Origin of the sequence: Variovorax sp. SG517 (assembly GCF_013376045.1) — a bacterium.
In the GTDB taxonomy this organism is placed as follows: domain Bacteria; phylum Pseudomonadota; class Gammaproteobacteria; order Burkholderiales; family Burkholderiaceae_C; genus Variovorax.
The window spans coordinates 224,422-335,663 of the sequence record NZ_JABMJG010000007.1; the positions used below are offsets into that span (position 1 = coordinate 224,422).

Annotated in this window: 105 protein-coding genes and 1 tRNA gene (2 of these 106 only partly in view); 65 read left to right on the forward strand and 41 right to left on the reverse strand. The window is 67.7% G+C overall.

Annotated features, from left to right (window positions below; all coding sequences use genetic code 11):
• Nucleotides 1-764 carry the beginning of an alanine--tRNA ligase gene (alaS, locus tag FHT32_RS22245; RefSeq protein ID WP_176666781.1) on the reverse strand. The gene continues 1,861 nt to the left of window position 1, outside the view, so 764 of the gene's 2,625 nt are visible here — the first part of the coding sequence; it begins with the start codon at nt 762-764; its stop codon lies beyond the left edge, outside the window.
• A 264-nt stretch (nt 765-1,028) separates the two neighbouring features.
• Between alaS and FHT32_RS22250 the strand changes: the two genes are divergently transcribed.
• Nucleotides 1,029-1,853 (forward strand): ferritin-like domain-containing protein, encoded by an 825-nt coding sequence (locus FHT32_RS22250; protein ID WP_176666782.1) that lies wholly within the window; start codon nt 1,029-1,031, stop codon nt 1,851-1,853.
• Nucleotides 1,854-2,064: 211 nt separating this feature from the next.
• Complete coding sequence (locus tag FHT32_RS22255) at nt 2,065-2,379, forward strand: hypothetical protein (RefSeq protein ID WP_176666783.1); 315 nt, start codon at nt 2,065-2,067, stop codon at nt 2,377-2,379.
• 457 nt (nt 2,380-2,836) lie between these two features.
• On the opposite strand, the gene FHT32_RS22260 is transcribed toward FHT32_RS22255, so the two are convergent.
• Both FHT32_RS22260 and FHT32_RS22265 read right to left on the reverse strand, forming a co-directional pair.
• The gene (locus FHT32_RS22260; RefSeq protein WP_176666784.1) at nt 2,837-3,127 is read right to left on the reverse strand and encodes a hypothetical protein; all 291 of its coding nucleotides are present in this window, start codon (nt 3,125-3,127) and stop codon (nt 2,837-2,839) included.
• A gap of 280 nt (nt 3,128-3,407) precedes the next feature.
• A complete protein-coding gene (locus tag FHT32_RS22265; RefSeq protein ID WP_176666785.1) occupies nt 3,408-3,848 on the reverse strand; it encodes a hypothetical protein in 441 nt (146 codons plus the stop codon).
• A gap of 119 nt (nt 3,849-3,967) precedes the next feature.
• On the opposite strand from FHT32_RS22265, the gene FHT32_RS22270 reads away from it, so the two are divergent.
• On the forward strand, nt 3,968-4,246 hold the full coding sequence (locus FHT32_RS22270) for a hypothetical protein (protein ID WP_176666786.1): 279 nt from the start codon (nt 3,968-3,970) through the stop codon (nt 4,244-4,246).
• A 33-nt stretch (nt 4,247-4,279) separates the two neighbouring features.
• Here the strand turns inward: FHT32_RS22270 and FHT32_RS22275 are convergent, their stop codons facing one another.
• The gene (locus tag FHT32_RS22275) at nt 4,280-4,531 is read right to left on the reverse strand and encodes a hypothetical protein (protein ID WP_176666787.1); all 252 of its coding nucleotides are present in this window, start codon (nt 4,529-4,531) and stop codon (nt 4,280-4,282) included.
• Between the two features lie 606 nt (nt 4,532-5,137).
• Here FHT32_RS22275 and FHT32_RS22280 point away from each other — a divergent pair.
• From FHT32_RS22280 to FHT32_RS22345, 14 genes are all read left to right on the forward strand, one after another.
• Entirely contained in the window at nt 5,138-5,755 is a 618-nt protein-coding gene (locus FHT32_RS22280; RefSeq protein ID WP_176666788.1) for a hypothetical protein, read from the forward strand.
• 53 nt (nt 5,756-5,808) lie between these two features.
• Nucleotides 5,809-5,882: transfer RNA gene (locus FHT32_RS22285), tRNA-Gly, on the forward strand.
• 171 nt (nt 5,883-6,053) lie between these two features.
• The gene (locus FHT32_RS22290) at nt 6,054-7,268 is read left to right on the forward strand and encodes an integrase arm-type DNA-binding domain-containing protein (protein ID WP_176666789.1); all 1,215 of its coding nucleotides are present in this window, start codon (nt 6,054-6,056) and stop codon (nt 7,266-7,268) included.
• 117 nt (nt 7,269-7,385) lie between these two features.
• A complete protein-coding gene (locus FHT32_RS22295; protein WP_176666941.1) occupies nt 7,386-7,592 on the forward strand; it encodes an AlpA family transcriptional regulator in 207 nt (68 codons plus the stop codon).
• Nucleotides 7,593-7,948: 356 nt separating this feature from the next.
• Nucleotides 7,949-10,636: a PriCT-2 domain-containing protein gene (locus tag FHT32_RS22300; protein ID WP_176666790.1), complete on the forward strand. Its 2,688-nt coding sequence runs from the start codon at nt 7,949-7,951 to the stop codon at nt 10,634-10,636.
• A gap of 136 nt (nt 10,637-10,772) precedes the next feature.
• Nucleotides 10,773-11,033: a helix-turn-helix domain-containing protein gene (locus tag FHT32_RS22305; protein WP_176666791.1), complete on the forward strand. Its 261-nt coding sequence runs from the start codon at nt 10,773-10,775 to the stop codon at nt 11,031-11,033.
• On the forward strand, nt 11,026-11,337 hold the full coding sequence (locus FHT32_RS22310; protein WP_176666792.1) for a hypothetical protein: 312 nt from the start codon (nt 11,026-11,028) through the stop codon (nt 11,335-11,337). The genes FHT32_RS22305 and FHT32_RS22310 overlap by 8 nt, the downstream gene beginning before the upstream one ends.
• 742 nt (nt 11,338-12,079) lie before the next feature.
• Nucleotides 12,080-12,313, forward strand: a complete 234-nt coding sequence (locus tag FHT32_RS22315; RefSeq protein WP_176666793.1) for a hypothetical protein — start codon at nt 12,080-12,082, stop codon at nt 12,311-12,313.
• The gene (locus tag FHT32_RS22320) at nt 12,310-12,561 is read left to right on the forward strand and encodes a hypothetical protein (protein WP_176666794.1); all 252 of its coding nucleotides are present in this window, start codon (nt 12,310-12,312) and stop codon (nt 12,559-12,561) included. The genes FHT32_RS22315 and FHT32_RS22320 overlap by 4 nt, the downstream gene beginning before the upstream one ends.
• Nucleotides 12,558-12,833 carry a hypothetical protein gene (locus FHT32_RS22325; protein ID WP_176666795.1) on the forward strand — a complete coding sequence of 92 codons (276 nt, stop codon included), beginning with the start codon at nt 12,558-12,560 and terminating at the stop codon, nt 12,831-12,833. Before FHT32_RS22320 ends, FHT32_RS22325 begins: the two co-directional genes overlap by 4 nt.
• The gene (locus tag FHT32_RS22330) at nt 12,830-13,207 is read left to right on the forward strand and encodes a hypothetical protein (protein ID WP_176666796.1); all 378 of its coding nucleotides are present in this window, start codon (nt 12,830-12,832) and stop codon (nt 13,205-13,207) included. The genes FHT32_RS22325 and FHT32_RS22330 overlap by 4 nt, the downstream gene beginning before the upstream one ends.
• Nucleotides 13,208-13,223: 16 nt before the next feature.
• Entirely contained in the window at nt 13,224-13,718 is a 495-nt protein-coding gene (locus FHT32_RS22335) for a hypothetical protein (RefSeq protein WP_176666797.1), read from the forward strand.
• On the forward strand, nt 13,715-14,167 hold the full coding sequence (locus tag FHT32_RS22340) for a hypothetical protein (protein ID WP_176666798.1): 453 nt from the start codon (nt 13,715-13,717) through the stop codon (nt 14,165-14,167). The genes FHT32_RS22335 and FHT32_RS22340 overlap by 4 nt, the downstream gene beginning before the upstream one ends.
• Before the next feature lie 304 nt (nt 14,168-14,471).
• Complete coding sequence (locus tag FHT32_RS22345) at nt 14,472-17,447, forward strand: tape measure protein (RefSeq protein WP_176666799.1); 2,976 nt, start codon at nt 14,472-14,474, stop codon at nt 17,445-17,447.
• A gap of 3 nt (nt 17,448-17,450) precedes the next feature.
• On the opposite strand, the gene FHT32_RS22350 is transcribed toward FHT32_RS22345, so the two are convergent.
• Nucleotides 17,451-18,029 (reverse strand): hypothetical protein, encoded by a 579-nt coding sequence (locus FHT32_RS22350; RefSeq protein ID WP_176666800.1) that lies wholly within the window; start codon nt 18,027-18,029, stop codon nt 17,451-17,453.
• Between the two features lie 131 nt (nt 18,030-18,160).
• On the opposite strand from FHT32_RS22350, the gene FHT32_RS22355 reads away from it, so the two are divergent.
• The 5 genes from FHT32_RS22355 (at nt 18,161) to FHT32_RS22375 (ending at nt 20,342) form a co-directional block, all read left to right on the forward strand.
• A complete protein-coding gene (locus FHT32_RS22355; RefSeq protein WP_176666801.1) occupies nt 18,161-18,448 on the forward strand; it encodes a hypothetical protein in 288 nt (95 codons plus the stop codon).
• A complete protein-coding gene (locus FHT32_RS22360; protein ID WP_256099120.1) occupies nt 18,445-18,711 on the forward strand; it encodes an excisionase family protein in 267 nt (88 codons plus the stop codon). Before FHT32_RS22355 ends, FHT32_RS22360 begins: the two co-directional genes overlap by 4 nt.
• Before the next feature lie 38 nt (nt 18,712-18,749).
• The gene (locus tag FHT32_RS35465; protein ID WP_371132240.1) at nt 18,750-18,938 is read left to right on the forward strand and encodes a hypothetical protein; all 189 of its coding nucleotides are present in this window, start codon (nt 18,750-18,752) and stop codon (nt 18,936-18,938) included.
• Nucleotides 18,939-19,408: 470 nt separating this feature from the next.
• On the forward strand, nt 19,409-19,975 hold the full coding sequence (locus tag FHT32_RS22370; protein ID WP_176666803.1) for a DUF4760 domain-containing protein: 567 nt from the start codon (nt 19,409-19,411) through the stop codon (nt 19,973-19,975).
• A 193-nt stretch (nt 19,976-20,168) separates the two neighbouring features.
• Nucleotides 20,169-20,342: a hypothetical protein gene (locus tag FHT32_RS22375; protein WP_371132235.1), complete on the forward strand. Its 174-nt coding sequence runs from the start codon at nt 20,169-20,171 to the stop codon at nt 20,340-20,342.
• Nucleotides 20,343-20,353: 11 nt separating this feature from the next.
• Here the strand turns inward: FHT32_RS22375 and FHT32_RS22380 are convergent, their stop codons facing one another.
• From FHT32_RS22380 to glgB, 7 genes are read right to left on the reverse strand one after another with little or no spacing between them, the layout of a single operon-like run.
• On the reverse strand, nt 20,354-25,531 hold the full coding sequence (locus tag FHT32_RS22380; RefSeq protein WP_176666804.1) for a malto-oligosyltrehalose synthase: 5,178 nt from the start codon (nt 25,529-25,531) through the stop codon (nt 20,354-20,356).
• Nucleotides 25,521-27,401 (reverse strand): malto-oligosyltrehalose trehalohydrolase, encoded by a 1,881-nt coding sequence (gene treZ / locus FHT32_RS22385; protein ID WP_218088366.1) that lies wholly within the window; start codon nt 27,399-27,401, stop codon nt 25,521-25,523. The genes FHT32_RS22380 and treZ overlap by 11 nt, the downstream gene beginning before the upstream one ends.
• The gene (gene glgX / locus FHT32_RS22390) at nt 27,398-29,560 is read right to left on the reverse strand and encodes a glycogen debranching protein GlgX (RefSeq protein ID WP_176666805.1); all 2,163 of its coding nucleotides are present in this window, start codon (nt 29,558-29,560) and stop codon (nt 27,398-27,400) included. The genes treZ and glgX overlap by 4 nt, the downstream gene beginning before the upstream one ends.
• A 10-nt stretch (nt 29,561-29,570) precedes the next feature.
• A complete protein-coding gene (locus FHT32_RS22395) occupies nt 29,571-30,320 on the reverse strand; it encodes a hypothetical protein (RefSeq protein WP_176666806.1) in 750 nt (249 codons plus the stop codon).
• A 36-nt stretch (nt 30,321-30,356) separates the two neighbouring features.
• The gene (treS, locus tag FHT32_RS22400; protein ID WP_176666807.1) at nt 30,357-33,692 is read right to left on the reverse strand and encodes a maltose alpha-D-glucosyltransferase; all 3,336 of its coding nucleotides are present in this window, start codon (nt 33,690-33,692) and stop codon (nt 30,357-30,359) included.
• Nucleotides 33,693-33,704: 12 nt separating this feature from the next.
• On the reverse strand, nt 33,705-35,768 hold the full coding sequence (locus FHT32_RS22405) for an alpha-1,4-glucan--maltose-1-phosphate maltosyltransferase (protein ID WP_176666808.1): 2,064 nt from the start codon (nt 35,766-35,768) through the stop codon (nt 33,705-33,707).
• Nucleotides 35,768-37,657, reverse strand: a complete 1,890-nt coding sequence (gene glgB, locus FHT32_RS22410; RefSeq protein WP_176666809.1) for a 1,4-alpha-glucan branching protein GlgB — start codon at nt 37,655-37,657, stop codon at nt 35,768-35,770. The genes FHT32_RS22405 and glgB overlap by 1 nt, the downstream gene beginning before the upstream one ends.
• A 239-nt stretch (nt 37,658-37,896) precedes the next feature.
• Between glgB and FHT32_RS22415 the strand changes: the two genes are divergently transcribed.
• The 3 genes from FHT32_RS22415 (at nt 37,897) to FHT32_RS22425 (ending at nt 40,424) form a co-directional block, all read left to right on the forward strand.
• On the forward strand, nt 37,897-39,087 hold the full coding sequence (locus tag FHT32_RS22415; protein ID WP_176666810.1) for an amylo-alpha-1,6-glucosidase: 1,191 nt from the start codon (nt 37,897-37,899) through the stop codon (nt 39,085-39,087).
• A 244-nt stretch (nt 39,088-39,331) separates the two neighbouring features.
• Nucleotides 39,332-39,577, forward strand: coding sequence for a hypothetical protein (locus tag FHT32_RS22420; protein WP_176666811.1), 246 nt, complete (start codon nt 39,332-39,334; stop codon nt 39,575-39,577).
• Between the two features lie 220 nt (nt 39,578-39,797).
• Nucleotides 39,798-40,424, forward strand: coding sequence for a hypothetical protein (locus FHT32_RS22425; protein WP_176666812.1), 627 nt, complete (start codon nt 39,798-39,800; stop codon nt 40,422-40,424).
• A gap of 58 nt (nt 40,425-40,482) precedes the next feature.
• On the opposite strand, the gene FHT32_RS22430 is transcribed toward FHT32_RS22425, so the two are convergent.
• Complete coding sequence (locus tag FHT32_RS22430; protein ID WP_176666813.1) at nt 40,483-41,391, reverse strand: LysR family transcriptional regulator; 909 nt, start codon at nt 41,389-41,391, stop codon at nt 40,483-40,485.
• Between the two features lie 112 nt (nt 41,392-41,503).
• On the opposite strand from FHT32_RS22430, the gene FHT32_RS22435 reads away from it, so the two are divergent.
• From FHT32_RS22435 to FHT32_RS22450, 4 genes are all read left to right on the forward strand, one after another.
• Nucleotides 41,504-42,781, forward strand: a complete 1,278-nt coding sequence (locus tag FHT32_RS22435) for an SGNH/GDSL hydrolase family protein (RefSeq protein ID WP_176666814.1) — start codon at nt 41,504-41,506, stop codon at nt 42,779-42,781.
• 103 nt (nt 42,782-42,884) lie between these two features.
• Entirely contained in the window at nt 42,885-43,112 is a 228-nt protein-coding gene (locus tag FHT32_RS22440; RefSeq protein WP_176666815.1) for a hypothetical protein, read from the forward strand.
• A gap of 21 nt (nt 43,113-43,133) precedes the next feature.
• The gene (locus tag FHT32_RS22445; protein WP_176666816.1) at nt 43,134-43,655 is read left to right on the forward strand and encodes a 2'-5' RNA ligase family protein; all 522 of its coding nucleotides are present in this window, start codon (nt 43,134-43,136) and stop codon (nt 43,653-43,655) included.
• A 32-nt stretch (nt 43,656-43,687) separates the two neighbouring features.
• A complete protein-coding gene (locus FHT32_RS22450; RefSeq protein ID WP_176666817.1) occupies nt 43,688-44,701 on the forward strand; it encodes a phosphotransferase enzyme family protein in 1,014 nt (337 codons plus the stop codon).
• Nucleotides 44,702-44,731: 30 nt separating this feature from the next.
• On the opposite strand, the gene FHT32_RS22455 is transcribed toward FHT32_RS22450, so the two are convergent.
• The 4 genes from FHT32_RS22455 to imuA all read right to left on the reverse strand — a co-directional run bounded on the left by FHT32_RS22455 (nt 44,732) and on the right by imuA (nt 51,228).
• On the reverse strand, nt 44,732-45,652 hold the full coding sequence (locus tag FHT32_RS22455; RefSeq protein WP_176666818.1) for a hypothetical protein: 921 nt from the start codon (nt 45,650-45,652) through the stop codon (nt 44,732-44,734).
• A 78-nt stretch (nt 45,653-45,730) separates the two neighbouring features.
• Complete coding sequence (locus FHT32_RS22460) at nt 45,731-49,087, reverse strand: error-prone DNA polymerase (protein WP_176666819.1); 3,357 nt, start codon at nt 49,085-49,087, stop codon at nt 45,731-45,733.
• On the reverse strand, nt 49,080-50,453 hold the full coding sequence (locus tag FHT32_RS22465; protein ID WP_176666820.1) for a DNA polymerase Y family protein: 1,374 nt from the start codon (nt 50,451-50,453) through the stop codon (nt 49,080-49,082). Before FHT32_RS22465 ends, FHT32_RS22460 begins: the two co-directional genes overlap by 8 nt.
• Nucleotides 50,422-51,228, reverse strand: a complete 807-nt coding sequence (gene imuA / locus FHT32_RS22470) for a translesion DNA synthesis-associated protein ImuA (RefSeq protein ID WP_176666821.1) — start codon at nt 51,226-51,228, stop codon at nt 50,422-50,424. Before imuA ends, FHT32_RS22465 begins: the two co-directional genes overlap by 32 nt.
• Before the next feature lie 184 nt (nt 51,229-51,412).
• Here imuA and FHT32_RS22475 point away from each other — a divergent pair, with 184 nt between their 5' ends.
• Both FHT32_RS22475 and FHT32_RS22480 read left to right on the forward strand, forming a co-directional pair.
• Nucleotides 51,413-52,249 (forward strand): CmcJ/NvfI family oxidoreductase, encoded by an 837-nt coding sequence (locus FHT32_RS22475; protein WP_176666822.1) that lies wholly within the window; start codon nt 51,413-51,415, stop codon nt 52,247-52,249.
• Complete coding sequence (locus tag FHT32_RS22480) at nt 52,246-52,854, forward strand: 2-hydroxychromene-2-carboxylate isomerase (RefSeq protein WP_176666823.1); 609 nt, start codon at nt 52,246-52,248, stop codon at nt 52,852-52,854. Before FHT32_RS22475 ends, FHT32_RS22480 begins: the two co-directional genes overlap by 4 nt.
• Here the strand turns inward: FHT32_RS22480 and FHT32_RS22485 are convergent.
• Complete coding sequence (locus tag FHT32_RS22485; protein WP_176666944.1) at nt 52,843-53,757, reverse strand: LysR substrate-binding domain-containing protein; 915 nt, start codon at nt 53,755-53,757, stop codon at nt 52,843-52,845. The two genes, FHT32_RS22480 and FHT32_RS22485, sit on opposite strands and share 12 nt — an antisense overlap.
• A gap of 91 nt (nt 53,758-53,848) precedes the next feature.
• On the opposite strand from FHT32_RS22485, the gene FHT32_RS22490 reads away from it, so the two are divergent.
• On the forward strand, nt 53,849-54,787 hold the full coding sequence (locus tag FHT32_RS22490) for an aldo/keto reductase (protein WP_371132236.1): 939 nt from the start codon (nt 53,849-53,851) through the stop codon (nt 54,785-54,787).
• On the opposite strand, the gene FHT32_RS22495 is transcribed toward FHT32_RS22490, so the two are convergent.
• The 7 genes from FHT32_RS22495 to FHT32_RS22525 form a co-directional block, all read right to left on the reverse strand.
• Nucleotides 54,774-55,736, reverse strand: a complete 963-nt coding sequence (locus FHT32_RS22495) for a tripartite tricarboxylate transporter substrate binding protein (RefSeq protein ID WP_176666824.1) — start codon at nt 55,734-55,736, stop codon at nt 54,774-54,776. The two genes, FHT32_RS22490 and FHT32_RS22495, sit on opposite strands and share 14 nt — an antisense overlap.
• Nucleotides 55,737-55,750: 14 nt before the next feature.
• Nucleotides 55,751-56,884, reverse strand: a complete 1,134-nt coding sequence (locus FHT32_RS22500) for a porin (RefSeq protein WP_176666825.1) — start codon at nt 56,882-56,884, stop codon at nt 55,751-55,753.
• Nucleotides 56,885-57,013: 129 nt separating this feature from the next.
• Complete coding sequence (locus FHT32_RS22505) at nt 57,014-58,714, reverse strand: dihydroxy-acid dehydratase (RefSeq protein ID WP_176666826.1); 1,701 nt, start codon at nt 58,712-58,714, stop codon at nt 57,014-57,016.
• The gene (locus FHT32_RS22510; RefSeq protein WP_176666827.1) at nt 58,711-59,166 is read right to left on the reverse strand and encodes an aconitase X swivel domain-containing protein; all 456 of its coding nucleotides are present in this window, start codon (nt 59,164-59,166) and stop codon (nt 58,711-58,713) included. Before FHT32_RS22510 ends, FHT32_RS22505 begins: the two co-directional genes overlap by 4 nt.
• Nucleotides 59,163-60,458 carry an aconitase X catalytic domain-containing protein gene (locus tag FHT32_RS22515; RefSeq protein WP_176666828.1) on the reverse strand — a complete coding sequence of 432 codons (1,296 nt, stop codon included), beginning with the start codon at nt 60,456-60,458 and terminating at the stop codon, nt 59,163-59,165. Before FHT32_RS22515 ends, FHT32_RS22510 begins: the two co-directional genes overlap by 4 nt.
• A 53-nt stretch (nt 60,459-60,511) precedes the next feature.
• The gene (locus tag FHT32_RS22520; RefSeq protein ID WP_176666829.1) at nt 60,512-61,369 is read right to left on the reverse strand and encodes an IclR family transcriptional regulator; all 858 of its coding nucleotides are present in this window, start codon (nt 61,367-61,369) and stop codon (nt 60,512-60,514) included.
• A gap of 105 nt (nt 61,370-61,474) precedes the next feature.
• A complete protein-coding gene (locus FHT32_RS22525; protein ID WP_176666830.1) occupies nt 61,475-62,935 on the reverse strand; it encodes an FAD-dependent oxidoreductase in 1,461 nt (486 codons plus the stop codon).
• 155 nt (nt 62,936-63,090) lie between these two features.
• Between FHT32_RS22525 and FHT32_RS22530 the strand changes: the two genes are divergently transcribed.
• Both FHT32_RS22530 and FHT32_RS22535 read left to right on the forward strand, forming a co-directional pair.
• Nucleotides 63,091-64,086 (forward strand): tripartite tricarboxylate transporter substrate binding protein, encoded by a 996-nt coding sequence (locus FHT32_RS22530; RefSeq protein ID WP_176666831.1) that lies wholly within the window; start codon nt 63,091-63,093, stop codon nt 64,084-64,086.
• A 5-nt stretch (nt 64,087-64,091) separates the two neighbouring features.
• Nucleotides 64,092-65,102, forward strand: a complete 1,011-nt coding sequence (locus tag FHT32_RS22535) for a tripartite tricarboxylate transporter substrate binding protein (protein ID WP_176666832.1) — start codon at nt 64,092-64,094, stop codon at nt 65,100-65,102.
• Nucleotides 65,103-65,105: 3 nt separating this feature from the next.
• Here the strand turns inward: FHT32_RS22535 and FHT32_RS22540 are convergent, their stop codons facing one another.
• Nucleotides 65,106-65,945 carry an alpha/beta fold hydrolase gene (locus FHT32_RS22540; protein WP_176666833.1) on the reverse strand — a complete coding sequence of 280 codons (840 nt, stop codon included), beginning with the start codon at nt 65,943-65,945 and terminating at the stop codon, nt 65,106-65,108.
• Nucleotides 65,942-66,502 carry a cytochrome b gene (locus tag FHT32_RS22545; protein ID WP_019652075.1) on the reverse strand — a complete coding sequence of 187 codons (561 nt, stop codon included), beginning with the start codon at nt 66,500-66,502 and terminating at the stop codon, nt 65,942-65,944. The genes FHT32_RS22540 and FHT32_RS22545 overlap by 4 nt, the downstream gene beginning before the upstream one ends.
• A gap of 146 nt (nt 66,503-66,648) precedes the next feature.
• On the opposite strand from FHT32_RS22545, the gene FHT32_RS22550 reads away from it, so the two are divergent.
• The gene (locus FHT32_RS22550) at nt 66,649-68,106 is read left to right on the forward strand and encodes a glycosyltransferase family 2 protein (protein WP_176666834.1); all 1,458 of its coding nucleotides are present in this window, start codon (nt 66,649-66,651) and stop codon (nt 68,104-68,106) included.
• 4 nt (nt 68,107-68,110) lie between these two features.
• Here FHT32_RS22550 and FHT32_RS22555 read toward each other — a convergent pair whose 3' ends face one another.
• Nucleotides 68,111-68,938, reverse strand: a complete 828-nt coding sequence (locus tag FHT32_RS22555) for a class III extradiol ring-cleavage dioxygenase (protein ID WP_176666835.1) — start codon at nt 68,936-68,938, stop codon at nt 68,111-68,113.
• 116 nt (nt 68,939-69,054) lie between these two features.
• Between FHT32_RS22555 and FHT32_RS22560 the strand changes: the two genes are divergently transcribed.
• Together FHT32_RS22560 and FHT32_RS22565 are read left to right on the forward strand one after the other, a co-directional pair.
• Nucleotides 69,055-70,014 (forward strand): LysR family transcriptional regulator, encoded by a 960-nt coding sequence (locus FHT32_RS22560; protein WP_176666836.1) that lies wholly within the window; start codon nt 69,055-69,057, stop codon nt 70,012-70,014.
• Nucleotides 70,015-70,035: 21 nt separating this feature from the next.
• The gene (locus FHT32_RS22565; RefSeq protein ID WP_176666837.1) at nt 70,036-71,892 is read left to right on the forward strand and encodes an ABC transporter ATP-binding protein; all 1,857 of its coding nucleotides are present in this window, start codon (nt 70,036-70,038) and stop codon (nt 71,890-71,892) included.
• A 6-nt stretch (nt 71,893-71,898) separates the two neighbouring features.
• Here FHT32_RS22565 and FHT32_RS22570 read toward each other — a convergent pair whose 3' ends face one another.
• Entirely contained in the window at nt 71,899-72,342 is a 444-nt protein-coding gene (locus tag FHT32_RS22570; protein ID WP_218088368.1) for a VOC family protein, read from the reverse strand.
• A 55-nt stretch (nt 72,343-72,397) separates the two neighbouring features.
• Here FHT32_RS22570 and FHT32_RS22575 point away from each other — a divergent pair, with 55 nt between their 5' ends.
• The 3 genes from FHT32_RS22575 (at nt 72,398) to FHT32_RS22585 (ending at nt 76,205) form a co-directional block, all read left to right on the forward strand.
• Complete coding sequence (locus FHT32_RS22575) at nt 72,398-73,003, forward strand: TetR/AcrR family transcriptional regulator (protein WP_176666838.1); 606 nt, start codon at nt 72,398-72,400, stop codon at nt 73,001-73,003.
• 386 nt (nt 73,004-73,389) lie between these two features.
• Nucleotides 73,390-74,784, forward strand: coding sequence for a DUF2868 domain-containing protein (locus FHT32_RS22580; protein WP_176666839.1), 1,395 nt, complete (start codon nt 73,390-73,392; stop codon nt 74,782-74,784).
• A complete protein-coding gene (locus tag FHT32_RS22585; protein WP_176666840.1) occupies nt 74,781-76,205 on the forward strand; it encodes a GTPase/DUF3482 domain-containing protein in 1,425 nt (474 codons plus the stop codon). Before FHT32_RS22580 ends, FHT32_RS22585 begins: the two co-directional genes overlap by 4 nt.
• On the opposite strand, the gene FHT32_RS22590 is transcribed toward FHT32_RS22585, so the two are convergent.
• Nucleotides 76,202-77,188: a sialic acid TRAP transporter substrate-binding protein SiaP gene (locus FHT32_RS22590; protein WP_176666841.1), complete on the reverse strand. Its 987-nt coding sequence runs from the start codon at nt 77,186-77,188 to the stop codon at nt 76,202-76,204. The genes FHT32_RS22585 and FHT32_RS22590 overlap by 4 nt on opposite strands.
• Nucleotides 77,189-77,354: 166 nt before the next feature.
• Between FHT32_RS22590 and FHT32_RS22595 the strand changes: the two genes are divergently transcribed.
• The 3 genes from FHT32_RS22595 to FHT32_RS22605 are packed head-to-tail and all read left to right on the forward strand — an operon-like array spanning nt 77,355 to nt 80,453.
• Nucleotides 77,355-77,870: an O-acetyl-ADP-ribose deacetylase gene (locus FHT32_RS22595; RefSeq protein ID WP_176666842.1), complete on the forward strand. Its 516-nt coding sequence runs from the start codon at nt 77,355-77,357 to the stop codon at nt 77,868-77,870.
• A 39-nt stretch (nt 77,871-77,909) separates the two neighbouring features.
• Nucleotides 77,910-79,664, forward strand: coding sequence for an IlvD/Edd family dehydratase (locus FHT32_RS22600; protein ID WP_176666843.1), 1,755 nt, complete (start codon nt 77,910-77,912; stop codon nt 79,662-79,664).
• 18 nt (nt 79,665-79,682) lie between these two features.
• A complete protein-coding gene (locus tag FHT32_RS22605; protein WP_176666844.1) occupies nt 79,683-80,453 on the forward strand; it encodes a bifunctional 2-polyprenyl-6-hydroxyphenol methylase/3-demethylubiquinol 3-O-methyltransferase UbiG in 771 nt (256 codons plus the stop codon).
• Between the two features lie 16 nt (nt 80,454-80,469).
• Here FHT32_RS22605 and FHT32_RS22610 read toward each other — a convergent pair whose 3' ends face one another.
• Complete coding sequence (locus FHT32_RS22610; protein WP_176666845.1) at nt 80,470-81,288, reverse strand: SDR family oxidoreductase; 819 nt, start codon at nt 81,286-81,288, stop codon at nt 80,470-80,472.
• A gap of 74 nt (nt 81,289-81,362) precedes the next feature.
• Between FHT32_RS22610 and FHT32_RS22615 the strand changes: the two genes are divergently transcribed.
• The 6 genes from FHT32_RS22615 to FHT32_RS22640 all read left to right on the forward strand — a co-directional run bounded on the left by FHT32_RS22615 (nt 81,363) and on the right by FHT32_RS22640 (nt 86,889).
• Entirely contained in the window at nt 81,363-82,313 is a 951-nt protein-coding gene (locus tag FHT32_RS22615) for an AraC family transcriptional regulator (protein WP_176666846.1), read from the forward strand.
• 107 nt (nt 82,314-82,420) lie between these two features.
• The gene (locus FHT32_RS22620) at nt 82,421-83,863 is read left to right on the forward strand and encodes a glycerophosphodiester phosphodiesterase family protein (RefSeq protein ID WP_176666847.1); all 1,443 of its coding nucleotides are present in this window, start codon (nt 82,421-82,423) and stop codon (nt 83,861-83,863) included.
• A gap of 28 nt (nt 83,864-83,891) precedes the next feature.
• The gene (locus FHT32_RS22625) at nt 83,892-84,515 is read left to right on the forward strand and encodes a hemolysin III family protein (protein WP_176666848.1); all 624 of its coding nucleotides are present in this window, start codon (nt 83,892-83,894) and stop codon (nt 84,513-84,515) included.
• A 36-nt stretch (nt 84,516-84,551) separates the two neighbouring features.
• On the forward strand, nt 84,552-85,469 hold the full coding sequence (locus FHT32_RS22630; RefSeq protein WP_176666849.1) for a bestrophin family protein: 918 nt from the start codon (nt 84,552-84,554) through the stop codon (nt 85,467-85,469).
• Between the two features lie 33 nt (nt 85,470-85,502).
• Entirely contained in the window at nt 85,503-85,943 is a 441-nt protein-coding gene (locus FHT32_RS22635) for a hypothetical protein (RefSeq protein WP_371132237.1), read from the forward strand.
• Between the two features lie 58 nt (nt 85,944-86,001).
• On the forward strand, nt 86,002-86,889 hold the full coding sequence (locus tag FHT32_RS22640; RefSeq protein ID WP_176666850.1) for an amidohydrolase family protein: 888 nt from the start codon (nt 86,002-86,004) through the stop codon (nt 86,887-86,889).
• Between the two features lie 15 nt (nt 86,890-86,904).
• Here FHT32_RS22640 and bla read toward each other — a convergent pair whose 3' ends face one another.
• Nucleotides 86,905-87,792 (reverse strand): class A beta-lactamase, encoded by an 888-nt coding sequence (bla, locus tag FHT32_RS22645; RefSeq protein WP_176666851.1) that lies wholly within the window; start codon nt 87,790-87,792, stop codon nt 86,905-86,907.
• Nucleotides 87,793-87,966: 174 nt separating this feature from the next.
• On the opposite strand from bla, the gene FHT32_RS22650 reads away from it, so the two are divergent.
• The 7 genes from FHT32_RS22650 to FHT32_RS22680 all read left to right on the forward strand — a co-directional run bounded on the left by FHT32_RS22650 (nt 87,967) and on the right by FHT32_RS22680 (nt 95,724).
• Nucleotides 87,967-88,314 carry a helix-turn-helix transcriptional regulator gene (locus FHT32_RS22650; protein WP_176666852.1) on the forward strand — a complete coding sequence of 116 codons (348 nt, stop codon included), beginning with the start codon at nt 87,967-87,969 and terminating at the stop codon, nt 88,312-88,314.
• Nucleotides 88,315-88,351: 37 nt separating this feature from the next.
• The gene (locus FHT32_RS22655; protein ID WP_176666853.1) at nt 88,352-88,888 is read left to right on the forward strand and encodes an SRPBCC family protein; all 537 of its coding nucleotides are present in this window, start codon (nt 88,352-88,354) and stop codon (nt 88,886-88,888) included.
• 253 nt (nt 88,889-89,141) lie between these two features.
• The gene (locus FHT32_RS22660; protein ID WP_256099122.1) at nt 89,142-91,232 is read left to right on the forward strand and encodes a LamG domain-containing protein; all 2,091 of its coding nucleotides are present in this window, start codon (nt 89,142-89,144) and stop codon (nt 91,230-91,232) included.
• Between the two features lie 73 nt (nt 91,233-91,305).
• Nucleotides 91,306-91,497 (forward strand): hypothetical protein, encoded by a 192-nt coding sequence (locus tag FHT32_RS22665; RefSeq protein WP_176666854.1) that lies wholly within the window; start codon nt 91,306-91,308, stop codon nt 91,495-91,497.
• A 15-nt stretch (nt 91,498-91,512) separates the two neighbouring features.
• Nucleotides 91,513-93,744 (forward strand): phosphocholine-specific phospholipase C, encoded by a 2,232-nt coding sequence (locus FHT32_RS22670; RefSeq protein ID WP_371132238.1) that lies wholly within the window; start codon nt 91,513-91,515, stop codon nt 93,742-93,744.
• A 157-nt stretch (nt 93,745-93,901) separates the two neighbouring features.
• Entirely contained in the window at nt 93,902-94,678 is a 777-nt protein-coding gene (locus FHT32_RS22675) for a DeoR/GlpR family DNA-binding transcription regulator (protein WP_176666855.1), read from the forward strand.
• 20 nt (nt 94,679-94,698) lie between these two features.
• Nucleotides 94,699-95,724 carry a DUF2272 domain-containing protein gene (locus FHT32_RS22680; RefSeq protein ID WP_256099123.1) on the forward strand — a complete coding sequence of 342 codons (1,026 nt, stop codon included), beginning with the start codon at nt 94,699-94,701 and terminating at the stop codon, nt 95,722-95,724.
• Nucleotides 95,725-95,737: 13 nt separating this feature from the next.
• Here FHT32_RS22680 and FHT32_RS22685 read toward each other — a convergent pair whose 3' ends face one another.
• Genes FHT32_RS22685 through FHT32_RS22695 form a run of 3 tightly spaced genes read right to left on the reverse strand, consistent with a single transcriptional unit; the run spans nt 95,738 to nt 96,983 of the window.
• The gene (locus FHT32_RS22685) at nt 95,738-95,986 is read right to left on the reverse strand and encodes a DUF3297 family protein (RefSeq protein ID WP_126021985.1); all 249 of its coding nucleotides are present in this window, start codon (nt 95,984-95,986) and stop codon (nt 95,738-95,740) included.
• A gap of 45 nt (nt 95,987-96,031) precedes the next feature.
• Nucleotides 96,032-96,508, reverse strand: a complete 477-nt coding sequence (locus FHT32_RS22690; RefSeq protein WP_176666856.1) for a ribonuclease HI family protein — start codon at nt 96,506-96,508, stop codon at nt 96,032-96,034.
• Between the two features lie 7 nt (nt 96,509-96,515).
• Nucleotides 96,516-96,983 (reverse strand): hypothetical protein, encoded by a 468-nt coding sequence (locus FHT32_RS22695; RefSeq protein ID WP_176666857.1) that lies wholly within the window; start codon nt 96,981-96,983, stop codon nt 96,516-96,518.
• Nucleotides 96,984-97,090: 107 nt separating this feature from the next.
• Here FHT32_RS22695 and FHT32_RS22700 point away from each other — a divergent pair, with 107 nt between their 5' ends.
• From FHT32_RS22700 to FHT32_RS22735, 8 genes are all read left to right on the forward strand, one after another.
• The gene (locus FHT32_RS22700; protein WP_176666858.1) at nt 97,091-97,834 is read left to right on the forward strand and encodes a glutamine amidotransferase; all 744 of its coding nucleotides are present in this window, start codon (nt 97,091-97,093) and stop codon (nt 97,832-97,834) included.
• Between the two features lie 134 nt (nt 97,835-97,968).
• A complete protein-coding gene (locus FHT32_RS22705) occupies nt 97,969-98,607 on the forward strand; it encodes a phosphatidylcholine/phosphatidylserine synthase (protein WP_176666859.1) in 639 nt (212 codons plus the stop codon).
• A gap of 48 nt (nt 98,608-98,655) precedes the next feature.
• A complete protein-coding gene (locus tag FHT32_RS22710) occupies nt 98,656-99,237 on the forward strand; it encodes a glutathione S-transferase family protein (RefSeq protein ID WP_176666860.1) in 582 nt (193 codons plus the stop codon).
• A gap of 94 nt (nt 99,238-99,331) precedes the next feature.
• Nucleotides 99,332-99,514: a hypothetical protein gene (locus FHT32_RS22715; RefSeq protein ID WP_176666861.1), complete on the forward strand. Its 183-nt coding sequence runs from the start codon at nt 99,332-99,334 to the stop codon at nt 99,512-99,514.
• 27 nt (nt 99,515-99,541) lie between these two features.
• Nucleotides 99,542-100,189 carry a histidine phosphatase family protein gene (locus FHT32_RS22720; RefSeq protein ID WP_176666862.1) on the forward strand — a complete coding sequence of 216 codons (648 nt, stop codon included), beginning with the start codon at nt 99,542-99,544 and terminating at the stop codon, nt 100,187-100,189.
• 55 nt (nt 100,190-100,244) lie between these two features.
• Entirely contained in the window at nt 100,245-101,207 is a 963-nt protein-coding gene (locus tag FHT32_RS22725; RefSeq protein ID WP_176666863.1) for a DnaJ C-terminal domain-containing protein, read from the forward strand.
• 2 nt (nt 101,208-101,209) lie between these two features.
• Complete coding sequence (locus tag FHT32_RS22730; protein WP_176666864.1) at nt 101,210-101,527, forward strand: chaperone modulator CbpM; 318 nt, start codon at nt 101,210-101,212, stop codon at nt 101,525-101,527.
• Nucleotides 101,528-101,628: 101 nt separating this feature from the next.
• The gene (locus FHT32_RS22735; RefSeq protein ID WP_176666865.1) at nt 101,629-102,168 is read left to right on the forward strand and encodes a MerR family DNA-binding protein; all 540 of its coding nucleotides are present in this window, start codon (nt 101,629-101,631) and stop codon (nt 102,166-102,168) included.
• Here FHT32_RS22735 and FHT32_RS22740 read toward each other — a convergent pair.
• Complete coding sequence (locus FHT32_RS22740) at nt 102,122-103,861, reverse strand: dipeptidase (protein ID WP_176666866.1); 1,740 nt, start codon at nt 103,859-103,861, stop codon at nt 102,122-102,124. The two genes, FHT32_RS22735 and FHT32_RS22740, sit on opposite strands and share 47 nt — an antisense overlap.
• A 139-nt stretch (nt 103,862-104,000) precedes the next feature.
• Nucleotides 104,001-105,740 (reverse strand): dipeptidase, encoded by a 1,740-nt coding sequence (locus tag FHT32_RS22745; RefSeq protein WP_256099124.1) that lies wholly within the window; start codon nt 105,738-105,740, stop codon nt 104,001-104,003.
• Nucleotides 105,741-105,804: 64 nt separating this feature from the next.
• Between FHT32_RS22745 and FHT32_RS22750 the strand changes: the two genes are divergently transcribed.
• Nucleotides 105,805-106,389, forward strand: coding sequence for a DNA-3-methyladenine glycosylase I (locus FHT32_RS22750; RefSeq protein WP_176666867.1), 585 nt, complete (start codon nt 105,805-105,807; stop codon nt 106,387-106,389).
• Between the two features lie 83 nt (nt 106,390-106,472).
• Here FHT32_RS22750 and FHT32_RS22755 read toward each other — a convergent pair whose 3' ends face one another.
• From FHT32_RS22755 to metE, 4 genes are all read right to left on the reverse strand, one after another.
• Nucleotides 106,473-106,826 (reverse strand): alpha/beta hydrolase, encoded by a 354-nt coding sequence (locus FHT32_RS22755; protein ID WP_126182217.1) that lies wholly within the window; start codon nt 106,824-106,826, stop codon nt 106,473-106,475.
• A gap of 291 nt (nt 106,827-107,117) precedes the next feature.
• A complete protein-coding gene (locus FHT32_RS22760; RefSeq protein WP_176666868.1) occupies nt 107,118-108,086 on the reverse strand; it encodes a tripartite tricarboxylate transporter substrate binding protein in 969 nt (322 codons plus the stop codon).
• Nucleotides 108,087-108,189: 103 nt separating this feature from the next.
• Nucleotides 108,190-108,975: a hypothetical protein gene (locus tag FHT32_RS22765; RefSeq protein WP_256099125.1), complete on the reverse strand. Its 786-nt coding sequence runs from the start codon at nt 108,973-108,975 to the stop codon at nt 108,190-108,192.
• 136 nt (nt 108,976-109,111) lie between these two features.
• Nucleotides 109,112-111,242 carry the 3' portion of a 5-methyltetrahydropteroyltriglutamate--homocysteine S-methyltransferase gene (metE, locus tag FHT32_RS22770; RefSeq protein WP_176666870.1) on the reverse strand. It continues 215 nt past the right edge of the window, so the window shows 2,131 of its 2,346 coding nt (coding positions 216-2,346); its start codon lies off the right edge, out of view — the gene reads right to left on this strand; the stop codon is at nt 109,112-109,114.

Sequence of the window (111,242 nt, forward strand, 5' to 3'; positions counted from 1 at the left end):
TTGCTGTGCACGTGCTGCAGGATCGCGGCCAGGCGCTCCAGGCCCATGCCGGTGTCGACGCAGGGTGCGGGCAGCTTGACCACGCTGCCGTCTTCCTGCATGTCGAACTGCATGAACACGTGGTTCCAGATCTCGATGAAGCGGTCGCCGTCTTCCTCGGGGCTGCCCGGGGGGCCGCCGGGGATGTGCGGGCCGTGGTCGTAGAAGATCTCGGAGCACGGGCCGCAGGGGCCGGTGTCGGCCATCATCCAGAAGTTGTCGGACTTGTACTTGCCGCCCTTGTTGTCGCCGATGCGGATCACGCGCTCGGGCGGCAGGCCGATTTCCTTGGTCCAGATGTCGTAGGCCTCGTCGTCCTCGTGGTAGACGGTGGCCAAAAGCTTGTCGGCCGGCAGCTTGTAGACCTGCGTGAGCAGCTCCCAGCCCCAGGTGAGCGATTCGCGCTTGAAGTAGTCGCCGAAGCTCCAGTTGCCCAGCATCTCGAAGAAGGTGTGGTGGCGGGCGGTGTAGCCCACGTTCTCGAGGTCGTTGTGCTTGCCGCCGGCGCGCAGGCAGGCCTGGACGGAGGCCGCGCGGTTGTAGGGGCGCTTGTCGGTGCCGAGGAACACGTCCTTGAACTGCACCATGCCCGAATTGGTGAACATCAGCGTCGGGTCGTTGCCCGGCACGAGCGGGCTCGACGCCACCGCCGTGTGGCCCTTGGAAGCGAAGAAATCGATAAAGGTCTTGCGGATGTCCGCGACCGTGAATGTGGGCTGGCTCATCTTTGGATTCGTCTTCTGCCGTCGAGGGCGGCGCGGCGATGGCGACCCTCATGTCGAACCCACTGCGGCGAACCGGCCTAACTGCTTGATTTGCTTGAACAAACGATTATAGGTTTGGCCATGCGGCCCGCGCCGGCCAAGGGCTGCCGGACGACACCACGATCCGTACTCCACGGCTAATATGTGTCCTGGCGCAAAAAACGAGAACCAACGAGGGGCTGCGCCATCCGTACTTGTACGGACAAAAAAGATCAAGGAGTTCGCATGGCAAGCCAAGATGCCGAAAGGCACTGGACGATCGAAGACCTGGATTTCTCGCGCATCGCGCTCGACAAGGTACGCCCGGACGAGAACCTCTTCTACCTGGTGACCTCCGCCTCCTTCATCGAGAGCGGCTCGGACCTCTACACGCACAACCTGGTCGACTTCTTCCAGGGCGACGACGAGGTCACGGAATGGCTCTCGCAGCATTGGGAACTCGAAGAACTCCAGCACGGCAGGGCCCTGCGTGCCTACGTTCGCCACGTCTGGCCGGAGTTCGACTGGGACACCGCCTACCGGAGCTTCCTGGCGGAATATGCGACCTACTGCAAGGTCGAATTGCTCGCCCCCACCCGCGGCCTCGAGATGACTGCCCGCTGCGTGGTCGAGACCGGCACCGCCACCTATTACCGCGCCATGGCCCGCAGCACCAGCGAGCCCGTGCTGCAGGACCTGGCGACGCGCATCGCGACCGACGAGGTCAACCACTACAAGCACTTCTACCGCTATTACCGCCGCTACCGCGAGCAGGAGAAGCTCAGCCGCCTGCGCGTGATGGGCACCATCGGCCGGCGCACCCTCGAACTCAAGAGCGAGGACGCCGACTGCGCGATCCGCCACGTGGTGCAGACCCGCTCGCCCGAGCGCGCCAGCGACACGGCCTACGTGCAGAAACTGAGCGCCGACATGAACAGCACCATCCGCACCAACCTGAGCCCCGGCACCACCTTGAAGATGCTGATGCGGCCTCTCGAATTGCCGGCGAAGGTGCAGACGGTGATCCAGTACCCGATCAGGCAGTTCATGCAGCACGTGTTCCTGCGCTGACCATTCACCCCTCTTTCGGACGCCAAGCGCCTGGGGCCCGCAGGCGCAAAGCGACAAACCGGAACGCTGATTCCATTTCGCACAACAGGTGCTTGGCTAATATTTGCGGTTACACATTCTTTCTATACAGAGAGACAAGGCCTGAGACCTTCGGACAAGCGCCTTCGCGCTCCTGGCAAGTCGGCTCGCAGCCTTGTTGCACGCGCGCCCGATGTTCGATCACAAAGCAAACCGCGAGCAGCCCTACACGATCCGGCTGGAGGGCGCCAGCCTGTCGATACGGGATCTGATGGAAGTGCGCTTCACCTTCCTGCGGCTGCTCGAGGATCGCATCGGCACCCCGGCGAGACTGCTGAAGTGCCACCGGGCGTGGATGAACCAGCTCGAATCCGGCATCGAATCGATGAGCGACACGCAGATCGCCAACGCCAGGCTCTGGCGCGAAGCCTGGGAACACGCCAGCGGAATCGCGACGCCCCTGCTGAGCCAGCCGCACAGCACCACCTTCCGCTTCGAGCCTTTCTGAGCTCTTGCACCAAGGGCGCCGTGAGCGACGCAAAAAAAACCCAGCGCAAGGCTGGGTTGAACCTCTTGAGTGCTGTCACGCACAGAGAACTCGCACTTCAAAGCGAGCCCACAAAATCTAGGGCTTCATGCGCCGCCGTCTTGTCGGACGGGACCGACACTTCGAATCGATCTGGCTCGGCGCCACCCCGTGAATGCTGCGGCGACCCATCAAAACTGCCAAATAGTTCACGTTTTAATGAGTGTCCTACGGCGACTGCCTGTTTCCGGCTGACACCGGCTCTCCAGGCGACCACCGACGATAGCGACGCTGTCACGCAACAGGGCCGCATAAAAGAAGAGCTCTCCGTCAGTGCTTGAGCATGCCCGCCAGGGCAACTCGAAACCCGCTTCGGCGGGTATTTTTTTGGCGAGCCGTCACGCCGGCGACCCGCGTCTGCGCCCCGGCACTGCCGCGCTCAGCTTGCCGAGCTCAGGCCCGGCTTGCGGCTTCCGTCCAGCGAATACAGCTGGGGCCGGTCGTCCGCGGCGCCTTCCGCCACCACACCGTGCGCCGCCGCGCCCTGCGGCTGGCGATAGAGCTCGTTCTCAAGACGCCTGACGCGTTCTGCGTACATGCGGGCGAGCGCGCTGTGATGCTCTGCTGCCGCCTGGTGCTCGATGCGCGCCATCTGCGCCTCCTCGAGGAGGGCCGCCGCGCGCCGGAGATACGCTGTGTGATTCGGGCGAAACAGGAAGTCGAACGTCATTTCACGCTCCTTTCCGCAACGAACTGCGGTGCGAACCATGTTCCTCCGCGCGCGCCGCCAAGTCTGTCGGAACACGCCTACCCTCGGGCTACCTTTTTCGGTTGATCCGCCCTACCACAAAGCCGTGACAGGTTTTCCCGTTCCGATGGGGACAACGCTGTGGAAAACCGTGTGCCCATCGCCCGGAAGCCTTGCCTGGCGTGGCCTGCAACGCGATGCCCGCGAAAGAGGCAGCACCGGAAAATTTTCTTTCCTCGGACCCCATCGAGGCGCCGCGGCGCTATCCCAGGTCCGAACGCCTGCAGTCAAAGGCGATGCCCGGCTCGATCCCTCGCAGCACCGGCACCTTGCCCATGAAGGCCACCCCCGCGCTGGCCAGGCGCCACTCGCCGGCCTTGAACAGCCTGAAGAGGTTCGTGACTTCGCTGCCCGCCGTCGGAATGGCATTGAACACGTAGACCGGCTCGCCGCCCTGGGTCTCGTCCATGCTCAGCAGCTCGGCCCGCATCTTGCCCATGGTGTCGGCTTCCTTCGTCCTGTGGCGGACGACGTCCATGTTGACGGTGCGAGCGTGTTCGTCGATGGCGATGCGGCGGATCCAGGGAGCGGGCCCCGCATTGCCCGGTGCGGGAACGCAGGAGATCGTTCCGGCGATGGCCGAGCCGGTTGCCGCGGCAGCAAGGAAGGCGGGAAGGATGAATCGGATGGACTTGGCTTTCATGCTCGGCACGGTATGAGGTCGGTCGGCTTTGCGGGGCGGTTCGACTGATGCCGAAACCTGCGCCTCGCCGCCGGCCTATTCTGACGGCACACCGGCCCGGCAGTAAGTAGCATGCCGCCATGTGGAAGCCCGCCCAGCCCATCGTCCTCGCCGGCCTTGCCCTGACAGATCAGGAAGCCTGGTGGTACGAATTCAAGGATGCGTTCCACGAACTTTTCCCCGGCGAACTCGACGAGGAATGGCTCGACGGCCTGACAACGACGCTCTACCAGGTCCACATGGACCGCGACCCGCGCGACGCGGCCGCGGTGGCCTACGCGACGCTCAACTACGAAGTGCCTGGCAACAGGCCCGACGAGCCCTCGACGCCTGCGCCGCGACGCCCGGGACGGCCTTGAACCGTCTTTCTCCGGGCGACGGCACCGTCACCGTCATCGCATCGAGGCCATTTCGCTACCAGAACCATCCATGGGACCGTCCATCGACCCGCTGTTGGCGAACCAGCGAAAAATATGGGAACGGTAGTCGCTGGTCGTCCTCATGTACAGGAACCCGGAAGCCGCGACGCCACGGTCGTCGACAGGAATGCCGGCGTCCCGAAGAGCTGTCAGCTCCGCGTCGGAGGGAATGTCGAGCGGCAGCTTCAAAGTCACCGTGGCTTTGCGATGAGTGGCCTTGGCCATGTATGTTCCTCTGGGCAATCTGAGTCGCCAGTAAATCCCTGCGCCTCGCTGCGCGCAATCCTGCTTTTGTGGGAGGCCGCTGCGCCGGGGAACACATCCGAAGGGGTATCACTTCTGGCTGCGCAGCGATGCGCAGGGCCGGAATCCCGTGTTGTGAGCTTTATCTCCACCCGAACCGACACGCCTGTCCTACATGCCCGACCGAATTCCAGAAGGGGGTTCTGACCACATGTCCGGCAAGAATCTGCCGACCATTCGCACCCGCGAGCAGGACGACCGATGACCATCAGGGAAATTTGCGCACGGCATGGACTCCAGCTCGAAAGAGGAAGCCGGGTGCTATGCGAGGGACGACCCGGCACGATCGTCAGGGCAAGCGGTCCGTTGCTCCGGGTGAAGTTCGATGGGAAGCAGATCAGCAGCCGCTGCGATCCGCTCGATGTGCAGGTGCTCGGGGCGGGTGTCCCGGATATATCGGGTGGTGCGGCTCGGGGTTCTGCGGCTTCGGCGTAGCGAATGAGGCCGCCGGTTCGCGTCAGCGTACAGTGCCGCGAAACCTGAGCATTCGCTCGACGATCACTTCTCAAGCAACCTGCGCGACCGCCGATGGCAATGGACTACCTCGCCGAACTAAGACGTCAAGGCTTCCGCCAGGCGGACGACCAACCGGATCCCGAGGGTCGCGTGCAGTTCGACAGCGACCTGTACCGCGGAACACCGGACGAGATCACGGTGCAGGTGTATGCCGTCGATCAGCAGGCACTGCAACGAGAGATCATCCCGACGCTGGAAGCGGTCCTGCCGCTGATCGACGAGATGGTCGAAGGGCTCGGAGAGATCGATGCCGATCTTGCGCAGATCATCCTGTTCCGCGGCCGACTCGGCCTCCACTACCAGCCGGATCCCGAGGGGCGCGTGCAGTTCGACAGCGACCTGTACCGCGGAACACCGGACGAGATCACGGTGCAGGTGTATGCCGTCGATCAGCAGGCACTGCAACGAGAGATCATCCCGACGCTGGAAGCGGTCCTGCCGTTGATCGACGAGATGGTCGAAGGGCTCGGAGAGATCGATGCCGATCTTGCGCAGATCATCCTGTTCCGCGGCCGACTCGGCCTCCACTTCTGGTCGCGTCGCATCAACAACGAGTTCACGGCTGTATACGCGCGCAGCGACGATCGCTGGGCTTTCCAAGGATTCGGCGAAATCTTTGTCGATGACTAGACGCGCCGGCGGGTCAGCCTGATCGGGAGATCACGCTAGAATCCGCGCCTGCTGCGGGTGTAGTTCAATGGCAGAACGGCAGCTTCCCAAGCTTCATACGAGGGTTCGATTCCCTTCACCCGCTCCATAGTTTGTGCCACGTTGTCCCAGGGCGTTCTAAAAACCGTTGTAAATCAATAGGTTGGCGCAAAGATTGACTCTCAACGTCCCATGTTGACACGTTGCAGCCCAAGCTTGTGCGGGGTACAACTCGGGGAACAGCGGCACCTTTGCCGCCATTTCATGGGCTTGTTCCCCTATGCTCACAGAAGTCGCGTGCAAGAACGCATCATGCCCTCCTGATAAGGCGCGTGCGCGCTTTGCCGACGGCGGCAACCTATACCTTGAAGCTGCCCCGAACGGCTCGAAGCGCTGGTTCTGGAAGTACACCTTCGCCGGCAAAGAAAAGCGGCTCGCGATCGGCGTGTACCCCGCCGTCAAACTCAAGGACGCACGCGCTGCGCGCGACGAAGCGCGGAAGGTCCACCAGTCAGGCGCCGATCCCACGCAGCGCCGTCGGCTCGACAAGGCACTCGTTCGCGCCAGCGCCGTGGCCACATACGAACTGGTCGCCCGCGAGTTCCACGCGATCAAGCTGAAGGAATGGAGCGAGGCGCACAGCACGAAGTGGCTGAGATTGCAGGAGGCAAATCTCTTCCCTTGGATTGGCAACCTGCCCCTTCGCGAGATCACGGCTCGCGTGCTTTTGGAGCCGCTGCGCCGCGTCGAGAGCAAGGGGCTCAACGAGACCGCCGTCTCGCTGCGTCAGTATGCGGGGCAGGTCTTCCGCTACGGCATTGCAACAGACCGATGCGACGACGACCCCGCAACGAAGCTGCGCGACGCACTGGGGGCCGTCATCGTCAAGAACATGGCCGCGGTGCTCACCCCGGAGAAAGCAGGTGCGCTCATGCGAGCCATCGACAGTTACCACGGCCTACCGGCCACGCAGGAGGCACTGTTGCTGTCCGCCCTGCTCTTCCAGCGCCCCGGCAACATTCGCGCGATGGAATGGGCATGGGTCGATCTTGACGGCGCCCTGGTCACGATCCCGGCCGCGTCCATGAAACGGACCAAACAGGCAAAGCTCAGCGGCGAGCCGCACCTAGTACCGCTGGCACCGCAGGCAGTGGCATCCCTGAAGCGTATGCACGTGCTAACGGGCCATGGGCGCTACGTTTTCCCGAGTCTCTTAACCGGCGAGCGGCCGATGTCGGACAACACGATCAACACAGCCCTTCGGCGCATGGGATTCGACAATACCGAGATGACTGCCCACGGCTTCCGCGCGATGGCACGAACGATCATGGTCGACGAGCTCCACATCGACCCTGAAGTCATTGAAGAGCAACTTGCCCACGGTAAACGCGGGCCGCTCGGCACGGCCTACAACCGTGCACAGTTCAAGGACCAACGTCGCAAGATGATGGTGGCCTGGGCGAACTATCTCGACAAGTTGCGCCTTCAAACGTAGGCGTCCGTTACCGAAATTGGGCCGCAGGCGGGAGCGGCCGGGCACTGGCATCCTGAACTTGTTCGTCCCAGCAGGTGCCAAATGAATCCCAAAGATACGCCCAGTCTCACCCGCAATATGCAAGCGGTCCAGATAGCGGACGCCTTGTTGCGCCTGCCCACTGTTGTCGCCGTCACCGGGTTGTCGCGCACTTCGATTTACAGAAGTATGTCTGCCGGTACATTCCCACCGGCTATCAAGCTCGGGGCTCGGTGCTCCCGCTGGCGCGCGGGCGACGTGACGCAGTGGCTTCGCTCGAAGGCTGAGACGGCGCCGTCGGCGTGATCCCCCGCCTGTCGGGCCTTCCCGCAGTCAGCGAGTCGGAATGTTGCGCGCTGGCGGTCGTCGATCCGCAATTCAAGGCTCACGGAGGGCATACCGACCGGGACCTGCAGCGGGTCGCCTTCCTCTCGCGCCGCACTGGCCTCCCGCGACCAATCTGCGCCGCATGGTGCTACCAGCAGTGGATCGACGCCGCTGAACGCGGGCAAGAGCCCGGATGGTGGCATCGCGAGGCGTACGCCGTTGCCGTGGGGATTGTCAAACGCGAAATGCGAAATTGAGCCGCAGTGTGTTTCGCCTCGCCCAGTGGCATAAAGAAAAGCGCCGAGCGTAGGGCTCGGCGCAAACAGAAATCAGCAATGCAAATCTTAGATCGCGATAGCGAAATTTCGGGGCGCAATGCTTCGCCACCTCCCGGCCAGATGCGCACTCTGCGTGCCTGGCTGGTGTGGAAGTACGTACCGAACCCACCGAAGAAGCCGCGCAAAGTGCCCTACTACGCGTCGGGGCTGCCCCGCAGCGGCACACAAGGGAGCCCCGAGGATCGCGCCGCGATGGTCAGCTTCGACGAGGCACTGCACGCGGCCCGTGTTGGCAGATATGACGGTGTCGGCTTCGCGATGCACGCCGACTTCAACCTGGTTGCGCTGGACTTCGACAACTGCGTGGTCGATCGCGTCATCGATCCGCGCGTCGCGGCGCTGGTCGCCGGTACCTACAGCGAGATCAGCCCGTCCGGCAGCGGTGTGCGAGCCTTCGTGCGCGGCTCGCTGCAGTCCGCAAAGGACGTGGACGCCGAGCGCGGCCCTTTTGCCGTCGAATACTTCGGTCATAACGGATTCGTGACCTTTACCGGCGATGTCACCGACGAATGCGCTATGTTCGGCTGCGAAGATTCGCTACGCGAGCTCACGCCGGACGTGATCGCCGACTACACGATGCGTTTCGGCTCACTGGCGGCCGCGCCTTCCGCCTTCAATGACGCGTCCGGGCTAATGGCCCTCTCGCCGGTGCTCGATCTGAGTGGCACCGATATCGCAGGCCACCTCAACAACCTGCCCTGCGACCTGGACTATGACACGTGGGTCAGAGTGGGAATGGCTGTGCACCACGAAACGCACGGCACGGGGTTTGACCTCTGGCACGCCTGGTCGAAGGCAAGCCCCAAGTACACGACGGAGCGATATTGCGCAGAGCGATGGCAATCCTTCGGCAAGTTCCCCGGCGCACCGACCACGATGGCATGGGTCATCAAAAGAGCCAATGAGCACCGGGCCAGTGCCGACTATCAAAAGCTCATGGCAGACATCGCCACGAAGCCCAAGGACGCGGTCATCAGCACATGGGCCGCACGTGCCGCAACCCTACCGAAGGACCGACAAGGCGCTGTAATCGACGAGATGGAGCGTCAGCATCGGATCGGCCGCCGCGTGCTGAATGCCGCGCTCAAGGATGCAACCACGGCTACGCGACGCGATGAGAAATCGAGTCGCGTGCAGCGCAAAGCCGACGGCCGGCAAGTCATCATCGTGGCACCGGAGGACAGCGCCAAACAAGCGGCGCAGGTCGGACAACTCATTGCGCAAAACAGGCCGACGACTGACTTGGTTCAGTTCGCAGGTCGGCCGTCGCGCATCGTAGACCTAGACCCGCCGTTCGCCCATGCGCAAGACGACGAAGACGCCCGCCCGCCTAAGCAGGTTCTGATCGAGATGCACACGATGACGAGCATGCGCGCACTGGTCGAGAGCGTGGCAGTGTTCGCAGTAGAAGGGGAGAACGGCCCATCGGCGATTCAAGTTCCACCCCCTGTAATCGACAACCTGGTACAACTGCGCGAGACCACCGACGCACCGCGCGTTGTGGGCCTCTTGGCGCATCCGATCGTGACGCCGCGAGGCGAGGTTTTGGCGGCGAATGGGCTGCATCGCGGCACCGGGCTATTTCTTCATGGCCTGGCCGACGGCACGCTGCGCCCCTATAACCGTCCCGAAGCACAGGCAGCATTGACCCGCCTACGGTCCGTATTCCTAGAGGGTTTTGAGTTCGCGAGCGAGGTCGACGAGGCTGTCGCACTGGTGAGCCTATTTGCAGCGGTGGAGCGTCGCCTGATGGACAGCGCGCCGGGCATGGCCGTGATCGCTGCATCCCAATCGTCGGGAAAGACGACACTTGCATTGCGTCTGCACGCGATTCTCACCGGGCGCCCAATGCCGACATGGACCCTGCCGGTAGGCGACGACAGCGAGATTGAAAAGCGGCTACTCGGAATCCTTCTCGCATCGCCGGAAATGGTGTGCTTCGACAACGTGCCCGACGGGCTGACGGTGCACTGCGGCCCTGCACTAAACAGCGCGATGACCTCACCGATTTTTGAATGCCGCATGCTTGGGGCGAATCGAAATCAGCAGGCGCCGACCAATGTCTTTTGGGTGATCACGGGCAACAACCTGAGATTAGGCGCAGACGAAACGACCCGACTGCTGCAAACGCGTTTGGCTCCCTCCGCGCATCGGCCCGAGACTCGAACCTTCAAGCATCCCGATGTGCTGCAGCACGCTCTATCGATCCGTAGCGAAGTGCTGCAGCACGTCATCGGCATCGTGGCCGGCTATCTGCAAACCGTGGAGCGGGTATCGGGCGGCACCCGCTTCCCGCAATGGGATTGCTTGGCGCGTCAGCCGTTGCTGTGGGCCGGTGGCTGCGACCCGCTCCGAGCGCTTGATACCAACTACGAGCAGGCCGAGCATCTCCAGTCCCTTCGCGTGCTGCTGCGCGAATTGCACACCCTGTTCGAGGGCGAAACCTTCGCGGCGCGAGACGTGGTCAACGACGCCCCAATCTCTGCACGCGATGCTCTCGAAGGGCTGCAATGTCGCAACGTGACTTCGGTTCGCTCTGTAGGGCGCGCCCTTGCCGCGGTCGTCGGTCGTGTGTCCAGTGACGGCGGCGAGAGCCTCTACCTGACCAGTTCACTCGACCGCAATGGTGTGACCGCGTTTCGCGTCATGCGCGAAGTTGATCTTGCGGGGTTTGCGGGGTTCTAAAAGTTAGCTACCCGCTCGATTCCAAGCTGAACTCAATTATCTGAAAAATGCTCTTGGCAACAAAACGGGCATGAAACCTAACCTGCGGAACCCCGCAAACCCCGCATCGCAAATCCCCGTAACGAAAGGCCCAAATATGACCGACGTTCAAGAAACCCTACTTCGCATCTGCGGCCCTGCCCTGGTTGCTCGGATCACTCGCGAACTCGCTGGGCAAACGATCCGCGTACCGGCCATCCGCACCACGACAGCCGCGCGTCGACGCGAGAGCGTCGCCCGCCTGCTGTCTGAGGGCGTGCCCTGCCCGGTGATCGCCGAGCGCATGGGTGTGACGGTGCGTCGTGTGCAACAACTGGCAAGCGAGCGCGCGCCGACCATGGGGGTGTCGAATGTCTGACTACCTGGATGCTGCCTCGCGCCTCTCGCCGCGCGCCGCGCGCATCGCGCTGCAAACACTGCTGACAGCGGACGTAAGTCGCGTGCCCACCGAATGGTGCGAGGCGTCAGCCATCGCGTTGTATGCGCGCGCTGCGCCTGTATCGGACCTGACGCCCGACGACTGGTTGACGGTCGCATCGGCCTCGCGCCCATCTGTCGGCTGGATCGCAACAAGAGCAGAAACCATCGAGCAGATAAATGCACGCACGTGGTTCATTGGCCTTCGGCTCGACGCCGAGCAGCATAGGTTGTCGCGCCTGTGAAACCACGCACTGCCCTGCGCGATTTGAGCGGCTGCGCCGACGCGCGGCGGATCGTCGGGGACCCTGGTAAATCTGACAGCCGCGCGGGGGCAGAGAGGCCCGGTGGTCGCTCGTTTTTCGAATTTTCAATCTTGATGATCAAGATGCTTGCAAGTTTCTGCAGATATTCAGGTCGGCGTCCGGCGGCCTTACTCGCCAAGACCATCTTTAATGCGACGCCGGAGCTCCCGTGGCCCCCTGCGTCCGAGGAAATCTGCAGCAGCAATCTCAATTGCTAGGCGCAGGCATACGACGCCGGGGATCGCCAGAAACATCGGCGCTAGGAACAAGATGAGCCATGCATGCTTAGACCGGAGGTCGGATATCTGATAGACGGGCTCAAAACCCAGGTACACAAATACCGTGTACAGCCCGCCGGCCAACACCCCCGCAAGGAGCAGAAAGAAGACGCCCTGCGTAGCGCGTTCTGCTGCATAGAGGCTTCGGACGCCGCCAGCACCAGAGGAAAATAGATCGCTCCGATAGTTGCGAACTGAAACAGCATCATCCGGACAAACACAACTGTCACGAACGACATTGCGATGAGCAGTTCGGACACCGTCAGCGCCCATCGATAAATTCGCGAAGGACGTGTTCTTCTCAATTGTTCCCCCTTAGTTGTTCAAGCCGCGAAATTCATCCGCAGGCATTTTCGGCTCAAGCCGAGCAAAGTGCCTAGATCGCAACTTTATGTGATCTTCCGATGAATTCCGATTCTTTCGCTGAACTGGTCGAGACGCCTGCCCCGTCGACGCCCGGCTATTGGCGCCTCCCTGCCGCGGCCAAAATGCTCGGCATCCCCCCGGAACTGCTGTGGCGCGGCGCACTGGACAACACCTTTCCGAGCCCCGTCCGCACGCTGCGCCCGAATGATCGCGGCATGCGGTTCGTGAACGCCGCTGACGTGGTGCAACTCGTGCGCGGAGGTGCGCGATGACAGTCCGTGTCGATCACACCCACGTCAAACTTTGGCGCCTGCACGCAGCCGCGCGGGTTGCAGGCATCACGCCGGGGCAGCTCGCCGAGGGGCTGGCATCGAGCGAGATCGCCGGGCGCATGAGCCTTGCTTCCAAAGAGCGCTTGCTTGAGAGCGATGCCTATGTCAACGGACATCGTCTGCAAGCATGGCTCGACACACCCGAAGGCGCCGCCAAGATTTTGGAGCTTCAAGGGGTACAGCAATGAGCACGCCGAAGGACCTAAGCACCGCGCTTGACGCGCTCGCCAATGGCACGCTGACGGCCGAGCAATTCGTCGATGCGCCCGTAGTCTTGAAGTACAGCACCGAGTGCCGGCGCGCGCTCGAAGAAAAGAAGCAGACCGCCAACCTGGTCGCCAGCATTCGCATGACCAATGCCCTGACGCGCCTTGACGCTCGCGGCAAAGGCGCTAGGAGCGTGGCAGAGGTCGCGGCCGACTATTGGAGCAAGCGCAATGCGCAGAAGGACGGCGAATGAGCAAACTCATCTATGACCGGGCACGGTTTGCGCGGCTTTCGGCGCAGGCCGAGAGCTCGCGCCTCAATGCGCTCGCGGCCAACGCGGCATTTCTCGCTCTGCGTGACGAAGTCGCGTCGGCGCGGCGCGCTTGTCAGATTCATCCGTATGACGCTGAAGCAACCAAGATTCTTAGGTGCGACCGCGCTAGCTTGCAGGCGCTCGTCGACGACACGCCGGACTTGGAAGCCATTGGCATCCGCCCGGCGCAGTTGCGCAAACTGGTCGGACTGCTAGAGCAACTTGACTACGCGGCGGCAGACGCAGCACGCGCAACCGAGCACAGCAAGCAGCAATCGGCGCTTGTCGAGCGACTCGAAGCGTTCATTCAGTAAACAGCGAAGGCACCCGATGACCCTGAAAACACATTTCGAAAAGCTTACCGCCATCCGCGCGCAGCGCGTCGCCAAGCTGGCCGAGCGCGCCACCATCGAGCAGTTCGAACTCTCTCGCCACGAAGCAGTCGCGAAGGTGCGCGCAACGTTGGTCGCACACGAGGAACGCGGCGCGCGCGCAGCACGGCATGCATGGTCGAATGTTCTAACCGGATCGCATGGTCAGTTCTTCACTGTGCACGTCGACCGTACAGTGAGCCTCGGCGATCTGCTGGTCCCTCTGCTCGGCGTAGATGCGGTGCTGTCCGCGCTCACGCGTCACTTCGACGACGGCGATGATCTGGCGAAGCCCGAGCGCGCGGCGCGCCTGGCAGCGTTCGACGCAGAACTCCTTCAACTCGAACGCGCTGAAGAGGCGCTGATTCGTGAGGTCGAGGCCGCGGGCGGTCTTGCGCTGCGCCGGGCCAACGCGAATCCTGTCGTCGTGCTCGACGTGGAGGTGTCTGCGTGAGCCACTTCGATCTAGCAGCAAAACTCGCCGCGGACGCGAATCTCCCGAACCGCGTCGTGCAAGCGCTCGTGTTCAGCGATTCAATCAACTTGGACACGCCCGAGAACACGCGTGCGGCCGTGGCCCGTGCATCCGAGATTTGCGGCATCGTCAAGGCCGCAGCTTCGGCCTACAAGGCGCGGGGCATCGACCCCGAAATCGAGATGGCCCGCGTCGTGAAAGGCGGCGCGGCCGCACCGGCTTACCGGGCCGCGGTCCTTAATAAACTGGCTGAGTGGGACATGGACACGCACGTTGACGGCACGCGCAGCGCGGACAACCCTGCGCCCATGTCCACCCTCGACGAGATGGCGCGCCAGTACTACGCAGAGCGGAAGGTAAAGGCCGAAAAGGTTGCGGTACTCAGCGCCAAGGTCAAGGCGCTCGAACAAAAGCTCCACGAGCGATGAAGAATGATCGATTCGACACCGATGAGCCGCGCCGTGTGCGCTGGTCTGATGCCGAGTCGAGTCCTCTACTCGCCCCCCACGCGCCCGCCCTGGCCCGCTGCGCGACTCTGGAGATTCGCGTCTACCGACTCGGCGGCGCCTGGCGGCTGAGGGGCGGTCCCGCGTCTATAGACCTGCGTGTCGAAGACATCTCAGCCGTGACATGGGATGACCTCTACGGAGCACCGCCGCGCGCGGATGCGGGCATCACAGCTTGGAAGCGGGCACGCCCTGCTCATCGCAACACACCGATCTAGGAATTCCAATGGCGACGAATAAACGCGATGTCGAGCTCGGCATCAAGGTAACGACCGACGGCAGCCAAGGGGTCAAGGACCTGCAGGCTCAGGTGCGAGACTTGGCGAAGGCCGGCGGGGAAGCCGCGCCCCAGTTCGAACGACTTGCGGACGACATGGAAGCAGCGGCCGCCGCGTCGGCCCGCGCAGCGGAGAGCATCAAGAAGGCAACAGGCGCCGAGCGAGACACCGCACGCAGCAAACAGGCGGCTGCCGATGCCATCAAACTGCTGAACATCGAGACCAGCAAAGCCGCCAAGGGAACCGAGGAATACGAGACGAAACTCCGCGCAGCGAAACTGCAGGAATTCGAGGCCACGAAGGCGCACCGCGCCGCGACCGAGGCGCGCAAGGCTGCCACTGCAGAGGTTAGACGGGCTGCAGACGCGGAAAAGGAACTCGCCGCGCAAGCGCGCGCCGCTGTCAAGGCCACCAAGGACGCGAGCGACAGTGTTGGCGGACTGGGCAAAATGGCCGGGGAGACTGCCAATGCACTGCGCCCCCTGGTGTCTGCGATAGCTGCAGCCTTCGGCGCGCAGCAGTTCGCGCAAACCATCGCTGAACAGCAGCAACTTGCCCTCTCGTTTCAGGCCGTCTTTGGAAACGCGGAACGTGCCGCACACGAGATGGAATTTGTTCGGACCACCGCGAACAAGCTCGGCATTGAATCGCAGGTGCTGGCGCGCTCCTATACATCGCTGGCCGCTGCGACGAAGGGCACCGCGATAGAAGGCGAAGCTACCCGAGCGGTTTTCGAGGCAACTGCTCGCGCCATGTCTTCCCTGGGCAAGAGCAGTGCACAGACCGATCAAGCTTTGACAGCCATCAGCCAAATGGCTTCCAAGGGCACCGTTTCCATGGAGGAATTGCGCGGCCAACTCGGTGAAGCACTTCCAAACGCCATGCAGGCAGCCGCGAAGGGGGCCGGCATGACCGTAGAAGAGCTAACCAATATGGTCGAAGCGGGCCAGGTGCTTGCAAAGGACCTGTTGCCCGCCCTGACCTTGGGGCTCAACGAGCTCTATGCCAATGCCGTCCCGCCGCAGACGATTTACAGCGAGTGGGCGCGCCTGAAGAACGTCATGGCAGACACGGCCAACGCCATCGGCGAAGGTGGCGCCTCGAAGGGAATCGCGAAGGGTCTAGCCTGGGCGGCACTCGGCGTGCGCGGCCTCAGCAACGCGGCCGACGTGGCGGGCACGGCCATCGGCGAATTTGCAGCCGCAGTGCGCACCGGCAATTTCGACCTGCAGCAGGCGGCTGCGCTGAACGCGAAGTACGACCGAGAATTGCGCCAAGCCGCCGAAGCCGCCGGCTTGGTTGCTAAAGCACAGGACGGCGCCACACAGGCCACGCAGGCACAGGTGCGCGCCGTCGACAACGACATCGCCGCCCAAGAGCGGCGCACGACCTCGAACTTGGCCGTGCGTGCCTCCTACGGCGAACTGATCAAGGGCGCCGCGCAGTACACCGATTTGATGACGAAAAGCGCAGCAGCCCGCCAGGCCGAAGCCGCGACGATCACGTCGTTGGTGAACATCTACGGCACCGAGGCCGAGCGCCGCCAAGCTACGGCCGAGGCCGCCGGCATGCAGGCGCGAGCCTCAAAGGACCTGGCCGACGCGCGTAACGCCGAGGCGATCATCGCGCAGAGTTACAGCCTGCGCCTGCAGGAAGAAGCCTTGCAACGCAGGGACACGACCCGCGCCACGCAGGACCAGATCAAGGCGGCGCAGCAGTTGGCCGACGCGAAGCGTGCGGAAGCCGATCAGGCCATCGCGGCCGCGCGCTCCAAACAGGTCGAGGTGGCTGCAGCACAAACAGCGGCCGAGGCGTACAAGGACAACGCCGCGCGCGTCTACGAGCTCCGCGGCGCCGCGGCCGAGGCAGCCCGCGAAGTAGAACGACTGGTCGAAGCGCAGAAGAAGGGTAAGGCATCAAGTGACGATGTGGCCGCAGCGCAGACACGCGCTGCCGGCGCGATCGCACTCTACCGAGATGCGCTGCGTGACGCGACCGATGCGGCGCAGCGCAAGGTGCAGGCCGAGCAGCGGGCCGGGCAAGTCACCCAGTCGGCAATCAGTGTGGACATTGAGCGGGCCAACGCAATGCGCGAGGTGGCACAGGCCAATGGCGACGCCACCGCCGCCACGCAGGCGCAGATGCAAGCGACGGCGCTGCAGGCCCGAGCAGCCGACGAAGCAGCCGCCAGCGCCCGGCGCGAAGCGCAGGCCATCCGCGAGGCGGCGGACGCCCGAGAAAACGAGCTCCGCGCTACTGGGCAACTGACTGCCGAGAAACAGGCCGAGGTCGAGGCGACCCGACGCAGCGCCGACCTCAAAGACCTGGAGGCACAGAAAGCCGACATCCTGGCCGACAAGATTCGCAGCCTTGCAAACAGCGAACAGGCGCGCACCGCAGCGCTGGAGGCGAGCATCTCGGCGCAAGAAAAAGCCCTCGACCTAGCCGAGCGTCAGTTAGCGCTGGAGAACAGGCGCAAGGGTGTCGACAAGAACGGCTTCAGCTTGGACAAGGCGGGAAACACGATCAACGCAGGTGGGGCCACCCGTACGAGCGTGCTCGAATATCTCAAGGGCGCGGGTGTCACGAACGACGAGCAAGCACGGCGAATCACGAACGAATTCGCCGACAGCCGAGGCGACATCCCGTTTCTCAACAACCCCGGTCAGAAGAAGTACGGCGGAGACGGGAGCACGCTGTCGATGGCGCTGCTCAAGGCTGCGGAGAGCGTGACATTCGGCGCGGGCAACCGTCAGCAACCCAACGCGTCAGCACCCGTGCGACAAGAGACGAGAGATAGCCGGCACGTCGTCGACTTAAAGTTCCCCGATGGCGGATCGGAACAGTTCGGCATGGCGTCCGAAGATGACGCCGCTCGCTTCACCAAGACCCTGACCAACCTTGCGAAGAGGACCAAGCGATGAGCCCTATGCGATAACGGGCACCACTTCGCGGCACCTCTCATGGAGGGTCGCGAGGACTGCGATTGCCAGGGGAACGTCGTAGGTCAGCGGCCTATCGTCTTCGTAGAGGTAACGCCACGCCACGAATGCACCCTCTAGGGTGGCAAGGGCCGCTCGAAAGTTCACGAACGTTTTCGCCTTGTATTGCTGCGCGAACTGTGGCGCGAGGGCTTCGAGTCGATCCCGGGTGTCTGCCGGCAACGGATCAAAAATTCTGACGAACACGTGTCCGCGGGTATTGAGTCCGTGGGCTTCGCTCAGCGTCTTCAGGTAGAGCTCGATCGCAAACGCGCTGTTTACGACGAAGGGGACCAAGGTAGTCGGGACGATGGCGCCCATCTTGAGCCCGCGTTCGTAGAGTTGCGCAGCGGTGTCGGCAAACGCCCGGGCTTGCCCCATCGCTTGCTGTGCCTTCGAAACTTCTTTGTGCAGCCCCAGGTCCTTGATGAGTTTTTGGCCGGCAGCAACGTCCACCATCTGGTTACCGGTGTTCGGGATAGCGCCCACAACGATGCCGTTCAGCTTCACTTCGTAGGTCGCCATTGATGCTCCTTTGGCATTTCGCATAAAGGATAAGGCCCTATTTCCAGAGTGCGACACGCCGTATCCTGTTTGTATCTTAGCGTTACTGCATCCTAGACTGCCCCCACCAGCAACCAACTTGGAGCGCAAAAATGGTGATCGGGAATACGGAATTTGGTGGCCTAGTCAACGAACTCACGAGCAGGCACGGAGCGGATGTTTGCCACCTGGCGATGATGCGTCAGGTGTGCGTGGGAGCGGTGCGAAGCTTGGCCGCAAAAACTGGCGTCGACTTCTCCGACGTAATTTACATGCTGCACTCGTGTGTGGCCTCCCACATGCTGCTGTGCGGCACCGACGCCGCCGCGGTTGATCGCGTGTCGGCAGACGCGGGCCATGCATTCGCAGTCGCCAGCCTCATGCGTGAGCTTCCGCAATGATCGAAGAGGCATTCGACGCATTTGCACGGTCCGTCGCGGCGCACGTGGCGTGCGAGATCAGCCCCTGCCCGGTCTACCTGGCACCGGATCGCTTCGTGACGATCAAGCTTCACGCCGCGGTCAGCGGCTACAGCGAAGCTGCCATCCGGTCGAAGATTAAAGAGGGGGTATGGAGCGAAGGGCGCGAGTACGTGCGTGCGCCCGATGGTCACGTTTTCATCGACCGTGAAGGCGTGCAGCGCTGGCTTGTCAGAGGCTCATGATGAGCCCGACCGTCGATGTACGCGGCGCGGCCGATCTAATGAAGGTCCACCCCAAGACTGTGCTGGACCTGATTGGCGCAGGAGCGCTGCCCGCCGGGCGCGTCGGCCGAGCGTACGTGCTGCTCACCAGAGACGTACTCGCCTACATTGAGCACATCATTGTGAGAGACACGACAGGGAGGATGGCGGGACAAGGGCGACGGCTGGGAAAGCCTGCTCGTCGGTGAACTAAGCCCGCCTAGGGAATTCGTTCGGTCATCCGCCTGCACCGGCACCAGCTATGCTCGGTTGCGAGATTGATGTTTGCGAGCATAGCTGGTGCCGGTGCAGGCGGAGGAAGAAACCTTTTCTCTAAAATGGTTTTTGGGTCGCATGGCGTACACTACGTGTACGCCAAGTATGGAGCTTGCAGTGCAATTGATTGCAAAAGCCCTTGCCCTACGGACCTTGATCCCCACTTGCAAGACCTGTCCCACGTGGTTTTGGCCCCAAAGCTTAGGTTTTTTTGAGCACTGCTATTGACGGTATCGTCAGTAACTGGGCCACAATACAGACCTGAGCTCGAAAGCCAGAACGTTGGTAAGTCCGAATCCCCGGTCCACCAAGTTTTTACAAGGAGATTGGTCCATGAAACACTTGATCAAAGACGGAGATGGTTTCGCCTAAGGTCGAACCATCGTTCTGGAGGCCCAGCCGAGTGCTGGGCCTTTTGCTTTGTGTGCTGCTGATAATCTTCGGCAGTTTCCTCGCTTGGCAGTATGTGCTAGACGAGAAGTCAATCTACAAGCTGGCGGCCGGACAGTGGCTCATTGCTTTCGCGGCTATCCTCGCAACACTTGGTTGGTGCGTGACCGCATGGGTTGCGATCAAAAACTCTGTCAAGCAGCACACGATCAACACGCTGTTGCAGTCTAGGTTGTCCAAGACCTATATGGACTACGCAGATGCCGTGAACAAGCACTTCGGCGAGCATTTGTCGAAGGCTCCGGCGAGCCGGCCCGTAGACGCGACACAGGGGATCGATCAAGCCTCGCTGCGCTACATCCTGAACTACTTCGAATACATCGCACTCGGCATTCGTTACGGCGACCTGCACGAAGGCATGCTGCAGCGCAGTCTCTTCTCCATCATCGGAAACACCACCAGTTATTCAAAGCACTGGATTGACGCTGCTGTTGCCAAAAATGATCGGACGTACTGCCATTTGCGATGGCTGATGAATCGATGGTTCGGCCCTGATGGATTTAAATCCACTAGCAACTGACAGTCAGCTTGGCACGGGGAACAGTACGGGGAACAAACCCTAATCAAACGATTGAAACGTAAGCTAGATGCGGCTTTCAAGCCACACTTAGATTCCCTTCACCCGCTCCAATTCACCGCCGGTGACGCCCCCTGCGGCAACGAGTTACCGCCCCCGCCCTCCTTCTGCATCGACTCGGACGCACAAGCGTCAGATGCCTCGACTGGCGAACCTGCCTGTCCGATCAACGTCGCCGTTCCTCGACGACCTGCCCGATGCCGAACTCTACTTTCTAGACGGCAGGCATTGGCTGCTGGAGACCCACCTCGATGAAGTCGTGGCGTTGATGCGGGACTTCCTCGGACGCAGGCATGCGCCGCCGGGCTGACGACGGACCGTTCACGATTTCGGCTCGCCTGTCTCCCGGGCAGCGGTGGTTTCACAGACCAGTGCGGCCCACGGCATCCGTCGCAACGCGTCGACCAGGCGAACACGCCCCTCCTCCACCGCCAGCGGCTCGCCGGTCAGCAGGTTCTTGAACGCGGCCGCGCCAACGTCCGCGGGAAGCCGCACCGCCGTGCCATTCCACTTCCCGGCAGCGGGCAGAGCCGGCACGACACCATCGTCGTGCGCATCGGAGCGCGCGAGGTCCACGAACAACCGTCCCGCCACGATCACCAGCATCCGGCCTTCACGCCTGCGCGCAAAAGCCACGATGTGCCTCGACAGCGGCCCGTCGACCACCAGCGGCTCGTAGCTGCCTTCGCGAAACAGCTCGGGATGCGCCCGCCGCAGCGACAGCAGCCGCCAGATGAACCAGAGCTTGGCGCGGCCGTCGTGCGGTGCCTCGGCCATCGAGCGCACCTGCTGCGCCAGGCCGTCCTGCCCGGCCATCGCCTTCAACCCGGCCAGGCATTGCTGCCGCAGCGCGTAGTCCACCGGGCGCCGGTTGTCCGGATCGACCAGGCTCAGCTCGATGAATTCGCTGCCCTGGTAGAGATCGGGCACGCCGGGCGAGCCGTACTTCAGTAGCGTGAGGGTGAGGCTGTTCCAGGCGCCGAACCAGGCCAGCCTGTCCGCCAGCTGCTGGATGTCCGCCAGGCATGCACTCTCCTTTGGTTCGGCCAGCAGATCGCGAACGAAGCGCTCGAGCGCGGCCTCGTATTCAGCGTCGGGCCGTGACCACCGCGTGCGCAGCTTGGCTTCCCGGGCGGCCTTCTGCATGTACTGCCAGATGCGATCGCCATAGCCGGGTGCAGTGCCGGCGTCGAGCCCGCCCAGGGGCAAGGTGCCGAGCAGGGTCTGGTACAGCAGGTATTCATCGGTGCGCGATGGCGCCTCGCCGCCCGCCAGCCTCTGGCGCGTGCTGCGGCAAAGGCCATGCCAGCGCGTGAGCGCCAGGGTCCACTCGTTGGGCATTTCCGAGAGCACGTCGATGCGGTTGCGCACGTCCTCCGAGCGCTTGTTGTCGTGCGTGGAGGTCGCCAGCATGGTGTGAGGCCAGCGCCGGGCGCGGTCGGCGCTCGCCGCGTGGAAGGCCTCGACCTCGATGCCGAACAGGTCCGGTTCGCCGCCCACCTCGTTGAGCGAGCTGAGCGGAAAGTAACGGTAGAAGGCCGTGTCCTCCACGCCCTTCGCCGCCACGGGCGCGCTGAACTGCTGGAAGCGCTGCGCGAAGCGGCGCACACGCTCGCGCAGCGCCGGCGGCGCGGAAGCCACGGCCTCTCCGCGCAGCGCGCTTCGCACGAAATCGAAGATCGACCGGTCGGCGTCGCCGCTCTGCCTGGCGGCCTCGTCGACGGCCGTATCGATGAAGCGCCCATCCTGTTGCGATGGCCCTTCGACGATGTAGGTCCGGTACACCGGCATGCACGCGGCGACGTCGGCCAGCGCGTGGCGCAGCGCATTGAGCGTGTAGTCGCGCGTGCCGCGGTCAGCGCCCGCGATGCGCCGCAGCTCGGTCGCCAGCACGTTCAGCTCCGACGCGAGTGCGTTGCGCATCACCTCGCGCCGGCCTGCGCGCGACACCGAGGCGAAGTCCGCGGCATCGCCGGTGAAGCGCTGCCAGGTGTGCACCACGCTCGCCTCGGCCGCGGTGTCGACCAGCACGCCGTTGGCCACGTTCGCGAATCGATAGCCGGTGGTGCCGTGCACATGCCAGCGCTCGGGCACTTCCTCGTGCGCCCCAGCGATCTTCTCCGCCACCACGTACAGGGGCCGTGCGGGCCGCCCCTGCGCGTCGTGCGCGGGCAGTACCAGTCCGGCGCGCCGCGCATAGCCCTCCTGCAGCTTGCGGAAGTAGTCGGCCGGGTCGTAGAGCCCGTCAGGGTGGTCGATGCGCAGGCCGTCCACCACGCCGGACGCGGCGAGATCCAGCGCGAGCGACTGCGTGGCCTCGAACACCTCGTCGCGCTCCATGCGCACGGCCGCGAGATCGTTGATGTCGAAGAAGCGCCGGTAGTTGATCTCGTCCGCCGCCACCCGCCAGTGCGCAAGCCGGTAGGCCTGCAGTTCGATCAGCCGGTGCAGCGCGTCGCGGGCTTCCGGCACGGCCAGGTTCAGCTCCGCCACCGACGACGCGAGCGCCCGCGCCACCGGGGCATGGTGCCCGGCGAGCCGGGCCAGCCGGAGCTTGAGCAGTTCCTTGTCGCGCACGCGTTCGGCCTGCCCCTGCGCGGAAACCGCATCGCGCCGCGGCAGATGGCCGAAAGCCGTAGCCAGGCTCGCCAGCTCCCCCGATGCGGCTGCATCGCCGATCCGCGCGAGCGCCCGTTCGAGCACCACGGGATAGCTCTCGGGCGCCAGCGGAAACCGGTGGTCGTAGTAGCCGATGGCGAAGCTGCCTGTCGCCTCCTCGAAGCGCAGCACCAGCTCGCCGTTCTCCAGCGCCTCGCCGTAGTGCGCGCCGAGCACGGGCAACAGCACCTTGCCGGTCAGCTCGGCGTTGAGCGGCTGCCAGTCGATGTCGAAGTGCTGTGCGAACAGCGACGCGGGCCCGTTCTCCAGCACGTCCATCCACCAGGCGTTGTCGGCGCCGAACACGCCCATATGGTTGGGCACCATGTCCAGCAGCTGGCCGAGGCCGTTGGCCTTCAGCGCAGCGGTGAAGCGCGCGAAGCCTTCCTCGCCGCCAAGCTCGGGGTTGATCTCCCCGTGCGCGACCACGTCGTAGCCGTGCATGCTGCCGGCGCGCGCACGCTGGATGGGCGAGCAGTACACATGGCTCACGCCGAGTTCCGCCAGATACGGCAGCACGCGGATCGCGTCGTCGAAGCCGAAGTCCTTGTGGAACTGCAACCGGTAGGTGGCGCGAGGCACGCGGGTCCGCAGGCCCGGCGACGAGCCCTGCCCCTTCGACTCGGCCCGGCGCGGCCGCTCGGCGCGCAAGGCATCGCCCAATCCGCGCATGAGTTCGCCGCCAGCCAGCGCCGCCACCGGTTCGGGCAGCTTGCGCCGCCAGTTCGGATGCTCGTCCACCGTGCCCGGCATGTTGGCCTGGGCCACGAGGCCCGCCACGTCCTCGAGCTGCACCATCATCAGCGCCGATGGCGCCGCGGCCAGGAAGGCATGCGCCGCCTCGACGATGCGCGCGGACGGCACCGCGAGCCCGGCCGCCTGCGCCACCTCCTCGCGCGACAGCAGGCCCGCCTGCCGCAGGGCCTGCATCAAGGCGATTCGCTCGCGCGCGCGGTCCATCAGCTGCCTGTCGAAGATCGCCGGGTCGGGAAACAGGCCGAGCGCGAGCCGCTCCCGCAGGTCGGAGGCCGTCCACCAGCCCGCGAAGGTCGCGAGGTCGTGCGTGCTGAGCGCAACGAGGGCGGCCGGCGGATAGGCGTCGGGCTGCGTGAAGCCGCCGTCGCCCTGCCTCTCGAAATACAGCAGTCGGTAGGACAGCACGTCGGCCTGCGCCAGCGCGTCGCGCATCGCTTCTTCGACCGTGCCGAGATCCTCGCCCACGACCATGCAACGCTGCCGCTGGCTCTCTATCGCCACGATGGCCAGCATCTCGTCCAGCGCATAGCGGACGTAAGCCCCATCGCGCGCGCTCCGGCCCTGCGGAATCCAGAACAGCCGCATCAGGCCCATCACGTGATCGATGCGCAACGCGCCCGCGCCATGCATGCAGGCCCGCAGCGTGTCGATGAAGAAACGGTAGCCGTCTGCGCGCAGGCGGTCGGGGCGCAGCGGCGGAAGGCCCCAGCCCTGCCCGGCCGGGTTGAACTCGTCCGGCGGCGCGCCGACGCTGGCACCCTGGGCAAACATCTGCTGCGCGCCCCAGGCATCGGAGCCGGCGCGATCGACCGACACCGCAAGGTCCACGTACAGGCCGACGCCCATGCCGAGCGCATCGCAGCGCGCGGACACACGCGCGAACTGCCGGCTGGCGATCCACTGGAGGTATTGATGGAACTGCACGCGCCGCGCATGGGTGACCGCAAAGGCCGTGACCTCGGCCGAATCCGGATCGCGCCAGGCGGCCGGCCATGCATGCCAGTCCCGTGCGCCGTCTCCAGCGGCAAGAAAGCGCGCCTGCAGCGTCTCGAAGATGGCGTGCTGCCGCAGCGACTCGCCGCGCTCCGCGACGAAGGCCAGGAACTCCCTGCCCGACTCGTCGGGCGCGCCCTCCGGCGGCAGGTGGCGCGCGCAGAAGTCGTCGTAAAGCAATTCGAGCACTTCGAGCTTTGCCGCGGCCACGCCCGCGTAGTCCACCAGCGGCGCGGCGCGCAGCGCGGCAAGGCGCGCCTGGAAGCCGGGCGAACGCACCCTGTCGCGAGCCGGCTCGCAGCCTGCGAAGCCGTCCACCGCTTCCACGTCGATGTAGAGCACGTTGAGGTGCTGGCGCGACGAGGGGCTGTACGGACTCGCATCCGTCGGCGTGCTCGTGAACAGCGCATGCAAGGGGTTCAGGCCGATGATGTCGGCGCCCTGCTCCGACATGCGCACAGCCAGGTCCTCCAGATCGCTGAAATCGCCGATGCCCCAGTTCCGCGGCGAGCTCAAACCGTAGAGCTGCGCCGTCACTCCCCAGACGCGGCCGCCGTCGCGTACGACAGGTGGCCGATAGCAGCGGCCGGGCGAGGCAAGCACCAGGGTCTCGCCGCGCAGGCCCTCGATGCGCAGCCGGTGGTAGCCCATCTCCAGGCCGACCGGCATCTGCAGCACGCGCTCGCACAGGCAGGCACCGTCGATGTCGATGCGGCCGGTCTCGGGCAATGCCTGGGCATCGGCTTCACCCTCCAGTTGCCTGCCGTGTTCGTCGTCGAGCTGCCAGCGGATCCGGCGCATGGACGCCGGCAGGCGCAGCGTCACCGGCCAGGCGGGCTGGCCGGCCAGCACTGCCCGCACCGGCGGCAACGCCTGCGCCCAGCGCGCGCGGCGCGCGGCCTCGAGCGCCTTGCCCGCCGGCACCGTGCCGTCGAGCTGCACGCCGAATTCGCCCAGCAGCGCGACCAGGCTCTCGGCGGACGCCTCGCAATGCTTGCCGAACGCATCGGAGTAGCCGGTCGAAATGCCGAAGTGCGCGCACAGCCTCCCCAGATCGTCCGCGGCGGGGCCGTGGCGTGCTTCATCCGTCATTCAACGCTTCCAGTGTCACGTGCACCGCGCCGCGCGCGAGGCGCAGGGCGCCATCGCTGTGGGTCGCGCCGTCGCTGTAGACCACTTCGCCGGGCGGCGCCACCACATCCTCCACAGGCCGTGCTCCGAAGTGGGCCAGCATATGCAGGCGTGTCGAGCCATCGCCGGCGTTCACCGGCTTCAGCTCCCACTGCACTTGCAGCGTGTCGTTCTCGCACCGGTAACTGCTCGCGCCCTTCGCGCCGCCGAGCCGGGGCACAAGCAGGTGATGGCGCAGATCCAGCAGCTGCTGCACCTCGCTGAGCCGCGAGAAATGCGGACGAGCCCCACGCTCGCGCCAGCGCAGCTTCGAAGCCAGGAAAGTCTCTTCGGCGTTCGGGTCCGGAATGCGCGCGCGGGCAGCCTCGTCGGCGAAGGCCGCGAAGCCGCCGAACTCCGCGCGTCGGCCTTCGGACACCGCCGTCGCCAGTTCGGGCCCGAAGTCGCAGAAATAAAGGAACGGCGAGGAAGCCGCGAACTCGTCGCCCATGAAGAGCATCGGCACATGCGGCGACAGCAGCAGGCAGGCCAGCGCCGCACGCACCAGCACCGGGTCGCCCAGCGCGTGGATGCGCTCGCCGAAGGCCCGGTTGCCGACCTGGTCATGCGTCTGCAGGAAGGAGACGAAGGCCTGCGACGGCAGCCGCGCGCTCGGCTCGCCGCGGCGCTGCCCCTGCCGGAACACCGACGGCTGCCCCTGGTAGATGAAGCCCTCGGCCAGCGCGCAGGCGAAGCGGCGCACCGGGTCGTCGGCATAGTCGGCGTAGTAGCCGTCGCGCTCGCCGGTGGCCAGCACGTGCACCGCGTGGTGCAGGTCGTCGTTCCACTGCGCGGTGCCGATCGAGGGCGAGCCCCGGTCGTCGCGCACCAGCATCGAGGCCCGGTTGTCCTCGTTCTCCAGCACCAGGTGCACATGGCGCCCGCGCGCCGGCCCGGCATCGAGCGCCTCGCGGATCTCGCGCACGATGTGCAGCCGGCTCTGGTCGTGGATGGCATGCACCGCATCCAGGCGCAGGCCGTCGAAGCGGAACTCCTCCACCCAGTAGAGCGCGTTGTGGATGAAGAAGTCGCGCACCGTGCGCGACTCCGGCCCGTCGAAGTTGATCGCCGCGCCCCACGGCGTCTGCCGCCCGGCATTGAAGAACTCGGGGCAGTACGCATGCAGGTAGTTGCCTTCCGGCCCGAAGTGGTTGTAGACCACGTCGAGCAGCACCATCAGCCCGAGCGAATGCGCCGTGTCTATCAGCGCCTTGAGTTCGTCGGGCGTGCCATACGAGGCATCGGGCGCGAACGGCAGCACGCCGTCGTAGCCCCAGTTGCGCCGCCCCGGAAAGTCCGCGAGCGGCATGAGCTCGATGGCGGTGATGCCCAGTTCGGCCAGCTCGGCCAGCCGCTCGCGCGCCGCGCGAAAGCTTCCTTCTTCGGTGAAGGTGCCCACGTGCAGCTCGTAGACCACCGCCTCTTCCCAGGGGCGGCCGCGCCAGGCCCCGTCCGTCCACTGGAAGCGCCGAGGGTCCACGACCTCGCTCGGGCCATGCACGTCCTCGGGGTTGAAGCGCGAAGCGGGATCGGGCACGCGCGTGCCGTCGGGCAGGCGGTAGCGGTAGCGGTCTCCGTGCCCCGCGCCGGGCACGCTCAGGCGATGCCAGCCGCGCCCGTCGCGCGACATCGGCTTCGAGGAGGTTTCGCCGCCGCCGGGCGCATGGTGCGGATGATGTTCGAGCACCACGGTCTCCGCGGAAGGTGCCCAGAGCGCGAAGTCGGTGCCGTCGGCGAGCACCGTCGCGCCGAACGGCATGCGATGCACGTGGGTGTCCGTGTGAGCCGTCATGGCCGCACGTCCGGCCGGCTCAGCACCACGAGCGAGCGGCATTGCAGGGGATATTGGGGCTCCGACCAGACGGGCGCCAGCGTGGCCGCGTCTTCCGTGGTGGCGGGCGGCGAGCTGTTGGCGGTGTCGACCAGCAGCCGCCAGGCGCCGTGCCGCATCGGCGGCAGCGTGAAGGCGATCTCGTCGTGATGGGCGTTGAGCAGCACCAGGAAGTCGTCGTCGTGCTGAACTTCGCCGCGCAGCCCGCGGTCGACGATGCCGCTGCCGGGGATGTACATCGCGATGCAGCGCGCGCTGGGGTCGTTCCAGTCTTCCGGCCGCATCTCTCCACCGTCGGGCTTGAGCCAGTGGACGTCGGTGACGGTCTCGCCTTCGGAAGGCTGTCCCGCGAAGAAGCTGCGGCGCCGGAACGACGGGTGCGCGCGGCGCAGCGCCACCATGCGCTCGACGAAGGCCGTGAGCGCGAGCCGCTCGGGCGTGGAAGTCCAGTCGATCCAGCCGAGTTCGTTGTCCTGGCAGTAGACGTTGTTGTTGCCCTGCTGCGTATGGCCGCGCTCGTCGCCGGCCAGCAGCATGGGCACGCCCTGCGACAGCAGCAGCATCGCCAGCAGGTTGCGCTTCTGGCGCTCGCGCAGCGCCACCACCTCGGGGTCGTCGGTGGGCCCTTCGATGCCGCAGTTCCACGAGATGTTGTGGCTGTTGCCGTCCCGGTTGTCCTCGCCGTTGGCCTCGTTGTGCTTGTCGTTGTAGGAAACCAGGTCGTGCAGCGTGAAGCCGTCGTGCGCGGTGACGAAGTTGATGCTCGCGGTGGGGCGCTTGCCGGACCAGCCATAGAGATCCTCGGAGCCGCTGATGCGCCTGGCCACCTCACCCAGGAGCCCGCCGTCGCCCTTCCAGAAGCCGCGCAGGCCGTCGCGGTACTGGTCGTTCCATTCGGCCCAGCCGAGCGGGAAGTTGCCGACCTGGTAGCCGCCGTGGCCCAGGTCCCAGGGTTCGGCGATCAGCTTCACCCGGTTGAGCGTGGGGTCCTGGCGGATCGCATCGAAGAAGCCGCCGAGGTTTTCCACCTTGCCCGACTCGCGCGCCAGCGCCGAGGCCAGGTCGAAGCGGAAGCCGTCCACGTGCATCTCCTCGGCCCAGTAGCGCAGCGAGTCCATCACCAGCTGCAGCGCATGCGGGTGCTCGAGGTTGACGGTGTTGCCGCAGCCCGTGAAGTCGTCGTAGTAGCGGCGGTTGTCGCCGTTGACGATGTAGTACGAGGCGTTGTCCACCCCGCGCAGCGAGAGCGTGGGGCCGAGCTGGTTGCCCTCGCAGGTGTGGTTGTAGACCACGTCGAGGATCACCTCGATGCCCGCCGAGTGCAGCGTCTTCACCATGGTCTTGAATTCCTTGACCTTGCCCGAGGCGCTGTAGCGCATCTCGGGCGCGAAGAAGGCCAGTGTGTTGTAGCCCCAGTAGTTGCGCAGGCCGCGCTCGGCCAGGTGGCGGTCGTTGAGGAAGCTGTGTACCGGCAGCAGCTCGACCGTGGTCACGCCCAGCCGCTTGAGGTAGTCGACCACCGGGGCGCAGCCGAGTCCGGCGTAGGTGCCGCGCAGCCCGGGCGGCACGTCGGGGTGCGTCATGGTGAAGCCGCGCACGTGCATCTCGTAGATCACCATGTCCTGCCACGGCACCGAGGGACGGCGGTCGTCCCCCCAGGTGAAGGCGGTTTCGAGCACGCGTCCCTTGGGCATCAGCGGCGCGCTGTCCCGGCGGTCGAAGGAAAGGTCTTCGCGCTTGCTTCCGACGGTGTAGCCGTAGAGCGCGTCGCCCCAGCGCAGTTCGCCCACCAGGTCCTTGGCGTAGGGATCGATGAGCAGCTTGTGCGCGTTGAAGCGATGCCCCTCCTCCGGCTTGTAGGGCCCATGCACGCGATAGCCATAGGCCTGCCCGGGGCGCGCCTCGGGCAGGTAGCAGTGCCACACGCCGTCCGTGCGCTCGAGCACCGGGATGCGCTGCAGCTCATGGCGGCCCTGCTCGTCGAAGAGGCAAAGCTCGACCTTGTCGGCGTGCTGCGAGAACAGGGCGAAGTTGACGCCCTCCCCATCCCAGGTGGCGCCGCGCGGATAGGGTCGCCCGGGCCAGACGGCGCTGATCGCCAGGTTGGTCTTTCGAATCATGCGTTGTGTTTCAGTGTGGAGGACGGTCGTTGTCGAAGTGCGGGGGGCGGCTGCCGCCGACGGTGGTCACGCTCGGCGGCGGCTTGGCGCTTCCCGTCTGCCGGGGCCACCAGCGCTCGATCTGGGCCTTCGCCCAGTCCTTGCCGGCCAGGCCGAAGGCCAGGGCCAGGGCGAACACCACGCCCGCCAGGATCACCAGGAAGCTCTCGCGCACGATGTCGCCGCCGACCTTGATCTGGTCCAGCGCGATCAGGATCACGAAGGCCATCACCGCGTACTGCGCGACCTTGCCGAAGAGCACGGCGTCCTGCATCTTCACGCTGCGGAAATAGCTGCTCACCGCCTCGCCCACGAAGCGCGCGAAGTAGGAGCCGAAGGCCAGCACCAGCAGCGCCACAAACACGTTGGGCACGAACCAGACGATGCGCCCCAGCAGGTCGGCGATGTAGCTCAGCCCCATGCCGTTGAAGGCGATGAGCAGCGAGGCCAATATCACCAGCCAGTAGGTCAGGATGCCGAACAGGCTGCTGGTGTCGCCCGCCAGTCCGCCCTGGCGCAGGAAGTTGTCCAGCCCCGCACGCTCGGTCAGCACGTTGAAGTTGATCGCGCGCAGCGCCTTGGTCACCGTGAAGCGGGCCGCCTTGGCGACCAGCCAGCCGACCAGGACCACCACCAGCGCGATCAGCAGGCGCGGAATGAAGGCGCCGACCTGATACAGGATCGCGCGCAGCGGCTCCAGGTGAATGCCGAAGTTTTCCATGATCTGTCTTCCGTTGAAGGTGGCCTCGGCGGTGGGTCAGGCACGGGGCTGCTGGATCAGCGCGAGCACGCCATGCAGCGGAACCTGCGCCCATTCGATGCGGTTCTCGAGCTCGTAGCGCAGCTCGTAGAGGGCCTTGTCGATCTCGAACAGCGCGAGCAGCTCGGCATCGAGCGGCGCGCCGTCCGGCCCTGCCAGCGCGGCGCCGTAGCCGCCCAGGAAGGCTTCGCGCGTTTCCCGCTCCCAGGCGATGGCTGGCGCGGCAAGCCGCTCGGCCTCGTCGGGGCTCTGGGCCACCCGGCGGAGCGCCGACCAGCGGGCGTAGTTGAACGAACGCAGCATGCCCGCCACGTCGCGCAGGGGCGAACTCTTGGTGCGGCGCTCCTCGAAGCTGCGAGCCGGCTCGCCCTCGAAGTCGATGATGACGAAGTCGTTGTCCTTCACCAGCACCTGGCCCAGATGGAAGTCGCCGTGGTAGCGGCTCTTGATGCCGCCGCCCTCCACCGGATGGCGGGCCTCGATGCTGGTGCGCAGCGCATCCTCCGCATCGAGCAGGCTGCGCGCGTCGGCCTGCGCGGCGGCCGGCAGTTGCTCGATACGCTCGCGCAGCAGCGCAAGCGTGGCGGCGGCGTCGTTCGCCGCGTGCGACTTGAAGCCGGCGAAGTCGGCGGGGGCCAGCGGCTCGGGGTCGAAGGCGGGCGATCCGGTGCGCGTGGCGAGCGCGCGGTGCAGTTCCGCGGTGCGCCGGCCCAGCGTGGCCATGAGCGCGAGGAAGCCGCCGTGCACGCTGGACGCATCGGGCACGCCGGGCGCGGTGCCGTCGGTGGTGAGCACGTCGCGCAGGAAGCGCTCCAGGTAGCCGAGCGTGTAGTCCCAGCCATCGCCCTGGTTGGCCACGTAGCCCTGCACCATGGCGAGCGTCATCGTGCGCCCGTCGCTGGTCATGTACTCGAGCGCGCCGAGCACCGGCACGCAATGCGGGTAGCGCGCCACCTCGGTCAGGAAGCGCCCCATCTCCAGTTCGGGGTTGATGCCCTCGCGCACATGGCGGTAGCCCTTGAGGAACAGGGTCTCGTCCAGCGTGAGCGCGGTGTTGCTGCTCGCGCCGCTGGGCCGGCCGACGGGCAGCGCATCGATGTCGACGGCGATCTCCGCGAAGGCGGCGGTCGGCCGGAAGACCAGCTTGCCGCCCAGGGTGGGCAGCTCGGCGCCCGCGGCGATGGTGCGCACCAGTGCGCGGCAGAAGGCCTCGTCGTAGAAGGCGTCGCCCATCAGGCCGACCTGCGCCTGCTGCCGCACCTTGGCCAGCGCGGCCTGCCCCACGCCGGCCATGCGTTCTTCATCGCGTTCTTCCCAGGCCAGCGCGAGCGGCATGAAGTAGGTGGCGCCTCCGGGCGGTCCTTCGAGGTCGAGCAGGGACAGCATCCAGCTCTGGCCGTCCACCTCCCAGACGGCGTGGTCGGCCAGCCGCGCGCGCTGGATGGCCGTTCCCTTGGAGGCGTACCAGCGCTGGATCTCGATGTGCCGCGGCAGCGTCTCCAGCTCGAACTGGTTGCGCATGCGCTCGGCCATGCCGATGCGCCACGGCATCACCCGGTCGCGGAAGAAGCTGGTCCAGCCGTCGAAGAGCACCAGCGTGGGCCGCTCCTGCAAAGCCACGCCCTCCTGGTGCCAGCTGGGCGCGTTGGCCTCGGCGGTGAGCCTGAACCAGTAGAAGCCATAGGAGGCCAACGTGAGCAGGTACGGCAGCTCGCCGATGGGCGGGAACGGCGCGCGGCCGAGCATCTCGATCGGCACGAAGCCCTTGAACTCGGAGAGATCGAGTTCCACCGGCTGCGCGGCGCGCGAGAGGTTGAACACCGCCAGGATGACGTCGCCGTCGTACTCGCTCAGGTAGGCCAGGATCTTGCGGTTGCCCGGCTTCAGGAAGCGGCGCCTGCCGCGGCCGAAGGCATGGCTGGTCTTGCGCACGGCGAGCATGCGCTTGGTCCAGTTCAGCAGCGAGCTCGCGTCGCGCGCCTGCGTCTCGACGTTGAGCGCCTCGTAGCCGAACAGCGGGTCCATGATCGGCTGCAGGTACAGGCGCTGCGGGTCGGCGCGCGAGAAGCCGGCGTTGCGGTCCGGGCTCCACTGCATGGGCGTGCGCACGCCGTTGCGGTCGCCCACGAACACGTTGTCGCCCATGCCGATCTCGTCGCCGTAGTAGATGATGGGCGAGCCCGGCATCGACAGCAGCATGCCGTTCATGAGCTTCACGCGGTCCATGTCGTTCTCCATCAGCGGCGCCAGCCGCCGGCGGATGCCCAGGTTGATGCGCGCGCGCATGTCGGCCGCGTACATGGTGTACATGTAGTCGCGCTCCTTGCTGGTGACCATCTCCAGCGTGAGCTCGTCGTGGTTGCGCAGGAAGATGGCCCACTGGCAGCCCTCGGGAATGTCGGGCGTCTGCGCCATGATCTCGACGATGGGGTGGCGGTCTTCCTGGGCGATGGCCATGTACATGCGCGGCATCAGCGGGAAGTGGTAGGCCATGTGGCACTCGTCGCCGTCGCCGAAGTATTCGCGCACGTCCTCGGGCCACATGTTGGCTTCGGCCAGCAGGAAGCGGTTCTTGTACTCCGCGTCGATGGCCGCGCGCAGCTGCTTGATCACCGCATGCGTCTCGGGAAGGTTCTCGTTGCTGGTGCCGTCGCGCTCCACCAGGTAGGGAATGGCATCGAGCCGGAAGCCGTCCACGCCCATGTCGAGCCAGAAGCGCATCGTCTTGAAGATGGCCTGCAGCACAGCCGGGTTGTCGAAATTCAGGTCGGGCTGGTGGCTGAAGAAGCGGTGCCAGAAGTACTGCTTGGCGACCGGGTCCCAGGTCCAGTTGGAGGCCTCGGTGTCGGTGAAGATGATCCGCGTGCCCTGGTAGATCTGGTCGGTGTCGCTCCACACGTAGAAGTTGCGCTCCGGCGAGCCCGGCGGCGCGAGCCGCGCGGCCTTGAACCACGGGTGTTCGCTGGAGGTGTGATTGATGACCAGCTCCGTGATCACCCGCAGGCCGCGCTTGTGCGCCTCGGCCAGCATCTCGCGGAAGTCGTCCAGCGTGCCGTACTGCGGATGCACGTCCTCGTACTCGGAGATGTCGTAGCCGTCGTCGCGCAGCGGCGAGGGATAGAACGGCATCAGCCAGATGGTGTTGACGCCCAGCTCCTTCACGTAGTCGAGCTTGGCGGTGACGCCCTTGAAGTCGCCCATGCCGTCGTTGTTGGAGTCGAAGAAGGCCTTGACGTTGAGCTGGTAGATCACCGCGTCGCGGTACCACAGCGGATCGTCGCTGTTGTCGATCTCGACGGTTTCGAGCGCGATGTGGGAGACAGGTGCGTTCATGGGCGAGCGACCTCAGAGGAAGTAGTCGAAGTCTCGTTCGTCGCCGTGGCGGCGGCGGACCACGAAGATGTGCGCGGGCACGCTGTGGGGATCGAGCCGGACGTAGTGCCAGTCGCCCTGCCAGATGAATCGCTGGCCGCTGAGCAGGTCGTGCATCTGGAAGCTGGCGCCGGCCGCGACGCCCACGCTGGCGGGCTCCAGCCCGAGCCAGCCCGACTGCGTGTTGTGCGGATCGAGGTTGACCACGGTGACGATCACATTGGAGCCGTCGGGCGACTCCTTGGCATAGGCCAGCAGCTGGTCGTTGTCGATGTGCAGGAAGCGCAGGCTCCTGTCCCAGTGCAGCGCGGGGTTCTCGCGGCGGATGCGGTTCACCCGCGCGATGAAGGGAGCGAGGCTGGCGGGGTCGTCGTGGTTCCAGTGGCGCAGCTGGTATTTCTCGGAATCGAGGTATTCCTCGCTGCCGGGTCCGCGCGGCAGGTGTTCGCACAGTTCGTAGGCCGGCCCATAGATGCCGTAGTTGGCCGCGAGCGTGGCAGCCAGCACAAGCCGCGACATGAACACGGCCGGCTCGCCGGCATGGAACTGCTCATGAAGGATGTCGGGCGTGTTGGGCCAGACGTTGGGGCGGAAATAGTCGATGCCGGGGCCGCTGGAAAGCTCGGTGAAGTACTCCTGCAGCTCCTTCTTCGTGTTGCGCCAGGTGAAGTAGGTGTACGACTGCGAGAAGCCGAGCTTGGCGAGCCGGTGCATCACCTTCGGCCGCGTGAAGGCTTCGGCCAGGAAGATCACGTCGGGATGCGCGCGCTTCACCTCGCCGATGGCCCACTCCCAGAACGGGAAGGCCTTGGTGTGCGGGTTGTCCACCCGGAAGATGCGCACGCCCTCGCCGATCCAGTGGTCGAGCACGCTCTTGAGCTCGGCCCACAGGCCCCGCCAGTCTTCGCACTCGAAGTTGAAGGGATAGATGTCCTGGTACTTCTTGGGCGGGTTCTCGGCGTACTGCACGCTGCCGTCGGGGCGCCAGCGGAACCAGTCGGGATGCGCCTTCACGTAGGGATGGTCTGGCGCGCACTGGAAGGCGATGTCCAGCGCGATCTCCAGGCCATGCGCCGCGGCGCGGTCGAGCAGGCGCCTGAAGTCTTCCGCGCTGCCCAGGGCCGGCAGGATCGACTTGTGCCCGCCCTCCGCCGCGCCGATGGCCCAGGGGCTGCCCACATCGCCGGGGCCTGCTTCCAGCGCGTTGTTGGGGCCCTTGCGCTGTTCGCGCCCGATGGGATGGATGGGCGGAAAGTACAGCACGTCGAAGCCCATGGCGGCGATGGCCGGCAGGCGCGCCTCCACGTCCCTGAAGGTGCCGTGCGCGCCGGGCACGGGGCTGGCCGAACGCGGGAACAGCTCATACCAGGTGCTGAAGCGCGCGCGCTCGCGGTCGGCCACCAGCGGCAGCTCGACCGGATGGCGCACCGCGTGCCGGCGGTCGGGATGGCGCCGCGCGAGCTCGGCGTATTCCTCGTCGAGCGCCAGGGCCTTGAGCGAGACGACGTCGGATGCCGGGCTGGCCGCCACGGCGTCGAGCTCGGTGGCCCACCGCTGCAGGGCGACGCGGTCGGCGCCCTCGGCGCGAGCGGCGGCGGCCGCGATCTCCAGCGCGCCGACCTGCGCGGCGATGCGCACGTCGTCGGGATCGACGCGCCGCGTCATCTCGCTGCGCCACGACTCGAACGGATCCACCCAGGCGACGGCGGTGTAGACGTAGCGCCCCATCGAAGGCGGCGAGAACCTGGCCTCCCACACGTCGTTGCCCAGCGGCTTCATCGGCACTTCGCGAAAGCCGGCCTGGTCGTGCGCGCGCCAGCACAGCTGCACGCGCAGCACGTCGTGCCCGTCGGTGAAGCAATGGGCGCGTACCCGCACCGGCTCACCCACCACGCGCTTCACCGGGAAGCGGCCGCCGTCCACGCAGGGCAACACGGCGTCGATGACCGCGCGGACGGTGCCTGACGCCCCGTTCGCGAACTCCATGTCCGCTCCCGCCGGCGGGGAGGCAGTCTTTGCAGAGAAGATGTTCTTCATCAGGGACAGTGCTCCAGGATCAGCGTGGACAGCGGCGGCAAGGTGATGCACACCGATTGCCTGCGGCCATGGGAACGCACGGGCGCCGCCTCGACGCCGCCGAAGTTGCCCCAGCCCGCTCCACCGAATTCCGACGCATCGGTGTTGATCAGCTCCCGCCAGCGGCCACCGAGCGGCACGCCGAGCAGGTAGTTGGTGCGGGGCACCGGGGTCATGTTGCTCACCGCCAGCAGGGGCGGACTGCCGTCCTCCGCCTTGCGCAGGAAGGCGAACACGCTGGTGTCGGCGTCGTCGGCCGCCACCCACTCGAAGCCCGCGGAAGAGAAATCGACCTGGTGCAGCGCGGGCGCGTCCCTGTAGACCCGGTTGAGCTGCGACACCAGGCGCTGAAGCCCCTGGTGCCCCTCCAGTTCGCAGACCCACCATTCGAGTTCGCCGTCGTGCGTCCATTCGCGCCGCTGGCCGAACTCGCCGCCCATGAAGAGCAGCTTCTTGCCCGGGTGCGCCCACATGAATCCGTAGAGCGCCCGCAGGTTGGCGAACTGCTGCCAGCTGTCGCCGGGCATCTTGTTGAGCAGCGAGCCCTTGCCGTGCACCACCTCGTCGTGCGAAAGCGGCAGCACGAAGTTCTCGTGGAAGGCATACACCAGCGAGAAGGTCAGCTTGTGATGGTGATAGCGGCGATGGACCGGGTCCTCCTTCATGTAGGCCAGCACGTCATGCATCCAGCCCATGTTCCACTTCTCGCCGAAGCCCAGGCCGTCCATGTCGGTGGGCCGAGACACGCGCGGCCACGCGGTCGATTCCTCGGCCACCGTGACCGTGTCGGGGTGCTCGCGGTAGACGGCGCGGTTGAGCGTCCGCAGGAAGTCGATGGCTTCCAGGTTCTCGCGCCCGCCGTGGCGGTTCGGAATCCATTCGCCGTGCCGGCGCGCGTAGTCGAGGTAGAGCATCGACGCGACGGCGTCCACGCGCAGCCCGTCGAGGTGGTACACGTCGAGCCAGAAGAGCCCAGACGACACCAGGAAGCTGCGCACCTCGGAGCGCCCGTAGTTGAAGATGCTGGAGTTCCACTCCGGGTGGAAGCCCTGGCGCGGATCGGCGTGTTCGTAGAGGTGCGTGCCGTCGAAGTACGAGAGCCCGTGCTCGTCGGTCGGGAAGTGCGAAGGCACCCAGTCGAGCAGCACGCCGATGCCCTGCTGGTGCAGGTGGTCGACGAGGTACATGAAGTCCTGCGGCGAGCCGAAGCGTGCGGTGGGCGCGAAGTAGCCGGTGGTCTGGTAGCCCCATGAGCCGTAGAAGGGATGCTCGGTCACGGGCATGAGCTCCACGTGCGTGAACCCCATTTCCTTCACGTAGGCAGCCAGCTGGTGGGCTATTTCGCGGTAGCCGAGAAACCGGCCGTCCTGGCGCCGCCATGAGCCCAGGTGCACCTCGTAGACCGACATGGGAGCGCCGAGCGCGTTGCGCGGGCCGCGCGTGGCCATCCACTCGGCATCGTTCCATTCGTAGGAAAGTTCGCAGACCCGCGAAGCGGTGGCCGGCGGCAGTTCCGCGCTGAAGGCGACCGGATCGGCCTTGTCGACGGTGTAGCCGCCGTGGCGTGAACGGATGCGGTACTTGTAGGCCTGCCCGACCGCGGCGTTGGGAACGTGTCCATGCCATATGCCGGTGCCGTCGGCACTCGGCGCCAGCGCATCGGCGTCGCCGGACCAGTAGTTCCAGTCGCCGATCACCGAGACGGACTCGGCGTTCGGCGCCCACACCGCGAAGTGCGCACCGCCCTCTTTCGCGGGGTGGCATCCCAGCACGTCGTAGAGCCGGGAGTGGGTGCCCTCGCGGAAAAGATAGGCGTCTCGCTCACCATGGAGTGGATGATTCGGCGGCACGGTGCTCCCGTTGAGAAAGAGTTCTCGGAGTCCTCTCTTCAGAGTCCTCTCGTCTGGTGCTCCTCAATTTGCTGGCGTGCGGGGCACCGTGGTTAAGGCCGGCGCCGATTCACCATGTCGGAGAGAAGCCCGTGCGTCCGCCCGAACCGGACGGGAGCGGCGGGCGGGGCCGCGTCGAAATGCCCCACTGTCGAGCGGGCGGTTGATAAAAAGAGAGCGCCACGCCACGATACGAACGCATGACTGACCTGGATGCCCCCACGCTCGACCTGATCGAAACCTGCTCGCAGGCCTCCCTCGCTCTTCTGGAACGCAACCTGACGCCGCACGGCATCCTCGCGGCCTCGCGCACCGAAGCCGCCGAGGCGCGGCGCTACACGCGCATCTTCGGACGCGACGCCGCGATATGCGTGATGGCGATGTGCGGCAGCGGCGTTCCAGCGCTGGAGCAAGGCGCAGTGGCGAGCATCGACTCGCTCGCGGCGCGGCAGGCCGCCAACGGACAGATCCCGAAGTACGTCGACCCCGAAGGCCGCGATGCCGACTTCTGGTACCTGGGCTGCATCGACGCCACCCTGTGGTGGCTGATTGCCGTGGACCATGTGCGCCGTCACGGGCAGGTCGGCTCCTCGCGCTGGAGCGCGGAGGCCGGCCGCGCACTGGACTGGCTGCTGGCACAGGAGCACCAGCACTTCCGGCTGCTGCAGCAGAACGAAGCCAGCGACTGGGCCGACATCATGCCGCGCTCGGGCTACGTGCTCTACACCAATGCGCTCTGGTACGAGGTCAAGCGCCGATACGCGCTGGACCATGCGGAGGCAACGCAGCACCATTTCAACCACCTGTTCAACCCCTTCCAGCGGGACCTGCCCGAATACCACCGCGCGCGGCTGCTGCAGCACTACGCGCGCCGCGGCCGGCGCGACCCCGGGCTGTATCTCAGCTTCGTCAACCTGGCCGTGGTCGGCGACGAGGGAGACGTATTCGGCAACGTGCTGGCCATGCAGAGCGGGCTGGCCGACACGGCCATGGCGCAGCGCATCGTCGACACCATCACGCAGGCGCGAGCCAGCGATCCCTACCCCGTGCGCGTGGTGCTGCACCCGCTGTCGCGCCAGCACCCGCTGTGGCGGGCCTACATGGGCCGCCACCAGCAGAACATCGTGCACCAGTATCACAACGGGGGCATCTGGCCCTTCGTCGGCGGCTTCTGGGTGATGGCGCTGGCCAGGCTGGGCGCACTCGAGATGGCCCGCGCCGAACTCGCGCGGCTGGCGCAGGTCAACGCGCTCGACGACTGGCGCTTCACCGAGTGGTTCCACGGCCGGACGCTGTCGCCCATGGGCATGGCCGGGCAGAGCTGGAATGCCGCGACCTTCCTGCTCGCGCGGCGCGCCCTGCTGGACTGCGAGGCCGCCCGTGGATCCTGATCGGTCCTGATCAGGGCGAGCGTCGGACGCCTGCAGTCGCCGGTGCTCGGCACGTCCGCTCGTAACGAGCCGCACTGCGCCCTCTTCCAATGGGAACTAGGCCATAGGTACCCATCCCCTGTAGGAATACAGCCCGTCTTTCCCCCGCCTAGGGGCTTCGCTCTTGTCGATGGAAACCTTCGACTTCGATACTGTGTGCCGGACCTGCAGTCCGATCGCGGATCATTCGGAAGGAGCGACGGCAATGCCGATGAATTTCCTGAGGCGCATCGAGGACGCCTCGTTTCCCCTGGCCATCCACACCGACGCGGACATCCAGTGCGCCGCGGTCCTGGCGGCTGCCCAACTGGTGGAGGCAAGCCTGCCCGAGCCAGGTACGGGGGCCGGCCAGGGCGGCGTCATCCTGCGCATCACTCCGCTGGGCAGGGCGGAACTGAAAAGGATGCACGCCAAGGACCGGAACAGCGACTGCGAGGCCTGTTCCGATTGAGGGGGTTGCAGAGCCAGCCTTGAAAGCGCAGTGGCAATGCCATGCCCGCGAGGGCAGGCCTGGCCCGCGCGTCTGCCTGCGCCGCCGGCCCGACAGACCGAGGTCGCGAGCCGCCGCGCGGAACGGCCTTCATCCGGCCTCGCTCATCACGTAGCATCCGGCTCCAGTTGCATCGCCAGATGGGTCGCCTGACCTCTCTTCCTTCATCCGGAGCCGGTCCATGAAGCTGCTGTTCGCCCTGTTTCTCTCCGCGCTGCTCTGCGCCTGCGCAAGCACGCCCGGCACCGCGCCGGGCAACACGGGAGGAGCACCGTCGGGCGTCGAGCAGGCGACCGAGCCGGCACCAGCCCCGCCCACTGGCATCCAGTGGCGCTACATCGATTCCAAGTCGTACGAAGCGGTGAGCCCCGGCCTGGGCATCAGCCATCGTTTCGAGAGCAGCGCCGGGTGGGTCGACGTCTACGTCTACGACATGAAGCGCAGCTGGCAGGCAGGCGTCGGCGATCCGCAGTTCGACGAACACTTCAGGAGCACCATTGCCGAGGTGCAGCGCGCCGTCGCGCAGGGCATGTACGCAAGCGCCAGGGTCGGACCCACGCGGGACGTGCGCATCGAAGGACTGACCTTCCGCTCGGTCTCGTTCCGCCTCGTGCGCGCGCGTGACGGCACTCCCTACGACTCGTTCACCTACCTCGCTGTACGCAACGGCAAGCTGCTGAAGTACCGCATCTCCTTCAACACACCCACGCCGGCGAACACGGAGGCGATCGCGCGCGAGTTCATCGAACGCAACCTGCGCACCGGCCCCGAGGTGCCGGCCGGCACGCGCCAGCTGCGCAGCGCCTGACGCCCGGGCCTTGAACCCGCTCCCGCTTCGCCGGAGCGCGCGCTGCCCCTCGACGTTATCAGGCTGCCCGACGCGGCGACGCGCCCGGCAGCTTCGCCACCCTTTCGGCGAGAAAGTCCACCAGCACGCGCACACGCTGCGGCTGGTGGCGGCGCGGCGCATACAGCAGGTGCATCTCCTGCGCGGGACCGGTGTGGCGGCCGAGCACGCGCACCAGCCGGCCCTGTGCGAGCAGGTCGGCCACCATCCAGGTGGGCTGCAGCGAGATGCCGGCGCCGCCGAGCACGGCATCGAGCATCGCCACCGCGTTGTTCACCCGGTAGCGGCTGCGCACGGGCACCGCGACGGGGCCTTCGGGGCCCTGCAGCAGCACGCCGTCATCGCCGGCCCCATAGCGCAGGTAGTCGTGCCCGAGCAGGTCCTGCGGCTTGCGCGGCTTGCCGCGTGCGGCGACGTAGTCCGGCGAGGCGACGAGTACGCGCGGCCACGAGCCCAGGTGGCGGGCGACAAGGTCGGGCGGCAGGGTTCCGCCCACGCGCAGCGAGACGTCGATGCGACCTTCCAGCGGATCGATGAAGCGGTCGTCCAGCACCAGCTCGAGTTCGATGTCGGGATGAAGGCCCAGGAACTCCAGCGCCATCGCGTTGAGGTGGCGCTGCCCCAGCGTCACCGGCGCGCTCATGCGCAGCAGGCCGCGCGGCTGCTGCACGCCTTCGCGCGCGTCGGACACCGCGTCGCCGTATTCCTCCAGCACCCGGCGGGCACGCTCGTGGAAGCGCTGGCCTTCCTCGGTGAGGCTCAGGCCGGCGGCGGTGCGGCGCAGCAGGCGCACGCCAAGGGAACGCTCCAGTCCGGCCACCAGCTTGCTGACGGTCGGCTGCGTGGTGCCGAGCGCGCGGGCCGCGCCAGAGAGGCTGCCCAGCTCCACGCTGTTCACGAAGGCTTCGAGGGCGCGCAGGGTGTCCATGGAGTATTCGAATGTGGAATGGCGTGGATGCCATTCTGCCGTCTACCCATCTTGATGGGCATGAATGAAAGTCGCGGCATCGCTTCGACTTTCATCACCAGGATCCATCCCAATGACCGCATCCACATTCGCCTCGGTACTGCGCCACGGCGCCCTCGCACTCACCCTGGCCGCCACGGCCGCCAGTTCGACGGCCGGCCCTGCCGCCACCTACTGGAGCCCGAGCTGGATGGCCAGCACGCAGCCCATCTGGGGCGGCGATTTCGTGCTGCCCTCGGGCCTGCCCTTCCAGTTCAACAGCCAGACCGTGCGGCAGGTCGCGCGCCTGAGCATCGGCGGCTCGCGGCTGCGCGTGGTGATCAGCAACGAAGGCGGCACGGCACCGCTGTATGTCGGCGCGGCGCGCGTGGCCCGGCATGCGGAAGGCTCCGGCGTCGTCGAGGGCAGCGACCGCGCGCTGCGCTTCGGCGGACAGGCCGATGCCACCGTCCCGCCCGGGGCGCGCCTCGTCAGCGACCCGGTCGACCTTGCCGTACCGGCACTGGGCGAAATTGCGGTGTCGATCTACCTGCCGCGGCCCAGCCAGCCCGCGGGCTTTCACTTCGACGCGCGCCAGACCGCCTACGTCGCCGACGGCGACCTGACCGGCGCGGCCCGCCTGCCCGCGTCGGCCACGCAATGGAGCACCCGCATATTCCTCAGCGGCCTGATCGTCGAGACGCAGCAGCCGCCAACCACCGTCGTCGCCCTCGGCGACTCGATCACCGACGGCAACGGCTCCACGCCCGGCGCCAACACCCGCTGGCCCGATGCGTTGGCCGAGCGGCTGGCCGGCCGGAACGTGGCGGTGCTCAACGCCGGCATCTCCGGCGCCCGCCTGCTGAAGGACGGCATGGGCCGCGCGGGCCTGGAGCGCGCGGGCCGTGACGTGTTCGCCCAGCCGGGCGTGCGCGCCATGATCGTGCTGCTGGGCACCAACGACATCGGCTGGCCCGGCGGCCCCTTCGCGCCCGATGAACCCGCCATGCGCGCCGAGACCGTCATCCAGGGCCTGAAGCAGCTCGCGGAAATGGCCCATGCCCACAACGTGCGCATCGTGGCCGGCACCATTCCGCCGAACGAGCGGGCGCTGGAAGGCACGCCGCTCGAAGGCCACCACTCGCCCGCCAAGGACAAGGTGCGCCAGGCCGTGAACCGGTGGATCCGCGAAGGCGGCGCCTTCGACGCGGTGGCCGACTTCGACGCCCTGCTGCGCGACCCCGCACAGCCCTCGCGGCTGAAGGCTTCGATGGACTCCGGCGACCACCTGCACCCGGGCGATGCCGGTTACAGGGCGATGGCCGCGTCCATCGATCTGGACGCCCTGCTCGGCACTCCCTCGCAGCCCTGAGGAACCTTTTTCTCAAGGGTTTGAGACCTCCTCAAATACTGTACATGCATACAGTATTTCTCTAGAATTCGTCGTCTCCAAGAACAACATCGAGGCGACGCCCATGACCACCGCCAGTCCGCCTGCGCCCACCGCGCAGGTTCTTTTCTTCTCCAGGCTGCACCGGTTGCAGCCATCCCGCACCCGCACAGGCCGAGTCTCGACTTGGCCCTTCAAGGTGGCCCGCGACAAGGACCACGACGACGACGGGTCTGCCCGGGACGATATCCGCGCACACGCTGCGCGCGTCATCCGGACCACGGCCGAGAGCTGGTGGCCGCCGGAATCCTGAAACCACCCCAAGGAGCCCACCATGACCGAGCGCAATCGACTTCTCGTCGGACTCTTCCCCACCACGCAGGTGCAGGCTGAAATCGAAGCGCACCGCAAGGACTGGTTGTGGCCGAAGGGCTGTTCCTTTCCACCCGTGGAACGCATGCATCTGACGCTGCAGTACCTCGATGACCAGCAGGGCCATGCCGAGCAGTGCCTGCGCACGGCGCTCGCCGCGGTGTCGATGCGGCCGCTGCAGCTCACGCTCGACAGCTCCTGCACATGGTCCAACGATGTCTCGGTGGTCCAGCCTTCGGAGCACGAAGGCCTGCGGCGCCTTCAGCACGACATCAGCCGCGCACTGGTGCAAGCCGGCTTTGCTCTGCGGATCGGCGAGCGGGGCTGGACGCCGCACATCACCATCGCGCGGAATTCCATGCACGCCGCGGCTCCCGGCTCGCTCAAACCCATCCGCTGGACCGCGACGGAATTCCGCCTGGTCCGCTCGCACTTCACCTACCCGTTCCGCCACGAGCCGCTGGGCTCCTATCCACTGCACTGAGGCCCGCGCGCATCCGGCGCTACAGTCTGCGGATGCTGACGCCTCCCGACCTGCCGCACGACGCCATCGCACAGCACCTGGCCAGTGCCTACGAACTGCACGGCATCCGCGCCGAGTTCCTGCCTCTCGGCGCCGATGTGAACTCCGCGGTCTTTCGCATCCACGCGAACGACGGCACCACCTACTTCCTCAAGCTGCGCCGTGGTGGCTTCGACCAGGGCGTGGTCGCCGTGCCGGCCTTCCTGCGGCACGAGCGAGGCATCGAAGCGGTGATGGCGCCCTTGCCGACGACCAGTCACCAGTTGAGCGTGCAGGGCCATGGATTCGACTGGGCGCTCTACCCCTTCTTCGACGGAAGCAGCGGCTTCGAACGCACACTGACCGACCGGCAGTGGATCGCGCTCGGCACCGCGCTGGGAGCCATCCATCGCACAGAGCTGTCCGAATCGCTATCGGCCGCCCTTCTCCGCGAACGCTACGACCATCACTCGCGCGAGGGCGTGCGCCGCTACCAGCGGCGCTTCGTCAACGGTGTGAAGGGCGACGGCATCGTCGAACGCTTTCTCGCCTTCTGGGAAGAGCGCGCGGAAGAGATCGACACCGTCGTCTACCGCAGCGAGCAGCTCGCTTCCATCCTGCTCGAACGCCCGCCGCAGCTGATGCCGTGCCACTCCGACCTGCACGCAGGCAACGTGCTGCTCGGTGACAACGACCGCCTTGCCATCGTCGACTGGGACACGCTCATCCTCGCCCCGAAGGAGCGCGACCTGATGTTCATCGGCGGCGGTGTGGGCCACGCCTGGAACCAAGCCCGGGAAGAGGCACTGTTCTACGAGGGCTACGGCCAGCGGGATCTCGACCTGGTCGCCCTCGCCTACTACCGCTACGAGCGCATCGTGAAAGACCTGCTCGAGTATTGCGACCAGATGCTCGACCCCGCGGCCAGCACGCAAGACCGCGAAGAAGGCCTGCGCCAGATGCAGGAACAGTTCCTGCCCGATGACGTCGTCGCCATCGCGCACCGCAGCTACGACGACATCACCTGATCGGGTCCGTGCCGGCGGGGCCAGGCTCCGTCAGATCAGCATGTCCTGCGCCTCGTCCTCGAAGCCCTCGACCGGCCGGGCCTTGGCCAGCGCCAGCCACACCGCGAACGGAATGCGCTCGAAGGCGCGGTGCACGGCCGCGCGCGCCACCACGAGGCGCTCGCCATCCAGCACCATCACGCCGCACTCGGCCGGCACCTCCTCCGGCTTGGCGATGCAGCGCCCCTTAGCATCGTTGCCCAGCACGTACCAGCACTCGCCGCCCAGGTCGAGGTACGCAGCGCGCTTGTCGGGCTTGCGCAGGTCACCCAGCAGGTCGGCGCGGCTCACCTTCACCTCGTGCACGATGGGGTGCGCATAGGCTTCCACGGTGGTATTGCGGATCGAGAACACGTCGGGCCGCGCCATGCACCAGCGCGGCTTGCCGCCCTCTTCCAGCGGCGGCAGGCGGGCCCGCAGGCCCAGGCCGCGCCATGCGATGCGGCCGCCGCGCGTCATCTCGCGCGCCACGCGCTCCACCAGCGCCTCGTGCGGCGACAGCGCCGCGCGGTTGACGGTGAGCGTGGTGGCGATGCGCGCGATGCCGGCGTCGGTCACGCGCAGCGTCTCATGTCCGTGCGCCGTGCGCACGCGCTCCAGGTAGCCGCCCGCGAGCAGTTCGACTTCGATGGTGTCGCAGCACGGCCAGCCGGCCGAGCGGTAGATCTCGCGCAGGCGCCGCGCATGCAGCTTGCCGAAGGGCACGGCCGTCTGCATCGGCGGTGGCGGGTCCACCACGGGCGGCGGAAAGCCGGGGTCGGTCACCGGCGGCTCGCCCGGCGGCGGATCGCCCTCCGGCGGCGGCATGGGCGGCTGCAATGGCGGAGGCAGGGGCACCGGCACGTCGGGCGCGGGTGGCGGTGGGCCGATGGGCATGGCAACGACAGGATCGAGAACGGCTGATTCGGACATGGCAAAAGCAGGTTAGCGAAAAGCGGCGGAAGGCGCGAGGCATGGAACGTTCGGTTGCATCCGGTCTCTTCCCTCGCTTCAGTGAAAGTCCCGGCTCGTGTTGCTCTGCGCGAGCCGGCCCATGAGTGGCGTCAGGTCCTTGAAGCCGGTGGCGATCAGATGCTGCACCTTGCCGCCGCTGTCGTCGTCGCGTTGCCAGGTGCCCTGCACCGCGAGCAGGTGCGACTTGAGCAGCGGCTCGCGCCAGGCCTCGATGACGTGGCTCCAGACGATCACGTTGACGTTGCCGGTCTCGTCCTCCAGCGTGACGAAGATGGTGCCGTTGGCCGTCTGCGGGCGCTGCCGCCCCTTGACGATGCCGCAGGCGCGCGCTGTCTGCCCGCTGGGCAGCGAACGCAGCTCGGCCGCGCTCATGAGCTTCATGCGCGCAAGTCGCGGGCGCAGCAGCGCGAGCGGATGACGCCGCAGCGTGAGCCGCAGCGACGCGTAATCGCCCACGATCTCCTCGCCCTCGGACGCGGCCGGCAGCAGCAGCGCCTGCTCGTTGATCGGCACGCCCCGCAGCAGGGCCGGCGCGCGGCGCTGCGCGGTGGCGTCCCACACCTGCTGGCGCCGGTGGCCCGAGAGCGACATCAGCGCATCGGCCGCGGCCAGCGCGGCCATGTCCTTGCCGTCGAGTTCGGCGCGCAGGGCGAGGTCTTCGGTGCTCGTGAAAGGTGCCTGCGCGCGTGCTTCAAGCAGGCGCTTGACACCGCCTTCACTAAGGCTCGCGATGCGGTTCAGGCCCAGCCGCACCGCGGGCTGGTCCTCCCTGCCCAGGCGCTCGGCATAGCGCTCGTCGGTGCCGGCCGGCATGCGTGGAACATTGGGGTCGCGGGCTTCGAGCGTGGTGTCGAAATCGCTGCGCGTGACGTCGACCGGGCGCACCTCCACGCCATGGCGGCGGGCGTCCTGCACCAGCTGCGAGGGGCTGTAGAAGCCCATCGGCTGCGAATCGAGCAGCGCGGCCAGGAAGCAGGCCGGCTCGTAGTTCTTGAGCCAGCTGCTCACCGTCACCAGCAGCGCGAAGCTGGCGGCGTGGCTTTCGGGAAAGCCGTAATCGCCGAAGCCCATGACCTGCTTGAAGATGGCTTCGGCGAAGGCTTCCTTGTAGCCGTTGTCGACCATGCCGCGCACCAGCTTGTCATGAAATTTTCCGAGGCCGCCCTTGCGCTTCCATGCGGCCATGGCTCTGCGCAGCTGATCTGCTTCGTCGGCTGTGAACCTGGCCGCGATCATGGCGATCTGCATCACCTGCTCCTGGAAGATCGGGATGCCCAGCGTGCGTTCCAGCGCCTCGCGCAGTTCCTCTTTTTCGTAGTGAATCGGCAAGCCCTTGCGCACCCGCTCCCGCTGCTTGAGATACGGATGCACCATGCCGCCCTGTATGGGCCCCGGCCGCACGATGGCGACCTCGATCACCAGGTCTTCGTAGGTGAGCGGCTTCAGGCGCGGCAGCATCGACATCTGAGCGCGGCTCTCGATCTGGAACACGCCGATGGTGTCGGCGTCACAGATCATTTCGAACACCTTCGGATCGTCGCTGGGTATCTGATGCATCTCCAGCGCCGAGTTGCGCCAGCGGTTCATGTGCTCCAGTCCGCGGCGGATCGCGCTGAGCATGCCGAGCGCGAGCACGTCGACCTTGAGCATGCCCATGGCTTCGAGGTCGTCCTTCTCCCACTGGATGACGGAGCGATCCTTCATCGACGCCTTCTCCACCGGCACCAGCCGCGTGAGCTTGGTGTGCGTGAGCACGAAGCCGCCCACATGCTGGCTCAGATGGCGCGGAAAGCCCTTGAGCCGCTGCGTCATCTCGATCCAGTGCATCAGCTTGAGTTCGTCCTCTTCGACACCGACACGAGCAGCAGCCTGCCGCAGCTGCTCGCCGAGCACGGTGTCGTCGAACCAGTAGTGGTCCTTCGCGAATTCGTCGATCAACCGCTCGTCGATGCCGATGGCCTTGCCCACGTCGCGCAATGCGCTGCGGGAGCGGTAGCAGATGACGACGGCGGCGATGGCTGCGCGATGGCGGCCGTACTTCTCGTAGATGTACTGGATGACCTTCTCGCGCTCCTGATGCTCGAAATCGACGTCGATGTCGGGTGGTTCACGGCGCTCGCGGCTGAGGAAGCGCTCGAACAGCAGGTGCCCCTTGGCCGGATCGATCGCCGTGATGCCAAGGCAAAAGCAGACCGCCGAGTTGGCCGACGAGCCACGCCCCTGGCAAAGAATGTTCTTCGAGCGGGCGAAGCGCACGATGTCTTCCACGGTGAGGAAGAACATCTCGTATTTGAGCTCGATGATGATGTCGAGCTCTTTCTGTACCTGTGCCTGTACCTTCTCGGGAATACCGCCTGGATAGCGATTCCGCGCGCCTTCCCACGTCTTTCGCACCAGCGTCTGCGCTGGCGTCTCGTCGTTGCCCAGGTTTTCCAGCGGGTACTTGTAGTTCTCCCGGATCACCTCCGGATCGAACCTGCACCGTTCCATCACCACCAGCGTGTTGTCCAGCATCTGCGAGAGATACAGCTCGGCCAGCCGCACGCGCTGCCGCAGGTGCCGCTCGGCGTTCGACTGCAGTGCAAAGCCGCACTCGGCGACCGTCTTGCCCTCCCGCACGGCTGTCAGAACGTCGTGCAGCGGCTTGCACGAGCGCGCATGCATGTGCACGTCGCCGGCAGCCACCAGCGGCACGCCCGCGTCCTCGCCCGCTTGCATCAGCGTCACGAGCCAGAGGTCGTCGTCGAGTTCGTTGAACAGTTCAACCGCCAGCCAGAGGTTCTCGCCGTACAGCGCCTTGGCAGCCAGCAGGTCTTCGTGCAGCGTGGCCGTATCCATCGCGCCGCCGGGGTTGCGATTCGGTACAAGGAGAACCTGGCAATGCTGCAGCGACGCCACGTCGCTTTCTTCCCAGCTCACGCGGTACTCGCCCTTGGGCAGCTCGGTGTTGCGAGCGGCGGTGATGAACTCGCAGAGGTTGCCCCAGCCCTCGGTGTCGTTCGCGATCACCACGAGCCTGAAGCGCTCGAAGCGGAACTCGCTGCCGAACAGCAGGCGGAAATCGGCGTTGCGCGGGATTGGCAGCTCGTCAGGACAGCTCCTCGCGTAGTCGTCGATCTTTTTCTCCATGTCGCGCAGGCACACATGCGCCCGCACGATGCCGGCCACGGAGCATTCGTCGGTGATGGCCAGCGCCTTGTAGCCGAGCTGGTAGGCCCGGTCCACGATGTCCTCCGGCGTCGAGGCACCGCGCTGGAAGCTGAAGTTGGTCAGGCAGTGCAGCTCCGCGTAGTCGGGCAAGTCGAACGAAGGCGGCTTGCGCAGCGGCACCGGCAGCGCATGCACCTTGGCGGGCTGCCGCCTGCTTTCCTGCTTGCCGCTCAGCTCAGGCATAGAAGCCTTGCAGGTACCAGCGGACCTCGCCGGAAGAAAAACGCGCTGCGGGCCGCTCGCGGAAGATCCACACCAGCCCGGCCTCGGGGCTTTCCGCGACGTAGTAGTCGCGCATCGCGGGCTGGCCGCCTTCTTCCTTGTCGCCCCACCAGCCGGTTTCGACACGCTGCGGGCCGATCAGCCGACTCAGCGGGCCGCGGTAGCAGGGGCGCTCGCCGTCCATTTCTAGCAGCAGCGGCTCGGGCAACAGCCACGGCGGGTAGACGGCGTCGGGCTGCGAGGCCGCTGCGGCAGCCGCCTTCCGGCTCTTGTCGCCGGCCGGCTTCTCCTTGTCCTTTTCCTTCTGCAATGCAGGCCGCCACGCCTGCTTGCGCTCGGGCCGGTGGTCGGCCTGCGCAGACGGCACCACCACCTGCTGCGGACCGAGCCGCACGCTGAGCCGCTCGACCATCTCGTGCAGCCTGTCGCCCTTGCGGTTGTCTTCCGGCAGGAAGCTGGTGCTGGCGCCGGCCCACGGGTCGGTCTCGAGCGTGCGCAGCCTGATCCAGCTCGCGGGCGCGGCCAGCGTGGCGAGGGCCAGCTTTTCGGACAGCAACCGGCGCAGGTGCGCCATGTCCTGCGTGGGTTCTGCCGTGCGCACGGTGAGCTGCTCGTGCGGCGGCAGGTTCACGCCGTTGAAGCGCCGCAGGTCGAGCGTCCATTGCAGCTCCAGCGCACGCACGCCGCGTTGGCGGGCGCGCAGCCAGAGCTGCAGCGAGGTCAGCAGCCGGTTGGCCGACCACATGAGTTCGGGCGCGGTCTCGGCCAGCGCGGGCAGCTCCAGCTTCTGCTCGAACACGTCGGGCAGCGTGAGCCATGAATGGCTTTCGGGGCGAAGGCCCCAGGCGATGTCTAGCGCCTCGCGAAGCCCGGTGCCGAAGCGCCGCGTGAGCCCGCCGCGCGGCAGCGCCGCCACATCGCCCCAGGTGCGGCAACCCAGGCGCGCCAGCAGGTCGAGGTGCTCATGCGCGGCGCTCAGCGTGTCGAGCGGAAGGCCGGCAGGCACGTCCTTCGGGCGCTTCTCGTCGCGCACGAACAGTCGCAGCCGCGCCAATGCGATCAGGCTGGTGGCGCCCTGCGTGCCCAGCATGCGCGCGTCGGGCGCGGGGTTGTCGGCCTGCAGCAGGCGCATGAGCTGCATACGCCCGCCCCAGAGGCGCTCGCAGGCGGAGACTTCGAGCATCAGCGCCTCGTCGAGCCAGGCGACGTGGGGCGTGTACTTCAGGGCCCACCAGCCCAGAGCCTCGGGCGTGGGCATGGTCGCCAGGGCATCGGGCGTGTCTGGCGTGCCGGCTTCAGGCAACCACCGCAAGGCGATCCAGTGCATCCTGGCCTCCTTTCCATGCGTCGATGCGCACCACCGTGGCCGAGGCTGCCGGTTCGCCCGCAGGGGCCACGCCCTGCTGCTGCAGGCGCAGCTTGCGCCGCAGCCGGGCGGCGGCCAGCAGCGCGGCCATGCGCTCGTTGCGGGCAGGCAGCATCACCGGCGCGGCCAGCGGCGGGCCTCGGCGCTTGAGGATGTGCAGTTCGATCTGCGACGCATCGGCTTCGCTGCGATCGGCCCGGATGCGCAGCCGCGCGGGCGATGCCGACAGCGCCACCGACTCGGGCCGGCACACGAAGAGCAGCACCTCGTGCTGCGCGGCCGCCAGCTGCAGCCGCCGCAACTCGCCCACCCGCGCCTGCGGCAGCCAGGCGACGACGGCGGACACGTCGGCGCAGCGCAGCGCCTGCTCACAGGCCCACAGCCGCGCGGCCGGGGCCTCGCTGCGCACCCACATCAGCGCCTCCACCGGCAGCCCCTGCGCCGCGAGCGACGCGCCGCAGGGCTCGTAGGGCGCGCCGATCAGCACCACCGGCCCGCCCCGCGCGGCCACCGCCTGCGCCAGCGCGAGCAGCAGCAGCCGCCAGACATGAGCCTCGGGCGCGGGCAGCAGCAGTTCCGTCATCGCGCCGACCGGCCAGCCGCCGCCCGGCAGCTCGGCGTCGAGCGCAGCATGGCCGGTGGCGACGACCTGAGCGTCGGCCAACCCGAGCTCGTCGGCGTGCCAGACGCCGCGGCCCGCGGCAGCGGAAAAGGAATCGAGGAAAGGAAGGCCCATGGCGATGACTGTTAACTGTATTTTCATACAGTATTTCGCAGCCTACAACAGGAACGCCGCTTTCCCTGTTTTTCTTCTTTACCGTCGGCCTTCACATTCCTGAAGCTCATGCGAAGGCGAAAAGAAGTCGTTTGAGCCCGGGGCGCCGCTTCGCTCCAATGGCCCCATCCACAAGGAGCCACGCATGACCACCCAGAGCACCGTCACCGCAGGCCTGAACTACCTCCAGCCCTCCGCCCTGCGCCCCTTCAGCTACACCTTCCAGCCCCCGCCCGACACGCCATGGGAAAGCGGCAGCTACGAGCTGCGCCCCATGCCGATCGCCGACGCGCGCACCGCCGCCACGCCGCCCGACATCGAGCGCGAGGGCTTCGTGCTGCGCGATGCGCCCACGGCCGTGCGCGACTTCCTCGACGACGCGGAGGTCGAGGCCGTCTACCACCGCGAGGTGGCCGAACTGGCGCTGGCCGTCACCGGCGGCGCGCGCGCCTATGTGTTCGACCACCTGGTGCGCCGGCGCGAGGCCGACCGCGCCGCTTTAAGCTTCGGCCGCCGCGCGACCGACGGCCGGGCCGCCGCCAACGGCCGCATCCACAACGACTACACAGAGGAATCGGGCCGCCGAAGACTCGCGCTGGTGCTGACCGACCCCGAAGAGGCCGCAGCCGTGCGGCGCTACTGCATCGTCAATGTCTGGCGCTCGATCAAGGGGCCGGTGCTCGACACGCCGCTGGCCGTGTGCGACGCGCGCTCGGTGATGGCGAAGGACCTGGTCAGCGCAGAGGTGCGCTATCCGCGCCGCACCGGCGAGATCTATCTGGCGACGCATTCGCCCACGCACCGCTGGTCGTACTTCTCCGCGATGGACCGGCACGAGGCGCTGGTCTTCAAGCAGTACGACTCGCAACTCGGCGGCGTCTCGCGCTACACGCCGCACGCGGCCTTCGACCACCCCGAAACGCCCGCCGACGCGCCGCTGCGCGAGAGCATCGAGGCCCGCTGCCTGGTGGTGTTCGAATGAGCGCCGCACTCGAGTTCTGGTTCGACTTCGGCAGCAACTACAGCTACCTGAGCACCATGCGCATCGAAGCCGATGCCGCCGCGCACGGCATCGCCGTCCGCTGGCGGCCCTTCCTGCTGGGGCCGATCTTCCGTTCCTTCGGCTGGGAGTCTTCGCCCTTCGTGCTGCAGAGGGAAAAGGGCGACTACACCTGGAAGGACATGGCCCGCCAGTGCCGCAAGTACGGCCTGCCGTGGCAGCGGCCAACCCACTTTCCGCGCCCGGCCGTGCTGCCGCTTCGCATCGCGCTGGTGGGTGCCTCGCAGCCGTGGATGGGCGAGTTCTGCCGCCGCACCATGTCGATGAATTTCGCCGAGGACCGCGACATCGATTCGCCCCAGGCAATGCACGAGCTGCTGGGCTCGCTCGGCCTGCCGGCGCACCGCGTCATCGAGGAGGCGCTGTCGGACACCAACAAGCTGCGGCTGCGGCAACAGACCGAGACGGCGGCCGAGAAAGGCATCTTCGGCGCGCCCACGTTCTTCGTGGACGACGAGATGTTCTGGGGCAACGACCGGCTCGACGAGGCGATCGCGTTCTGCAAGGCGCAGGCCTCAGCCGACTGACGACCTTCGCGCCTCGTCCACCAGCCATTCGGCGACGTGGCGCACGTCCTCGCGCGGCGATTCCTCCGCCTGGATCAGCCAGTAGGCATGGCCCGAGGGCTGCTCCGGCACCGGCGCGGCGATGCGCACCAGCCGGTTCTCGTCGAGCAGCGGCTGGATCAGCTCCAGCCGCCCCAGCGCCACGCCCTGCCCGGCCAGCGCGGCCTGGATCAGCTGGTCGTACTGGTTGAAGTGCAACACCGCCTGCGGCTTCGCGTCGGCCCAGCCCACCGCCGCGAGCCAGTCCTTCCACTGCAGCCAGGGGTGCTGTGGATCGTCGAAGGCCAGAAGGCACTGGCCGGACAGCACACCGGGCCCATCGAGCGAGCGCAGCCCGAGCGAGGGGTGCGCGACCGGCGCCACCGTCTCCCCGAAGAGCCGCACCGACCCGGCCGGCGCCAGCGCGGGCGTGGTGTAGCGGATGGCCAGGTCGATGCCCTCGTTGCGCAGGTCGGCCAGCCGGTTGTTGGAGGACACACGTACGTCCACGCCCGGATGCAGCTTCTGCACCTTGCCCAGCCGCGGCAGCAGCCACAGCCCCGTCATGCCGATGCTCGCGCTCAGCGTCACGGGGCGCTGCTCGCCGGACTGGCGGATGCCGCCCATCACGTCCTGCAGCTGCTGCACGGCGCCGTCGGCGCTGCGAAAGAGCCGCTCGCCCTCGGGCGTGAACGAGATCGAGCGGTGCCCGCGCACCAGCAGCGCGACGCCGAGCTGCGATTCGAGCGCGTGGATCTGCTTGCTGACCGCCGACTGCGTGAGGCACAGGTCCTGCGCAGCGAGCGAGATGCTCATGCGCCGACCCACCGCGACGAAGCCCCGCACCAGGTCCAGCGAAGGCATGCGAAGCAGGGAGAGTGGCATTCCCATGGTGAATATGAGGCAGCGAAAAGGCGGATTGGAGCACAGGGTGAGGCATCGCGCCCGCCGTCGCGCCACCGGATACTGGCCGGCGATGCCACCCCGGAACGACCTCCCCGCCCTCACCCGCGCCGAACTGCTCCGCCTGGGCGTCGCGCTGTGCGCCGGCGCCGCGTTTCCGGCCTTCGCCCAACCCCCGTCCCAGCCCACGATGAACACCCGCCCCATTCCCTCCACCAAGGAAGCGCTGCCCGTGATCGGCTGCGGCACCTGGATCGGCTTCGACCAGCGCCCCGGCAGCGAGGAATACGCGCGCCTGCCCGGCGTGCTCGACGCCCTGTTCGCGGCCGGCGGCACCTTGATCGACAGCTCGCCGATGTACGGCCGCTCCGAGGAAACCACCGGCGAGTTGCTGGCCGCATCGAAGCAGCAGGCCCGGGCCTTCCTCGCCACCAAGGTCTGGACCTCGGGCCGCGAGGCCGGCATCGCGCAGATGGAGCAGTCGTTCGCACGGCTACGCACGCAGCGCATGGACCTGATGCAGGTGCACAACCTCGTCGACTGGCGCACGCACCTCGCCACGCTGCGCGGCTGGAAGGACCAGGGCCGCGTGCGCTACATCGGCATCACGCACTACACCGCTTCGGCCTACGGCGAGGTCGAGGCGGTGCTGAAGGCAGCGAAGCTCGACTTCCTGCAGATCAACTACTCGCTCGATGCGCGCGAAGCCGAGCAGCGGCTGCTGCCACTGGCCGCCGAGCGTGGGCTGGCGGTGATCGTCAACATGCCCTTCGGCGGCGGCGGACTGCTGCGCCGGCTGCGCGACAAGCCGCTGCCGCCATGGGCCGCCGAGATCGGCTGCACCAGCTGGGCGCAGGTGCTGCTGAAGTTCGTGCTGAGCCACCCGGCCGTGACCTGCACGATCCCGGGCACCAGCCGCCGCGAGCACATGGCCGACAACGCGGCGGCCGGCGCGGGCAGCTTTCCCGACGCGGCCTTCTGGCGCCGCGAGGCGGCCGCTATTCGAACTTGACGTTGTGCTCGCGCACGGTGGCGCCGAAGGCGTCGTACTGCGTGCGGAAGAACTCGGCGAACTTTCCGGGGCTCATGCCGTAGCCCTCGAAGCCCTGCTGCACCAGCTGCGCGTGCACCTCGGGGCGCTTCAGCGTGTTCTGAAGCTCCTGCGAGAGCCTGTCGGTGATCGCCTGCGGCAACCCCGGCGGGCCGAAGAAGCCGGCCCAGGGCGTGATGGTGAGCTTGCCCAGCCCCAGCTCGCCGCCCGTGGGCACGTCGGGCAACAGGGCGCTGCGCTGCGGCAGCAGCGTCACCAGCGCGCGGATGCGCCCTTCCTTCACGAAGCCCGGCGCCAGCGTGCCGGTGGTGAACATCATCTGGATCTGCCCGCCCAGCAGATCGGTCATGGCCTGCATGTCGCCCTTGTAGCGCGCGTTAACCACCTTGCGGTCACCCAGCAGCTGCAGCATCGCGAGCTCCGAGGCGCTGTTGCTCGACGCCGAATTGAGCGCGCCGGGCTTCGACGCAACCAGCGCCAGCAGCTCGTTCACGCTCTTCACCGGCAGGCTCGCAGGCACCACCAGGAACATCGAGAACTGCCCGGCCGAGCTGATCGGCGTGAAGGCCTTGAAGGGGTCGTAGGGCGGCGTCGGCCGCAGCGTGGGCGCGGCCACCATGGCGGTGTTGGTGCCCATCAGCAGCGTGTAGCCGTCTGGCCTGGCCGACGATGTGGCCTGCGCGGCGAGCACGCCGTCGGCGCCGGGGCGGTTCTCCACGATCACCTGCTGGCCGAGCTGCTTGGCCAGCCCCTCCGCGATGATGCGCGAGAGCACGTCGGCCCCGCCGCCGGCCGCGAAGCCGACGATCAGCTTCAGCGGCTTGTTGGGGAACGCATCGGCGCTCCATGCCGCCGTGCCGGGCAGTGCCGCGGCCGCGAGGGCCGCCAGGGTCAGGGTTCTGCGTCGCATGGGATGCCTCCGCTTCAGAAGAGATGGCGTACGCCGAATTCCCAGCCGGTCGAGCGATGCCCGACCGCCGGTGCCACGCCGCCGCTGACCACGTAGCGCCCCTGCCCGCTGTTCATCAGCCGTGCGTAGGTGCCGTAGAGCGCGGTGCGCTTCGACAGGTTGTGCACGTAGCCGATGCCGAACTGCCGCGCGTCGTCGCGGTTGCGCGGCATGCCGTTGGCGTTGCGCAGGCTCTCGTCGCTGCGGTCGTCGAGGTAGGCGTAGCTGATGCGGATGCGCCCGACCTCGAAGGCCGGGATGTGCGCACCGATCTCGGCCGTGTTCTTGCGCACCGTGCCGGCCGCCAGCTTCACCGTCACCTTGTTGTAGAGCGCGAAGAACTTGGCGAAGCCCGCGTCCCACGAGCCGCCGATATTGGCGTGCGTGTAGTTGCCGACGGTGGCGGTGGCGTTGAATTTCGAGCGCGTGACCGCCGCCGCCACGTCGAAGGCGCCCGATGCGAAGCCGAAGCGCGCTCCGGCGAAGTTGCCGTCGTGGCGGTTCGCCAGGGTCGAGTCGTTCTCGCCGGTGCCCACCATCGCCATGCCGTAGAAGCCGCCGAGGTTGGGCGGCAGCCAGTAGCTCACGGTGTTGCTGCCGGTGATGGTGGTGGGCAGCGGCCCCGTGCCCACGGCCGCGAAGGTCAGGTTGCCCGCGCGCGCCACGCCGTTGGCGTTGAAGGGGTCGAAGTAGATGCTGTTGTAGTGCGTGGGAATGAAGTCGTGGCCCAGCCGCAGTTCGCCCAGCGTGTCGGACGAGAGGCTCACGAAGGACATGCGGTCGAAGGTGATCGGGCCCGCCGTGCCCGCGCCGCTGGCCTGGTTGTTGGAATTGCTCGGGCGGCCGGTGCCGGTGTCGGGGTTCAGGCTGCCTTCGAGCCAGAAGCCCGCGCGCAGGCCGCCGCCCAGGTCCTCGGTGCCGCGAAAGCCCAGCCGGCTGGTGGAGAGCCCGCCGTTCGACAGCGCCTTCACCGAGCCGCCGCCCGGGCCTGCGCCGTTCGTGTACTGGATGCCGAGGTCCATCACGCCGAACACGGTCACGCTGGATTGGGCCTGTGCCACGCCGGCGCCGGCCAGCCCCAGCGCCGACCACATCAAGATTCTCTTCATGGTTTCCTTGTCTCCTGCTTCTTTTCTTGGGTTGAAAACTCTGTCGAACTAACGAAGGCGCGCAGGGCTGCGCCACCGGGTGCGGACGGGGGTCCGCACCGGTTGGCGAAAGCCTGGGTTGAAAAAGGCCTAGCCCGGGGGCACGGTGCGTTCGGTGCGCACGAGCACCGCGCCCTTGGAAAGCGGACTCACGTTGCGCCGGTACTGCTGCAGCCAGCCGGTGTCATGCATCAGCGGGGGCGCTTGCCAGCCGTCGCGGCGCGCCTGCAGTTCGGCGTCGCTCAGGTCGATGTCGAGGCGGCGCGCGTCGAGGTCGATGGTGATGACGTCGCCGTCGCGCACCAGACCGAGCGGCCCGCCGAGCGCGGCCTCTGGCGACACCTCGGCCACCACGAGGCCCTTGCAGACCAGCCCCGAGAGGTGCCCGTCGGTCAGCAGCGCGACCTGGTCGCCGAGCCCCGCGCCGTCGACGGCGAAGACCACGCGCGATGCGCCACCGCCCATCGCCGGACCGCCGCAGGCACCGGCGCCGCGCATCACGACCACCTGCCCAGGCACGATCTCGCCCTTCTTCAGCGCGGCGATGGCCGCGTCCGAAGTCCAGAAGCACACGGCCGGGCCGGTGAAGCGGCGCACCTTGCGCTCGGCGATGCCGGTCTTGATGAGGCCCGACTCCGGCGCGAGGTTGCCGCGCAGCAGCACGATGGCCGGCAGCGGCGCCACCGGCCGGCCGATGGGGCGGATCACTTCGGCATTGGCCACCTCGGCATCGCGCAGGTTGTCGGCGACCGTGCCGCCGGTGACGGTGCGCACGCCGGTGTCGAGCAGCGGCTCCAGTTGCTTCATCAGCGCGCGGCAGCCGCCGGCCGCCTCGAAGGCTTCGATGGAGTCGTTGCCGATGGGCCGCACGCCGGCCAGCACCGGCGTCTCGGGGCCCAGGCGCTCGAACATGCCGTACACGTCGACGCCGGTCTCGCCCTCGGTCGCCACCGCCTGCAGGTGCTTGGCGGTGTTGAGCGAGCCGCCGATCGACAGCACCGCGCGCACCGCGTTGGCGAAGGCGCCGGGCGTGAGGATGTCGCGGGGCTTCAGGTCGTCCCACACCATCTGCACGATGCGCGTGCCGGCCGCGCGCACGTCGGCCATCATCTTCGGGCTCAGCGCGGCCACCGGCGCGCTGCCGGGCAGCGCCATGCCGAGCGCCTCGCAGACGATGTGCATCGAGTTGGCAGTGCCCAGGCCCGAGCACACGCCGGGGCCGCGGATGGCCTCGCGGCTCATGCCCACCAGTTCCTCAACGGGAAGATTCCCGGTGACGGCATGCATCGCGCCGATGAACACCTCCTCGATGTCCATGTGGTGGCCCTTGTACTCGCCGCTGGGCTGATAGCCGCAGGGCACGAGCAGCGTCGGGATGTTCAGCCGCGCGGCCGCCATGAGCTGGCCCGGCACGGTCTTGTCGCAGGAGGTAAGGCAGACCATGCCGTCGAGCTGCGCGCCTTCGACGGCCACCTCGATGTCGTTGGTGACGAGGTCGCGCGCACCGAGCATGTAGGCGCCGCGTGCACCCGCACCGGTGATGAAGTCGCTGGGCGCGGCGGTGCGGATCTCGAAGGGCACGCCGCCCGCTACGCGGATGGCTTCCTTGATCTCCGCCGCCACGCGGTCGAGGTGGCTGAAGCAGGCGGCCAGCTCCGAGGAGCTGTTGACGATGGCGATCTTGGGTTTCTCGCAGTCCTCCTCCGGAATGCCGAGCGCGCGCCAGTGCGCATTGCGCACCGACCAGAGATAGGAGCCGCGCGGGAAGTTGCTGCGTAGCGGGCGGGTCATGCGGCACCTTCCTGTTTCTTCTTCGTGATCTCGACCACGCCGCGGTCCGCGTCCACGCGCACCCAGTCGCCGGTCTCGATGCATTCGAGCGGGTCGCGCTCGAAGTCCGTCATCGCGGGCGAGTGCGTGACCACGGCGCCCAGCGCCATCTTGGTCGTCATCTCGTTGAAAAGGAACGCGGCAGGTGCCGAGTTCATGAGCCGCGTCATGTGGAACATGGCCGACCAGCCCGAGGAGCCCTTGGCCCCCGGAAACACCAGCACCTTGCCGGCGAAGCTCTGTCCGCGCAGCTCGTGCCGCGTCTCGATGACGGTGCCGGTGCGCGGATCGATGCCGCCCCAGCCCGAGATGCGGTCGCGCGTGACCAGCGCGTCGCCTTCCGCCACGCCGCCCACCACCTTGCGGCCGCGGATGACGATGGTTTGTTGTTCGTTCATGACTGCAGCGTTCATGCGTAGGCTCCGTTCCAGCGCCCGGTGCAGGCCGCGTCGATGCATTCGGCCGTGCTGCCGAACCAGGCCTGCACGCCGAGGATGGCGGGCAGGTAGTGCGCCTGCTTGGCGGAATCGAGCGCGACGGTCTTCGTGCCCTTGGGCACGGCGCGGCTCATGGCCGAGCAGCTGTCGCCCATGATGATGCCGCCCGCGTCCTCGATGATCTTGGTGTAGCCGTTGCGGTCGGCCAGCGCCTTGATGGCGCGCGGCGTGAAGATCCACAGCTCGCAATCGGGGTGCACCTTGCGCCCTTCGATGAGCTGCGCGGCCTCCCAGATCTGCTCGATCGTGTAGTGCGGGCAGCCCAGCATCACGTACTGCACCTCGGCGTCCCTGGCCGTGATGTTGATCTTCTCGTAGGTGGCGCGGCGCTCGGCCTCTCCGTAGCGCAGCACCTCCACCGGCGCCTTGCCGCCGAGCGCCTGCTCCAGCGTCAGCGCCTCTGGCGTGACGCCAGCGATGTGATACATCTCCACGCCGCCCGAGGACGAGGCCGCCGCGCCGAAGTGCTTGAGCCTCGGCAGGTTGGGCACCCGCGAGATGCCGCGCCGGCTGTGCACCACCGGCACGCGCTCCTGCACATGCTCGCCGATGTAATAGCCGAGCAGGCCCCAGTCCTGAACCGACTCGACCTCAATGTCGAGCTCGACCACGTGCGTGGCGTGGCGGTTCTGGTCGAGGTGGTAGCCCCAGTACGGAATGCGGCCGGTGAGCATGGCCGCGCCGGTGCTCTCGCGGCCTTCGGTGTTGGTGCGCGCGCCCAGCACCGAATTGCAGTACACGACCGCCGACGACTCCATCCACGCGCAGTGCTCGCCGCGCGTCGGGATGTTGCCGACCTGGTAGGGCGTGCAGGTGTTCATGATCTGCGCGCCGAGGCCGGCCGCGTGGCGCTCGCTCTTCTCGTAGAAGCGCACGATCTCCTCGCTCACGCCCATCCGCTCGGGCTGGCCGGGGTCGAAGCCCAGCTGCAGGTGGCTGGTGAAGACCTTGAACTTGGGGATCTCGACCGTCTCCTGGCTGTCGAGGCTGAATTCGGAGAACACCGCGTCCATGCCGCCGCCCTTGGCGAGCGCGAAGTCGCGCTGGAAGGGCGTGGTCGAGGTGATGGTGGCGCACACGTTGCGCGTCTCGACCAGTCGCTCTGCCCCCAATGCCTCGCCGTAGCGCATCAGCAGGTCCATCGCCTTCTGCACGGCCGGGCCGTCGCGGCCGTCGTACATGGCTTTTTCTTCATCGCTCAGGTGCATGACCTGTGTCTCCGTTCTTCTGTGTCGTGGGGAATGAACCCCGGCCGGGACTGCTAGCCCGGCGAGGGTGTGGGTGTCGGGGTCGGCACGTGGCCGCCGATGTCGCGCGCGATGCTCAGCGCGATGTCGTGCAGGCGCGGCGCGAGTTCTTTGCGCAGCCGGTCTTCCGTGAACACGAAGGCCGCGCCGCCGCCGTTGAGCGCCATCACCTCGCCGTCGGGCCCGATGAGGGGCACCGACACCGAATTGATCTCGCGGTGGAACTCGCCGAGGGAAAGGCAGTAGCCCAGCCGCTTCGATTCGCCGATGGCGCGGTTCATGCCGGGCGCGATGCTGTCCCATTCGGGCCCGCGCAGCAGGCGCATCGAATCGACGAGCTGGTTGCGCTGCGACTCGGGCAGCGCCGAGAGATATGCGCGGCCGAGCGCCGAGTTGGCCAGCGGTGCGCGCGAGCCGACGTCGAGCCGCGCCGAGAGCATCGACGAGCGCGGGCGGCAGGCTTCGATCAGCACCATCTCCATGCCGTCGCGGATCGCAAGGTAGACCGAAGCCCCCACCTCCTCCGCCATCGCCTGCATGCTGGGCCGCGCGGCGGCGCGCACGTCGAGGCTGCCGAGGAACACGCGCGACAGCGACACCACGCCCGGGCCGAGCATGAAGCGGTCGGGCGCCTGCGCCGGCTTGAGCATGCCCAGCGAGAGCAGCGTGGCGACCAGCCGGTTGACGGTGGCGCGCGGAATGCCGGTCATGCGCGCCAGGTCGGCATGGCCAAGCACGGGCCGGTCTTCGCTGAAACAGCGCAGCACCGAGATGCCGCGCTCCAGCGCGCTCACGGTGTCGGAGCGCTCGCCGCGCGTGTCGGCCTGCTGTTCGGCCTGGGGGAAAGAGGTGTCGTTCTTTTCGGTGGACATGGAGGAACCCTTCGCAAGACTCTCAGGATCGGGAGTCCCGAATGTAGAGGCTCGCGGATGGAGGGTTGCCGGGTTCATGGCCGCGCCGGTTCCAGTGCAGACTCATCAGGCGCCGGCCTCGGCCGTGGCGGGCGAAGCCGCCGCGCCCTGCCCCGTACCGGCCCCGGCGCGCAGATGCACGCCCTGCTCCAGCAGCGCGGACTGCAGCGCGCCCACGTCGACGAAGCGCGGCTCGATGCCGCCGCGCGAGGCCAGCGCGGCCGCCACGCCTGCCGCCTGGCCGGTGATCCAGCACTGCGGGATCTCGCGCATGAAGCCGTGCGAGTTGCGGTCGCAGGAGATGTGGCGCCCGCAGGCCAGCAGGCCGTCGAGCTGCTTCGGCACCAGCGCGCCGTAGGGGATGGAGATGTTCGGGAACTTGGGCGAGACGGCGGGCGACACGCCGATCTCGTCGGCCAGCGGCACGCCGTCGGGCCACTGGCTGCGCAGCACCGAACCCACGCCGACGAGTCGCCGTGCATGGCGCACGCCGATCTGCGGCGCGCTCAGCATCAGGTAGGCGTTCTCGAAACCGGGCGCGTGGGCGCGGAAGTAGTCGAGGTGCGCGGCCATCGCGCGGTGCGAACGCACCTCCACCGCAGTGAGGTCGTCCACGTCGAGCGCCGAATAGCCCGACTGGCGCGGCCCCATGAAGAGCGCCACGTCGTTGCGCCACGAGACGAAGGGCCGCTCGAACAGGCCGCACTGCTCGCGGCCGCCCGCCATGAAGGCGGTGAAGGCCTCGGGCTGGCCGGCCTTGAACTCGATCCAGCGGTTCATGTCCACGCCGCCGAAGAGCCAGGAGGTGTTCATGCAGTGATGCACGTCGGCCTCCTCGATGTCGTTCACGTACTCGGCGCCGGCGCGGGCGAACAGGTCGCCGTCGCCGGTGGCGTCGACCACCACGTCGGCCATGATGGCCATGCGGCCTTCCTTGCTCTCGAACACCACACCCTTGACCGCGCCGTCCTGCACGATGGGAATGGCGGCCCACGAGTGGTAGATGAGCTTGACCTTGCGCTCCAGCACGATCTCCTGCGAGAGCAGCTTCAGCCGCTCGGGGTCGATGGTGGGCGACCAGGTGACCACGCCGTGGTAGGCGGCGGTGCGCTGCGACCAGTGCGCGGCCTTGGCCGCGTCCTGCGAGCCCCAGTCCTCGCGCACCGGGCCGGCGATGGCCTCGGCGGGAAGGCGGTCGAACAGTTCTTCGGCGAAGCCGCGGATCACCAGCTTGCCTTCCCAGTCGGTCATGCGGTCGATCCAGATGACGAGGCCGCCGGTCGAAAGGCCGCCCAGGTGGTTGTAGCGCTCCAGCAGGGCCACGTCTGCGCCCGCGCGGGCGGCCGCGGCAGCGGCGGCGGTGCCCGAAGGGCCGCCGCCCACCACCAGCACGCCGCAGCGGTGATAGACCGGAATGCTCTTGCCGGGCTCGGCCCAGCTGCCGTGGTCAGGCCGCTTGACGCGGCTGTCGCGGTCGAAGATGTCGGAGGACAGGATGCGCTCGTCGGTACGGACGACAGTTTTCATGGATGCGTTCTCGGCTTGGCTTGTTTCGTCGTATTTTGGTTTCACTTTCCATTTTTTGAAAGTTAAAAGTCCAATATTTGGGGTATTCCCTAGTAAATATGGATTTTTATGGATTTCAAGATCAATATTGAAAAAGCATTCCAACGGAGACATCGATGAAGAAACCCCACGGCACCCGCCGTGCCTTCGGCTCGGCCATCGGCGCCGCAGTCCTTCTGGGCCTCGCGCCCCTGGCCATGGCGCAGGACTTTCCGGCGCGCGGCAAGCCCATCCGCATCGTCGTGGGCTTCACGCCCGGCGGCGGTACCGACGCGCAGGCGCGCATCGTTGCGCAGAAGCTCGGCGAGGTGCTGGGCACCAGCGTGATCGTCGACAACAAGCCCGGCGCCAGCACCATGCTCGCGGCCAACGAGGTGTCGCGCGCCCTGCCCGACGGCTACACGCTGCTGTACGCGCCCTCTTCCACCATGGCGCAGAACCCGCACACCTTCGCGCAGGTGCCGTACGACCCGTTCAAGGACTTCACCGCCATCTCGATGGGCGGGCGCGGGCCGCTGGTGCTGTCGCTGAGCACCAGCGTGCCGGTGAACAACGTGAAGGAGCTGGTGGCCTACGTGAAGTCGCACCCGGGCAAGGTGAGCTACGCCTCGTTCGGCGCGGGCACCTCCTCGCACATCTACGGCGAGGCCTTCGTGAAGAAGACCGGCATCGACGCGGTGCACATCCCGTACAAGGGCGGCTCCGACGCGGCGAAGGACCTGATCGGCGGACGCGTGCAGTACATGTTCGACTCGGCCTCCTCGGCCATCATCACCGCCTCCACCGGCAAGGTGAAGATCCTCGCGGTGGCCGCCGGCTCGCGCATCGCGGCGCTGCCCAACGTTCCCACCTTCGCCGAGCAGGGCTACGCCGGGCTCGACCTGCCGAGCTGGCTGGGCTTCTACGGCCCGGCGCGCATGCCGGCGCCGGTGGTGGAAAAGCTCAACACGGCCCTCGCCAAGGTGCTGGCGATGCCGCAGGTGCAGGAGTTCTATCGCAGCGGCGGCTACGAGGCGGGCGCCACCACGCCGGCCGAGTTCGCGAGCATCACGCGCTCGACCTACGACAGCTGGGGCGCGATGGTGCAGCAGGTCGGGTTGGTCAAACAATGAGCGACATGACGGCTTCTTCCTTCCCCTCTTCGCTGCACCGCCGGCGCTTCGCGGCGTGGCTCGCGCTCGGCGTTGCAAGCCCCCTGCTGCCGGCCCATGCCGCCGCCCCCTTTCCCGACAAGGGCCGCACCATCCGCATCGTGCTGGGCCTGGCGGCCGGCGGTGCCTCGGACGCGCAGGCGCGCTTCGTCGCGAACAAGCTCGGCGAAGTGCTGCAGACGCCGGTGATCGTGGAGAACCGGCCGGGCGCGAGCTTCATCCTCGCGACCGAGGAAGTGATCCGCTCCGCGCCCGACGGCTACACCTTCATGTACGCGCCCTCCTCCGTCGTGGCGCAGAACCCGCAGACGCTGGCGCAGGTGCGCTACGACCCGTTCAAGGACCTCACGCCGATCTCGCTCGGCGCGCGAGGCCCGCTGGTGCTGACCGTGCACACCAGCGTGCCGGCGCGCACCGTACAGGAACTGGTGGCGTACATCAAGGCCAACCCGGGGAAGATGAGCTATGCCTCCTTCGGCACCGGCACCTCCTCGCACATCTACGGCGAGGCCTTCGCGCGGCAGGCCGGGCTGGACGTGGTGCACGTGCCCTACAAGGGCGGCGCCGACGCGGCCAAGGACTTTCTCGCGGGCCGCGTGCAGTACTACTTCGACGCGGCGCCCAACGCCATCCAGAACACAGCCACCGGCAAGGTGCGCATGCTCGCGGTGGCCGCGCCCAAGCGCAGCCCGATGCTGCCCGACGTGCCCACCATGGGTGAACAGGGCGTGAGCGGCGTCGACATGCCGAGCTGGCTGGGCTTCTACGGCCCGGCGCGCATGCCGGCGCCGGTGGTCGAGAAGCTCAATGCCGCGCTGGCGCAGGTGCTGGCGATGCCGGCCACGCGCGACTTCTTCCGCCAGGGCGCGTACGAGGCCGAGTCGTCGAGCCCGAAGCAGTTGGCCGACCTGACGCGCTCGACCTACGACCAGTGGGGGGACATCATCCGCAAGCTGGGGCTGGTGAAGCAGCAGTAGAGGTCAGTCGAAAAAGCTCACCAGCCGCGCGTTGACCTCGTCGGCGCGCTCGTACTGCGCCCAGTGCCCGGCGCCGTCGATCACCACGCCTTCGCGCCCCGGGCCTTCGACCGCGAGCTGCGCCACCAGCGGGCGCGGATCGGCCGTGACGTCGAACTCGCCCCATAGCAGCAGCGTCGGCACGCCCATCGTGGCCAGCGCCTGCTGCAGCCCGCCCGACTGCGACACCTCCTTGCTGCGAAAGCGCGTGCCGTGGCAGGAGATGTCGTGGATGGCGAAGGCCAGTTCGTCGATGGCGGCCGCCTCGTGCAGCATCAGCGCCGCCAGGTTGTGCAGCAGCGCGGCGCGCTCGGCCTCGCGGTCGGGGGCGGCGCGCCAGTTGATCATCTGCGCCGTCATGCGCCGCAGCGTGCCGTGGCCGCCGCTGCCGATCAGCGCAAGCCGGCGGACCGCACCGCGACCGGCGCCGAAGCGCGCGGCCGTCAGCCCGCCGAAAGAGAAGCCGCCGAGGTCGATGACGGTGCCTGCGCCGATGAGCTGGTCGAGCGTGCCGCCGAGCGCGGCGAGCAGCGGCCGCAGCGGGTCTTCGCCGGGTGCCACGCGCGGCGGTGCGTCGGATTCGTTGAAGCCGGGCATGTCGGGCAGCCACAGCGTGCGGCCGGCCGAGAGCGCCTCGACATTGAGCAGCCAGTGCATCCAGCTGCCGTGGCCGCCGTGCAGCAGCACCAGCGGTGGGCGGCTGGCGTCCGTGCCGAAGCGGCGCCAGCGCACGCGCACGCCCTCGTGCACGGCGTCGTGATGGCTTGAGAGCGCGTCGATGCGCGCGATGAGGTCGGCGTTCATGGCCACATCCTCTGCAGTTCGCGTTCGCCGTCGAGGAACTGGTGCTTCAGCGCGGCCAGCACGTGCAGCCCGACGAGCACGTACAGCACGTAGCCGGCCCATTCGTGCACGCCGCCCAGCACGGTGTGCCAGGTTTCCTTCACCGTCGGCTCGATGGCCATGATCCAGCCGATCCGCGGCCATTCGAAGAGGCCGAAGAGCTGCATCGGGTGCGTGGCGGCGTCCTTCCAGGCCGAGTCGTGCATCCAGCCCGACAGCGGCAGAAGGATCATCAGCACGTACAGCGCGCCGTGCGCCAGGTGGGCTGCGAAGCGCTCGAAGGCGCCGTAGGAGCCCGGCATGGCCGGCGGCTTGTGCGTGGCGCGCCAGAGGATGCGCATGATGACCAGGCCCAGCACCGTGATGCCTATGGACTTGTGGGTGTCGACGGCCGGGCGCACCCACTCGTCGGGATAGCGGTCGACCAGCAGGATCAGCGCGATGTTGATGATCATGAGCACCGCGATCAGCCAGTGCAGCGCGATCGCGGTTCGGGTGTAGCGGGTTTGTGCGAGCATGCGGGGAATTTTCGGGCGGGGGCCGACTCAGTCGGAAGCGCGTGCGATTGTCCGGGCATTCCCCGGGCTTTTCGAAACCGCAGGCCGAGTATTTGCGTATCACGAACCACCAATCGACCGACCGACTGCCGCCCGGGCCACTTCCCTTGAACGATCCTCTGCAAAGCGCCTTCCTGGCCGCGTCGCCGCGCCTGTCTCCCCCCGCCACGCCGCTGCGCAGTTGGCTCATCCACGGGGGCGTGCTCGTGCTGTGGGCGCTGCTCTTCGCCATGGCGTTCAAGGCCGTCGACGTGGGAGCGTGGTCGGTGGGCGTGGCCTACGTGCTGTACGACACGGTGCTGCTGCTCTTCGTCGCGTGGATGACGCTGCCGATCCTGCGGCCGCGGCCGGCGCCTTCGCCCGCCGCAGCCGCCCAGCGCAATACGCTGGGCGTGATCGTCGCCTCGCACAACGAGGCCGCCGTGCTGCCGGTGACGCTGGCCGCCCTGCTCGCCCAGACCGACCTGCCCGACCGCATCGTGATCGCGGACGACGGCTCGAGCGACGGCACGGCCGAACTGCTCACCACCCGCTACGGGCTCGTCGCTCCCGAGCTCGGCGCGCTGAGCGCCCCCAGCACGCTGCATCCTTCCCTGCGCTGGCTGCGGCTGCCGCACGGCGGCAAGGCGGTGGCGCTGAACGCGGCCATCCTGTGCATCGACACCGACATCGTGCTCACGGTCGACGGCGACACCCTGCTCGACGGCCGCGCCATCGGCGCCGTGCGCCGCGCCTTCTCGGAGGAACCGGAACTCGTGGCCGCCACCGGCGTCATCACGCCCGTGTGCAGCCGCACGCTGGCCGGCCGCTGCTTCCAGTGGTTCCAGACCTATGAGTACATCCGCAACTTCCTCTCGCGCTACGCATGGATGCGCGTCAACGGCCTGCTGCTGATCTCGGGCGCCTTCGCGGGCTTTCGCACCGAGGCCGTGCGCGCGGTGGGAGGCTTCGACACCGACTGCCTGGTCGAAGACTACGAGCTCATCCACCGCCTACACCGCCACGCCCAGGCCCACGGCCTGCCGTGGACGGTGCGCGTGCTCGGCGACGCGCAGGCACACACCGATGCGCCGAGCAGCACCGGCGCCTTCCTGCGCCAGCGCCGCCGCTGGTTCGGCGGCTTCCTGCAGACGCAGTTCTGGTACCGCGCCATGGTCGGCGACCGGCGCTACGGCTGGCTCGGCGTCGCGATGCTGCCGGTGAAGGCGGTCGACACGCTGCAGCCGCTCTACGGGCTGGCCGCCTTCGGGCTGCTGCTGGTGTACCTGGCGCGCGGCAACCTCGGCGTGCTGGCGCCGGTGGCCAGCGTGATCGGCGCGAAGATCGTGCTTGACCTCGTCTTCCACCTGTGGTCGGTGCACCTTTACCGGCGCTGGCTGGGCAACGGCGGCGAAGCCAACTTCGTGCAGGCCTTCGCGGCCGCGCTGGTCGAGCCCTTCACCTTCCAGATCCTGCGGCACACAGGAGCGGCCTGGGGCTGGTGGACGTTCCTGACGGGTCGCGGCACCTGGGGCCGGCAGACGCGCGTGGGGCTGGTGGATGCCGACGGCGCGCGGCGCAGCTGAAACGTCAGGCGCCGAAGCGGAAGCTCGACACCACCAGTCCGCCCATGAACGCGTCCTCGTGATAGACGCGCTCGCCGGCCTCGCCCTCGGCGGCGCCGACGGCCACCATCAGCGGAATCAGGTGTTCCTCGCGTGGATGCGCCATGCGCGCCGCGGGGGCTGACTCCCAATCGAGCAGCTGCGCGCTGCGCTCGCCGGCGGAGCTCTTCGCCACCGCGGCTTCGAGCCAATCGTCGAAAGCCTTCGACACGCCATGCGCCTGCGGGCCGAAGTTGCGCAGGTTGTGATAGCTCAGCCCGCTGCCGACGATCAGCACGTTCTCGTCGCGCAGCGGTGCGATCGCACGGCCCAGCGCGAGGTGCTCGGCGGGGTCGAGGCCGCGGCGCAGCGACAGCTGCACCACCGGTACGTCGGCCTTGGGGTAGATCGCGGCCATCGGCGAGAACATGCCGTGGTCGTAGCCGCGCTGGGGGTCGATCTGCACCGGCAGGCCGGCGGCGGCGATGAGCGACTGCACGCGCTGCGCCAGTTCGGGCGAACCGGGCGAGTCGTAGTGCACCTCGTAGGTGTGAGGAGGGAAGCCGCCGTAGTCGTAGATCATGGGCGGCTTGGGGTTGCCCTGCACCGTGAAGGCGGGCGCCTCCCAGTGCGCCGACACCATCAGGATGGCGGCGGGGGTGCGGCCGATCTGGCGCGGCATGTCGGCCAGCGAGGCTTCGAGCCGGTCGTAGGTCGGGCCCATTTCCTTCTTCATCCAGGGCCAGGGGCCGCCGCCGTGCGAAATGAAGTACGTGGGCAGGCGCGGCGAAACAGCGGTGTTGTCGTGGGTCAAGTCGATGCTCCTTGAAAGCGTTGCATCGACTCTAGACATTTCCCCGTAAGAAATCGACAGGCTACGATGCATCGAATCAGTTCCTGCCAGGAAATCTTCGAGAAGGACGTTCTCTCATGGACCGGATGACCAGCCTGCGGGTGTTCCGCGAAGTCGTGGAAGCGGGCAGCTTCGTGGCGGCGGCCGAGCGGCTGGGCATGTCGCCGCCGATGGCCAGCAAGCATGTCGCTCAGCTGGAGAAGTCGCTGGGCGCGCGGCTGCTGCACCGCTCCAGCCGCCACCTGAGCCTGACCGAGGCCGGCACTGCCTGGTACGAGCAGAGCCGCCGCGCGCTCGACCTGCTCGACGCGGCCGAGGCCGCCATCGGCCAGGCGCACGACACGCCACGCGGCCAGCTCAAGGTGAGCGCGCCCGTGTGGTGCGCCACGCCGCGCTTCGCCCGAGTGCTGGCCGACTACAGAGAGAAGTACCCCGAAGTGCTGGTCGACATGCATCTGGAGAACCGCAAGGTCGATCTGGCGGCCGACGGCTACGACCTCGCGCTGCGCGCCACGCAGGAGCCCTCGCCCGCGCTGATCGCCCGGCCGCTGTGCCGCGTGCCCTTCTTCCTCGCGGGCACGCCGGCCTGCCTGGAGCGCACGGGCGGCATGCCCTCGGTGCCGGCCGATCTCGCACGGGTGGGCGCGATCGTGCCCAGCTACGTGAACCTGGACAACCTCGCGCTCAAGGGCCCGGGCGGGCGGATGTTTCCGCTGCGGCTGGTGCCGGCCATGCGCTCGGACGACACCACGCTCACGCTGCATGCGGTGCGCGCGGACATGGGCATCGCCTACATGCCCACCTGGCTGATCGACGACGACATCGTGCAGGGCCGCCTGGTGCGGCTGCTGCCGGATTTCGAGGCCACGCCCGTGACGCTCTTCGCGGTGTACACCAGCCGGCAGTACATGTCGCCCAAGCTGCGTACTTTCATCGACTTCCTGGGCGAAAGGCTGGGCGAGATGGAGCCTGCCGAGCGCTTGCCGAAGAACGCACCTTTTCGGGGCAAGGTCATGCATGCGCGGCTAAAGTCCTGAGCTCTCCGGGAGACTGTGCCCTTGTTCCGCTTCTTCGAAAAACTCCTTCACCCCTACCCCGCCGCAGAACCCGCGCTGCCGCCGCAGGGCTTCCTCGCCTTCCTCTGGGCCTGCACGCATGGCGTGCGGGGCAAGATCGCGGTGATGGCGCTGCTCACCGCCGCCATGTCGATCTTCGAGGCGGCGCTGTTCGCCATCCTCGGGCGCATCGTCGACTGGCTCGCGGGCCAGGAGCCCTCGCGCCTTTGGCAGGACCGCGGCGGCACGCTGATGTGGCTGGCCGCCTTCCTGGTCATCAGCATCGTGGTGGTGGCGCTGCAGACCATCGTGAAGCACCAGACGCTCGCGGTGAACCTGCCGATGCGCCTGCGCTGGAACTTCCACCGGCTGATGCTGGGCCAGAGCATGGCCTTCTACCAGGACGAGTTCGCGGGCCGCATCACGGCCAAGGTCATGCAGACCGCGCTGGCGGTGCGCGACACCGTGTTCGTGCTGGCCGACGTGCTGGTGGCCATGGGCGTGTACGTGGCCACGATGATCATCCTGGTGGGCCTGCTCGACGCGCAGCTGGTCTGGCCCTTCCTGATCTGGCTCGCGCTGTACATCGGCTCGCTGGTGTACTTCGTGCCGCGCCTGGGCAAGGTCGGCAAGGAGCAGGCCGACGCGCGCGCGCTCATGACCGGCCGCGTGACCGACGCCTACACCAACATCGCCACCGTCAAGCTGTTCTCGCACACGCAGCGCGAAGCCGGCTTCGCGCGCGATGCGATGCGCGAATTCATGAAGACGGGCTACGGCCAGATGCGGCTGGTGAGCGCCTTCGAGATCGTCAACCACACGCTGAGCATGGGCCTCACGGCCGGCATGGCGGGCGTGGCGCTGTGGCTTTGGTCGCACGGCGCGGTCGGCATCGGCGCGGTGGCGGCGGCCACGGCGATGGCGCTGCGGCTGCAGGGCATGTCGCACTGGATCATGTGGGAGATGACCAGCCTGTTCGAGAACATCGGCACGGTGCAGGACGGCATGAAGACGCTGTCGCGCCCGCGCACGGTGGTCGACGCCGCCGACGCGAAGGCGCTCGAGGTGCCGCGCGGCGAGGTGCGCTTCGAGCACGCGAGCTTCCGCTACGCCGACGCGGGCCGCCGCGTGATCGACGACCTGACGCTGACGGTGAAGCCCGGCGAGAAGATCGGCCTGGTCGGCCGCTCGGGTGCGGGCAAGTCGACGCTGGTGAACCTGCTGCTGCGCTTCCACGACCTGGAAAGCGGCCGCATCCTGATCGACGGGCAGGACATCGCGCACGTCACGCAGGACTCGCTGCGCAGCCATATCGGCATGGTCACCCAGGACACCTCGCTCATGCACCGCTCGGTGGCCGACAACGTCGCCTACGGCCGGCCCGATGCAACCAAGGAGCAGATCGAGGCGGCCGCCAGGCGCGCCGAGGCGCACGACTTCATCCAGACGCTGGGCGACGCGAGCGGCCGGCGCGGCTACGAGGCGCACGTGGGCGAGCGCGGCGTGAAGCTCTCGGGCGGCCAGCGCCAGCGCGTGGCCATTGCGCGCGTGATGCTGAAGGACGCGCCGATCCTGCTGCTCGACGAGGCCACCAGCGCGCTCGACTCGGAAGTGGAGGCTGCCATCCAGCAGAGCCTCTACACGCTGATGGAAGGCAAGACCGTGATCGCCATCGCGCACCGCCTGTCGACCATCGCCGCGATGGACCGGCTCATCGTGCTCGACGAAGGCCGCGTGGTGGAAGAAGGCGACCACCGCACGCTGATGGCCCAGGGCGGGCTGTACGCGCGGCTGTGGGCGCACCAGAGCGGCGGCTTCCTCGGCGACAGCCTGGAAGAAGACGAGGCGCTGCGCGCCTGATCTGAATCAGGTCGGGAGAGCGCCGGCCTTGTACTGCGCGGCGAATTCGCCCGACGGCGGGATCGGCTTGATGATGTCGATCAGCACGCCGTTCGGGTCGCGCGTGATGAAGTGGCGCTGGCCGAAGGCCTCGTCGCGCAGCGGCAGCAGGATCGGCAGGCCGGCGGCCTTCAGCCGGTCGTGCACCGCGTCGGGGTCTTCCACCTCGAAGTTCAGCAGCGTGCCGCCCGCCACCTGCCCGCGCGCGGCGGCCGGAATGGTCTCGTGCCGGCCGTCGAGCACGGCGAGGTTCACCGAAGGCTCGTCCGCCAGTTGCAGGTGCACGTACCAGTCGCTGGTGAACAGTGGCACGAAGCCGAAATGCGCCTTGTAGAAATCCGCCGTTCCCGCGACGTCGTTGGTCATGAGAACGGGGTAGTAGCTCGTCACCTTCACGATCGATCCTTTCATTTAACATACAGACTGCATGTAAATTGAATATAACTTACCGACAGGCTGCATGTAAATGAGCAAAACCAGTTCCGAAACGGTCAGGACCAACCGCGAACGCACCGAAACCACCCGCCTCGCCCTGCTCGACGCCGCGCGCGCCCTCTTCGTCGACAAGGGCTACGGCGACACCTCCACGCCCGAGATCGCGGTGGCCGCAGGCATCACGCGTGGCGCGCTATACCACCACTTCACCGACAAGCGCGACCTGTTCCGCCAGGTGCTGCTGCGCGAGGGCCAGGCCGTGGCGGCCGACATCGAGGCGGCCGCGCCCGAGCAGCTCTCGGCGCGCGAGGCGCTGCTCGAAGGCAGCAAGGCCTACCTGAGCGCGATGACGGCACCGGGCCGCACGCGGCTGCTGCTGATCGACGGCCCCGCGGTGCTGGGCATGGAGGAGATCGTGGCCATGGACAACGCGACTTCGGCCGCATCGCTTCGCGAAGGGCTGGCGCGTGCCGGCGTGGGCAAGGACGAGGTGTCGCTCGATGCTGTAACGCAGTTGCTCGCGGCGGCCTTCGACCGGACCGCGCTGGCCATCGATGCAGGCGCGAACGTGGAAGAAACCCGGGCGGCGATGCTGTGGCTGCTGGAACGCACCCTGGGCCCGGCCAGGAAGCGCTGACGGCCGCCGGCATGCCGGACAAACCCGGTGCGGTGCTTCACACACGCCTACAGCGCCCGCCGCCCCCTGCCGACAGCGAGGACCCGAAGGAAGCGCAATGCTGAATTCGTCTTCAACACAGCAGAGGAGTCCTCGCGTGAATTCCATCATTTACATCGTCGGTCTGGTCGTGGTCGTCGTCGCCGTGCTCTCGTTCTTCGGCCTCCGCTAGCCCCGCGCGCATCCCCTCAAACGGGGCCGTTCGCGGCCCCGTTCTTCGTCGTGCCTGGTCCCGGCCGCTCGGAACCTGCCGGGCATAATTTGCGCGCCCCTGCGCCGCGCAGGAGCCTCATTGAGCGATCTCCAAGCGATCAGTGAGCGATACGACTGGCTGCGAAGGGACCCTGTTGACCAACACCGCGTTGACCGCGCTGCGCGAACCTGCCTTTCCGGATGCAGTGATCACCGAGGCCATCCGATGGACCGAGCAGAACGGCCCGCTCGACGACGCGCAGGCCCTGCGCCTGGCGGCCTCCCGCACAGCCGATGCCCACGAAGGGATCACCCAGCGCGCGCTGCTGCTGGGCGAGCGCATCGGCCTCCAGCCCGAACTCGCACGCGCCCGCCAATGGGCACCCTGGGTGCTGCTTGGGCTCGCGGCGCTGATCGTGATTGCGGGGCTGGGGCTGGCGGGCAACGTGGTCGGCGGCGGCGAGCGCCACATCAACGTGATCGTCGCGCTCGCGAGCCTGCTGGGCCTGCACGCGCTCACGCTGCTGATGTGGCTGCTGGGCCTGTTGTTGCCGCTCGGCTCCGTCAATACCGCTTCGCTCGGCTGGATCTGGCTGTCGCTCACCGCTCGCGTGGCAGGCGGCAAGCGCGGGCAGGCGCCGGTGCTGGTGCGCGCGGCCACGGGGCTGCTGTCGCGCGCGAAGCTGCTGCCCTGGGCCTTCGGCCTGGTGAGCCACGGGATCTGGTCTCTTTCGTTCACGGTAGTGCTCGCCGCGATGCTGTTCGCGCTCGCGTTCCGCAGCTACACGCTGAGCTGGGAGACGACGATCCTCGATCCGGAATTCTTCGTGCGCGCGGTGCAGGCGCTGGGCTGGGCGCCGGCGAAGCTGGGTTTTCCCGTTCCCGATGCCGCCACGGTGATGGCCGCCACCCCCGCCACCCCCGGCGCCGCGGGCCAGCGCACCTGGGCGCTGTGGCTCACCGGCTGCATCGCGGTCTACGGGCTGCTGCCGCGCCTGTTGCTGGTGCTGCTCAGCGCCGCCGTCCTGCGCAGCCGCCGCAAGGCGCTGCAGCCCGAATGGCAGGAGCCCTACTACCGCAAGCTGGCGGCCCGCTTCACCGCGCTCGCGCCGGCAAGCATCGTCGATGCCGACCCGGGCCGCCTGCGCGGCGCCATGCCCGCGAGCCTGCCGGCCTCGCAGCTGCACGACACCCTCTTCGTCATCGGCTTCGAATTGCCGCCGGACATGCCCTGGCCGCCAGCCGGGCTTCCCGCCGAGTTCGCAGCGCACGCGCAGCGCATCGACGGCAGCGCCCCCGCGCGGCGCGCCCTGCTCGACCAGCTGGCCCAGGCCCGCCCGCGCACGGTGATGGTGGTCTGCCATGCCGTGTCAAGCCCCGACCGGGGCACCGAACGCTTCCTGCGCGAGGTGCTGATGCATTGCGGCGAATGCCGCCTCTGGCTGGCCGGCGCCCCCGATGCCGGCGCCACGCAGCGCTGGCTCGACTGGCTGCGCGACACCGGCCTCGAACGCATCACCGCCAGCGACCGCCCGGACATCGCGCCATGACGCACCAGCCACAGCAAGCCATCCGCATCGCCGTCGTCGGCCACACCAACGCCGGCAAGACCTCGCTGCTGCGCACGCTCACGCGGCGCGTCGACTTCGGCGAGGTGTCGCAGCGCCCGGGTACCACGCGCCATGTCGAATCGGTCGATCTCGACGTGAACGGCCAAGCCGCCGTGCGCTTCTTCGACACGCCGGGCCTGGAAGACGCCGTCGCGCTGCGCGAGCACCTCGCCGGCTTCGATGCGCAGGCAACGCCGCCGGAACGCATCCGCCGCTTCCTGCAGGGCCCCGAGGCCCACGGGGTGTTCGAGCAGGAGGCCAAGGTGCTGCGCACCATGCTCGACATCGACGCCGCCTTCCTGGTCATCGACGTGCGCGAGCCGGTGCTGCCCAAGTTCCGCGACGAGATCGAGCTGCTCAACTCCTGCGCGCGGCCGGTGCTGCCGGTGCTCAACTTCGTGCGCGACACCGCCAGCCGCGAGCCGGCGTGGAAAGAGCTGCTCTCGGCCTACGGCCTGCATGTGCAGGTGCGCTTCGATGCGGCGGCGCCCTTCGTCGGCGCCGAGCAGGACCTGTACGGCGACCTCGCCACGCTGCTGCGCGATCGGCGCGAACTGCTGCGCGGCGTGGTCGAGGCGCTGGCTTCCGAAGCGGCCGGGCGCCGGCAGTCGGCATGCGCGCGCATCGCCGACCTGCTGGTCGATGCCGCGGCGGTGCGCCGCACGGTGCCGTCCACCGAGTTCGCCGACGAAGCACGCCGCAAGGCGCTCGTCGCGGCGCTGCAGAAGGCCGTGTTCGACAAGGCCCAGCGCTGCACCGACGACCTGCTCGCGCTCTACGGCTTTCGCCAGGGCGATACCGACGAGGCGCCGCTGCCGATCATCGAAGGCCGCTGGACGCTGGACTTCTTCAGCCCCGAGGCGATGAAGGACGCCGGCCTGCGCCTGGGCAAGGGCGCGGTCATCGGCGCGGCGGTGGGCGTGGTGGCCGACCTGGCCGTGGCCGGCATATCGCTGGGCGCGGGCGCGGCGCTCGGCGGAGCCATCGGCGGCGCGGTGTCGCAGGGCCTGGGGCCGCTCGGGCGCAAGCTGGCCAACAAGCTGCGCGACGTGCACGAGCTCACCGTGGAAGACGGCGTGCTCTTCGCGCTGGCCGCGTGGCAGTTGAAGCTGACCCAGGCCCTGGAACTGCGCGGGCATGCGGCCACGCAGCGCATCACCGCCGAATCGCCCGAGGACGGCGATGCGTCCACGCGCGCTGCCGCCGCCGCGGTGCGCGGCGCGCAGCCGGCGCGCAACCATCCTGAGTGGGAAGCCGGCGGCATCACGACGCGCAGCTTCTGGCGCCCTTCACCGCAGCGCGAGTCCTTGGTGGCGGAGCTGTCGCTGGCGCTCCAGCGCGCCTTCGTCGAAGCGCCCTAGTTCACCAGCGCCTGCAGCCGCGCGTAGTCGCCCGGCCGCGCGCCCATCTGCTCGGGCGTGGAGCGCTTGCCGACCCGTTCCAGGAACGGCAGCCGGTTGGCCTGCGTCACGGTCATGCCCTTGTCGCGCAGGAACTTCTCGTCCTCCAGCTCGCCGGCAATCACGCCGACGTTGGTCCACTTGGCGGTTTCCACCAGCACCTTCTCGACCATCGCCTGCTGCTGCGGATTCAGCCTGCCCCACGCGGCCTTGCCGATGACGATGCCCAGTGTGTCGTAGACGTGCGCGGTCAGCAGCACGTACTTCTGCACCTCGTAGAGCTTCTTCGACTTGACGATATCCAGCGGGTTTTCCTGCGCCTCGACTTCGCTCTTCTTGAGCGAGCCGTACAGGCTCATGAAGGGCAGCGTCACCGGCTTGGCGTCGACCGCGGTGGCGAAGAGCTGGTAGGCCGCGGCGGCGGGCACGTACAGGCGCAGGTCGCGGAAGTCTTCCGGCCTGGCCAGCGGCTTGGCCGAGGTGACCTGGCGCGCGCCGTAGTAGACGGAGGCGACCATGCGGTTGCCGCTCCTCTCGTTGTAGCCCTTCATGAGCTCGGCCAGCAGCGGGCTCGCCAGGTACTTGCGCATGTGGTCGAGGTCCTTGAAGGCGAAGGGATAGCTCGCCAGGCTCAGCGGCGGATAGCCCTCGGCCAGCGTGGCCTGCCCGACGTAGGCGATCTGCACCGAGTCGTTCGCCAGCATCAGCGGATAGTCGCCCTCCTGCCCCAGCTTGGAAGAAGGCACCACCTCTATCTTGATCTTGCCTTCGGACTGCTCGGCGATCTTGCGCGCCGCCAGCTCGGCCTGCTGGTGGAAGATGCTCGTGGGCTCGTAGACGTGGCCCCACTTGAACTGCAGCACCTGCGCGTGGGCAGCCACCGCGCCCGCGAACGCCATGCAGAGAAAAACACCAGCGCGGCGCCACGGCAACAAGCTTTTCATCGACTCTCCCTCGGGTTGAGAACAGCCCGCACCCCATGCAAGATCGAAGCCACGCGGCGACGGGTGCCGGGCGAATGCGTCCGGCGCTGGAATCGTAAGTATTTGAAACCTTCTTCGTAATCGGGTTTGCCCGACTCCGGCCAGCACGCCTACGATGCCTCGGCACATGACCCCTACGACCACTCTGCGCGCCATCCGCGCCGACATCACGACCCTGCGGGTGGACGCCATCGTCAACGCCGCCAACTCCTCGCTGCTCGGCGGCGGCGGCGTGGACGGCGCTATCCATCGCGCGGCCGGGCCCGAGCTGGTGCATGAATGCCGGCTGCTGGGCGGCTGCAAGACGGGCGATGCGAAGCTCACCAAGGGCTACCGGCTGCCCGCCCGCTTCGTCATCCACACCGTCGGGCCCGTATGGCGCGGCGGCGGGTCGGGCGAGCCGGAGCTGCTGGCCTCGTGCTACCGGCGTTCGATGGCGCTCGCGGCGGCGCACGGCGTTCGCAGCATCGCGTTTCCTGGCATCAGCACCGGCATCTACGGCTACCCCGTGGAGCCGGCGGCAAGGCTCGCGGTGAGCACGGTGCGGGAGGCACTGGCGGATGCGGCGTCGCCGGTCGAGGAAGTCGTCTTCTGCTGCTTCTCGGCCGGCGACCTTGCCATCTATGAAGCCGTGCTGGCCTGATCCGGCATCGGCCCCGAAGAAAAACCAACTCCAAATCCCATGACCGAATCCAAATTCGAGCCCGACGACAACGACGGCAACGCCGACGCCGGCATGCGCAAGGGCCTCACCAGCTACGGCGACCGCGGCTTCTCGCTCTTCCTGCGCAAGGCCTTCATCAAGGGCGCGGGCTACACCGATGCCGCGCTCGACCGCCCGGTGATCGGCATCGCCAGCACCGGCAGCGCCTACAACCCCTGCCACGGCAACGCGCCGCAGCTCATCGAGGCCGTGAAGCGCGGCGTGATGCTCGCGGGCGGGCTGCCGATGGAGTTCCCGACCATCTCGGTGCACGAGAGCTTCGCCGCGCCGACCAGCATGTACCTGCGCAACCTCATGGCCATGGACACCGAGGAGATGGTGCGCGCGCAGCCCATGGACGCGGTGGTGCTCATCGGCGGCTGCGACAAGACCGTGCCGGCGCAGCTCATGGGCGCGGCGTCGGCGGGGCTGCCGGCCATTCAACTCATCACCGGCTCGATGCTCACCGGCAGCCACCGCGGCGAGCGCGTGGGCGCCTGCACCGACTGCCGGCGCTACTGGGCCCGCTATCGCGCGGGCGAGATCGACGCGGAGGAAACCGCCGACGTCAACAACCAGCTGGTGGCGAGCGTGGGCACCTGCTCGGTCATGGGCACGGCCAGCACCATGGCCTGCATCGCCGAGGCGCTGGGCATGACGGTGCCGGGCGGGGCCTCGCCGCCAGCCGTCACGGCCGACCGCATCCGCATCGCCGAGCAGACCGGCGCGCAGGCGGTGCGGATCGCGCGCGAGCGCCTCACCATCGACAAGGTGCTGACCCCGGCCGCCTTCGAGAACGCGATGCGCGTGCTGCTGGCCATCGGCGGCTCGACCAACGGCATCGTCCACCTCGCGGCCATCGCCGGGCGCATGGGCCTGGACATCGACCTGCACGCGCTCGACCGCATGGGCCGCGAGACGCCGGTGCTGCTCGACCTGAAGCCCTCGGGCCAGCACTACATGGAAGACTTCCACGCCGCGGGCGGCATGGCCACGCTGCTGCGCGAGCTCAAGCCGCTGCTGCACCTCGACGCCCTCACCGTCACGGGCCGCACGCTGGGCGAGGAGATCGAGAGTGCCGGCCCCGGGTTCGCGCAGGACGTGGTTCGCCCGGTGGCGCGGCCGATCTACCCGCAGGGCGGCATCGCGGTGCTGTGGGGCAACCTGGCGCCGGGCGGCGCGATCATCAAGCAGTCGGCCGCCGACCCGGCGCTGATGGAGCACGAAGGCCGCGCCGTGGTCTTCGAGAACGCCGAGGACCTCGCGCGCCGCATCGACAGCGACCAGCTCGACGTCGCGCCGCACGACGTGCTGGTGCTCAAGAACATCGGCCCCAAGGGCGCGCCGGGCATGCCGGAGGCGGGCTACCTGCCGATCCCGCGCAAGCTCGCCCGGGCCGGCGTGAAGGACATGGTGCGCATCTCCGACGGCCGCATGAGCGGCACCGCCTTCGGCACCATCGTGCTGCACGTGACGCCCGAGTCGGCCATCGGCGGGCCGCTGGCTTATGTGCGCAGCGGCGACCGCATCCGGCTCAGCGTGGCGAACCGCGAGATCTCGCTGCTGGTGGCCGACGAGGAACTGGCGCGCCGCGCGAAGGAATCGCCAGCGGTGGCGCCGACCGCCGAGCGCGGCTACCGCAAGCTCTTCCTGCAGACCGTGACGCAGGCCGACAAGGGAGTGGACTTCGACTTCCTCCGCGCGCCGGGCAACGCGGGCAAGGTGCCGCGCTAGGCCCCGCACAATGCGCGGATGACCAACGACTTCTACGACGAACTCGCCCCGCTCTATCACCTGATCTATCCGGACTGGAACGAGAGCATCCGCGTGCAGGGCGACAAGCTTTCGCAGCTCATCGAAGCCGAATGGCCTGGCGGCGGCGTGCATCGCAAGGTGCTCGACGTGTCATGCGGCATCGGCACGCAGGCGCTGGGGCTTGCGGCGCTCGGCCATGCGGTGACGGCTTCGGACCTGTCGCCCGAGGAGATCGAGCGCGCGAAACGGGAAGCCGGCCAGCGCGGTCTCGGCATCGCCTTCTCGGTGTGCGACATGCGCGAGGCGCACACGCACCACGGCGGCGGCTTCGACGTCGTGATCTCCTGCGACAACTCCATGCCGCACCTGCAGACCGACGCCGACCTGCTCACCGCCCTGCGCCAGATGACGGCCTGCCTGCGCCCCGGCGGCGGCTGCGTGGTCAGCGTGCGCGACTACGCGAAGGAAGAGCGCGGCAGCAACCTCGTGAAGCACTACGGCGCGCGCGTGGACGGCCGCAAGCGCCACGTGCTGTTCCAGGTCTGGGACTTCGACGACGGCGGCAAGGGCGAACACTACGACCTGGGCTTCTTCTTCGTCACGGAAGACCTCGCCACGCAGGCCGTGAGCACGCGCGTGATGCGCTCGCGCTACTACGCCATTGCGACGACGAGGCTGTGCGAGCTGATGCAGGAGGCGGGGCTGCAGGACGTGCGGCGCATCGACGACACCTTCTTCCAGCCGGTGCTGGTGGGCACGCGGCGCTGAGCCTTCGGAGCCAGCCTCACTTCTTCATGCGCAGCATCGACCGCATGCCGGCAAGGAACTGCTCGTCGGTGCTGTTCCACCGTGCATCCGCCAGGTGCGCGCTGTCCGGCCCGGCCGGAAAGCGCAGCCGTTCCGCCTCTTCCGTCGCCGCGGCGAAGACGGCCGCCGCCACCTGGTCGGGCGTCGTCACCGCGCCGGCATTCGCGAACTGCGCCATGAGCTGGCCCGCGTAGGCCTGGTAAGGCGGCGGGATCAGGCCGTTCATGCGCTCCATGCCGTTGGCCGTGAAGGCCGTGCCGGGGCCGTAGCCGGGCTCGACGAGCCTGACGCGCACGCCCACCGATTCGAGCTCGAAGAACAGGGCCTCGGTAAAGCCTTCGATGGCGAACTTGCTCGCCGCATAGGGCGCCACCAGCGGCATGCCCGCGAAGCAGACGCTGGAGGTGACGTTGACGATGGTCCCCTCCCCGCGCTCGCGCATCAGCGGAACCATGGCCTGGGTCATTGCCATGACGCCGAAGGTGTTGGTCTCGAACACTTCGCGGATGGTGTCCATCGGCGTGGCCTCCAGGGCCGAGAACAGGCCGATGCCGGCGTTGTTCACCAGCGCGTCGATGCTGCCGAAGGCGGCCATGCCTTCGCCGATGGCCTGCGCGATGCTGTCGGCGTCCGTCACGTCGAGGCGGACCACGCGAAGGCGCGGCGACGGCTCGCCCAGCAGCGCCGGATCGGGCCTGCGCATCGTCGCGACGACGTTCCAGCCCTGTTTCAGGAAGTGCTCTGCCGTGGCCTTGCCATAGCCCGAGGAGCAGCCGGTGATGAGTGCGGTTTTCAAGTGGGTTTCCTTTCAAGACCGGCTGATGCTAGGCTGGTTGACAGAGACGATCCATCTCGTGCAATCTGCATTTCATGCGTGATCGTCTAAATCCAGACCCGCTGGCCTCCATCGTGGCCCTGCTGCGTCCGCGGACCGTGCTGTCCAAGTTCATCAGCGGGGCGGGAAGCTGGGCCGTGCAGTACCCGAACCACGGGCACCCCAGCTTCTGCCTGATGCTCGAGGGCTCCTGCTGGCTGGGCCTGGAGTCGGCGGAACCCTTCCTGATGGAGGCCGGCGACTACGTCCTGCTGCCCGCGACGCCCGGCTTCCGCATGGGCAGCGACCTCGAGGCCATGAAGCGCCCGACCATGCGCGTCGCCGACGCGAACCCGGTGGGAGAAATCCGCCACGGCGCGCAGGGGGACGAGGCGGCGGTCCGGATGCTCGGCGGCTACTTCCTGTTCGATCCGACAAGCGCGCCGCTGCTCGTGGGGCTCCTGCCGGCCGTGGTCCACATCAAGGCCACCGACGCCCAGGCGGCGCGGCTGGCCTGGATCGCACGCGCCATCGACGAGGAGAACACGTCGCCCAGGCCCGGCGGCGACGCCATCCTGCAGCGCCTGGTGGAGATCATGCTGATCGAGGCGCTGCGCTGGCGCCCGGCGCAGGACGATGCGCCGGTCTCCGGCCTGCTCGCCGGCCTCGCGAACGCGCGAATGGCACAGGCGCTGCGGCTCATCCACGAGGACGTGGCGCGGCGCTGGACCATCGAGGATCTCGCGGGCAAGGTCGGGATGTCGCGCGCCGCGTTTGCCTCGCACTTCATGCGGATCCTCGGCGTGCCGCCAATGGAATACGTGCTGCGATGGCGCATGGCGCTCGCCAAGGACATGCTGTGGCACGACGGCCTTTCGCTCGGCGAGGTCGCGCATGCCATCGGCTATCAATCGGCCAGCGCGTTCAGCGCGGCCTTCAGCCGTTCGGTCGGACAGTCTCCGAGCTCGTTCGCGCGCACCGGTCGCGCGGGCGGCAGCAGCACCTGAGCGCCCTCTCCCAGGCGCGGCGGCCCCTGGCCGGTCACTGTCCCGTCACGGGGCAAACCTAGCATCCGGCCGCCTTCGTTTCTCTTTCAACAACATCCGAAAAGCATATGAAGAAGAGCGTTCCTGCGCCCGCGCCTCGTCCCGTTCTCGCAACCATCGCAGCCATCGGGGGAAGCCTGGTGATCGCCGCCTGCGGTGGCGGCAGCGGAGGAGGCATCTCGCTTCCGGTCCTTCCGCCCGCACCGGCCCCGGCACCGGCTCCCACGCCGGCGCCCCCCGCCCCCGCGCCGCTGGGCACGCTCGACGGCTCCGTGCCCCTGGTCATCGGCCATCGCGGCCTGCCGGGCCTCTATCCGGAAGAAACGAAGACCGCCTACGAAGCCGCGGCCGACGCCGGCGCCGACTCGCTGGAGACCGACCTGCACCTCACGAAGGACTGCGTGCTGGTCGCGCGCCACAACCCCTGGCTGAGCGACAACACCAACATTGCCGAGGTCGCCAAGACCAACACCACCGTCGCCGGCCGCAAGCGCACCGTGCCGGGCGTGCTGGTCGACGTGAAATACCCGCCCATCGAGGCCAACGGCCCGGCCCAGTACCTGAGCGACCTGACCGACCCGAACGATCCGAAGTCGGTGCTCAAGTCGCTCATCGTCGATGGAGAGGACCACACCAACGACTGGTCCATCACCGACTTCACGATGGACGAACTGCGCCAGTGGATTCGCGGCACTACCTACGACGCCAGGGACCAGCGCCCGACCGACCTCAACGGCAAGCTGCCGATCATCAGCTTCCAGGAGCTGATCGACATCGCCAAGGCCAAGAGCGCCGCCACCGGCCGCACGCTCACCGTGTATCCGGAAACCAAGAATCCGATCTGGAACAACGCCCAGGCCATCGCCAACGGCTGCGGCCCGGCGGGCAGCCATCCGCTGGAAGATGCGCTGCTGAAGGTCATGAACTTCAACGACCTCAACCGCAAGGACGCGCCGATCTTCGTGCAGAGCTTCGAGCCCGAGAGCCTGAAGTACCTGCGCTCGGCCGGCATGAAGGCCCGCGCGGTGCAGCTGGTGGACGGCAACGACATCAACTACCAGACCGGCGAGATGATCTACGTCACGAAGGACGTCTACACCTTCGTCGATGGCCGCCCCTACAGCTGGACGCTGGCGGGCAACCCGAAGTGGTTCGGCGAGATGCTCACGCCCGCCGGCCTGGCCGAGGTCAAGACCTACGCCGACGGCATCGGCCCCTGGAAGCCGCAGGTGATGGCCCACACCGTCGTGCCCTTCGTCGCGGGCAAGGGCCTGGCCGACGTGAACACCATCAAGCCCACCAGCCTGATCGCCGACGCGCACAAGGCCGGCCTCTTCGTGCACACATACACCTTCCGCAACGAGGCGAAGTACCTGGCAGGCGTCTACAAGGGCGACCCGACTGCAGAGTACCTCGCGTACTTCCGCGCCGGCATCGACGGCGTGTTCTCGGACTTCGCGAACACCGCCTTCGCGGCACGCAAGACCTACCTGAAGGAATCGGGCCGCTGAGGCGCGCAGGCCGGGCAAGGCGCGAGCGATGTACCCGGGCGAAAGGCTCAACGGCTACAGCCATCTGCTGGGCCTGCTGCTCGCGCTGCCCGCGATGGCGCTGCTGCTGGTGAAGACCGTGCCCACGGGCGACCCCGCACGCATCGCGGGGGCGCTGGTGTTCTCGCTCTCGGCCGTGGCGCTCTACGCGGCCTCCACCCTCTTCCACAGCACGCGCGGGCGGCTCAAGCGCGTGTGGGAGCGCGCCGACCACTGCGCCATCTACCTGCTGATCGCCGGCACCTACACGCCCTTCGCGCTGGTCACCATGCAAGGCCCGTGGGGCCTGCTGCTGCTGGCCACGATCTGGGGCGTGGCGCTCTTCGGCATCCGGCGCGAGTTGCTGCCGGCGAAGGACGGCATGCCGAAGAAGCCCTCGCTGCCGCTGTACATCGGCCTGGGCTGGCTCGTCGTGCTGGCCGCCGCGCCGCTGGCCGCGCGGCTCGACGCAGAAGGCCTCGCCTGGCTGCTGATCGGCGGAGCCTTCTACACCGTGGGCACGGTGTTCTACCGCAACAGGCAAGGCTTCCGCCACGCGCACGGAGCGTGGCACCTGTTCGTGCTCGCGGGAACGACGAGCCACTACGTGGCGGTGGGCTGGTTCGTGCTTTAGCTCTCCGCTGCTGGTCGCGGGGATAATCGCCGACCGATGATCGTCCGACCCCGTCCCCACTGGCTGCGCATGCTCTTCGTATGGCGCGGCTCCGTCCTGTCGGACATCGCGCCCCAGCTGGTGTGGACCACCGCCTTCGCGGTGCTGGTGACGGTGCTGCACGGCCGGCTCTTCCAGTGGAAGGTGCCGCTCAACTTCGTGCCCTTCTCGCTCATCGGCCTCACGCTGGCCATCTTCCTGGGCTTTCGCAACAGCACGAGCTATTCGCGCTTCTGGGAAGCCCGCACGCTGTGGGGCACGCTGCTCAACGAAACCCGCGTGCTGGTCCGGCAGGCACTGACCCTGACTGAAGACCCCGCCGAAGCCCGCACGGCCGCGATGCGCCTCATCGCCTTCGTCCATGCGCTGCGCCACCAGTTGCGCGGCACCGACCCTGCGGCCGACATGGCCCGGCTGCTGCCCGAGGAAGACTGCGCCCGCCTGCGCACCGCGCGCTTCAAGCCGGCGATGCTGCTGCTGATGATGGGCGAATGGATGCGCGAGCAGCGCAGGCAGGGCCGGCTGGAACCATCGCTGGTGCAGGCGATGGAACTCCCGCTGGGGCGCCTGACCGATGCGCTCGGCGGCTGCGAGCGCATCGCGAGCACGCCGATACCGTTCACCTACTCCGTCATCATCCACCGCACCATCTACCTGTATTGCGTGCTGCTGCCCTTCGGGCTGGTGGACGCGATCGGCCCGATGACGCCGGTGGTGGTCGCCTTCGTCGCCTACACCTTCTTCGCGCTGGAAGCGCTGGGCGCGGAGATAGAGGAGCCCTTCGGCACGCAGCCCAACGACCTGGCGCTGGACGCGATGTCGCGCACCATCGAGTCGACCCTGCGCGAGATGCTGGGCGAGCCCCAGCCGGCGGCGTCGGCCGAGGCCGAGCCCGCAGGCTTCCTGCAGACCTGAACGGGTCCGTGCGGCGCAGAAATCGGGTAGACCGTGTCCAGATTCGTCTCTCGCCCCGCCTGCGCCATGCTCCTGTCGATGGCGGGCATGGCCGACCTCCTCGCCGGCTGCGATGGCATCGGCTCTTCCGCTTCGACGCAATCGCCCCAGCCCAGCGCGGAAGAAATCGCAATCCGCACCGCGCCTGCCGAACAGGTGTTCCAGGGCACGCTGGCGGGCCAGGCGGTTTACCTTGTCGTCCACGATTGCGAAGTCCTGCGCGTCCAGCAGACCGCGCAAGGGCGGCTCGAATGGAAGAGCGTGCTGGCTCCGGAGCCCTATCCGTTGCCGACCGCGTGCGAGCGCCAGTCGCTGAGCTTCGATGCGGGGCAGCTCACGGCAAGGCTCGGGCGACGCGCTTTCGGTGCGGGCGGCTGCTGCGCGAGCGGCGGCACCTATCGCTCGGCCGATGGCCTCACTTGGAAGAAGCTCTAGCGTTCGGCATCGCATCGAGGACCGGATAATCCGGCTCCTTTCATCACGAGGGGTACGCATGAAAGCCGCCGCATCCGCCATCGCCATGCTCCTGGCCGCCGGCACCGTGTTCGCCCAGGGAACACCGGCTCCTTACAAGGGCCCCCTCTTCGACACGCACCTGCACTACAACCAGGAAGCCTGGGACGGCAACACCGGCCCCTTCCCGCCCTCCGAGGCGCTTGCGCGCATGCAGCGCAACGACGTGAAGGCGATCATCGCGAACTCGCGCCCCAATGCCGGCACGCAGACGCTCGCGGCGGCACGCGAAACGCGCGCGGCGGGCGTGACGGTGGTGCCCTTCGTGCGCCTCTACCGCAACCGCGACGACTACACCAACTGGTTCCGCGACGAGACCATCTACGAGATGGTGCAGACCGAACTCGCTCGCGGCACCGCCAGCGGCCCCTATCGCGGCCTGGGCGAGTTCCACCTGTACGAGAGCGCCAACGCCAACGGCCCGGTGGCGAAGAAGCTGATCGTGCTGGCGGAAAAGGAAAAGCTGGCAGTGCTCGCTCACGTCGACGACGTGGCGGTCGACCTGCTGATGGCAAATGCGCCTTCGAAGGGACAGTCGCTGCGCCTCATCTGGGCCCACACGGGCATCGGCGGCGCACCGGTGGAGCGGGTGCAGGCGCTGCTGGAGCGCTATCCGCTGCTGATGGGCGAACTCTCCTACCGGCCGGGGCTCACCTGCGAAGGCGGCAGGCTGTGCCCCGAGTGGCGAGCGTTGATCCTCAAGTACCCGGAGCGCTTCATGGTCGGCTCCGACACCTGGGTCAACCAGCGCTGGAGCAGCTACGACGAAACGATGCGCGGCTACCGGACCTGGCTGGGCGACCTGCCCGACGACGTGGCGCGGCGCATCGCATGGGGCAACGCCGCCGGGCTGTTCGGCGTGCGCTGAACGCGCTCGTCGATATCAGGCGGCCAGCGCGGCAGTTGCGATCCGCGTCGCCGATGCAACGACGTCGTTGCGCCCCTTCGCGTCCTTCCGCGGAAAGGTCAGGTACACCGACAGCACGATCGGCGCGCCGACCGGCGGCCACAGCACGCCGACGTCGTTGGTGGTGCCGTACGAGCCCGCGCCGGTCTTGTCGCCCACCTTCCAACCCGCCGGCACGCCCGCCAGGAAACGCTCGGTGTTGGTGGTGTTGCCCAGCAGCCAGGTCTTGAGCTGATCGCGCTGCGCTGCGCCCAGTGCGTCGCCCAGCACGAGGCGCTGGATGCTGTCGGACATCGCGGCCGGCGTGGTGGTGTCGCGCGGATCGCCGGGGATGCTGGTGTTGAGCTCGGGCTCGGCGCGGTCGAGCCTGAAGGTCTGGTCGCCGATGCCGCGCGCGAAGGCAGTGACCGCGGCCGGGCCGCCGAGTTCCTTCAGCAGCAGGTTGGCCGCGGCGTTGTCGCTGTACTGGATGGTGGCGGCGCACATGGCAGCCACCGTCATGCCGGTGGCGACGTGCTTCTCGGTGATCGGCGAATGGTCGATCAGGTCGCTCCTGCCGTAGCTCAGGTTGCGCGACAGCAGGCTGCCGTCCCTGGCGCTGCGCTCGAGCACCGCAGCGGCCAGCATCAGCTTGAAGGTGCTGCACAGCGGAAAGCGCTCGTGCGCCCTGTGCTGCAGGCGCGCGCCGCTGCCCGTGTTGAAGCCGACCACGCCCAGGCGCCCGCCCGACGTGCGCTCCAGCTCGGCAAGCTGCGCTTCGGCGGAAGACCGGGAGCCCGTGCCCGACCACGCCGTGCAGGCGCCGGCGAGCGGCAGTACGGAGGCGGCGAGCAACAGGGTGCGGCGCTGGACGGGAGATGTCATTTCGTTTTCTCTTTCTTTCTGCGAGTGGATGGAACGGAACGAATCCTAGGAGCGCCTCGTGCCCCGATCCAGTCGGATGCCCGCGTTTCCCGTCCCGGGTGTATCGGGTGTAACGCACATGGTTATTCAACCAAACAGTTGAGCATTTATGGGATCGCATCTATATTCAACCTCATGGTTGAACTAGAACTCGCAGACGATCGGCTCGACGCCGTCTTCCACGCTCTCGCCGACAGCACGCGCCGCACGATGCTGCAGCTGCTGTCGCACGGCGAATGCAGCGTGGGCGAACTGGGTGCGCCTTTCCGCATGTCCTTCGCCGGGGCGTCCAAGCACGTGAAGACGCTGGAGCGCGCGGGCCTGGTGTCGCGCACCGTGCAAGGCCGTGCGCACGTCTGCCGGCTCGAGCCCTCGGCGCTGGCCATGGCGGATGCATGGCTGCGCTACTACGAAGGCTTCTGGAGCAATCGCCTCGATGCGCTGGAGCAGGAGTTGCAGCGCGATTCGCAGACCCGCAAGTGAGCGTTTCTCCCCCATCCAACCCAAGGAGCATCAGCAAATGACGACCAAGCACAGCCTGGGCACCCAGGTCGACGCCACCACCCTGCGCATGGAGCGCATCCTCCCCGCGCCCATCGAGCGCGTATGGGCCTACCTCGCCGACCCCGGCAAGCGCGCCACCTGGCTGGCCGGCGGAGCGCTGCCGCGGGCGCAGGGCGAACTCTTCGAACTGCGCTTCGACCACACCAGCCTCACCGGTGAAGTGGCGCCCGATCGCTTTGCCGAGTGCCGCGAGCCGATCCTGCAGAAGTCGCGGCTCCTGCGCATGGAGCCGCCCAGGCTGCTGGCGATCAGCTGGAACGAAGGAGGTGCGACGCCGTCGGAAGTTACCTTCGAACTCACGCCGCAGGGCGACGCCACGCGGCTCGTGCTCACGCACAGCCGCCTGCCCAATCGCAAGGGCATGCTCAGCGTGGCGAGCGGCTGGCACGCGCATGTCGACGTGCTCATCGAAACCCTGGCGGGCGGCAAGCCGCAGGGCTTCTGGACGAACCTCGTCGCGCTCGGGCAGGAATACGAGGCGCACATCGGCTGAGGCTGCGCGTTCTCGCTCTTTCACCCACTCACCTCTCTTGCATCTCTCTCCACGGGGCCTTCGGGTCCCGTTTTTCTTGGCCGTCAACCTTCACGGTCCTGTCAAACCGTTGTCACCCGCGAAGCTCAACATCTGAGGCATTCAGAGCATTTGTGCGTTTTGTTGCAAATGCACCGGTTCACCAGAACGCGGGTGAATGCCCGCGGTCCCTCGCATGGCCGAGGGGCATGCATCTCGAGACTTCGAGGGAAACATGATCAGAGGAAACAACACGCGCGGCGTGTGGGCGGCGGGAAACATCTGCGCGCTGCTGCTTCTAGCCGCCTGCGGCGGTGGCGGTAGCGGTGGTGGCGGCATCGGCTTTGCGCCCATGGGTACATCGTCGCCCGGCGGCGGAGGCAACGGCCCGGCACCGAGCATCAATCAAGGCAAGAGCGGGCCCAAGGCCCTGGTGGTCGAGATCGACGGCCTCACGCACGCGGCGCTTCGCGATGCGATGGCGCAGAACAAGGTGCCGGCCCTGCAGTCGCTGCACCTCTCGCCGGCCTGGACCGGCGGCGCCAACGGCACGCCCAGCGAGCAACGCACCACCGACGGCCCGGGCTGGGCCACGCTGCTGACCGGCACATGGGCGCAGCGCCATGGCGTTCGCTGGGACACCGCCGACCAGCGCGTCGACGTCAAGCTCGCGCCCTCGGTCTTCGCGCTGGCCAGGCAGAACAACAAGGCGGCCGGCTACAAGACGGCATCCGTCACCTCGGGCGCGCTCTACCCGCTGCTGCTCGCGAACGAAGCCGGCGCAGTCGACAGCGCCGTCGACTGCGCGGGTGCCGATGCCTGCGTCACCGACCGCACGGCGCAACTCATCGACTCGGGCTACGACCTGCTGGTGGCGCAGTACGGCGCACCGGCCGCGGCGGCGAGCAACGGGCTCAAGAGCGCCGCCTACCAGCGGGCGATCGCCGACACCTCCGCCGGCCTGGGGCAGCTGCTCGCGCGCGTCGCGCGGCGCACCGCCAACGATCCGAATGAAGACTGGCTGGTGATCCTCACCACCGGCCACGGCCTCGACGCCTTCGGCAGCGCCTCTGGCCTGCAGGACAACGACGGCAAGACCATCTTCATCGCGAGCAACAAGACGCTTGCGGCACAACCCGGCGTCGGCGCTGCCGCTCCCGCAGACACCTCCCTGCTCTCGCTCGCCGCGGCCACCGACATCGCGCCGACCGTGCTGCGTCATCTCGGCGCGCTGCCCGCGGCTGCGGACTACCGCTTCAACGGCCAGGCGCTGCAAGCGTCCACCTGGCTGCGCGGACTCTCGGCGAAGACGGGAGCGGACAAGCGCAGCATCGTGCTGTCGTGGACGCTTGCCGGCACCACCACCGCGCCGGTGCAGGTGCTGCGCGACGGCAAGCTGGTGACCACGCTGCCGGCCGGCACCACCACCTACACCGATCCCATCGCGGCCGACAGCGACGGGGTCTACGGCTACCAGTACACGCTCGCCAGCGGCGAAGCCAGCGTGGCGCTGTATGCGCAGATCGCCTACATCAAGCCCGAGGCGCCCGTGACGCTCGCGCCAACACTGGCGAACGGGCTCGTCGACTACTACCCGCTCGACGCACTGCCGCCCGTGGACGCGAAGAACGCATCCATCCTCGGCCCCTGGGCAGCCGACGCCAACGGCGGCTCGCTGGTCGACGACGGCTTCGTGGCACCCAACAAGGCCAAGGCGCTGCGCGTGGACAGCACCGTGAAGAACGCAAGCGGCACGGCCGGCTATCGCCTGGTGCAGAACAACGACGTCACCACCAACCCGGCCGTCACCGCCTTCACCATCGGCTTCTGGATGCGCACCGACAACAGCTGCAGCCAGGGGGTGAGCAACGGCGGCACGGTGATCGGCAACAAGAACTACACCACCGGCGGCAACGCGGGCCTGGCCATCGGCCTCTTTGGCAGCTGCGAGATCCGCTTCAACGTGGGCACGGGCAGCGCACGCGCCGACAGCAACGGCTACAGCCTCAGCGCGGGCCAATGGGCCTACGTGGCGGTGATCATCGACAAGGCAGCGCTCACGATGCGCGGCTACGTGATGGACCCCGTCAGGGGCACGCAGACGAACAGCACCGTCATCACCTCCGCGCTGGTCGACAAGCTCGGTGGCCTGGGCAACGGCCTTGGCCTCAACGAGGACGGCACCGGCGCCTACTACCAGCGCGAAGCCTCCTCGCCTCGCGGCGCCATGGACTTCAACGACTTCGCGATCTGGAATCGCGCGCTCACGAGCGACGAGCTCAACAGCATCTTCAAGTCGGGCCAGCCGCTGTCGACGCTGCCGTAACTGCCCGATCACCACCCCCGATCCCCCAAGCCCAACAGCCCTCGAGGCCACCACGAATCAAGAGGACCCCTTCATGCAAATCCAAGCTCTCTCCAGCGCGCGCCTCGCGCCCGCGCTCATCCTGGCCTGCGCCCTTTCCGCCTGCGGCGGAGGCGGTGGCGGCGGCGGTGGCTTCTTCGGCGGCACGCCGACGACCCCGACCACGCCCACGACGCCGACGCAGCCAGATACCGGCGCCGCCCCCGTGAAAAGCTGCGCCCCCTGAGCCGAGCCGCACGCCATGTCCAGCCAGAACGACAAGCCCATGACCAACTCCCGTCGCAAATTCCTCACCGGCACGGCCACAACCGGCGCCGCAGCCCTCGCCCTCAGCGCGTTTCCGCCCAGCATCCGCCGCGCGCTGGCCATTCCGGCCAACAACGCCACCGGCACCATCAAGGACGTCGAGCACATCGTCATCCTGATGCAGGAGAACCGTTCGTTCGACCAGTACTTCGGCACGCTGATGGGCGCGCGCGGCTTCGGCGACCGCTTCACCATTCCGCTGCCCAAGGGCCTGAACGTTTGGCAGCAAAGCGATGCCAACGGCAAGGTCATCCTCCCCTACCACCTCGACAGCCGCAAAGGCAACGCGCAGCGCGTGAGCGGCACGCCGCACTCCTGGAACGACGGCCAGAACGCCTGGGACGGCGGACGCGCCTACCAGTGGCCGCGCTACAAGAACAACGCGTCGATGGGCTACTTCAAGGAAGCCGAGGTCACCTTCCAGTTCGCGCTGGCCAACGCCTTCACGCTGTGCGACGGCTACCACTGCAGCATGCACACGGGCACCAACTCGAATCGCATGTTCCACTGGACCGGCACCAACGGCCCCTCGGGCCAGATCGGCACCGGCGTCGCGGGCGTGGCCTCTGTCGTCAACGAGTGGGACGACATCGGCCCCTCGACCAGCGGCTACGAGTGGAAGACCTATCCCGAGCGGCTGCAGGAAGCCAAGGTCAGCTGGTTCATCTACCAGAACATGCCCGACAACTTCACCGACAACCCGCTGGCCGGCTTCAAGCAGTACCGCAAGGCCAACGAGGCCTCGGGCAAGCCCGTGAGCAACGACACCGCGTCGCCCGCCTACGATCCGGCCAGCGACGATGCGGGCAACCCGCTGTACAAGGGCATCGCCAACACCATGCCCGACGGCGGCTTCCTCGAACAGTTCCGCCAGGACATCAAGAACGGCAAGCTGCCGCAGGTGTCGTGGATCATCGCGCCGGCCACCTACTCGGAGCACCCCGGACCGTCGAGCCCGGTGCAGGGCGGCTGGTACATCCAGGAAGTGCTGGACGCCCTCACCGCCGTGCCGGACGTGTGGAGCAAGACCGCGCTGCTCATCAACTTCGACGAGAACGACGGCTACTTCGACCACTATCCCTCGCCGGCCGCGCCCTCGCTCAACCCCGACGGCACGATGGCCGGCAAGACCACGCTGCCCGAGGCCGACCTCGCCGTGGAGCGCTTCACGCACCCGAATCCGCCGGGCACCACCAGCCAGCCGGCACCGGACGGCCGCGTGTACGGCCCCGGCGTGCGCGTGCCGATGTACGTCATCTCGCCCTGGAGCCGCGGCGGCTGGGTCAACTCGCAGGCTTTCGACCACACCTCGGTGCTGCGCTTCATCGAGGCCCGCTTCGGCGTGAAGGAGACGAACATCTCGCCGTTCCGCCGCGCGGTGTGCGGCGACCTCACGAGCGCGTTCAACTTCGCCACGCCCAACAACGAGGCGCTGCCCACGCTGGCCGGCCGTACCACCAGGACCGACGCCGACAAGCTGCGCGCAGACCAGCAGGCGCTCGCACAGGTGGCGCTGCCGCTCGACCCGCAACTGCCCCGCCAGGCCACCGGCTCGCGCCCCTCGCGCGCCCTGCCCTACGAACTGCACGTGAGCGGACGCGCCGACGCCACCACCGGCCAGATGCGGCTGATCTTCAAGAACAGCGGCAAGGCCGCCGCCGTGTTCCACGTCTACGACAAGCTCAACCTCGACCGCCTGCCGCGCCGCTACATGGTCGAGCCCGGCAAGCAGCTCGACGACACCTGGAACCCCGCTGCCGACAACGCCGGCTTCTACGACCTGTGGGTGCTCGGCCCCAACGGCTTCCACCGCCACTTCAAGGGCGACCTCAACAGGCTTCGCGCCGGCGGCGTGCCGAATCCCGAGGTGCGCGTGTGCTACGACGTGACCAACGGCAACGTCTCGGTGGAAATGCTCAACGGCGGTGGCGGCAACTGCAGGTTTACCGTGCGTGCCAAGGCCTATCGCGACGACGGCCCGTGGACCGCCAACGTGGCCGGCGGCGCCAAGGCCGAGCAGGCATGGGTGCTGGCGAGCAGCGGCCAGTGGTACGACTTCGCGGTCACCTGCGACGCCGACCCGGCCTTCTACCGCCGCTTCGCCGGCCGCGTCGAGACCGGCAGGCACTCGGTGAGCGATCCGGCGATGGGCCTGGCCGACCTCTGAGGGCGGCATCGATGTGCGGTCGCGCGGTCAGTCGATCGCGCATCCGCACGAGGTACGCACGGGCACACATAGGCACAATGGCGCGGCTTTCGCGCCTGTCCAGGGCGGCCGTCTCGCGACGCCGCCTTTTTCACTTCTTCCCTCAAGCCGCATTTCCATGCTCCAAGAAGAACGATTCCTGCGCATCCGCAGCCTGCTGGCCACCTTCTCCCGGCTGAGCGTGGAGCGCATCGTGCAGGACCTCGCGGTGTCGCGCGAAACGGTGCGCCGCGACCTGCTCGAACTCGAGGGACTGGGCGAGCTGCGCCGCGTGCACGGCGGCGCCATCTCGATCCGGGCGGAGCCCGAGCCGCCGCTCGCGGTGCGGCTGGTGGCGCGGCAACGCGAGAAGCGCGCCATCGCCAAGGCCGCCGTCGCCCTGCTCCAGCCGGGGCAGACCATCTTCATGGACGCGGGCAGCACCATGTCGATCTGCGCGGAGGAACTCGCCACGCTGAGCGGCATGACCGTCATCACCAATTCGGTGAGCATCGCGCTCAAGCTCGCGGGCGCGGGCGAAGGCCGGCTCACGGGCAACCAGACCATCCTGCTGGGCGGCCAGATCGACGTGAAGACCCAGGCCACCTTCGGCGACACGACGGTCGAGGCCATCCGCCGCTACCGCGCCGACATCGCCCTGCTGTCCCCGGTAGGGCTGCACGCGAAGCACGGCGCCATGAGCTTCGAGCACCACGAGGCCACCGTCGCACGCGCCATGGCCGAGCAGGCGCAGCAGCTGGTGCTGCTGGCCGACCACGCGAAGATCGGCCAGGCCAGCCGCGTGACCTACGCGCGCACGGCGGACGTCGACGTGGTCGTCACCGACGCCAAGGCGCGCGAACTGCCCGGCCTTTCGGGTCTGCGCAAGGCCTGCGAACGAGTGATCCTGGCCTGATGCACCCGCCCCGGAGCCTCATGCCATTGCCCAGCGACAAGCATCCAGGTTCTCCGCGGCAATGGGCGGGGGCGTTCGCCTGCGCCTTGTGTCTGGCGACCACCTCTGGCCCGGCATCGGCCGCGCCGGCCTGCCTCGACACCGCCACGCAGGTTCCGCCGCCCGCGCGCGCCCTCGCCATGGCCACCTTCGCCATGCAGGAGCACGAAGCCTTCGGCGGCCAGGCGATGGATGCCGAAGGCCGCATGACCGAGGCGGGCGACTCCGAAGCCGAGGACACGCGCCGCACCGTGCCCGGCCTCGCGCCCTGGCAGCGGGTGCTGGGCTACTGGAAGGCGGTCGATCCGCGGCTGCCCTCGCAGGTGCGATTCGGCGCATTGCGCCCGGCCGACCGCCATCTGCTGATGCAGGCGCTGAACGAGGCGACGGCCGGGCGGCTGCAAGGCATGGGCGTGGGCCCCGACGAGGGACTGGATTCGGCGGAGCTGCGCGCCGTGCAGGCGGCATTGGCGCGGGTGGCGGTGATCGACACGCCATGGTCTGCAGCCTTCGTCAGCTGGCTGGCACGGCAGGCCGGGCTGACGGAAGAGGAATTCGTGTTCTCCGAAGCGCATGCCGACTACGCGGGAGCCGCGTGGCAGGCGGGCCTCGACGAATCGGCCGGCCGCGGCACGCACTATGCGATGCGGGCCTGCGACCTCACGCGCACGCCGCCGCGCGTCGGCGACCTGGTCTGCCAGGCGCGCGGCACCGGCGCCGAGCTCGACACCTTCGACAAGATCGGCGAGGTGCTGGCCGCGCGCGACACCGGCGGCGAGCCGTTGCCCATGCATTGCGACGTGGTGGTGGCGGTGGATGCCACGGGATTCGACGCCGTGGGCGGCAACGTGCTGCAGTCGGTCACGCGGCGCCGGCTCGATTTCGCGCCAGGCACGCACCGGCTGGACCCGAGCTACCTGCCCGAGGGATGCACGCCAGGCACTCCAGGCTGCATCGATCGCCACATGAGCCGACAGCCGTGGTCGCTGCTGCTCCAGTGGCGATGAACGCTCTCTCTATTTATTTGTAGTACGCCTCGACGGTGCCCTTGAGCTTGATCAGCAGCGGCTTGCCCTTGCGGTCGAGCGTCTTGCCGGCGGGCACCTTGATCCAGCCTTCGCTGATGCAGTATTCCTCGACGTCGAGGCGGTCCTTGCCGTTGAAGCGGATGCCGATGTCGTGCTCGAAAGCGGCGGCCACGTGGTGCGGGCTGCGCGGGTCGATGGAGAGATGGTCGGGAAGAGGTGGGCGGGAAGTGGCTTCTGTCATGGCGCGTGATGATAGGGGCTCCCGCATCGAGCCCCTTTTGGGCGCCTACCGGCGCTTGCGGTGCCGGCGGGCCGGCGGCTTGGGGCCAAACCCCAGCGCGGCACGTGCCAGCGCGTCGGCTTCGCCGTTGCGATGGCGTGGAATCCAGTTCACGCGCGCGTCGTCGAAGCTGCCGAGCAGGGCGCGGGCTTCGTCGAACAGGCCCGCCAGCCGGACGATCGGCGCGACCGGTTCGGGTCCGGGCGGACCGAGCTGTTCGACCAGGATGCTGTTGTCGCTGTAGGCCCGCACCGCCGTCGCGCCGCGTTCGCGCAGATCCTGCAGCGCGAGCGTCAGCGCCAGCAGTTCGGCTTCGTTGTTGCAGCCGGTGGTGTGCGTGGCCTGCGACAGCGTGTGACGGCTGCCGTCGGGCGCGGTGATGACCGCGCCGATGCCCATGCGGCCCGGATTGGGCATGGCGCTGCCGTCGCAGTAGACGGTCCACGGCAGGCTGCCGGGGCCCTGTTTTTCTCCCACGCTCATCCAGGCTTCAGCAGTTGTTGCGCTTGATGCCCGCGAGGTTCTGGCAGGGGCGCTGCCCAGGCGGCGGGCCCGGGTCGTGCGCGTGCGGCGGCCGCGGCCTGTGGATAGGCCGCACGCCGTCGTAGTACGGGTCGGGGCTCAGGATGACGACGCCCGGAGGCTCGGCCGCGGCCTGCGGCTGGGCCTCGGCCGGATAGCGCGGAATGATGGCCGGGCCCGAGGGCGGGTTGCTCGCCACCTGGCTGGGCGGAGGAGGCGGCGGCGTGGAGGCCTGCGGCGGCGTGGAATCTCGGCGCGCGGGGTCGGACGGGGGCGATTCGAGGATCGGCACCTGCCGCGACTGCTTGCTGCCCGGCGGGCAGGCAACGTTGGTGTACGAAATGGCCCCGCTGGCATCCGTGCAGCGCACCACCTCGGCGGCCTGCGCGCCGAGCGCCGCGGCGAAGATCGCGAGGGAAGCCGTCAGTGTGCGCATCGGATGTCTCTGTGAGAGTTTCGGTCGGGTCGGACGCCCGGGAACAGCCCCGGGTCGCCCACTTTAGCCGTTGCGGGCCCGTTGCGCACCTGCGGCATGATCGCGGCATGGACACTCAACGACCGCATCCCCTCGTCATCGTCAAGCTCGGAAGCACCTTCGACGCGCTGCGCGCGCGGCAAGGCGACTTCGAGCACTGGATCGCCGACGGGCTCGGGATGCAGGCGCTGCCCCTGCTGGTGGTCGATCCGCGCCGCGGCGACGCCCTGCCCGATCCGGCACTGGTGTCGGGGGTGGTCGTCACCGGCTCGCACGCGATGGTGTCGCACCGCGAGCCCTGGAGCGAGGCCACCGCCGCCTGGCTCGCGCAGGCCGTGGCGCTCGACACGCCGGTGCTGGGCATCTGCTACGGCCACCAGCTGCTCGCGCACGCGCTCGGCGGCGAGGCCGGCGACCACCCGCTGGGTGCGGAGGTCGGCACCGTCACCGTCGCCCTCGACGAGGCAGCCGCTGCCGATCCGCTGCTGAACGGCCTGCCCGCCCGATTCCCGGCCCATGCGGTGCACTGGCAGAGCGCGCTGCGACTGCCCGAAGGCGCCGTGCGGCTGGCCGGCAGCGAGCACGAGCCCATACATGCCTTCCGGGTCGGCGGGCACGCATGGGGCGTGCAGTTCCACCCGGAGTTCGATGCCGACGCCATGCGCGGCTACATCGAGATGCTGGCCGGCGAACTGGCCTCCCAGGGCGCCGACCCGGCAGCGCTGCGCGAGCGCGTGGTCGATACCGACGCCGCGTCCAGCCTGCTCGGGCGTTTCGCGCGGATCGTGGAGACCCGCCAGGGCGTGGCCTGACCACCCCTGAAATCTGTCCGACAGGCGGCGCCCGCACGTCGGACCGCGACTACAGGCTACGCTCGCTGCTTCGGTTATGGTGCGGTCCATTGGCCGTCCACCAGCTTCCCCAGCTCCTCTTTTTCCTTCCTTTCATGACCACCCCTTCCCCCGTGCCGGCCCGCAAGCATTTCTCGATGATCCGGGAGTTCCATCTTGCCGACGCGTTCACGCTCGGCAACGCGGCTTGCGGCGTGGGCGGGGTGTTCCTGGCAATGGCATTCATGGCGAGCCATTCGCTCGCGCAGTTCCTGTGGGCCGCCGCGCTCGCGCCCACGGCCTTCGTCTTCGACGTGCTCGACGGCCGCATCGCGCGCTGGCGCCAGACGCAATCCGCCCTCGGGCGCGAGCTCGACTCGCTGGCCGACGTGATCTCCTTCGGCGTGGCGCCCGCCGCGCTCGGCTTCGCGGCGGGGCTCAACGGCGGCTGGGACTGCGCGATCCTGGTCTATTTCGTCTGCTGCGGCGTGAGCCGGCTGGCGCGCTTCAACGTGACGGCCGAAACGCTTTCGGCCGGTTCCGACAAGGTGAAGTATTTCGAGGGAACGCCCATCCCGACCAGCGTGGTGCTGGTGGGCGTGCTGGCGTATGCCGCGTGGCAGGGCCGCATCGGCGACGGCCTGTGGGGCGGCGCATGGGTCGTCGGGCCGTGGCAGCTGCACCCGCTGGCGCTGCTGTTCGCGCTCTCGGGCACGCTCATGATCAGCAAGACGCTGCGCATTCCCAAGTTCTGACCGACAGATCGCCCATTGAGGCCCATCGAGGCCGCAGGAGACACTCCCATGACCATGAAGCTGTATTTCGACCCGCACAGCCGTTCACAGGTCGCGAAATGGATGCTCGACGAAGCCGGCGTCGACTACGAGATCGTGCCCACCCTCATCAGGGAAAAGGCGCACAAGACGCCCGAGTTCCTGAAGATCAACCCGGCCGGCAAGCTGCCGGCGCTGGTCGACGGCCGAACGCGCATCTTCGAGAACGCGGCCATCTGCATGTACGTGGCGGAGAAGTTTCCCGGCAAGCGGCTGGCGCCGCCCGTGGGTTCGCCCGAGCGGGGCCGCTACCTGTCGCTGATGGTCTATTCGACCTCGCAGCTGGAGCCCGCGATGGGCGACAGCCTGCTGAAGATCCGCAGCAACAACAGCGCGCGCGGCTGGACGAATTTCGAGGCGGCCAAGGACGCGGTCGAGCGCGAGCTTGGCGACGGCCCCTACCTCTTCGGGGCGCAGTTCACGGCGGCCGACGTGATGATCGGCTCCATGTTCATCTGGCACCGCGCATTCGGCGGCCGCTCGAACCGGCCGAAGATCGATGCCTACATCCACCGCCTGCAGGCCCGCCCCAAGGGCATGAAGTTCGGCTGAACGCGGCGCGGCGTGCCGCGCTGGTGACAACGCGCGGCGGAGGCACGCTCTTTAATCGGCTTGCTTGTTCCCACCCAAGAAGAGAGACGCCCGCATGACATCGAAAGACGCCACGCCCTCCCGGTTTCCGCTTACGGACCTTTCGCTGGGCCTGGCCTACGGCAGCGCCTACGACCAGCTGCCGCTCTTCGCTGCCAAACAGTGGCATCCGCTGCCCTACCACCGCGCCGACGTGCAGGCGCAGCGCGTGGGTGCGCCGCTGCAGCTCGCGTACTGATTGATCGATCGATACCGCCTTCCATTCATGTCGACACACACCGCTACCACCGCCCACACCAGACCCGGCGGGCTCGACCAGCTGATCCGCATTGCCGCGGACCAGCCGCTCTCGCCCGACTGCGACCACTTCTACTTCCTGCGCCACGGCCAGACCGGCCGCAATGCGCTGCGCATCTTCCAGGCGGTGGACGAGCCGCTGAGCGAACTCGGCCTGCAGCAGGCCGCGCGCGCCGCCACGCTGCTGGCGGGCGAGCCGATCCGCACCGTGGTGTGCAGCGACGCGCGACGCGCGAACGACACCGCCTATGCGGTGGCCACCGCGCTCAAGCTGGTGCCGGCCGCGCAGGCCACACTGCGCGAGCGCAACTTCGGCGCGCTCATCGGCACTTCGTCCGCCAACATCGACTGGGCCTGCGAGCCCGAAGGCGGCGAGACGCTCTCGCAGTTCATCGCGCGCACGCGCGAAGCCATCGACACCGCCCTGCGGCTGCCGGCCCCGGTGCTGGTGGTGGCGCATGGCGGCACGCTCTACGCACTGGCCGCCCTGCTGGGCGTGCCCGTCGACCTCGGCCTGCTCGGCAACGCCCAGCCCTTGCGTTTCGAGCGCCGCGGCCCCACATGGGCCGTGACGCCGCTGCTGCGGCACGCCGACGGCGACGCGGCCCTGGCCTAGCTGCCAGGGACCTCCCCCACCTCGATGCCGTCCACCCAACGAAGCACCACGCACCATGGAATTCAAGGACTACTACAGCGCACTGGGCATCGACCGCACCGCGTCCGACGACGAGGTTCGCAAGGCCTACCGCAAGCTCGCCCGCAAGTACCACCCCGACGTCAGCACCGAGGCCGATGCCGAACAGCGCATGCGCGACATCAACGAGGCCAAGGACGTGCTGGGCGACAAGGAAAAGCGCGCCGCCTATGACGCGCTGGCCGACCGCGTCGCGCGCGGCGGCAGCCCCGAGGGCGACTTCCAGCCTCCGCCGGGCTGGGACGAGGGCTTCGAGTTCCACCGCGGCCCGCGCCAGGGTCCGGCCGACCATGCCGACTTCAGCGACTTCTTCTCGTCGCTCTTCGGCGAGGCCGAGCGCCGCGGCGCCGCGCGGCAGAACTTCCGCGCGCGCGGCGAAGACCACCATGCGGCCATCGAGATCACGCTGGAAGACGCCCTCAACGGCGCCGAGCGCGAGATCACGCTGCGCGCGCAGACCATCGACGCGCAGGGCCACCCGCAGTGGAACAACCGCACGTTGAGCGTGAAGATCCCGCCGGGCGTGCATCCGGGGCAGTTCATCCGCCTTGCAGGCCAGGGCATGCCGGGCCACGGCGGCGAGCCGCCGGGCGACCTGTACCTCGAAGTGCGCATCGCCCCGCACAAGCTCTATCGCGTGGAAGAGCGCGACCTGTACATGACGCTGCCCGTCACGCCCACCGAGGCCGCGCTGGGCGCGCAGGTTCAGGTGCCGACGCCGACCGGCGGCGTGGTCGAGGTGACCGTGCCGCGCAACGCGCGCAGCGGCCTGAAGCTGCGCCTGAAGGGCCGCGGGTTCCCCGGCAAGACACCGGGCGACCTGTACCTGCTGCTCGACGTCGCTGTGCCACCCGCCGACAGCGACGGCGCTCGCAAGGCCTACGAGCAGCTGGCGCAAGCCACCGCATCCTTCAATCCACGCCAGCATCTGGGAGTCTGAGCATGGTGAATTTCACTCTCACGAGCACCACCGCCATCAGCGCGTCGCAGCCGCTCGCGGCGAGCGAACTGGCGCATGCCGTCGGCGCCGACACCGCATGGGTCGTGCAGCTGGTCGAAGTCGGCATCCTGCGCATCGAAACCACGGAGGCGCCGCCCGAGCGCTGGCAGTTCTCGAGCACAGACCTCCAATGCGCGCTCGAGGCGCGCAGGCTGGAGCGCGACTTCGGCGTGAACCTCGACGCCGCCGCGCTGATCCTCGACCTGCAGCACGAGGTGCGGCGGCTGAAGGCGGCGCTGCACGCGCGCGGGCTGGGCTGATACGCGGCTTTCCCCTTCGGCCCCAGGGGACAGCGGATCGCCCGCTTGACCTTGACACCGTGCGAAGCCGAAGACTGCGAGCCTCTTCAACAGGAGCTCGCATGAACCCTCGCACCAACGCGGCGCACGGCCGCGCAGTCACGCCCCAGGCAGCAACGACCAGGAACTGCGCCCCCGAGGCCGGCCGGCGGCTGGGCATCGAAGAGGTCATCGCCCGTGCAGGCGTTTCTGAAAGACTGCTGCGCCAGTGCGAAGCCCGCGGCCTGCTGCAAGGCGGCTACGGGCACCGGTACACGCACGAGCACGTCGGCGTGCTGCGCTTCGTCCGCAGGGCCTACGCGATGGGCTTCGGCATGAACGACATCGCCAGGCTGCTCGCGCTGCGGCACGACGAACATCGCAGCAGCGCCGAAGTGAAACACATCGCCCTGAACCGGACCGAGGAGCTCGAAGCGCGCATCGAGGAACTGCAGGCGACGAAGCGCGTGCTGGAGCGCCTCGCCGGGCTGTGCCTGGGCGATCACCAGCCCGCCTGCCCCATCCTCGACGAACTGCTGGAGCTCAGGGGCTTCGCTTCCCTGCCGGCTATTGCGGCTACTGCATCTGCTTCAGATTGCCGATGCGCACCAGCATCTCGGTGAACATCTGCAGGTCGGCGTCGAGGTCCGGCACTTCCTTGTATTCCTTGGCGTTGTGCCCCGTGTACTTCTTGCCGGGCATGCCCGGGCCGAAGCTGATCGCGTTGGGCATCTGCTTGGCAGTGGTGGCGCCGGCCGCCGACACCGGCTTGGCCTCAAGGCCGGTGGTGTCTCCGTAGATGTTGAGCAGCGTCGTCAGCCACTGCCCGGAGGGGTCGCGCGCCATCCAGTTGCCCTGGTCGTACTTGATCTCGACCGCGGCCTTGTTCGCGGCAGCCCACTCGTTGATCTTCGCGGTGACCTGCGCCTTCAGTTCTTCGGGCGTGCGGCCGCGCGGCATGCGCGTGTTCACCGCCACCACCAGCCGGCCGTCGGCGCCGGTGCGGATCAGGTTGGGAGAGAAGGTCAGCGGTCCCATGAAGTCGTCGCTGTAGCCCAGGCCGATCTTCTCGCCGAGATAGCCCGTGCCGTAGAGCGCGTCGACGTACTTCACCGCCTTGAGGAACTGGTTGTCGGCCAGCGTCAGGCCGGACTCCAGCAGGAAGAGGCCCAGCCGCGGCAGCGGGTTCACGCCGTTCTGCGGCTCCGAGCCATGGGCCGAGGTGCCGGTGACCTTGATGTCGATGCTGTCCGCCCCGCGCGTGACGGCGATCGCGAACTTGCCGCCCTGCGGTTCGTACTTCTGCAGGAAGCCCGGCTTCGCGGCCTCGAGCTTCGCGAGCGCGGCCGCGAGGTCGCCACCCTTGAGCGTGGCGGTCGCGGTCTGCGAGATCGCGTTGACCGCCGCGGCGGCGCCCATGTCGGTGATCGCGGTAACGCCGCCATCGGTCTTCTCCGCAGGGAAGAACACGCTCAGCGAGCCAGCGCCCTTCTCGGCCACGACCGCCGGATAGCCGCTGTCGAGCACGATGTTGTAGGCCGGCAGCGTCACCTTGTTGCGGTAGTACTCCATGGCGTCGCCGCCGGTTTCCTCGGTGGTCTCGATCATCAGGCGCATGGTGCGCTCGATGGGCAGGCCGCTTTCCTTGACCGTCTTCATCGCATAGAGCACTGCCGCGATGGAGCCCTTGTCGTCGATGGTGCCGCGGCCGTAAAGCCGGTCGCCAATGCGAACCATGGTGAACGGGTCGAGCCGGGTGCCGTCGTCGAGCACCCATTCGGAAAGCACCGCGGGCACCACGTCGGAATGCGTGAGGATGCCGAACTCCTCGCTGCCCTTGCCCTTCAGGCTCACCTCGAAGATGCGGTTGTCGACGTTGCGGTACTCCAGCCCGAAGCTGCGCGCGGTCTTCTCGACCAGCTTGCCGAACTCGATGATCGTCGGGTTCTCGTGCGGAGGGATCTGCACGTTGCGCGCCGTCGGGATCGCCACCATCGCGCCCAGGCTCGCGATCACGGCCTTCTGGTTGTGCAGGCGGTTGTACAGGCCGAGCAGGCGCGCGATGTTGGTGAGGTCGTCGCCCGCCAGCGGCGCCTTCTTGCGATAGGCCGCCACGGCAGGCTTCAGCGCGGGGTTGGCTTTCTCGGCTTGCGCCAGAAATGCATTGAAGCTCGATGGCGGCTTGCCGCTTTGCCAGCTTGCGGCCAGCCGGTCGAGCTCGGGTTTCCTTATCGTCTCTGCGAAGGCCGGTGCGGTGAGGCCAACTGCCATCAGGCCCATGGTGAGGGCTGGCAACGAGAAGCGAAATTGGGGCATGAAAGCGACTCCCTGTTCACAAAAATGGAAGCCTTCAAAGATACCCGAGCCACGCTTCGCTACAGGCCCTCGCGCACTACGAAGAAACGTTGCGCACGAGGCGAAAAGCGCGGCTTTAAGTTCGCGAACGCCGCATTCGCTACTGCATCTGCTTCAGGTTGCCGATGCGCACCAGCATCTCGGTGAACATCTGCATGTCGGCATCGAGGTCGGGCACTTCCTTGTACTCCTTGGCGTTGTGCGCGGTGTACTTCTTGCCCGGCATCGCGGGGCCGAAATTGATGGCGTTGGGCATCAGCTTCGCGGTGGTGCTGCCGGCGGTGGGCACGGGCCTGGCCTCGAGGCCGGTGGTGTCGCCGAAGATGTTCAACAGCGTGGACAGCCATGCGCCCTTCGGGTCGCGCGCCATCCAGTTGCCTTGCTCGTAGGCGACTTCGAGCTTCACGCTGTTCGCGTTGGCCCACGCATTGATCTTCTCCGTGACCTGCGCCTTGAGTTCTTCGGGCGTGCGACCGCGAGGCATGCGCGCGTTGACCGTGACTTCGAGCCTGCCGTCGTTTCCCATGCGCACGAGGTTGGGCGAGAAGGTCAGCGGGCCCATGAAGTCGTCGGCATAGCCCAGGCCCATCTTCTCGCCGAGATAGCCCGTGCCGTAGAGCGCGTCGATGTACCTCGCGGCCTTCAGGTAGTGATTGGAGGCAAGCGGCACGCCCGACTCCAGCAGGAACAGCGCGAGGCGCGGCAGCGGGTTCACGCCCTCCTCGGGCCGCGAGCCGTGGGCGGAGACGCCCGTCACCTTCAGTTCGATGCTGTCGGCGCCGCGTGCAATGTCGATGGCGAACTTGCCGCCCTGCCCTTCGTACTTCTGCAGGAAGGCCGGCTTCGCGGCTTCGAGCTTCGCGAGCGCGGCTCCAAGGTCGCCGCCCCTGAGAGTGGCGGTGGCCGTCTGAGAGATCGCATTGGCCGATGCGGCGCCCGTCATTGCCGTGATCGCTGTCGATGCCGCGTCGGCCGCTTCAGCGGGGAACAGCACCTTCAGCGCGCCCGAGCCCTTCTCGGCCACCACCGCCGGGTACTTGCTGTCGAGCACGATGTTGTAGGCCGGCAGCTGCGTCTTCGTGCGGTAGTACTGCATCGCGTCGCCGCCGGTCTCCTCGGTGGTCTCGATCATCAGGCGGATGCTGCGGTCGATGGGCAGGCCGCTTTCCTTCACGGCCTTCATCGCGTAGAGCACCGCCGCGATGGAGCCCTTGTCGTCGATGGTGCCGCGGCCGTAGAGGAAGTCGCCCACGCGCGTCATCCAGAACGGGTCGAGCCGCGTGCCGTCGTCGAGCACCCATTCGGACAGCACGGCCGGCACCACGTCGGCATGGGTGAGGATGCCGAACTCCTCCGCGCCCCTGCCCTTCAGGCTGACTTCGAAGATGCGGTTGTCGACGTTGCGGTAAGCGAGCCCGAAGTCGCGCGCCATCTTCTCGACCAGCTGGCCGAACTCGATGATCGGCGCACTTTCGTGGGGCGGCACCTGCACGTTGCGCACCGTGGGGATCGCCACCATGGTGCCGATGCTCGCGATCACGGCTTGCTGGTTCTTCAGCCTGTTGTAGAGACCGAGCAGGCGCGCGACGTTGACGAGATCGTCGCCCGCCAGCGATGCCCTGCCGCCGCGGTAGGCATCCACGCTGCCCTGCAACGCGGGCTGGCTCTTCGCCGCCTGGGCAAGGAAGGCATCGAAGTCGGCGGGCGGCTTGCCGGCCTGCCATGCGGCGGCGAGTTGATCGAGCTGGGGCTTCCTGATCGTTTCCGCATGCGCCAGCGAGCCGAGCGCCAGCGCAAGGCCCAGCGAAAGCGCCGACAATGAAAATCGAGATTGCTGCATCAGGGTCTCCCCCTCATTCTGAAAACATCCCGCGACGATAGCCGAGCGAAGAATCGAAAGAACAATGAGCAACAGCACCGACAAGATCCGCTGCGCCTGGGCCCAGACCGACCCGCTGCTGATGGCCTATCACGACGCCGAATGGGGCGTGCCCGAGCGCGACAGCCGCGCGCTGTGGGAAAAGCTCATGCTCGACGGATTCCAGGCTGGGCTCTCGTGGCTCACCATCCTGCGCAAGCGCGATGCCTTCCGCAAGGCCTTCAAGGGCTTCGTGCCCGAGAAGATCGCCAGGTTCACCGAGGCCGACATCGAGCGGCTGATGCAGGACGCGGGCATCGTGCGCTCGCGCTCGAAGATCGAGGCCACCATCGGCAACGCCCGCGCCTACCTTGAGATGCAGGCCAAGGGCGAGGACTTCTCCGAGTTCATCTGGGGCATGGCTGGCGGCAAGCCCATCGTGAACCGCACCGGAAGCGTGCCGGTGAAGACGCCGCTGTCGGAAGACATCTCGGCGGCACTGAAGAAGCGCGGCTTCAAGTTCGTGGGGCCGGTGATCGTCTACGCCTGGATGCAGGCCACCGGCATCGTGGACGACCACGCGCACGATTGCCACCGGCACGGGGTGAAACGCAAACCGAAGCCCCAATGAAAAAACCGGACGCTGCTTTCGCAGGTCCGGTCTTTCCCGATGTGTGACTTGTGATTCGATGAAGCGGCTTGCGCCGCATCGAATTACAGGCCGGCTTGACGCGTGAAGGTCAGGCCCTTGGCTTGCGCGGGGATCACGCTGCCGGCGAAGGTTTCGGGACGCAGGTTCTGGCCCGGAGCGTGTGCAGCGGCGACGGCCTGGCTGCGGACGGTGGCGCGGTCGACCGATGCGGCCAGAGCGGGGGTGGCGGTCGAAGCGGCGCCTTCGTTGTCGCCGTAGGCGTTGCCGGCACGGGCGGCTGCGGCGGCCTGGGGCGCCACGTCGGCGCGGCTGTAGCCGGAAGTCAGGGGCTGAACGCCTTCGTAGGTTTCTGCGTGAGCGCCAGCAGCGGCGAGCAGGGACAGAGCGGCGGCGGCGAGGATGTTCGAGGTCTTCATTTCAATTCCTTCTTCATTGGGCTTTTGGTGCCGCAAGTGTGCACCACGAAACCTAGGGCAAACCCTATGGAGAATGAATCGCAGTGTTCACGAAATTGAAACAATGACCGGGAACTTTTAGACAACGCTAATCCAAGTGCCCTTTCAGTCGTCGAAAACGCGCGCAGTTTGCATACTTTTCCTCTAGACCGTCAAGCGGAACTTGCCGGCCAGCCCTTGCACTTCGGCAAAAGGTGTTAAGTGCAATGCACGTTGCGTGCCAGCCGACGCACCCGATTCCGGGGCATCGGCTCAGTCTTCCTTCATGCCCGTGGCCTTGACCACGCTGCCGAGCCGCGCGCGCTCCTCGTCGACGAACTTGGCAAAGCTCGCGCGCGTGCCGCCGACGGGCTCGATGCCCATGTCCTTCAGGCGCTTCGCGGTCTCGGGCGACTTCATCGCGGCGTCGACGGCCGCGGCCATCTTGTCCATGATCGCGTCGGGCGTGCCGCGCGGCGCGTGCACGCCGGCCCAGTGGGCGATGCGGATTTCGGGGAAGCCCTCCTCCGCTGCCGTCGGCAGCTCGGGGTAGGCCGAGATGCGCTGCGTCCACGTGCCCGCCAGCGCCTTGAGCTTGCCGCTCTTCGCGTAGGGCAGCACCACGATGCTGGCCTCGGAGGTGGCCTCGACCTGGTTGCCGAGCACCGCGGTGATCGACTCCGAGCCGCTCTTGTAGGGCACCACGTCGAGCTTGCTGCCGTACTTCGTCTGCAGGATGCCCTCGACGAAGTGCGGCGTGCTGCCGGTGCCGGCGGTGGCCCAGTGGAAGCCGTTGGCCGACTTCTTCGAGGCGGCGACGAACTCCTTCAGGTCCTTGTAGGGCGCATTGGCCGGCACCACGATCACCGAGGGCGCCAGACCGATCATGGCCACCGGCACGAGCGCCTCGTCCTTGTACGGCATGCTCTTCTTGATCATGCTGTTCGACACCACGCCGGCCGCGCTCACCAGGAAGGTGTAGCCGTCGGGCGCGCTCTTGGCGACCACGTCGGCACCGAGGACCGCGCCCGCGCCCGGCTTGTTGTCTACGATCACCGGCTGCCCCAGCTGCTTCGATGCGCCTTCTGCCGCCGCGCGCGCCATCAGGTCGTTGGCGCCGCCTGCGGAAAAGGGAACGACCAGCCTGATCGGCTTGGTGGGCCAGGCCTGCGCGGCGGCACCCTGGGCGAGGACGGACACGGCCAGCCCGACGGCGAGCGATGCGATGCGGTTGGAAAGCATGGGAAGTCTCCTGCGTGTTGTGAGTCGTTGTCAGGTACAGCGCCCATTGCACGCTCCTGGGGAGGCTTTGGCCTCGGGATTTGCCCCAGCAGCAGCCTCGGGATCAGGAACGCGGCCAGGCACGTATCAGCGTGCGCAGCGCGACGCCGCCGCTGCCCTTGACCTCGGCGCGGTAGGTGCCCACCAGCGCCTCGCGCTCGGCCGCCGCCTGCGGATCGTTGCGCCATGCCAGCAAAACAGCAACGTCGGCATCGGGCAGCGCGGCGAGCTGCGCCTGCGTCACCTGCCTCTCGAATTCGCGCGCCACGAGCATCAGGTTGCGCGGGCGGGTCGAAGTCACGCCGCGCGACCAGAGCGTGTCGAGGGCCATGTCGAGCGTGCGGTCGGGCAGCGAGCTGAACTGGCCGCCGTTGCCGCGCGCCAGCTGCTTGACGACCGCGCTCATCAGCAACTGGCTGGAGAAATCGATCTCGCGCACGTCGGCCACGGCCATGCGCTCCAGCAGTTCGGCACGTGCAGGGTCGACGGGCTTGGCGCGCTCGCGGTTGAAGAACTCGGCCTTGCCGGCATCGCTCATCGCTGCGTAGTCGGTACGCAGCTTCGCGAAGCGCGCCACGGCTGCGAGCAGCTGCGGGCTGGGTGCCGCGCCGCCGTTACCAGCCGATGCAACTTCCTGCTGGATGGCCGCCACCGACGCGTTGGTGTTGAAGGCGCGGGCCGCTGCCGTGTCCAGGGCCTTGAGCGCCTTGTCGGCGATGGCCTGGTCGTCGGGGTCGAGCAGTTCCCTGGCGCCTCGCGAGACGGCACCGGGCCCGTAGGAAGCCTGGTAGCGCTGCTGCACGCCTTCGAACTGCAGCAGCGCCTCCGCACGGCTTTGCGCCCAGACCATCAAGGGGGCCGGGAGCAAGAGAAGCAACAGGGAGAAACGGAAGAGAAGGAAACGGTTCAGGGAAAGCATGGCGCCATTATTGGCACGCCGGCCCTTCGCTCCCGCTGCCCCCGTCCGCCCCGGTCTCTTGCGTGCGTCAGGCCTGCGCCAGTTCCTCGCGCAGCAGTTTCGCCGCCGCCACCATGTTCGACAGCGCCGCCTCGGTCTCGGGCCAGCCGCGGGTCTTGAGGCCGCAATCGGGGTTGATCCACAGGTTGGCGGGCGGCACCACGTCGGCGGCCTTGCGCATGAGGCGCACGATCTCCTCGACCGAAGGCACGCGTGGCGAATGGATGTCGTACACGCCCGGGCCGATCTCGTTCGGGTAGCGGAAGCCGCCAACGTTGCTATCGCCGCCGAAGCCGCGCAGCAGTTCCATGTCGGAGCGGCTGGTCTCGATGGTGATCACGTCGGCGTCCATCGCCGCGATCTCCGGCAGGATGTCGTTGAACTCGGAATAGCACATGTGCGTGTGGATCTGCGTCTCGTCGCGCACGCCCGAGGCGCTGATGCGGAAGGCGCGCGTGGCCGATTTCAGGTACGCGGGCCATCCGGCACGGCGCAGCGGCAAGCCTTCGCGGATGGCCGGCTCGTCGATCTGGATGATGCCGATGCTCGCGCTCTCCAGATCGACCACCTCGTCGCGGATGGCCCATGCGATCTGCTCGCAGGTGGTGGCACGTGGCTGGTCGTCGCGCACGAAGGACCACTGCAGGATGGTGACGGGGCCGGTCAGCATGCCCTTCATCGGCAGCTTGGTGAGGCTTTGCGCGTAGGCGGTCCATTCGACCGTCATCGGCGCGGGGCGTGCCACGTCGCCGAAGATCACCGGCGGCTTCACGCAGCGCGAGCCGTACGACTGCACCCAGCCGTTGGCGGTGAAGGCGAAGCCGTCGAGCTGCTCGCCGAAGTACTCGACCATGTCGTTGCGCTCGGCCTCGCCATGCACCAGCACGTCGATGCCAAGCTCTTCCTGCTTGCGCACCGCGAGCGCGATCTCGACACGCATCTTCTCGCGGTAGCCGGCCGCGTCGAGTTCGCCGCGCTTGAAGGCGGCGCGTGCGGCGCGGATGTCGCCAGTCTGCGGGAAAGATCCGATGGTGGTGGTCGGCAGCGCGGGCAGCGCGAAGCGCGTGCGCTGCACCAGCTGGCGCATGCCGAAGGACGAGACGCGGCTGTCGTCGCCGGCCACGCTGCGCGCGAGGCGCAGGGCCACGTCGGCGCGGTGCACGCGCGGGCTGCTGCGGCGCGTTTCCACCGCTGCGCGGGCCGCGGCGAGCTCCGCCGCGACGGACGCTTCGTCGCCATCGAGCGCCGCGCGCAGCACGCGCAGCTCGTCGAGCTTCTCCACGGCGAAGGCGAGCCAGGACTTCAGCTCTGCATCGAGTTTCGTCTCCGCCGCCAGGCTGAAAGGCACATGCAGCAGCGAGCACGACGGCGCGATCCACAGCTCCCCCTGGTGCTTCCCGGCCACCTGCCTGAGCTTGGCGAGCGCCGCATCGACGTCGGTGCGCCAGATGTTGCGCCCGTCCACCACGCCGACCGACAGCACCTTGTGCGCCGGCAGCCAGTCGGCCACGCCGGTGAGCTCCTGCGGCGAACGCACCGCGTCGACGTGCAGGCCGGCCACCGGCAGCTGGCAGGCCAGGCGCAGGTTGTCCGACAGCGGCGAGAAATACGTGGCCAGCAGCAGCTTCGGTGCGCTGCGGGCGAGCTGCCAGTAGGCGCGCTCGAAGGCGTTGCGCCATGCATCGGGCAGGTCGAGGCCCAGGATGGGCTCGTCGATCTGAACCCACTCCACGCCCTGCTGCTTCAGCCGCGTGAGCACCTGTTCGTACACGGGCAGGAGCGAATCGAGCAGCGAGAAACGGTCGAAGCCGGCTTCCTTTTCCTTGCCCAGGTACAGGAAGCTCAGCGGCCCCAGCAGCACGGCCTTGACCGCATGGCCGGCCTGCTGCGCCTGCGCCACTTCGTCGAAGAGGCGCGTCGAGCCGAGCCTGAACTGCGTGGCTGCCTTGAACTCAGGCACGAGGTAGTGGTAGTTGGTGTCGAACCACTTCGTCATCTCCAGCGCGAAAGTGCCTTCGGTGCCGTGGTTGCAGCTCTCGTCGTGGACGTGGCCGGCTTCGCTCTCCACGCCGCGCGCCATCTTGAAATAGCGCGAGAGCTCGGGCTCGTCGCCATGGAAGCCGAAGCGCTCGGGCTCGCAGCCAAGCAGCTGGATGTGG

Excerpts from the sequence above, each read along its gene's own strand:
- FHT32_RS22495 (WP_176666824.1), bottom strand. The coding sequence starts at position 55,736 with ATGCGACGCAGAACCCTGACCCTGGCGGCCCTCGCGGCCGCGGCACTG.
- FHT32_RS22575 (WP_176666838.1), top strand. The coding sequence starts at position 72,398 with ATGAGCAAAACCAGTTCCGAAACGGTCAGGACCAACCGCGAACGCACC.
- FHT32_RS22485 (WP_176666944.1), bottom strand. The coding sequence starts at position 53,757 with ATGCCACTCTCCCTGCTTCGCATGCCTTCGCTGGACCTGGTGCGGGGC.
- imuA (WP_176666821.1), bottom strand. The coding sequence starts at position 51,228 with ATGGGCCTTCCTTTCCTCGATTCCTTTTCCGCTGCCGCGGGCCGCGGC.
- FHT32_RS22300 (WP_176666790.1), top strand. The coding sequence starts at position 7,949 with ATGCAAATCTTAGATCGCGATAGCGAAATTTCGGGGCGCAATGCTTCG.
- FHT32_RS22545 (WP_019652075.1), bottom strand. The coding sequence starts at position 66,502 with ATGCTCGCACAAACCCGCTACACCCGAACCGCGATCGCGCTGCACTGG.
- treZ (WP_218088366.1), bottom strand. The coding sequence starts at position 27,401 with ATGACGGCTCACACGGACACCCACGTGCATCGCATGCCGTTCGGCGCG.
- FHT32_RS22570 (WP_218088368.1), bottom strand. The coding sequence starts at position 72,342 with ATGAAAGGATCGATCGTGAAGGTGACGAGCTACTACCCCGTTCTCATG.
- FHT32_RS22505 (WP_176666826.1), bottom strand. The coding sequence starts at position 58,714 with ATGACCCGCCCGCTACGCAGCAACTTCCCGCGCGGCTCCTATCTCTGG.
- FHT32_RS22620 (WP_176666847.1), top strand. The coding sequence starts at position 82,421 with ATGAAGAAGAGCGTTCCTGCGCCCGCGCCTCGTCCCGTTCTCGCAACC.
- FHT32_RS22700 (WP_176666858.1), top strand. The coding sequence starts at position 97,091 with ATGGACACTCAACGACCGCATCCCCTCGTCATCGTCAAGCTCGGAAGC.
- FHT32_RS22695 (WP_176666857.1), bottom strand. The coding sequence starts at position 96,983 with ATGCGCACACTGACGGCTTCCCTCGCGATCTTCGCCGCGGCGCTCGGC.
- bla (WP_176666851.1), bottom strand. The coding sequence starts at position 87,792 with ATGACATCTCCCGTCCAGCGCCGCACCCTGTTGCTCGCCGCCTCCGTA.
- FHT32_RS22455 (WP_176666818.1), bottom strand. The coding sequence starts at position 45,652 with ATGTCCGAATCAGCCGTTCTCGATCCTGTCGTTGCCATGCCCATCGGC.
- FHT32_RS22600 (WP_176666843.1), top strand. The coding sequence starts at position 77,910 with ATGACCGAATCCAAATTCGAGCCCGACGACAACGACGGCAACGCCGAC.
- FHT32_RS22380 (WP_176666804.1), bottom strand. The coding sequence starts at position 25,531 with ATGACGGATGAAGCACGCCACGGCCCCGCCGCGGACGATCTGGGGAGG.
- FHT32_RS35465 (WP_371132240.1), top strand. The coding sequence starts at position 18,750 with ATGAAGGTCCACCCCAAGACTGTGCTGGACCTGATTGGCGCAGGAGCG.
- FHT32_RS22510 (WP_176666827.1), bottom strand. The coding sequence starts at position 59,166 with ATGAACGCTGCAGTCATGAACGAACAACAAACCATCGTCATCCGCGGC.
- FHT32_RS22675 (WP_176666855.1), top strand. The coding sequence starts at position 93,902 with ATGCTCCAAGAAGAACGATTCCTGCGCATCCGCAGCCTGCTGGCCACC.
- FHT32_RS22520 (WP_176666829.1), bottom strand. The coding sequence starts at position 61,369 with ATGTCCACCGAAAAGAACGACACCTCTTTCCCCCAGGCCGAACAGCAG.
- FHT32_RS22290 (WP_176666789.1), top strand. The coding sequence starts at position 6,054 with ATGCTCACAGAAGTCGCGTGCAAGAACGCATCATGCCCTCCTGATAAG.
- FHT32_RS22595 (WP_176666842.1), top strand. The coding sequence starts at position 77,355 with ATGACCCCTACGACCACTCTGCGCGCCATCCGCGCCGACATCACGACC.
- FHT32_RS22270 (WP_176666786.1), top strand. The coding sequence starts at position 3,968 with ATGTGGAAGCCCGCCCAGCCCATCGTCCTCGCCGGCCTTGCCCTGACA.
- FHT32_RS22435 (WP_176666814.1), top strand. The coding sequence starts at position 41,504 with ATGACCGCATCCACATTCGCCTCGGTACTGCGCCACGGCGCCCTCGCA.
- FHT32_RS22685 (WP_126021985.1), bottom strand. The coding sequence starts at position 95,986 with ATGACAGAAGCCACTTCCCGCCCACCTCTTCCCGACCATCTCTCCATC.
- FHT32_RS22535 (WP_176666832.1), top strand. The coding sequence starts at position 64,092 with ATGACGGCTTCTTCCTTCCCCTCTTCGCTGCACCGCCGGCGCTTCGCG.
- FHT32_RS22725 (WP_176666863.1), top strand. The coding sequence starts at position 100,245 with ATGGAATTCAAGGACTACTACAGCGCACTGGGCATCGACCGCACCGCG.
- FHT32_RS22475 (WP_176666822.1), top strand. The coding sequence starts at position 51,413 with ATGACCACCCAGAGCACCGTCACCGCAGGCCTGAACTACCTCCAGCCC.
- FHT32_RS22515 (WP_176666828.1), bottom strand. The coding sequence starts at position 60,458 with ATGCACCTGAGCGATGAAGAAAAAGCCATGTACGACGGCCGCGACGGC.
- FHT32_RS22660 (WP_256099122.1), top strand. The coding sequence starts at position 89,142 with ATGATCAGAGGAAACAACACGCGCGGCGTGTGGGCGGCGGGAAACATC.
- FHT32_RS22420 (WP_176666811.1), top strand. The coding sequence starts at position 39,332 with ATGCCGATGAATTTCCTGAGGCGCATCGAGGACGCCTCGTTTCCCCTG.
- FHT32_RS22615 (WP_176666846.1), top strand. The coding sequence starts at position 81,363 with ATGCGTGATCGTCTAAATCCAGACCCGCTGGCCTCCATCGTGGCCCTG.
- FHT32_RS22360 (WP_256099120.1), top strand. The coding sequence starts at position 18,445 with ATGATCGAAGAGGCATTCGACGCATTTGCACGGTCCGTCGCGGCGCAC.
- FHT32_RS22605 (WP_176666844.1), top strand. The coding sequence starts at position 79,683 with ATGACCAACGACTTCTACGACGAACTCGCCCCGCTCTATCACCTGATC.
- FHT32_RS22665 (WP_176666854.1), top strand. The coding sequence starts at position 91,306 with ATGCAAATCCAAGCTCTCTCCAGCGCGCGCCTCGCGCCCGCGCTCATC.
- FHT32_RS22765 (WP_256099125.1), bottom strand. The coding sequence starts at position 108,975 with ATGGTCTGGGCGCAAAGCCGTGCGGAGGCGCTGCTGCAGTTCGAAGGC.
- FHT32_RS22315 (WP_176666793.1), top strand. The coding sequence starts at position 12,080 with ATGAATTCCGATTCTTTCGCTGAACTGGTCGAGACGCCTGCCCCGTCG.
- FHT32_RS22530 (WP_176666831.1), top strand. The coding sequence starts at position 63,091 with ATGAAGAAACCCCACGGCACCCGCCGTGCCTTCGGCTCGGCCATCGGC.
- FHT32_RS22335 (WP_176666797.1), top strand. The coding sequence starts at position 13,224 with ATGACCCTGAAAACACATTTCGAAAAGCTTACCGCCATCCGCGCGCAG.
- FHT32_RS22540 (WP_176666833.1), bottom strand. The coding sequence starts at position 65,945 with ATGAACGCCGACCTCATCGCGCGCATCGACGCGCTCTCAAGCCATCAC.
- FHT32_RS22310 (WP_176666792.1), top strand. The coding sequence starts at position 11,026 with ATGTCTGACTACCTGGATGCTGCCTCGCGCCTCTCGCCGCGCGCCGCG.
- FHT32_RS22490 (WP_371132236.1), top strand. The coding sequence starts at position 53,849 with ATGCCACCCCGGAACGACCTCCCCGCCCTCACCCGCGCCGAACTGCTC.
- FHT32_RS22730 (WP_176666864.1), top strand. The coding sequence starts at position 101,210 with ATGGTGAATTTCACTCTCACGAGCACCACCGCCATCAGCGCGTCGCAG.
- FHT32_RS22345 (WP_176666799.1), top strand. The coding sequence starts at position 14,472 with ATGGCGACGAATAAACGCGATGTCGAGCTCGGCATCAAGGTAACGACC.
- FHT32_RS22355 (WP_176666801.1), top strand. The coding sequence starts at position 18,161 with ATGGTGATCGGGAATACGGAATTTGGTGGCCTAGTCAACGAACTCACG.
- FHT32_RS22460 (WP_176666819.1), bottom strand. The coding sequence starts at position 49,087 with ATGCCTGAGCTGAGCGGCAAGCAGGAAAGCAGGCGGCAGCCCGCCAAG.
- FHT32_RS22375 (WP_371132235.1), top strand. The coding sequence starts at position 20,169 with ATGCCTCGACTGGCGAACCTGCCTGTCCGATCAACGTCGCCGTTCCTC.
- FHT32_RS22650 (WP_176666852.1), top strand. The coding sequence starts at position 87,967 with ATGGTTGAACTAGAACTCGCAGACGATCGGCTCGACGCCGTCTTCCAC.
- FHT32_RS22590 (WP_176666841.1), bottom strand. The coding sequence starts at position 77,188 with ATGAAAAGCTTGTTGCCGTGGCGCCGCGCTGGTGTTTTTCTCTGCATG.
- FHT32_RS22715 (WP_176666861.1), top strand. The coding sequence starts at position 99,332 with ATGACATCGAAAGACGCCACGCCCTCCCGGTTTCCGCTTACGGACCTT.
- FHT32_RS22445 (WP_176666816.1), top strand. The coding sequence starts at position 43,134 with ATGACCGAGCGCAATCGACTTCTCGTCGGACTCTTCCCCACCACGCAG.
- FHT32_RS22450 (WP_176666817.1), top strand. The coding sequence starts at position 43,688 with ATGCTGACGCCTCCCGACCTGCCGCACGACGCCATCGCACAGCACCTG.
- FHT32_RS22755 (WP_126182217.1), bottom strand. The coding sequence starts at position 106,826 with ATGAAGACCTCGAACATCCTCGCCGCCGCCGCTCTGTCCCTGCTCGCC.
- FHT32_RS22465 (WP_176666820.1), bottom strand. The coding sequence starts at position 50,453 with ATGCACTGGATCGCCTTGCGGTGGTTGCCTGAAGCCGGCACGCCAGAC.
- FHT32_RS22690 (WP_176666856.1), bottom strand. The coding sequence starts at position 96,508 with ATGAGCGTGGGAGAAAAACAGGGCCCCGGCAGCCTGCCGTGGACCGTC.
- FHT32_RS22405 (WP_176666808.1), bottom strand. The coding sequence starts at position 35,768 with ATGAAGAACATCTTCTCTGCAAAGACTGCCTCCCCGCCGGCGGGAGCG.
- FHT32_RS22480 (WP_176666823.1), top strand. The coding sequence starts at position 52,246 with ATGAGCGCCGCACTCGAGTTCTGGTTCGACTTCGGCAGCAACTACAGC.
- FHT32_RS22640 (WP_176666850.1), top strand. The coding sequence starts at position 86,002 with ATGAAAGCCGCCGCATCCGCCATCGCCATGCTCCTGGCCGCCGGCACC.
- FHT32_RS22630 (WP_176666849.1), top strand. The coding sequence starts at position 84,552 with ATGATCGTCCGACCCCGTCCCCACTGGCTGCGCATGCTCTTCGTATGG.
- FHT32_RS22525 (WP_176666830.1), bottom strand. The coding sequence starts at position 62,935 with ATGAAAACTGTCGTCCGTACCGACGAGCGCATCCTGTCCTCCGACATC.
- FHT32_RS22350 (WP_176666800.1), bottom strand. The coding sequence starts at position 18,029 with ATGGCGACCTACGAAGTGAAGCTGAACGGCATCGTTGTGGGCGCTATC.
- FHT32_RS22655 (WP_176666853.1), top strand. The coding sequence starts at position 88,352 with ATGACGACCAAGCACAGCCTGGGCACCCAGGTCGACGCCACCACCCTG.
- glgX (WP_176666805.1), bottom strand. The coding sequence starts at position 29,560 with ATGATTCGAAAGACCAACCTGGCGATCAGCGCCGTCTGGCCCGGGCGA.
- FHT32_RS22325 (WP_176666795.1), top strand. The coding sequence starts at position 12,558 with ATGAGCACGCCGAAGGACCTAAGCACCGCGCTTGACGCGCTCGCCAAT.
- FHT32_RS22260 (WP_176666784.1), bottom strand. The coding sequence starts at position 3,127 with ATGACGTTCGACTTCCTGTTTCGCCCGAATCACACAGCGTATCTCCGG.
- FHT32_RS22395 (WP_176666806.1), bottom strand. The coding sequence starts at position 30,320 with ATGGAAAACTTCGGCATTCACCTGGAGCCGCTGCGCGCGATCCTGTAT.
- FHT32_RS22585 (WP_176666840.1), top strand. The coding sequence starts at position 74,781 with ATGACGCACCAGCCACAGCAAGCCATCCGCATCGCCGTCGTCGGCCAC.
- FHT32_RS22275 (WP_176666787.1), bottom strand. The coding sequence starts at position 4,531 with ATGGCCAAGGCCACTCATCGCAAAGCCACGGTGACTTTGAAGCTGCCG.
- FHT32_RS22425 (WP_176666812.1), top strand. The coding sequence starts at position 39,798 with ATGAAGCTGCTGTTCGCCCTGTTTCTCTCCGCGCTGCTCTGCGCCTGC.
- FHT32_RS22680 (WP_256099123.1), top strand. The coding sequence starts at position 94,699 with ATGCCATTGCCCAGCGACAAGCATCCAGGTTCTCCGCGGCAATGGGCG.
- FHT32_RS22720 (WP_176666862.1), top strand. The coding sequence starts at position 99,542 with ATGTCGACACACACCGCTACCACCGCCCACACCAGACCCGGCGGGCTC.
- FHT32_RS22305 (WP_176666791.1), top strand. The coding sequence starts at position 10,773 with ATGACCGACGTTCAAGAAACCCTACTTCGCATCTGCGGCCCTGCCCTG.
- FHT32_RS22265 (WP_176666785.1), bottom strand. The coding sequence starts at position 3,848 with ATGAAAGCCAAGTCCATCCGATTCATCCTTCCCGCCTTCCTTGCTGCC.
- FHT32_RS22760 (WP_176666868.1), bottom strand. The coding sequence starts at position 108,086 with ATGCTTTCCAACCGCATCGCATCGCTCGCCGTCGGGCTGGCCGTGTCC.
- FHT32_RS22280 (WP_176666788.1), top strand. The coding sequence starts at position 5,138 with ATGGCAATGGACTACCTCGCCGAACTAAGACGTCAAGGCTTCCGCCAG.
- FHT32_RS22415 (WP_176666810.1), top strand. The coding sequence starts at position 37,897 with ATGACTGACCTGGATGCCCCCACGCTCGACCTGATCGAAACCTGCTCG.
- FHT32_RS22670 (WP_371132238.1), top strand. The coding sequence starts at position 91,513 with ATGTCCAGCCAGAACGACAAGCCCATGACCAACTCCCGTCGCAAATTC.
- FHT32_RS22430 (WP_176666813.1), bottom strand. The coding sequence starts at position 41,391 with ATGGACACCCTGCGCGCCCTCGAAGCCTTCGTGAACAGCGTGGAGCTG.
- FHT32_RS22255 (WP_176666783.1), top strand. The coding sequence starts at position 2,065 with ATGTTCGATCACAAAGCAAACCGCGAGCAGCCCTACACGATCCGGCTG.
- FHT32_RS22625 (WP_176666848.1), top strand. The coding sequence starts at position 83,892 with ATGTACCCGGGCGAAAGGCTCAACGGCTACAGCCATCTGCTGGGCCTG.
- FHT32_RS22440 (WP_176666815.1), top strand. The coding sequence starts at position 42,885 with ATGACCACCGCCAGTCCGCCTGCGCCCACCGCGCAGGTTCTTTTCTTC.
- FHT32_RS22705 (WP_176666859.1), top strand. The coding sequence starts at position 97,969 with ATGACCACCCCTTCCCCCGTGCCGGCCCGCAAGCATTTCTCGATGATC.
- FHT32_RS22560 (WP_176666836.1), top strand. The coding sequence starts at position 69,055 with ATGGACCGGATGACCAGCCTGCGGGTGTTCCGCGAAGTCGTGGAAGCG.
- FHT32_RS22750 (WP_176666867.1), top strand. The coding sequence starts at position 105,805 with ATGAGCAACAGCACCGACAAGATCCGCTGCGCCTGGGCCCAGACCGAC.
- FHT32_RS22320 (WP_176666794.1), top strand. The coding sequence starts at position 12,310 with ATGACAGTCCGTGTCGATCACACCCACGTCAAACTTTGGCGCCTGCAC.
- FHT32_RS22710 (WP_176666860.1), top strand. The coding sequence starts at position 98,656 with ATGACCATGAAGCTGTATTTCGACCCGCACAGCCGTTCACAGGTCGCG.
- FHT32_RS22250 (WP_176666782.1), top strand. The coding sequence starts at position 1,029 with ATGGCAAGCCAAGATGCCGAAAGGCACTGGACGATCGAAGACCTGGAT.
- FHT32_RS22745 (WP_256099124.1), bottom strand. The coding sequence starts at position 105,740 with ATGCAGCAATCTCGATTTTCATTGTCGGCGCTTTCGCTGGGCCTTGCG.
- treS (WP_176666807.1), bottom strand. The coding sequence starts at position 33,692 with ATGAACGCACCTGTCTCCCACATCGCGCTCGAAACCGTCGAGATCGAC.
- FHT32_RS22735 (WP_176666865.1), top strand. The coding sequence starts at position 101,629 with ATGAACCCTCGCACCAACGCGGCGCACGGCCGCGCAGTCACGCCCCAG.
- FHT32_RS22330 (WP_176666796.1), top strand. The coding sequence starts at position 12,830 with ATGAGCAAACTCATCTATGACCGGGCACGGTTTGCGCGGCTTTCGGCG.
- FHT32_RS22740 (WP_176666866.1), bottom strand. The coding sequence starts at position 103,861 with ATGCCCCAATTTCGCTTCTCGTTGCCAGCCCTCACCATGGGCCTGATG.
- FHT32_RS22295 (WP_176666941.1), top strand. The coding sequence starts at position 7,386 with ATGCAAGCGGTCCAGATAGCGGACGCCTTGTTGCGCCTGCCCACTGTT.
- FHT32_RS22500 (WP_176666825.1), bottom strand. The coding sequence starts at position 56,884 with ATGAAGAGAATCTTGATGTGGTCGGCGCTGGGGCTGGCCGGCGCCGGC.